Genomic DNA, 112,868 nt, shown 5'->3' with positions numbered 1-112,868 from the left:
CCCCAACAATTTTCCCGACCTGAACGCTGCCCTCGATGAAATCCGTCGAGTGCTGCGGCCGGGCGGCGCATTCTGCGCGACGATCATAAACAGCCAGGAGACAGCACGCTTCGCGCGCTATCTTTACTACTCGCCATATTATCTCGCGAAGCTTGCGCAGCGCATCGTGAAGGGGGCGTCGAGCTATCACCGCGTCTTGTTCTCTCGCGAAGAACTCGAGCGGCTGCTGCAGGGCCGCTTCAAGATGATAGAGATATCCGGAATGCGGCTCATTCCCGATTTCGTGCCGGAATTTCCGCTGAACATCTGGCCGCCCTTGTTTCCGGTCATGTCGGGCCTGATCGACGCTACGCAGAGCCTTGATCATTGGCTTGCAAAGCATCCGAAGTTCGGACGCCGCGCCCGTTTCCACCTTGTGATTGCACAGGCAGTGAAATGAAGCCGGGACGACAGCGCCCGAAATTCGTCGTGACCGTAGACGTCGAGGACTTCTTCGAGCCGCGGCCTCCGATCGACACCTATCGGGGCCGTAACGCCGGGCGCGATTACGCGACTCCGCGCATCATGGATATCCTCGAACGACACGGCGGCCGCGGCACCTTCTTTGTCGATGTCCAGAACCGCCGGACCGTCAGCGAGGAGCTCGTTGCCGGCGTGACGCGCGAGATCGCCGAGCGTGGCCATGAGGTTGGCCTGCACACCCATCCGGCCTTTCCGGAGGGAAAGCGTGGATACGGAATGGCGCAGACGATGAAGACGCTGTCGCTCGACGAGCAGCGCCGGTTCATCTCCGAAGGGGTGGCGCTGATTGAAGCCTGGACAGGCCGACCGCCTGTCAGCCATCGCGCCGGCGGCTACGGCGCCAACTACGATACGCTCGCTGCCCTGGAGCAAAATGGCATCGGGATCGATTCGAGTGTTTTTCGCGGCTATCCGCACTGCGAACTCGATCATCCCCCGCTCACCGCGAACGCCGTCGTTCGGCATGGCGATCTGCTCGAAGTTCCCGTGACCGTGACGCGCTGCGATCTTGCGCTTGGACCGGCCCGCCTGCTGTCGCTGACGAAGAAGCTCGATCCGGACTGGTGCAGTCCCGGCGAATTGCGCCGCCAGATCGAAGCCGTCTTGGTGTCCGGTCAGCAAATCATCGTGCTGTTCTTGCATTCCTATTCGTTGATAGATATCGAACGCGGGTTTCGGCCGGACGAACGCGCCTGCGCGGTTCTCGATGAATTGCTGGCCGACTGCGTCGGTCGCTTTGACGGAGAGATTACGACGCTGGAGCGTGCGGCTCGCGCCGTCGATCCAGTCTCCAGCGAGGAAGCGGTAGGCCAATCGCCACCGGTCGTTCGCTCCGATCTGCTGTTTCGCAATGTCGAGCTCACCGGTTGGCTGATGCGAAAAGTACGGCTGCGGCACTTGAAGATTCTGGTCGGGCAACGGTAGCGGCCTAGCCTGTTGCACATACGATAGAGTAAATGACTACAGCGCGCTTTTTTGTAGAAGGCCTCCACGCATGATGACCGGTCAAGGTCCGGCTTCGGATCAGGATCTGCTCGACCGTGTTCGCGCAGCGTCCGATGCTCTCGGCAACTGGCTCGAGCAAAACGACTATGCCGGCAACGATCCTTATCAGCTGGACAACATTATTTCCCAAGTTGGCGGCCGACCTATCATCGGGCCGCTCATGCATTTTGCCCGCCGAACGCTCAAGCCTTACCATGCGCTGATCCCGAAACGCCTGTTCCAGGCGGCCCCGGCCATTGTGATGCCACAAGCACTTGGAGATAGCCTCGCCGGTGAAGCTCGCCAACCTGACAGCAAGGTCTCGCGTCGCCGAGCGGCGAGGTTGCTGACGCTGCTGGAGGACACGCGTAGCCCGCTGGCTCGCAATGCAGCTTGGGGTTTGCCGTTCGACTGGGGAGGAACAGGGAAGCACCCGAAGCATTGGCCGACCACGATTACGTCCACCATCGTGTTGACCGGCCTCCTCGATGCCATCCATCTGCTCGACCGCGACCGCGACCGGGGGCTGGCGCTGCTCGAAATCCGGCATACGTTTCATCCTGGAAGAGGCTGGGATGATCGAGTTGCCCGAAGGCGCTTGTGTCTATTTTGGTCCGGGCGACACGCGTCTGATAATCAATGCCAGCGTTGCAGCCGCAGGTCTGCTGGTCCGAGCGGGAAGGGTGCTTGATCGCGACGAACTCGTCGTGCTTGCCGGGCAGGCGGCCTTGTTCGCCGTGCACCATCAAAATCCGGATGGATCCTGGTTCTATGCGCCGGCGTTCCGCGATCACCCCGTCGACACGATCATCGATAGCCGGCACACCGGCTACATCATCGAGGGGCTTATCGAAGTCAACGCGACAATGGGAGACCAGCGTATCGCGGACGCGATCGGCCGTGGTTGGGATTATATGCAGGCCCAATTGATCGACGACGACAAGCCGCGTTGGAGTCCCGAGCAGACCTGGCCAATCAATTCCCACGATGTCGCACAGAGCATCATGACCGCATTGGCCTACGGGGATAAAAGTCTGGCAAAGCGCCACATGGCTTTTGCCATGGATCGCTTTTATGCCGGTGAGGGCAAGTTCCGTTACAAGGCGTTCGAGAACGGCAACAACAACGACGCCATCTTCATTCGCTGGACGCAAGCACCGATGTACAAGGCGACCAGCAGATATCTGGCGAACTTTTCCGTCACGGAGCGTGGATGAAAATCCTCACCCGCCGCTCGCTGCGAGCCGGATTGCCACGCGGCTCCTCGCTCGCCGGGAACCTCTCTTGCGGCTCGAACTCAATTGAGAGGCACGGAGCCTGATGGGTCTGCTTACTCGCAAGCGGTTGCTTTGGGGCGCGGCCTTCATTGTGGGCGCTGCGGCGCTATTCTATTTGGTCGATCGCATCGATTGGCACACTCTTCGGTCGATCTCGATTCAGACGTTACTCGTACTCTGCCTTTCGTCGATCGTTATGATTGCGCTGCATGCGGCAGGCGCAGCGACGCTGTTGGCGGGAATGCGTCATCCAGCCAGCCTGATGGATGTCATGATGGCCATGCTGGCAGCGGGCACGGTCAGCCTGGCCGGCGATCCGAAGCTCGGCGTGCCGGCGCGCCTGGCGTTCTACAAGATGCTGGCGGATATCCCGGTGAGTGTCGGCGCGGCTCAAACGACGATCGAAAGCCTTCTTTGGCTGTTCTTGATGGGAGCGGTCCTGGTCATTCCGGGCGAATTGGCAGGTGATCGTGCACTGCCGCTTTCGCTCGCGGCCGCGGCATTGCTGATCGCCGGCCTCGCAGTCGTGGGACTTGGTCCGGCGGTGTTGGACAAGATGTGGGTACTCGGCCCGTTGTTTCGGGCCTCCGGGCCGATCCGTCGGTTCGTCTTCGATCTGCGAAACGCAATGTTCGGGATTAAGCCATTTGCGCTGGTTGTCGCGACGTTGTGGCTTGCGACAACCTATGTGGTCGACGTCGCCTCGATTTGGTATCTCGGCCGGGCCTTGGGTGCTGATCTTCCCCTTGTAGCCATCGGACACGCGATCGTCATTTCTTACTTGGCCGGCGCAGTTTCCCTGCTGCCGTTGGGACTGGGGGTGCGTGACGTCACGTTCGTGCTGCTGTTGCAGCAGGCCGGAGCTTCCGCGGAGACGGCTGCAGCGCTTGCTCTGATTCACCGCACCGTGCGCACGGTTCTTCCGCTGCTGATTGGTTTCGCCGTCTCCGGACTGATTGCAGCGCGTTCTCGGCCGTAAACGACGAAGGGACAATGGCTTGAGCACTCCGTTTCTGATCGGCCAGCTCGTTCTAGCTTCCGGCTTGGCGAGGTTTTTCTACGTCTTCGACAGCGTTCTCCTGATTCCTCCCTTTGGGCGTATCGCCTTCGGAGTGGCGACGACCAGCTTTGTCACAGCGTGTCTGCTGTTGCTGCTCACGCTTGTTGCACCTGGGCTGGCCCTTGGAGGGCACGCCAGCGCGCCATTCATCGTTGGATCGGCGTTGCTTGTAACGCCTTGGAAAGGACCGGCACCTCGCGGTCCCAGAACCACCGCGCCCTGCGCGATCCGGTCGTTCTGGCTTCGGTCGTGGCCGTACTGATGGTGGCCAGCATTATCGTGCCGCGGCTCTGGTTCGATGCCGGCCAGGTGACCGGCAATTCCGACGCAATGCAGTACCTTGCAGAAGCGCGGCAACTTCTTTCGCAACGCAGCTTCTTCGATGCCTCCGGGATCGGAGGCCTCTCGGACGGCACTCTGCGCGGCGATCCCCACGGCCTGCTCTGGCCTGCCTACAACGCGTCGGCCCTGCTTTGGTCCGGTCTCGGCGGGGCCGGATTGAGCGACGAAATGGTGCCGCGCGTCGCATTCCAGCTGACGATCATCACCTATGTTGCGGCGGGCATAGCTCTCGCGAGCGCTGCGCAGGTGCGTGGCCTGGCGATCCTTCTGCCGCTTCTGATTCTTGGCGGTCCCTCTCATCCACAGCGGATCAATCGACGGCAGCCGCGACGTATTCCGACTAACGGCGCTCTTGCTGCTTTGCACGTTTCTTGTGGCGCAGTGGCAAGGCGGTGCGCGTTACCCAAGCGTCGGAGCTGCGCTATTGGGCGTCGTGCTCGGCGGCTGGGCGATGCAGGGCCATGCACTTTCCATTGTCCTAGTGCCGCTGATCGTCGCGCCCTGGACGCTTCTGAGCGTTTCATTCGGGCAGTCCCCGATGCGCATTGTGCTGCTGACCGCCGCAGTGGCTGCAGGCTATTGCCTGGGCGGCTTTCACGTCGCAATGGCCTATTACAAGACCGGCTCCCTGACCGGCGACAACGTTGACGCAGCCCGGGTCGCCGCCGGTACGCTCTATGCGCACAGCATCGAAGCGCGAGATACGGCACGTATCGGCGAAGGCGCAGTCCTGTCTAGCCGGCTCCTCATCAGTTTTGCCCGGGACGGCGGATGGCCGAGCGCAGCGGCGCTTGTCGTCTTGTTCGCGACGATAGTCTGGTACGCCGTCCAGCGAGCTTTGGCCCGAGGTCGCTCTACACTCCAGACAATCGACTGGCGGATCGGAGCGATGTTTGGGGCATGGTTTCTCAGCCAGATGCTCCTGCTGTTGGGCGCCTTCGATGTCGGATACTACAATTTGTCGAGTTGGACAGTGTTGAATGCGCGCTACGCGATGCAGTTTTACATGTTCGCGGCTCTGTTCGTGGCTTGGGGAATAGCGGCTGCTCCGGTTGCGCTGACCGCCACATCAACGAGCGTCGAGCGCTACGAAACCTGGACCCGGGTTGCCTTGTCGTTGGCGATTCTCGGTGTGGCTGTTGCCACGACCTGCATTCTCGTCAAGCGATGGACGTACTATTCAACGAGCGGCTATCAACGGGTTGCCAAGCAGTTGAACGCTTTGACCGCGGGGCTGCCGCCAACGTGTCGGGTATTGGCCGAGGATACCGGCATCAATTTTCTCGCTCAACGGCAGGTTCTGCAACTCTACAGCAAATATATGCGCGACTTTCTCGTCGAGCGCGACAAGGAGAAGCTGCTGCATGAGCTCGACGAGCGCGATATCTGCGCAGTTGTTCTCTATGACGGGTTATATGTCGACATGGCCGGGCCTGCGGCGCCGCTTCTTGAAGCGCTGGCCTCGCCGAACTTCAAGATGTATGGCGTAGAGCCATGGCGCATCTACGTGCGGGCGGCGCCCTAACTGGCGACTTTGGCAACGCGAGCGATCGCGCGGCTGCAAGCTTGCCTTACCGGAGCGCCTGATGATCTTTGCGTGCTACGCGTACCGTGTGGTCTCCAACTTCGTGTTCCTGGGGTTGGTCTATTTCACGCTGAACCTTCTGGAGAAGTACGAGCAGCGCGCGACGGTCGCAATTCTGGTCCTGGTCTATGCGGCGATGCACGCCTTTTCCGCCCTGCGCTCGTTCTATTTCTTCCAGCGCATCGAGCGCCTGGAGGGCGAGACGCGACGGCTCGCCGCGGCGGCCGGCGAGGGGCCCAATGCTGTCGCCTCGCGCAGGCAGATCGTCGCCGATGTCACCGTGCTCAGGCATGCCGGCGAGATCAAATCCTATATCGATATCTTCTTCCTGGCGCTGGTGATCCTGCTCTGCGTCGCCAAGATCGTGGCCAGCTAGAGCGTTGGCCGATCTGACTGAATCGTTGGGGATTCACAAATCAGCGTTTTGGTGATTCAAGCTGGTCGCCGGAGCTGGAGGCCGGCGGGCATGGCGAAACCGCTGTCGATGGATCTTCGCGAACGTGTGCTTGCCTGTATTGAGAGTGGCATTTCAGGCCGGCAGGCTGCCGAGCGATTTGGCGTCAGCGCGGCAAGCGTAAGCCGCTGGCGAACGCGCGAGCGGGAGCAAGGCGATGCCCAGCCGAGGGCTCAGGGCGGCGACCGCAAGTCCCACCGGATTGATACTCATCAGGCGACGATCATGGCTCTGCTCGAGACGGCGCCGGATATCACTATCGAGGAATTGCGTGACGGCTTGAGCAAACAAGGCCTGTCCTTTGGCTATGGCACGATCCGCCGCTTCTTCGAGCGCCACAAGATCACGCGTAAAAAAAGACCGCCCATGCCTCAGAGCAGGATCGCCCGGACGTCTTGAAGCGACGCGAGGCCTGGCGCGAGAGCCAGGGCAAGCTCGACCGGGATCGGCTCGTCTTCATCGACGAGACCTGGGCGTCGACCAACATGGCGCGAACCCATGGCCGCTGCCAGCGCGGAGAACGTCTGCGGGCCAGCGTTCCTCACGGCCACTGGAAAACAACTACCTGCGTAGCCGCTCTAACCACACGCGGCATCATCGCGCCCTGGGTGCTCGATGGCCCCATCAACCGCAACGCCTTTGAGACCTATGTCGAAAAGGTGCTCATTCCTGAGCTGCCAGACCACGCCATCGTCATCATGGACAACCTCTCCAGCCACAAAGGGCCCCGCATACGTGAGATGATCGAGGCGGCCGGCGCTACGCTTCTCTATCTTCCGCCCTACAGTCCCGACCTCAATCCGATCGAGAATGCCTTCGCCAAGCTCAAAGCAAATCTGCGGAAGGCCGCCGAACGCACCGTCGGCGGCCTTTGGGATGCTGTCGGGCGCATCATCGACACCTACACGCCCACGGAATCCACAAACTACTTCATCGCCGCGGGCTACTTGCAACCTGATCGGCTAACGCTCTAGATCACGTCAATCAGGCACGCGCCTGCCGGCCGCCGCCTCGGCGCGCGGCGTACGCTTCTTCAGATTATTGGCGACGTGAACTGAAGCATTGTCCGCGGCCGGCGGTGCGACATGCAAGGGGCCGCCATGGGCTCTGCCGTGCGCCGCGGCAGGCACCTGATGCGCGGCCTGCTTCGGATGCCTGGCCTGGCGCGCGGAGAACGCCTGCGCGCGCGGTATGCCAACGCCAACTGTCGCGCGCTGCACGAGGCGGCGATTGGCCGTCGATCGGGCCGCGAGCAGGGTCAGGTCGAGCGCTTCGGGAACGCGGAACACGTCGGACGCCGGGACCGGCAAGGTCGGGACGGATGCGAACCGGGCAAGCTGGGGCTGCGGCCACAGCGTGCGGACGGGCATCGCGACCCAGGTGCGCTGTGCGTGGTCGAGGATATCGGCATCGCGCCAATCCATGTCGGCAAACACCGGGGCAGGCAGCGCCCGCGTCGCGGTGAACACGAAGTTTGGAATTTTGGGCCAGAGCGTGGTCGCCACCGTCTCGGTCGGTGGATGCAGGTACCATTGCTGCGGCTGGGTCGGCGTCGCCGGGCGATCGGGCGTTGCAGGCACGACATGAACGATCCGGTAGCCGCGCTCCTTCAGCGTGTTGAGGATGCGCGGCAGCGCCGCAACGGTGCGCGGCTGGATGTCGTGCAGCAGCAAGATGCCCTTGCGCTTGGCTTCGATCCGCTGGATCGCGAGGTCATAGACCCGCTGCGGCGAGATGTGGCGCCAGTCGTCCGCGGGGAAATCGGCGCTCCAGACCTGGATGCCCTGGGACGCCAGATAGGCCTCCGGGATCTCGGCGCGCATCAGGCCTGGAATCCGGAAGAACGGCGCGAGCTTGCTCTTGTCGCCATTGAGGGCGGCGAGCGTCGAGGCGATGCCGTCGTCGACCTCCTGCCGCACCTTCTCGAGCGGCATCTTGTTCATCGTCAGCGGATGGTTCTGGCTGTGCGTGCCGACGGTATGTCCGGCCGCGATCAGCTTGCGCACGCCCTCCGGATTGAACCGGGCCTGGGAGCCGATGGTGAAGAAGGTCGCCTTGACGCACTGGCTGGCGAGAATGGCCAGCACCTGGTTGCTGGATTTAGGTAGCGGCCCGTCGTCGAAGGTCAGTACCACTTCGTGATCGGCGAGCGGCAAGGTCTCCGGATACTGCATGGTGCCGATCCGGGGGTGCTCCTTGGGATCGACGACGAGGGTCCGCGAGGTGCCGAGTGCGTTGGGGTTAGGGCAGTCTGCGGCGAGGGCCGCGTACGGCGTCATCAAGCCGCAGCCCAGCAGCGCCGCGCGGACCACGGTCCGCGACCGCTTCCGGATCATCACCAGGACGTTTGCAATCATCGAATCTCGGCCGCATTCCAAACGCACTGACGAATCCTTAGGTGCGGCGCCATGAATGTCGCCTTAACGGTCTGTAATCCACCTAGCGTCCCGGGTTCAATGTGTCCGGTCGGACACGGTTTTCAGCGCCGCCGGGACGATGTGGACGACGTGGTATTTATGCTCCTGCAGGTACCTCAAGAAGGCGGGCAGCATCTCGGCTGTCCGCATTTGCGGGTCATGCAGCAGTATAATTCCCTTGCGGTGGCCTTCGAGCCGCCCGGTGAGCAGCTTGAGTTCCTCCTCGGGGGTCATCTTGTTCCAATCGCTGGCCCAGAAATCGGCTCCGAACACCGCGATACCGCGCTTTTCCAGATGGTCAAGCAGGGCGGGTGTCGATTCGAAATAGGGGAACCGGAAGAACGGCGTGCTCGGAATCGTGCTCTCGGTGCCGCGCAGGGCCTTCTGGACCGCTTCGATCCCCCGGTTGATGTTCGCCTCGGCCTGATCCAGCGGGAGTTTGTTGAGATGCGGATGGTCCCAGCTGTGATAGCCGATGGTGTGGCCGAGGCGCGCGACCTTGCGGACCATATCGGGGTGATCGGCCGCGTTGCGGCCGACCATGAAGAAGGTTGCCTGCACGCATTCGGCCGCCAGCGCCGTCAGCACCTTGTCGGTGACCCCCGGCGTCGGTCCGTCGTCGAAGGTCAGCACGACCTCGCCATCCCTGAGCGGCAGGGTCTGCGGAAAGCTCTTCAGCCCGACGCGCGGATAGGTCGCAGGGTCGACCTCGAGCACACGTGAGGTGCCGAGCGCGTCCTTGCGCTGGCATTCGGCGGCGTGCGCCGAGCCGCACAGTGCAACAGGCGCGAGCGCGACCAGCGCCGCGAAAGCCTTCCGGAGCGGTCGCGGTGCGCTCGACATCTTTCTCATTGCACTGGGCCCCACCGATTAGGTAATCCGTTCCGCACTCATCCAACCAGTTTTTCCCCTCCTGTCAAACCGGCGAAACACGGCATGGCCGAGAATTTCGACGTTGCCGAACCCGCCGAGGCCGATCCGCTGGCCCGGATGCCGATGCGGGACGAGGAGGGCGAGCTCCGCGGCGAATTCGTCGCGGCGATCACCCGGGCCATCCACGCCGCCGACCGGCCGCTGCTGTGCGAGGTGGTGGCGGAACTGCACGAGGCCGATCTCGGCGACCTGATCGCGGCGCTGGAGCCGGACGACCGCGTCACCCTGGTCGAGATCACCGGCACCGATTTCGACTTCTCGGCGCTCAACGAGGTCGACGAGACCGTCCGCGAGGAGATCCTCGAGGAACTCGAGCCGGAGACGGTTGCCGAGGGCGTCCGCGAGCTCGAATCCGACGATGCCGTCGAGCTCCTGGAGAGCCTCGACGAGGAGGACCAGGAAGAGATCCTGGAGAAGCTGCCGGAGGCCGAGCGCGAGGACATCGAGCGCAGCCTGCTGTACCCGCAGAATTCCGCCGGCCGGCGGATGCAGACCGAGTTCATCGCGGTGCCGCCGGATTGGAATGTCGGGCAGGCGATCGACTATATGCGCGACACGCCGGATCTGCCGGATCGCTTCTACGAAATATATGTGGTTGATGCCGACAAGCACCTGCTGGGCGCGGTGCCGCTCAACGTGCTGCTGCGCACGCGCCGCCCGGTTCCGATCAAGGACCTGATCGACGAGGACCGCCGCCGGGTCTCCGCGCTGGAGGACCAGGAAGAGGTCGCGCGGATGTTCGGCAAGTACAACCTGGTCGCAGCTCCCGTGGTCGACACCATCGACCGGCTGGTCGGCGTGATCACCATCGACGACGTCGTCGACGTGATCGAGGAGGAGGCAGACGAAGACTTGAAGGCGCTCGGCGGTGTCACCAGCGACGAAGAGCTGTCCGACACGGTGTGGACCATCGCCCGCGGTCGCTTCAACTGGCTCTTGGTCAATCTCGCCACCGCGTTCCTGGCCTCGTCGGTGCTCGGTCTGTTCGAGGGCCAGCTCGAGAAGATGGTGGCGCTTGCGGTGCTGGCGCCGATCGTGGCGAGCCAGGGCGGCAATGCCGCGACCCAGACCATGACGGTCGCGGTGCGCGCGCTCGCCACCCGTGAGCTCGGCCCGTACAACGCGATGCGGGTGGTGCTGCGCGAGACCATGGTCGGGCTCGTCAACGGCATCGCCTTTGCCGTCATCACCGGCGTCGCCGCGGTGGCCTGGTTCAAGATCCCCGGCCTCGGCATCGTGATCGGGCTTGCGATCATCTGCAACCTGGTCGCCGGCGCGCTCGGCGGCATCCTGATCCCGATGGTGCTGGAACGGGTGCGGGCTGACCCCGCGGTCGCCTCCGGCACCTTCGTCACCACCGTCACCGACGTGGTCGGCTTCTTCTCCTTCCTCGGCATCGCCACGCTGTGGTTCGGCCTCAAGTAACGCGCTCGCGGGCAGGGCGGCGCATGGTCCGGGCGCGAGCCGCGCCGGGCCGCTTATCGTTAATCCGAACTTAACGCGCTTCATCGATGATGCCGCTATCTCCAAGGGGCCATCACGGGGGCCATCATGCAGCGGTTGCGGCTCAAGGCGGACGGACGGATCGTCGAATTGCGCGACGGGCAGGAAATCCCGCTCGTGCCCGCACATCCCGACCAGGCGGCGATGCAGCCTGCGGCAGCGCAGCCGGCCGTACGCGATCTGCGCCGCCGGGCCCAGCTCACCCAGCTCGAATTCGCCGCCAAGCTCGGCGTGCCGGTGGAAACCATCCGCAACTGGGAGCAGGGCAAGCGCGCGCCGCGTGGACCCGCCCGCGCGCTGCTCGCCGTGATCGCCCATTCGCCGGAGACGGTGTTCGCCGCGCTGTCGAGCGAGCCGACGGCGGCTTGAGCTGAGACGGTGTGCTTGGGCTTCACTGCCACACGGTAAATCACTCTTGCGCGCCGCATCCCCGCTGTCGTTCCGGCGCAGGCCGGGACCCATACGCCGCGGCAGTCATTGTAGGCGGGACGCGTCGTTCCGGCATTGCATAACAATTTACATTTGTGGTTATGGGTCCCGGCCTGCGCCGGGACGACAGTGAGTGTGTGGCACCGTTTGTGAGTCATACGTCCGCATTCTCGCGACATGAATTGTCCGAGCTTTGCTCTTCGCTTCGCCGCTCTGGAAACAGAGGGCGCAGGGAAAGCCGGGTGCCGATCGCACCCATGGGTCCCGCGTAATAGAAAACGCGGGAGGTAGGACCACAGGTGTAACCGGAAACAACCCGGCTTTCCCTGCGCGATGGGTTACGGCTTATACGTGCTCTCCCCGGCGAGACTTGGCTTGCTTGTCACCGCCTTCACAACGCGCTTCGCGCAATGCGAAAAGACACCTGCCACTAGGGCGTCAGGACCACACGACTTCACCGTCCATCTCAGTCACGCGTCGTCGGTCGTGACCTCGGCGTCCACCGCATCTCACCACAACACTCCTGACGATGCGCAGCGCCCCTCGATCGGGTGAGACGGGTTATTCATACATTGAGTTGCCTTTCGGATAAAGCGAAATATTTTTGCTCCGAGGGCTTGACCCGTCGGGCAATTCAGTGATCGGCAATTTCCGGGCAGCAGGGCTGTTTGGCTCTCGGTGCGCAGCAGGACTGCTGTTCCTGGAGCCATCGGTCGCGCGGCTTGCAGCTCGACGGACGCGCCGAGAGATAGACGCGGATCGCCGCGTCGCCGGCATCCATGCGTTCGGCGCGATAGATCTGCATCGGCCGAACACCGTCGCTCACCTCGAACGTCAGCCGGGCTTGCGGGTCGAAGCCGACGGCCTCGTCGACCTTGCGGATGTTCGCAAGAAATTTTCCGGCCGGCATGTGACCGCGGTTGTCCTCCTCGATGTCCCAGAGCTGAATGAAGGTCTCGCTCCAGCTCTCCGGGTTCGCGCCGCAATCGAGCGCCCTGAACGAACCGGTCTTGACTTCGGTCACGTGGTAGCTGGGGCGGACGTCCCGGCCGTCGTAGCTGAAGATCAGCGGTTTCTCCTTGTGCGCCTCAAGGCCGGAAAGGAGGGCCGCGGATGACAGCTCTTCCACCGGAAGCAGGGCGCCGACGATCGAACGGGTATTGGCAAGCGTGTCCATGGCTGCTATCCTCATTTCAACGATTGTTGAATTGTAGGATTATCGAAAGATGGAGGAGCGTCAAGCCCGAACCGCCTTCGCCGCGTTGTCGCAGGAAACGCGGCTGCGGATCGTGCGGCTGCTGGTCCAGGCGGGTCTCGAGGGGATGGCCGCGGGGGCGATTGCGGAGGCGGTCGAGGTGTCGCCATCCAACGTGTCGTTCCATCTGAAGGACCTCGAGCACGCCGGCATGATCGTGCCGCGCCGCGAGGCGCGCTCGATCATCTACTCGGCGGATTTCACCGGTTTGCGTGACCTCATCGCCTTCCTGATGAAGGATTGCTGCGCGGGCCACCCGGAGATCTGCGCGCCGGCGCTCGCCGCCACCCAGTGCAAGCCTTCCACCAGCAAGAAGAAGGCGCGTGCGTGATGCGCGATTTCGATCTGCCACGGCGCCTTGTGGCGGAATGTCTCGGCACGTTGCTTCTGGTCGCGACCGTCGTCGGCTCCGGCATCATGGCAGAAACCCTGACCAAGGACGTGGCCCTGGCGCTGCTCGGCAATACGCTGCCGACCGGTGCCATCCTGGTGGTGCTGATCACGATCCTTGGACCGATATCCGGCGCGCATTTCAATCCGGCGGTGACGCTGGTGTTCACGCTCAAGGGCGAGCTCCGCCCGCCGCACGCCGCGCAGTACGTCGTGGCGCAGGTGCTCGGGGGAATCCTGGGTGCGATGGTCGCGCATGCCATGTTCGGCCTGCCGCTCCTGGAGTTCTCCGCCAAGGCGAGGACCGGGTTCCCGCAGTGGTTCGCGGAATTCGTTGCCGCGTTCGGACTGGTCGCAACAATCATCGGTGGCCTGCGGTTTCGCGAGGCCGCTATCCCATGGCTGGTCGGGCTCTACATCACGGCCGCCTACTGGTTCACCGCGTCCACGTCTTTCGCCAACCCGGCCGTTGCCATCGCGCGATCATTCACCGATACGTTTTCCGGTATCCGCGCGCAGGATCTGCCGGGATTCATCGTCGCCGAGATTCTGGGGGCGATGGTCGCGCTGGCGCTGATGACGTGGCTCCTGCGGCAGAGCGAAACGAAGATGGAAGCAATCCGATGACGATCACGATCTACCACAATCCCGATTGCGGGACGTCGCGCAACGCCCTGGCCATGATCCGCCAAAGCGGGGAGGAGCCGGAGATCGTCGAGTATCTCAAGACGCCACCCGCGCGCGACACGCTGATCGCGCTGATCAAGGCCATGGGCATGACGCCCCGCGCGCTGCTCCGCGAGAAAGGCACGCCTTATGCAGCGCTCGACCTTGCCAATCCGAAATGGGGCGACGACGAGTTGATCGATTTCATGATCGCGCATCCGATCCTGATCAATCGGCCGATCGTGGTCTCGCCGAACGGCGTGAAACTGTGCCGGCCGTCCGAGGTCGTGCTTGACCTTCTCGCCACGGACATTGGCCAGTTCGTCAAGGAAGACGGAGAAGTGGTTCCGTCCAGGACGCCGGGTGCGCGCGCCGGATGAGCCGCCGTGCAGACAACGTCCTGATTGTTGCGCTCGGGACCACGCAAACCCTTGCCTGGGCGTCGAGCTATTATCTGCCTGCCATCCTCGCGGACTCGATCGCGCGGGACCTCGGCATCTCGACGAACTGGCTGTTCGCCGCGTTCTCGATGGCGCTCGTGATCTCCGGGCTGCTCGGTCCGCGCGTCGGCCGCCAGATCGACCGGATGGGCGGACGCGAAGTGCTCTGCGCGTCCAACCTCATCCTGGCGTCCGGTCTGATCCTGCTCGGGCTGTCGCAGGGCGGCGTGCTGATGGCGGTGAGCTGGCTGTTGCTCGGCGTCGGCATGGGTCTTGGCCTGTATGATGCAGCCTTCGCGGCGCTCGGGCGCATTTACGGCAACGCCGCCCGTCGCTCCATCACCGGCATTACGCTGATCGCGGGCTTTGCCAGCACGATCGGCTGGCCGCTGAGTGCGTGGGGGCTGGCAACCATCGGCTGGCGCTGGACCTGTTTCGGCTGGGCTGCGGCGCACATCCTGATCTGCTTGCCGCTCAACGGCCTCCTGATCCCCAGGCTAAAGCGGGAGCATCGGATCGCGGCCGACACGCCGAAGCCGCACATTCCCATCGACCGCGCGATGGTGTTACTCGCCTTTGCCTTCGCCGCCGCCTGGAGCGTGACGTCGGCGATGGCGGTTCATCTGCCGCGAATTCTGGAGTCGCTCGGTGCGACGCAGGCGCAGGCGATCGCGGCGGGCGCACTGATCGGCCCGGCTCAGGTGGCGGCGCGCATTGTCGAAGCGAGCCTGCTGAAGCGCTTCCACCCGCTCTGGTCGGCGCGCCTGGCCTGCATCACACATCCCTTGGGCGCCTGCGTCATCGGCCTGTTCGGCGGTGGCTTCGCGGGGGTGTTCGCGCTGTTGCACGGTGCAGGGAATGGAATCCTGACGATCGCGCGCGGCACGCTGCCGCTGGCGATATTCGGTCCGAAGGATTACGGCTACCGCCTGGGACTGCTCGGCGCGCCGTCGCGACTGTCTCAAGCCCTCGCGCCCCTCATATTCGGATTCCTGATCTCGCCGCTCGGTGGCTACACGCTTGCGGTCACATCGGCTCTGAGCTTGGCCGCGCTTCTGGCACTGTGCGCACTCAAGGCCGGGCCGAAGACCCCCTCGCGCTAGCATCACGACCCTTCATCCGCCGGACCGTGTCGATGAACGCCTTGATGATCGGGGAATGGCCGCGTCCGCTGTGATGCGCGATGCTGTACTGGGTCTTGATGGTGCGGTCGCTGATCTCCAGCGCGCGCAGATTGGGATGCGGCACGAATTCGAAGTCGGCGACGACGCTGATGCCGAGGCCGCGCTCGACCGCCTTCCACACACCCTCGCGGCTCTCGATCTCGAACACCGGTTCGATCCTGATGCCCTCGGCCTGCATCGTCGCCTCGAACGCGCGCCGCGTGGTCGAGCCGCGCTCGCGCAGCACGATGGGCTGGTCGGCCAGCTCGCGCAGCCTGACCGACTTGCGCTTGAACCAGGGATGGTCGCGGTTGACGAACACGATCACGCGGTGCGTGCGGTAGGGGATCATGGTGACGCGCGGGTCCTCCGGCACCTCCGCCAGGATCGCGACGTCGGCCTCGAAGTCGACGATGTGGCGGAAGGTGCGTTCGGAATTGCCGAGCAGGGTCGAGATCTGCACCTCCGGATGATCGCGCTTGAACGCCGCGATGATCTCGGTGGCATGAAACGGCCCGACGGTCGCGACCCGCAGATGGCCCTTGGTCGCCTTGCCGTGCGCGGCCAGGAGGTCGTGAGCCTCGTCGCAGAACGTCATGATGCCGCGGGTGATCTCGAACAGCGCGGCGCCGGCTTCAGTGAGCTCCGTATGCCGCGGCTTCCGGATCAAAAGCTCGACGCCGTAGCTCTCCTCCAGTTCCTTGACCTGGATGGTCAGCGTCGGCTGCCCGACGTTGAGCACGCGCGAGGCCGCGGTGAAGCCGCCATGGGTGGCGACCGCGTGGAAGGCGCGAAGCTGGCTGAACACTATTGACATAATCAATAGAACGCATCCGCAGAATGAATTTGTCAATAGCAGCCGGAGCCGTACCTTCGCGCCAAACGGAGGACGCGCGGATGGACTGGACTTATTCCAACCCGGTGAGGATCGAATTCGGAGCCGACAGCTTCGAACAAGCTGCCGGGACTGATCGGCAAGCGCGCCTACGCGCTCGTGACCTATGGCGAGCCGGTCTTCGACGAGCTCGAGCGGCGGCTGCGCGCCGCGGCGGGACCGTCTGTCCTGACCATCCGCGACGTAGCGCCCAATCCGGACTACCGCCTGCTCACCGAACAGACCGCGCGCTTTGCCGGGCTCGCGAGGCAACCCGAGGTGATCGTCGCGCTCGGCGGCGGCTCGGTGATCGAACTCCGCCAAGGTGTTCGCGGCCGCCGGCGGCGACTTCGCGACCGTCAAAACCTATCTGGAGACGCAGCAGGGCGCCGAGCGCCTCGCGGCGATCCCGATCATCGCGGTGCCGACCACCGCGGGCACCGGCAGCGAGGTGACCTGCTGGGGCACGGTGTGGGACGAGGCCAACGGCAAGAAATACTCGCTGGCGCGTCCGTCGCTCTATCCGACCCATGCCGTGATCGATCCGCGCCTGATGCTCGGCAAGCCGCAGCTTCTGACCGTCAGCACCGGGCTCGACGCGCTGTCGCATGCGCTGGAGAGCATCTGGAACGTCAACAACAATCCGGTGTCGGCCAACCACGCGGTGGCCGCGGCACGCAGCATCCTCGAGGTGCTGCCGAAGCTCGCCAACGACCTCGGCAATCTCGAGCTGCGCAGCCGCATGGCGCAGGCGGCGCTGTTCGCGGGCCTGGCATTCTCCAACACCAAGACCGCGATCGCACATTCGCTGTCCTATCCGATTACGCTGCGGCACGGCGTCCAGCACGGCATCGCCTGCTCGTTCTCGCTGCCGATGGTGCTGCGCAGCGTCAAAGGGGCGGGCGGGCTCTGCGAGGACAGCTTGAGGCAGATCTTCGGCGCCGACCTGGCCCGCGCGGCCGACGATCTCGAGGACTTCATGGCGCGGCTCGGCATCTCCTGCAATCCGGCCGCCTACAGGATCGAGCGCGCCGAATGGCACGCGCTGATTGCGGACTCGCTGGAGGGCGAGCGCGGCCGCAACTTCTTAGGGTCGAAGGAACGGCTGATCGAGGCAGCGCAGACGCAGCGGATGCCGAGCGCGGCGAACGCGTGACGACGGCGCAGTGACGAGGAGAGGCATCATGCAAGACAATCGTAAAACCATCACCGTGAACGGGCGCGATTACGAGGCGCCGACGCGGCCAACCGTCGTGATTTGCCTCGACGGTTCGGAGCCCGGCTATATCGAGCGGGCGATCGAGGCCGGCGTCGCGCCGACCTTCGCGCGCTTCATGAAGGAGGGCGCGCACGTCCATGCCGCCAGCGTGATCCCGAGCTTCACCAATCCGAACAACCTCTCGATCATCACCGGACGTCCGCCCGCGGTGCACGGCATCGCCGGCAACTACTTCTACGACACGGCGAACAACGCCGAAGTCATGATGAACGATCCGAAGTTCCTGCGCGCACCGACCATCCTCGCCGGTGTCCACGACGCCGGCTACAAGGTTGCCGCCGTCACCGCCAAGGACAAGCTGCGCACCTTGCTTGCGTACGGTCTGGACTATTCCAGCGGCCGCGCCATCGCCTTCTCGTCCGAGAAGGCCGACCAGGCCACCAGGGCGGCGAACGGCATCGATGATGTGCTCGATTTCGTCGGCCTGCCGCTCCCCGAGGTCTACTCGGCCGATCTGTCGCGCTTCGTGTTCGCGGCCGGCGTCAAGCTGGTCGAGCGTTACCGTCCCGATCTGATGTACCTGTCGACCACCGACTACATCCAGCACAAGGTCGGGCTCGGCACCAAGATCGCCAACGACTTCTACGCGATGATCGACGGCTATCTTGCGAAGCTCGATGCGCTCGGCTGCAACATCGTGGCGACCGCCGACCACGGCATGAACGACAAGTTCCTGCCCGACGGCAAGCCCGACGTGATCTACCTCCAGGACGTCGTGGACGACTGGACCGGTACGGGCGCCGCACGCGTGATCCTGCCGATCACCGATCCCTATGTCGCCCATCACGGCTCGCTCGGCTCGTTCGCGACGATCTACACGCCGGAGGGCGCCAACGTCGAACACGCTGCTGTCGCGACTGCGTGCGATGGGAGGCATCGAGGTCGCGCTGACGCGCAACGAGGCCTGCGCCAGGTTCGAGCTGCCGCCGGACCGGATCGGCGACATCGTCGTGATCTCGACCAGGCACAAGGTGCTCGGCACCAGCGAGGCGCGTCACGATCTGTCGGGCCTGACCGAGCCGCTGCGCTCGCATGGCGGACTGACCGAGGAGCGGGTGCCGCTGATCGCCAACCGCAAGATCGCGCTGCCCGCCGGCCACGCCCTGCGCAACTTCGACGCCTTCGACGTCGCGCTCAACCGCATCCAGTGACGCATTCGGACCCCAAGGACAGTGCCATGAACATCCAGAGCCCGGCCGTTCGCCATGAGCAGATGCGCATCGCGGGCATCCTCGTCGACACCGACGAGCATGTCGAGGTTTTCAGTCCCTACACCAACAAGGTGGTGGGCACGGTGCCGGCGGCGCGGCCGGAGCATGTGCGCAGCGCCTTCGCCAAGGCGGCCGCGTTCAAGCCGAAGCTGACGCGCTACGAGCGCCAGCGCATCCTGCTGCGCACCGCCGAGATCCTGGCCGGGCGCAAGGAGGAATTCGCGCGGTTGATCACCGCCGAGTCCGGCCTGTGCTGGAAGGATTCGCTCTACGAGGCCGGGCGCGCCTATGACGTCTATTCGTTTGCCGGCCAGCTCGCGATCAAGGACGACGGCGAGACGTTCTCCTGCGACATCAGCCCGCAGGGCAAGGCGCGCAAGATCTTCACGACGCGCACCCCGCTGCTCGGCGCGATCTCGGCGATCACGCCGTTCGACCATCCGCTCAACATGGTGAGCCACAAGATCGCGCCGGCGATCGCGACCAACAACCGCGTGGTGCTGAAGCCGACCGAGCTGACGCCGCTGACCGCGCTCGCGCTCGCCGACGTGCTCTACGAAGCCGGGCTGCCGCCGGAAATGCTGTCGGTGGTGACCGGCAATCCGCATTCGATGGGCGATGCGATGATCACCGATCCGGACGCCGATCTCGTCACCTTTACCGGCTCGGTCAGGGTCGGCAAGCACATCGCCAATAAAGCGGGCTACAAGCGCCTGGTGCTCGAGCTCGGCGGCAACGATCCGCTGATCGTGATGGAGGACGCCGACCTCGACAAGGCGGCCGAGCTCGCGGTCACCGGCGCCACCAAGAATTCCGGCCAGCGCTGCACGGCCGTGAAGCGCATTCTCTGCGTCGAGGCGGTCGCCGACGATTTCGCCGCGCTGGTGCTGACGAAGGCACGCAAGCTGAAATGCGGCGACCCGATGGACCCGACGGTCGACGTCGGCACCGTGATCCATGAGGGCGCGGCGAAGGAATTCGAGCGCCGCGTCAATGCCGCCGTCGCCGACGGCGCCGAGCTGCTGCACGGCAACGCTCGTGACGGCGCGCTCTATCCGCCGACCGTGGTCGACCGGATTCCCTACACCAGCGAGCTGGTGATGCAGGAGACGTTCGGGCCTGTGATCCCGATCATCCGCGTGCCCAACGACATCGACAGCGTGATCCGGATCTCGAACGCGACCGCGTTCGGGCTGTCATCCGGCGTCTGCACCAACCGGCTCGACTACATCACGCGGTTCGTCAATGAGCTCGACGTCGGCACCGTCAACGTCTGGGAAGTGCCGGGCTACCGGATCGAGATGTCGCCGTTCGGCGGGATCAAGGATTCCGGCCTTGGCTACAAGGAAGGCGTGCAGGAGGCGATCAAGAGCTTCACCAACATCAAGACCTATTCGCTGCCCTGGCCGGTCTAGAGCAGCGCGTTCGACGAGGGCCGCACGCGGACAACAAGAACAACGCGGCGGCCGACTGCGATCAACCAAACAAAGGGGAGGCCTCAATGTCGATCACGTTCAGTCCGTCGGGCGTCGGCTCGGTCGGAGTCCAGAATCCGGAGCTTGCGACATCGTTCCGCCGCGCGCAGTGGCGGATGCTGTTCGCGGCGATGTTCTGCTATCTGTTCTTCTACACCGGGCGGCAAACCTTCGGCTTCGCCATTCCCGGCATCCAGGCCGAGTTCGGCGTCACCAAGGAGGCGCTGGGCTGGGCCAGCGCGGCGCTGCTCTGGTGTTACGCGGTCGGGCAGGCCATCAACGGCAATCTCGGCGACAAGTTCGGCGGCCGCCGCGTGATGAGCGCCGGCGCGATCCTCTCCTTCATCATGAATTGGGCCACCAGCCTGTCGACCGGGATCGTCAGCCTCACCGCGTTCTGGGGCATCAACGGCTATTTCCAGTCGATGGGCTGGGCGCCGGGCAGCCGGCTGCTGTCGAACTGGTGGGGCCGCCACGAGCGCGGCACGGTCTACGGGCTCTATACATTCGCGGCGGGGCTTGCCTCGGTGCTGTCGTTCGTCACCTCGCTCGTCGTGGTCGGCTACTTCCAGCTCGACTGGCGCTGGATCTTCCGCATCCCGGTCGTGCTGCTGCTGCTCGGCGGCATCGCGTTCTACCTGATCGCGCGCGAGAAGCCCGAGGACATGGGCTTTGCCTCGCCGCATGACGAGGCCGACGATGTCGCTGCAAGCGAAGCTGCGGTCAGCGCCGATGAGGGCTCGCTGGCGCGCTACAAGGCGGTGCTGTCGAACTGGCGCCTTTTGGTCGCCGGCGTCGCGATCGGCTTCCAGAACGCGGCGCGTTACGGCCTTTTGGTGTGGGTGCCCGTGCACTTCCTCGGCAGCAACTGGGCCAAGGCCGGCGCCGCCTCGGTGATCGATCCGCGCTGGATCAGCATCGCGCTGCCGGTCGGCATGGCGGTCGGCGCGTTCAGCAATGGCTGGGTCTCGGACAAGGTGTTCGGCTCGCGCCGCTACCTCGCCATCGTGCTCTACATGGCGCTCGCCGCGGTCACCTCGCTGTGCATGTACGCGATCCCGACCTCGGACGTCGTTCTCGGGATGACGGTGCTGTTCCTGTGCGGCTTCTTCACCTACGGTCCGCAATCCTCGTTCTGGGCGCTGTGCCCGGATCTGGTCGGCCACAAGCGGGCAGGGACCGCGACCGGGGTGATGAACTTCTTCGCCTATCTGTTCGCAGGTCTCGGCGAGCCGATGATCGGCCACTTCATGGACAAGCATAACCAGACGTCGCTGGTGTTCCTGGTGGTCGCTGTCTGCGCGACCTCCAGCGCGGTGGTGGCGGCCTTCATCCGTCGCTAGCTCACTCACTGCGTCCCGGGCAACGGCCCCGGGGCGCCGCTGTCCGTGCCCACGTAGATGGGGTAACGGGCCGGCCGCCCGCTCGCTACGGCGCAATTTGGAAGCGCGCTCGCGAGCGGCCTGTTGGTTGGAAGGCGGTCGTCCCTCAAGCTGATGGTGTCGAAACGGAGTCGGGCAAGCCCGCTCCAAGCATCATCGAGGGACGACCATGTACCACTATGCAGGAATTGATGTGTCTTTGGAATGCTCGAGCGTTTGCCTTGTCGATGGGACAGGCAAGATTTTGCGCGAGACGAAGGTCGCGAGCGAGCCGGAGGCGCTGATCGCCTGGTTCCGGTCGCTGGGTCTGGTACTGGAACGGATCGGGCTGGAGGCAGGCCCGCTGTCACAATGGCTTTACGCAGCGATCCGGGACGCAGGATTTGCGGTTGAGCTGCTGGAAACGCGGCACGTTCGCGAAGCCTTCAAGTCGATGCCGGTGAAGACGGACCGCAACGATGCCCGCCGGATCGCGCAGTTGATGCGGCTCGGCTGGTTCCGACCGGTGCACTGCAAGTCGGTCGCGGCGCAGGAGACCCGCGCCATCCTGACGGCGCGCAAGCTGCTGCAATCCAAGCTCCGCGACATTGAGAACAGCCTGCGCGGCGTGCTCCGCGGCTTTGGCCTGAAGGTCGGCACGACCACCGAGCGCAGCTTCGCCGAACGCATCCGCGAGCTCGTGACCGGCCATCCCGGACTGGAGTTGGTCGCGGCGGCGCTGCTCCAGGCCCATGCCGTGCTGCTGCGGGAGTTCAAGAGCCTGGACAAGCACACCCAGAAGCTCGCCAGGACGCATCCATCCGCCAAGCTCCTGATGACGACGCCGTCCGTTGGTCCGATCGTGGCGCTCACCTATGCCGCGGCGATCGACGACCCGCAGCGCTTCCGCTCCTCGAAGGCCACGGGAGCCCACTTTGGGCTCACTCCGAAGAAGTACCAATCCGGCGAGACCGATTACACCGGCCGCATCAGCAAGATCGGCGATGCGTCCGTGCGCGAGGCACTCTACCAGGCGGCTCACGTCATGCTGACCAAGCCGGTCAGAAATTGCTCGGCGCTGAAGAGCTGGGCGATGCGGATCGCCAGGCGCGCAGGCATGCGCAAGGCCAAGGTAGCGCTCGCGCGCAAACTCGCCGTGATCCTGCATCGCATGCTCGCCGACGCTCGACCGTTCAATCCGACGGTCAACGCCATGGCAAGCTAAGCAAGGAGTATCGATCGGTTCTGGGCGGGCCACGACACCAGGCTCTCCCCGAGCGAGGTCCCTAGCCGGGACGATGGATCCGGTCAGGCCGCCATCCGGGAAGTGGCTCACAACCACGCTTCCGTAGATTGGCCGGCCGGCTCCTCAAATGCACCCCATCAGGCGACGGCCACCGCGCCGATCCCGTACAGAAGCAAGTGCCCGGCGACTGGATCACGCAAAAAGGGATTGACTAACCAAGGCCCGTTACAGAAGCCCGGATGAGCGAAGCGATATCCGGGGCTGGTTTTGTCCCCGCATGTCGCTTCGCTCATGCGGGCTACGCTCGTTTTTGCAGTGAGCAGAGCACCGAGGCGGGCGATTGTTGCAGCGGCGACGCCGGGCCAATTCCCTGCAATCGCCTGCCTCGCGCGGCTGACCTGACGCCCAATTCCTGATCATCGGCTGCTCAATTGAAGCGCAAGATTGATAAAATATCGACTTATATCAACAAGATAAACTAAATTGTATGCAGAATACAAAATGTGCTTGTCCCGTTTGCCGCCTTGAAGCAGACTTCACGCAGGGCAGGAGAGGCCAGCGACCGTCAAGGACGAGGGGCGCGGCAGGGCAAAACAATCTGTCGGGAGGAGCAAGCAATGAGCGATCAGGTGTCCACCATCGCAATGGCAGATACGGCAAAGCCTTCAGGCGTGCGCTGGAAGATTTTCCTGCTGATGCTGTTCCTGATCTCGATCAACTATATCGATCGCGCCTCGCTCTCGGTCGCGATGCCGGTCATCGCCAAGGAGTTCGATATCGATCCGGCGATGCAGGGCCTGATCCTGAGCTCGTTCTTCTGGACCTATGCGCTGATGCAGGTGCCGGGCGGCATGCTCGCCGATCGCTTCAAGCCGCGTATCGTGATCGCGCTCGCGACGCTGTTCTGGGGCTTCTTCCAGGCGCTGGCGGCGCTGTCCACCAGCTGGATGCTGCTGCTGCTGACCCGGCTCGGGCTCGGCGCGTCGGAAGCGCCGATCTATCCGGCCGGCGGCAAGCTCAACGCGATCTGGATGACGCAGACCGAGCGCGGCCGCGGCGCCACCTTGCTGGACGGCGGCGCACCGCTTGGTGCGGCGCTCGGCTCGATCGTGATCGCCTGGTTGATGGCGGCGTTCAGCTCCTGGCGCGTCGCCTTCGTCATCGCCGGCGTCGGCACCATGCTGTGCGGGCTGTGGGCCTGGTACTACATCCGCAACGTGCCGCGCGAGCATCCGTCGGTCAATGAAGCCGAGGCGCGCTATATCGAGGAGGCGCACGCGATCGAGGATGCGGCGACGCCGCCGTCTTCGGGCGCAAGCTGGATGGCGTATTTCCGGTTTCGCTCGGTGTGGTGCATGTGCCTCGGCTGGATGTTCTTCAACACCACGTTCTACGGGCTGCTGACCTGGATGCCGACCTACCTGTTCAAGGTGCACGGCTTCGACATCAAGGCGCTGGGCGGCGCGTCCTTCATCATCTTCTTCGCAGGCTTCGTCGGCGAACTGGTCGGCGGCTGGATCGGCGATAACTGGCGGGAGCGGGGCGGGTCGCCCAACACCGTGTTCCGCACGCTGTTCGGCATCGCGGCGATCATGGCGACGGTCTCGATCTTCCTCGTCGCCTACGTCACCAACGCGGTTGCGGTCGTGGCGCTGCTGTCGACGACGCTGTTCTTCCTGCGCTGGTGCGGCATGTACTGGGCGATTCCGTCAGCGCTGGCGGGCCGCGGCAAGTCCGGCTTCCTTGGCGGCTGCATGAATCTCGGCGGCAACATCGCCGGCATCACGACGCCGCTGATCGTCGGCTTCATCGTGCAGGCCACCGGCTCCTACTTCCTGGCCCTGATGTATTTCGCCGCCGCGGGCATTGCACTGTTGATCTGCTCGACCCTGATCGATTACAGCCGCAAGCTCCCGGTCTAGAACGGATGCGGCCGAATCCGCCAAGGGTTCGGCCGCTTGATGAGGCTCACCAATGACACGTCCTATCCGGCTCGGCATGCTGACGCCGTCGTCGAATACCGCGCTCGAGCCGATCACCTGCGCGATGCTATCGGGGATCGACGACGTCTCGGCGCATTTCTCGCGCTTCAAGGTGACCGAGATCGCGCTGTCGGAGCAGGCGCTGCGCCAGTTCGACGCCAGTGAGATTCTTTGCGCGGCCGAGCTGCTCGCCCATGCGAAAGTCGACGTCATCGCCTGGAACGGCACCTCGGCGAGCTGGCTCGGTTTTGATCGTGACGAGAGCCTGTGCGAGCAGATCACGACGGCGACCGGGATCAAGGCCTGTACCACGGTGCTGGCCTATCGCGACCTGTTGCGGCGGATCGGCGCCAGCCGCATCGGGCTGGTGACGCCATATCGCAAGGATGTGCAGGAACGGATCATCGCCAACTGGAATTCGCAAGGGCTGCATTGTTTTGCCGAGCGGCATCTGTCGCTGCAGGACAATTTCTCCTTTGCCGAGGTCAGCGAGGCTGAGGTCGCAAAGCTGATCGAGGAGGTGGTGCGCGAGGGCTGCGATGCCGCCGTCGTGCTCTGTACCAACATGCGCGGCGCTGGCGCGGCCGAGCGGCTGGAGCGCGGATTTGGCGTCCCGGTGCTGGATTCGATTGCGGTGACACTGTGGGCATGCCTTGCCGCGGCCGGCTGCGATCCGTCGCGCGTGCAGGGCTGGGGCAGCCTGTTCTCGAACCCCGATCTGCGCGCGGCCGCCGCGATCCACGTGGGAGGGCGCGATCTCCAATCATGACAGTGAAGGCAAGCGGTGACTGAACCCAAGGCGACCAGACGTAACAAGGAACCCAAGCGCGCGATGACCGCGCTGCAACGGCGCCGTCTGCGCGTGCCGCGGGTTGGGCTGCACGAGCAGGCGGCGACGCGGCTGCGCACCATGATCGTGCGCGGCGAGCTGGCGCCGGGGCAATCGCTGGGGGAGGCGGACCTCTCCGACGCGCTCGGCGTCTCGCGCACGCCGCTGCGCGAGGCGCTGAAGCAATTGGCGAGCGAGGGCCTGGTCGAGCTGCGGCTCAACCACAGCGCCGTGGTGGCGCCGTTCCGCCGCGCCGAGCTCGCCGAACTGTTCGAGGCCGTCAGCGGCATCGAACGCTGCGCCGCCGAGCTCGCCGCGCTGCGCATGGAGCCGGACGACTTCGAACGGCTCGCGGCGCTGCAGGACAAGATCGAATGGCATCACGGCCGCGGCGAGCTGCGCGATTATTTTCAAGTTAATCAGCAGATCCATTCGGCGATCGTCGGCTTCGCCCGCAATGCCGTGTTGAAGGCGACGCACGAGGCGCTGCTGGCGCGGGCCGAGCGGGCGCGCTTCTTCGCGCTGTCGGTGCTCGGCCGCTGGGATGAATTGGTGCAAGAGCATCAGGAGATTTTGTCGGCGCTGAAGGCGCGTGATGCGGCCCGGGCTGGGCAGATACTGGCCCACCACGTGCGCCGCACCGGCGAGATCGTCGCCGAGACGCTGGATGCCAAGGCAATGAACGACAAGGCGGACGACGCCGCGGCACCGGAGGCACCGGCAAGGCCACGCGGCCGCAAGACGAGGGACGTTGCGCCATGAAGATCCTGCTGCTCAATCCCAACACGACGGCTGATGTGACGGATCTGCTCCATGCCGCCGGCAGCAAGGCGGCGTCGGCCGGCACCGAGCTCGTGCCGCTCACCGCCGCGCGCGGCGTGCCTTATATCGCCACCCGCGCCGAGGCCCAGATCGGTGGGGCGATCGCGCTGGAGATGCTGGCCGAAGCCGGCCCCGGCGTCGATGCCGCTGTCATCGCGGCGTTCGGCGATCCCGGCCTGTTCGGCGCGCGTGAGCTGTTCGCCTTCCCCGTCGTGGGATTGGCCGAAGCTGCGATGCTCACGGCCTGCATGCTCGGCCGCCGGTTTGGTATCGTCACCTTCGCCGGCGCGCTGGCGCCCTGGTACGAGGAATGCGTCGCCATGCACGGGCTGAGCTCGCGCTGCGCCGGCATTCGCACGCTTGACGGTCATTTCCAGTCGATCTCGGAGGTGCAGGCCGAGAAGGAGGAGCTGCTGGTCGCGCTCGCCAACCGTGCGGTCGATCAGGACAACGCCGACGTCGTCATTCTGTCGGGCGCACCGCTTGCCGGACTCGCGGCAAAAGTCCGCGACCGCATTCCGGTGCCGGTGGTCGATCCGGTCGCGGCGGCGGTGCGGCAGGCGGAGACGCTCGCCGTGCTCAAGCCGCGCAAGGCGGTGGCCGGCACCTTCCGCCGTCCCGATCCGAAGCCGACGCGCGGGCTGGCCGAGCCACTCGCCGCAATCATCGAACACCGCTCACCGAAGGAGGGAACAAACTGATGTCCTTCGACACCATTATCCGCGGCGGCACCGTGGTGACCGCGGCCGACACCTTCGCCTGCGACGTCGGTATCCGCGGCGGCAAGATCACGGCGCTCGGCCATGATCTCGGCGATGCAGCCACGATCATCGACGCCACCGACCGCCTGGTGCTGCCCGGCGGCATCGACAGCCATGTCCACTTCGCCCAGCCGTCCGGCGACCGCATCGTAATGGCCGACGGTTTTGCCAGCGGCACGCGATCGGCGGCCTTCGGCGGCAACACCACCGTGCTGCCGTTCTGTCTGCAGGAGAAGGGCCAGACCCTGCGCGAGGCGCTGAAGCATTACCATTCGCTGGCCGAAGGCGAGTGCCATGTCGACGTCGCCTTCCATCTCATCCTCACCGATCCGACCGAGCATGTGCTGGGCCAGGAGCTGCCGGCGCTGGTCGAGGACGGCTACACCTCGCTCAAGGTCTTCATGACCTATGAGGGCCTCGCGCTGTCGGATCGCGAGCTGCTCGAGACCATGTCGGTCGCGCGCGAGACCGGTGCCATGCTGATGGTGCATGCCGAGAATTTCGACGCCATCCGCTTCCTGACCGACCGGCTCGAACGGACCGGTAACACCGCGCCGCGCTTCCATGCGACGTCGCGGCCAATTCCGGTCGAGCGCGAGGCCACCCATCGCGCGATCTCGCTGTCCGAGCTCGTCGACGTGCCGATCATGATCGTGCATGTCTCGAACCGCGAGGCGATGGACGAAATCCGGCGCGCGCAGCAAAGGGGCTTGCGGGTCATGGGCGAGACCTGTCCGCAATACCTCATGCTGACCGAAAAGGATCTCGATCAGCTCAACATGGAAGGCGCAAAATACGTCTGCTCGCCCCCGCCGCGCGACGTCGCCAGCCAGCAGGCCTGCTGGGAAGGTCTGCAGCAGAAGGTGTTTTCGGTGTTCTCGTCGGACCATTGTCCGTTCCGTTACGACGACCCGCAGGGCAAGCTTGCGCCGAAGGGACGTACCAGCTTCCGCTGGGTGCCAAACGGAATCCCGGGCGTGGCGACGCGGCTGCCGATCCTGTTCTCCGAAGGCGTGGTGAAGGGGCGGATCGACCTCAACAGCTTCGTCGCCTTCAGCGCCACCAACCATGCCAAGATCTACGGCCTCTATCCGCGCAAGGGTACCATCGCGGTCGGCTCGGATGCTGACATCGCGCTGTGGGACCCGAAGCGCAAGGTGACGATCCGTCACGAGTTGATCCACGACGGCGCGGACTACACGCCCTATGAGGGGCTCGAGGTCACGGGCTGGCCGGTGCTGACCATGGTGCGCGGCAAGGTCGTCGTCGATAACGGTACGCTCATTGGCGGCAAGGACCACGGCACCTATCTGCCCCGCGCCAAGCCGCCGAAGGCCGCGACCATTCCGTAACGCGACCAAATCCGTAACAAGCAAAGAGAGAAGGCAGGAGATCAACATGCCCTATGCTGTGACAGACGACGGAATGCGGCTCTATTTCGAGGAGACCGGATCGGGGCATCCGGTGATCCTGGTTCACGAGTTCGCCGGCGACTTGCGCAGCTACGAGCCGCAGATGCGGCACTTCGGCAAGCGCTTCCGGACCATCGCCTACAATGCGCGCGGCTTTCCGCCGTCGGATGTGCCGGAGCAGGTCTCGTCCTATTCGCAGGCGCGCGCCGCCGACGATATCCTGGCGGTGCTCGATCATATCGGCGCGCCGAAGGCGCATATCGTCGGTCTGTCGATGGGCGGCTTTGCGACGCTGCATTTCGGATTACGTCACCCTGATCGGGCGCTGTCGCTATGCATCGGTGGCTGCGGCTACGGCGCCGAGCTCGATAAGCGCGAGACGTTTCGCGCCGAGGCCGACGTGATCGCGGGCATGATCCGCAAGGAGGGCATGCCGACCTTCGCCGAGCGCTACGCCTACGGGCCGACCCGCGTGCAGTACGAGAACAAGGACCCGCGCGGCCATGCCGAGTTCAAGGCCATGCTGGCCGAGCATTCGGCGGTGGGATCGGCCAACACCCAGCAGGGCGTACAGAAGGAGCGCCCTTCGCTCTACACGCTGGTCGACGAGATGAAGCGGATCAAGGTGCCGACGCTGATCATCACCGGCGACGAGGATTGGCCTTGCCTGCTGCCGGGCATCCTGATGAAGCAGAGCATCCCGTCGGCCGCGCTCGCGGTGATGCCGAACTGCGGCCACGCCATCAACATCGAGGAGCCCGACGAATACAACCGGATCGTCGGCGAATTCCTGGCGCAGGTCGAGAGCGGCCGCTGGCCGCAGCGCGATCCGCGCGCGGTCAGTGCTTCGATCACGGGAATTCAGTGCTTCGATCACGGGAATGAAGGGGTAGGCTTCACGCCGAGTTGAATCGCGGCCTTCACCCGCCACCAGACCAAGCATCCGCGCTTTTCGGGACACACCCCCGGAAAGCGCGGATTTTTTTCGGGCGTGAGCAAGCCGCGACAGCCGGCGGTGCACAACCTGTTCGCATGATTGCTGACTGCTGCAGTCATCTCCAACGCGATCCTTTCAATTCCAAGTCTCGTGACCGAAGCCGCGTCCACGGATAGCCGCTCGCGTGAGGAGTAACGTCTGCCATGCGCGCAAAGATTGGTCCCCCGATATCTGCAACCGATGCGGACATGAGCGCGCATCATCGTTCGTCGCATTCATTCGACCGACACAGCGCTGTCATCGGTGGTGGATAACTTGTCGCAGGTCGACGTCATAAATCCTTAAAAATAAAAAGGGGCACTACGGTGAAAGCCAAATTTCTTTCGACGGTCGGAGTTTGTCTGGTTGCTGCCGCTGCGGTGATGTGCAGCGCCGCCGCTCAGGACGACAACAAGGGCAATAGCGGCCACGATCATCATCCGCACGACATCCACACCCAAACGCCGATCAAGCATCTCGTCGTCATCTTCAACGAGAACCGCTCGTTCGATCACTACTTCGCAACCTACCCGGTTGCGACCAACCCGAGCGGCTCGATTCCGTTCACGGCGAAGCCGCATACGCCGAAGGTCAACAACCTCGCCAGCGCCAATCTGTTGACCAACAACCCGAACAACAACCCGGCCAACGGCACCGGCGCAACCAATCCGTTCCGCCTCGACCGCACCCAGGCCAACACCAAGTCGCAGAACCACGCCTACACGCCCGAGCAGCAGGCAGTCGACAACGGCAAGGAAGACCTGTTTCCGAAATTCACCGGTCGCGGCACCGCCGGCGGCGTCGGCGCGTTCGGCACCAACGGGCAGGTGATGGGCTATTTCGACGGCAACACCGTCACCGCGTTCTGGAATTATGCCCAGAACTTCGCGATGAGCGACAACAGCTGGACCGACACCTTTGGTCCGTCGACGCCCGGCGCGCTCGAGGTGATCTCCGGTCAGACCAACGGCGCGCAGAACATCGTCGGCTCGTCATCGTCGATCGCCGACGGCCAGGGCGGCCTGACGCTGATCGGTGATACCGACCCTGCCTACGATGCCTGCTCGAGCACGACCAGCCAGGTCCTGATGACCAGCAAGAACATCGGCGACCTGCTCAATGCCGAGCAGATTAGCTGGGGCAGCTTCATGGGCGGCTTCGACCTGACGCTCAAGAACAGCAACGGCACCACCAACTGCGGCCGCAGCACGTTCTCGAGCAACGTCAACGGCACCGTCGTGGACTACATCCCGCACCACGCCTGGTTCCAGTACTACAAGTCGACCGCGAACCCGACCCATGCGCGGCCGAGCTCGGTGAATGCGGTCGGACACTCCTATATGCCCGGCAGCAAGACGCTCGATCCGGCCAATCATGCCTACGATCTCGAGGACTTCTATGCTTCGGTGAAGGCCGGCAACTTCCCGGCCGTCTCCTACATCAAGATGCCGGCCTATCAGGACGGTCATCCTGGCAACTCCGATCCGCTCGATGAGCAGGCCGGCAATGTCGAGCTGATCAACTTCCTGCAGAAGCAGAAGGAGTGGGGCGAGACCGCCGTCATCGTCACCTATGACGACTCCGACGGCTGGTACGACCACCAGTACCTTGCACCGATCAGCGCCTCGTATGATCCCACCGCCGACCAGGTCAACGGTCCCGGCCAGTGCGGTCGCGGTATCGGCAGGCAGACGCCGCCGAACGGCCTCAACGGCCAGCCGGTAAACGGCCGCTGCGGTCCCGGTACGCGTGTCCCGTTCCTGGTGATCTCGCCCTTCGCCAAGCGGAATTACGTCAGCCACACCCGCATCTCGCAGGCCTCCGTCGTTCGCTTCATCGAGGACAACTGGCTGCACGGCCAGCGTCTCGGCGGCGGCTCGTTCGACGACAACGTCGAATCGATCGCCGACATGTTCGACTTCGAGCGCGGCCACGGCCAGGACCACGAGTACCGGCAGGACACGCTGTTTCTCGATCCGACCGCCGGCACCGTCATCGTCAGCGCGCCGGACGATCACCATCACCACTAACGCCCTTCGGTTCTGATCCAATCAGAACCGAAGCTCTGCCCTGACGCGTTCTGCTCGCGCGAACTGGTCTCCAGTTCGCGCGAAAACGCTTAACGACACTGGATCTGATATGAATGGCCGCACCTTGTGGCTTCTCGGCGCCGGCCTGCTGTGCATGGCCGGCGCCGTTGCGGCCGTCGAGACGCAGGGACTTCCGGGGACCAATCCGAACCCGGTGCAGCTCAGGCGTCCGCCTGTTGCTCCGCTGTCCGCCATGGCGCAGCTCGGCCAGAAGATTTTTTTCGACGCGTCGCTGTCCTCGTCGGGCGCATTGTCATGCGCGTCCTGTCACAGTCCGGACCACGCCTATGGGCCACCCAATGATGGGCCGGTGATGCTCGGCGGGCCCGCGCAATCCCGGCAAGGGACACGCGCCGTGCCGGGCCTGACCTATCTCGAGCGGCAGCCGAATTTCAGCATCGGGCCGGAAAAGGACGAAGACGACAATGTCGTCGACTTCGCGCAACTGGCCGCGCTCGGCCAGCAGGCTCCGCGCGCCAAGAAGGTCGCGACCGGCACTGCCGCCTCGGCGGTCTACATCGTGCCGCAGGGCGGACTGTTCTGGGACGGCCGCGCCGATACGCTGCAGGACCAGGCGATATTCCCGCTGCTCGATCCCAACGAGATGGACGGCGGCAGCATCGAAATCGTGGCGCAGAAGCTGCGCCAGGCGAGCTACGCGCCGCGCTTCGCCGAGCTGTTCGGCGCCGGTGTCTTCGACAGTACGCGGCTGCTGGTCGCGGAGGCGATGTTTGCCGTCGCGCGCTATCAGGTGGAGGAGCCGAGCTTCCATCCCTACACCGAGCAAGTTCGACTACTGGCTGGAGGGCAAGGCGCGATTGAACGAGAGCGAGCTGCGCGGCCTGCAATTGTTCAACGATCCGGACAAGGCCAATTGCGGCGGCTGCCATACGTCGCAGCCCACCCGGGACGGTCTGCCGCCGCTGTTCACCGATCACCAATATGAGGCGCTCGGCGCCCCGCGCAACGCCGCGCTAGCCGGCAACCGCGATCCCGATCATTTCGATCTCGGGGTCTGCGGTCCGTACCGCACCGACATTGCCGAGCAGACGCAATATTGCGGGATGTTTCTGACGCCGACCTTGCGCAACGCGGCAACGCGTCGCGTGTTCTTCCACAACGGCGTCTTCACGAGCCTCGAGCAGGTGCTCGACTTCTATAACTTCCGCGATGCCAATCCGGAGAAGGTCTTTCCGCGCGGCGCCGACGGCACGGTGCGCAAGTACGATGACCTGCCGGAAAAATATCACGGCAATGTCGACGTCAGCGATCCGCCGTTCGAGCGCCATCTCGGCGACACGCCCGCGATGACGGCGCAGGACGAGGCCGACATTATCGCCTTCCTGAAGACGCTAACCGACGGCTACCAGCCGGAGCGGTGAGACGTCGCGACGTTCCATCGCGGAACCGAACCGCGAGTTGGCAGGGCTTCGTCATGCGCGCATAATGGGCGCATGAATGTCGAAGGCAACGGCGCCAGAATCCCGGCAATCGGGCTCGGCACATGGGAGCTGCGCGGGCGGACCTGCGCGCGCATCGTCGAGCAGGCGTTGCGGCTCGGCTATCGCCACATCGACACCGCCCAGATCTATGACAATGAGCGCGAAGTCGGCGAGGGGCTGCGTGCCTCCGGCATCAAGCGCGACGACGTGTTCGTCACCACCAAGGTCTGGACCACGCATTTCATGGCCAAGGATCTCGAGCGGTCGGCGAAGGAGAGCCTGGCGCGGCTGCGCCTGACCGAGGTCGATCTGTTGCTGCTGCACTGGCCCAATGCGCAGGTGCCGCTTGCCGAGACGCTCGGCGCGCTGGCGCGGGTCAGGCAGGCGGGCCTGGCGCGGCATATCGGCGTCTCCAACTTCAACGTGGCGCTGATCGAGGAGGCGGTGGCGGCATGTCCCGAGCCGCTCGCCTGCGACCAGATCGAGTACCATCCTTACCTCGACCAGGCCGACGTGATCGAGGCCTGTCGACGCCACGGCATGGCGTTCGTTGCCTACAGCCCGATCGCGAAGGGACGGGTCAAGGGCGACCGCGCGCTGGCGCGGATCGGCGACCGCTATCGCAAGACCGCTGCCCAGGTCTGCCTGCGCTGGCTGGTGCAGCAGAATATCTCCGCGATCCCGCGCACCTCAAAGCTCGAACGCCTTCAGGAAAACATCGACATCTTCGATTTCGAGCTGTCGGTTGACGACATGCGCGAGATCTCGGCGATCGGGAGCGCGGACGCGCGGTGACGGGCCCCGCGACGCATGGGGTCTTCGCCTGAGTATCAAGTCTCGGAAAGCATCAAGTCTTGGAAAAATGGCTGGGTCCTGATCCGGATCATGCTAATGCCCCGCTGGCCGATTGCAGCTTTGGACCGAATGGGGATTGAGGCAGGGCGGGTTCCGGCCGGTATTGTAGCCCGGCGGGGAGAGACGTCACTGATGTGATCGAGTGGGATGAAGTTTCGGCCAAACGCGGATCTGATGGCGTCGGTGTTCGTGCACCTGATGCTGCTCGCGCTGATTTTCCTCTATTCGGAGGTCCATCAATTCGATCCCGTCGCCGCTGACACGGTGCCGGTCGAGATCGTGACGCCGCCAGGAGGTCGCCAAGTCCGAGGTCGAGACCAAGCCCGAACCGGCACCGAGCCCGTCGCCAACGCCCGAGTTGCAGCTGCCGTCGTTCGACAAGCCGGTCAATTCAGCCAAGCCCGAACCATCGGCGCAGGCGCCCGCGCCGCAGAAGCAGGCCGCGCCGCAGCCGCCGCAGAAGCAGGCGACGCCGCAGCCGCCCAAGCCCAACCCAACTCCGCAACAAGCCGCGGCCGCGCAGCCAGCGCCTCAGCCGCCACCGATGCCCCAGCCAGCGGCGCAGCAACAGGCGGCAGCGTCGCCGCCTGCCTATGCGCGGCCCGAGCCTGATCTTTCGGTCAAATACAACGTCATGCTCGGCCTGCCGCCCGATATCTCCGTGAAGCCGCCAGCCAGCGCGCCGTCCGGCCCCGGACCCGGCAAGGACAATTTCGACGCAGCCGCCACCGAGCAGGCGGACGTCGGCTCAAGCGTGGTCGCCGAATTCCGCCGTCATCTGAAGACCTGCCTGAAACTTCCGCCGACGCTGAGCACGGGCGACGACGTGAAGATCAAGCTCAGGGTGTTCATGAAGCCTGACGGCAAGCTCGCCGCGTCACCCTTGCTGATCGAAGCCACCGCCTCGGAGAAGGGGCCGCTGTTGCTGAAGAGCGCGACCGATGCGCTGCAGGCCTGCCAACCCTATGCGATGCTGCCGCGGGATCGCTACGGCGAATGGAAGGTGCTCGACCTCGATTTCAGCCCGCGCGATTTCGCGTCGTAGACCAGGACGAGCGGCGCACTCGGCCTCGCCCCGCGTGCGGGGAGAGGCCGGATTGCATCGCCAGATGCAATCCGGGTGAGGGGGAGTCTCCGCGAACGCGTCTCTCTCCGTCGATGCGGAAACAGCCCCTCACCCCAACCCTCTCCCCGTAAGAACGGGGAGAGGGAGCGCAGCACGGCCTCGACTGTCGCGTCAGCTTCCCATCGCCTGCCAGGCATTCGAGGCGAACTGCCGGCGCCAGATCACGATCACGACCGCGGCTGTCGTGACGAACAGCACCCAGGGGCTGACGAACCAGCCGAGATAGCCGAGGGCGAAGAAAAACGCGCGCTGGCCGCGGTTGAAGTGCCGGCCCGCCGTCTCGAACAGCCGCGTGGTGCGGATCACATGGGCCTCCGCCTCCGGCGTATCGCGCTGGTCGGCCGACGGCATCGCGCCGAACAGGATCGCCACATAGTTGAACAGTCGATAGGCCCAGGCGAATTTGAAGAAGGTGTAGATGAAGATCAGGATCAGCCCGATGCACTTGACCTCCCACAAAGCGGGCGAGGGCGTGAGGTTGACCGGCAGCGCGCCGAGCACGGCGAGCGCGTCATTGGTGGCACGCAGGAGCGCCAGCCCGCCGCCGATCGCGATCAGGCTGGTGGAGGCAAAGAACGCGGTGCCGTTCTGCAAGCTGGCCATGATCTGCATGTCGACCATCCGTGCGTCGCGGTTGAGCAGATTGCGCACCCATATCTCGCGATAGACGTGCATCCGCGCCGACAGGCTGTCGCGCCCATACGCGGTGTGCTCCAGCGTGATGGCATAGACCAGCCATTCCAGCGCAAAGAAGCCGACGGCCAGGATGTCGGTCCAATAGCCAGTCATGTTGCCTTCCTTCGTGAGCGCGCGGCTGACTGTCCGGGCCGGCCGCATCCGCGTCATGTACAGGTTGAACGCGTGCAATGCACTATGGCAGACTACCGTGGCAACAGGATTCCCGGACATGCTCAAGCTCGTCATCGGCAACAAGAACTATTCGTCATGGTCGATGCGGCCCTGGCTGGCGTTGCGCGCCAACAGCATCCCGTTCGAAGAGGTCTTCATTCCGCTCTACACGGACCAGGCCGACAAGGACCGCATCCTCTCTGTCAGCAAGGCCGGCAAGGTGCCGACGCTGATCGATGGCGACGTCACGGTGTGGGATTCGCTGGCGATCATCGAATATCTCGCCGAGAGATTTCCCGAGGCGAAGCTCTGGCCTGCGGATCGTGCCGCGCGCGCGCATGCCCGCGCGATCTCGGCGGAGATGCATTCCGGCTTCATGCCGCTGCGCAACGAATGCGGCATGAACCTGCACCGGCCGATCCGCGCCCTCGCGCTGTCGGATGATGCGCGCGCCAACGTGGCGCGGATCCAGGAGATCTGGGCCGAGTGCCATGCGCGCTACGGCAAGCAGGGTCCGTTCCTGTTCGGCGCATTCTCCGCCGCCGATGCGATGTACGCGCCCGTGGTGCATCGCTTCCGCACCTACGCGATCCCGGTGAAGGCCGAGGCGCAGCACTATGTCGATGCCATGATGCAGCTTCCGGCATTCCAGGAATGGACCCGCGACGGCGTTGCCGAGACGCTGCGGATCGCCCGATTCGAGGATGTCTGACGGTTGCTGCGCTTCCGAATTGTGACAGCGGTCGCAAAGATCGCGGCTTGACGCCGCGGGGCCGAAGGCGTCGAATCCGGGAAGGCTGGTTTTGCAAGTCGTGAAAGGACTTAGACCATGGGCATTCTCAATTCCCTGGAGAATTCGCCGGAGCTGAAAGGCATGCTTGGCCAGCTTGGCGCGGCGGTGATCCCCGTCGTGCTCGGCGAGGTCCTGGGCAATGGCGGGCAGGGCGGCTTGTCCGCGATCGTCGCCAAGCTCGAGCAGGCCGGGCTTGGCGAGCAGGTCAGATCCTGGATCGGTACCGGTCAGAACCTGCCGATCACAGCTGAGCAGCTCCAGCAGGTGCTCGGCAGCGACACGGTCAAGCAGCTCGCCGCCAGGTTCAACATTCCGGTGGACCAGCTGTCCAAGGTGCTCGCCCAGCAACTTCCGGCTGCGGTCGACGGCGCGAGCCCGGGCGGCAAGCTGCCGCAGACCGCTTGAGCCGGTGGAATCAGGGTTCCAACCGGGCTCGGCGGGCAATTTCCGGCTGGCACGCAAATTGCTGCCTATCGCCCTGAAAAACCTGCAAAATCGCACCTTCGCTATGCCCCAATCTTGCTGGATTTGGGGAGGTGCGATGTGCTAGCTTGCCGCAGGGTTCTCAAAATGCCGGCCTGAGCTATCGGGACTGTCAGCTCAGCCAGCAATCTCTAAGAAAATGGAGAGGGCGTTGAAGCATAAGTACTCGATTGGCGAGACCGTCTATTTCACGGCCAGCAACGTGGCGCGCCCCGCCGCGAGCGGCACCTATCAAGTGATCCGTCTGCTGCCGACCGACGGTGACGATTGCCAATATCGCATCAAGAGCTCGACCGAAGCTTTCGAACGGGTGGCCAAGGAAAGTCAGCTCGCGCTGTCCTGAAGGAGTTGTGCGCAAGCCGGCGGCTGGAGCGGGTTCCGCGCCGCCGCCGTCAAAAGGCCCTGTTCGCAGACCCATTGTGCTGAAGGTTGGACGTCGGGGTGGCGGCGTTCGCCGTCGCCGATTGTGCTTACGCTGCGTTGAGGGACATCGCGCATGAACTGGGCTTCCTCGCTGGATCAGATCTGGCGCTCACCGACCTTCCCGATGTGGCTGACGCTGGCCGCCGCGGGGTTCTTTGGGATCGTCGTTCTGGTCACGCTGCTGCGCGCGGAAAAATCCGTCGCCAACGGCGCACTGACCGTGATCACGCTGCTGTCGATCGCGGTTGCGGTCGCCGCGACGATCCGTGGCTTCGGCCCGGGCGGGCAGGCGGTGCCGGCCGAGACACGGACGGCGCAACTGGCCAGCCAGACGGTGCCGGCGCTGGCCTGCGTCGACGACCTCGCCGGAGACGCCGTTCTCAACGCCTGCGAGAAGGTGCTGTTCGGTTCATCGGATACGGCCGCGGCGGCGGTGAGCTACGCGGCGGCGCAGGTCTCGCGCCTGACTGCGCTGGGCGACCTCGCGACCGCCGAGCGCAATTCGACCACCGAGTTGCAGGCGCTGCGCCGCGCCATCGAGCATGACCGCTACGGCCTGGTCGCCTATGCGCTGATGGCGCGCGACCACTGCACGCCGACCGCGTGCCCCGCGTTCCGCTCGCTCGGCGACAACCATCAGATCATCGCCAACATGAACGAGCGGACCTACGAGAACCTGATCACGCGCTACGCAGGGTCGTGGAACGCGCCGGCCGGCGCCCAGGGCGTCGGCTGCCTCCGGCCTGGTCGCGGCTCTGCCGCAGTCGTTGCCCACCGGCAAGCCGACCAATGCGGAGTTTCCGAGTTCGGCGAACACGCCGCCGGTCAGCATCATGACGCCCGAGCCGGCAAAGCCGGCCGCCGCCGCACCAGCGCCGGCCGCGCGCGCCGCCGCGCCGCCCGCCGCAGCCCCGAAGCGTCCGCCGGCGGCGAAGCGCCCGGTCCAGATCGCGCCGGCCCCGGCCGCGCCGGCGTCGCCTCCTGCCGCCGCCAGCGCACCGGCGGCTGCGAACGAGCAATGAGCGTGATGACAGCGGCTTGAGCCGCCGTCGTTGCGCTGTTCCGGCTTCGTTTGGCTCGAAAAGCGCTCTAGTCCCGATATCCACCGCCGCGGAGAGCGCTCCCTTTCAAAGCGCGCGCCGGCCGCTACATCCGGCGCATGCCGCTTCATCTCATCAAGCTCGCCGTCGGTTGCAACTCCGTCAAGGAACTCAAGGGCTGGGTTGCCGAACGGATGGCGACCGCGAAGAAAAAGGGCCTGCCGCTCCGTCACGTCCACATCACGCGGATGACGCCGAAGCGCGAGGAGGAGATCCTTGCCGGCGGCTCGCTCTATTGGGTGATCCGCGGCGAGATCGCCGCGCGCGAGAAGATCATCGCCATCGAGCCGTTCCGCGACAAGGACGGCATCGGACGCTGCCGGCTGGTGATGCAGCCCAGGGTGATCGCGGTCTCGCCGCGGCCGATGCGGCCGTTCCAGGGCTGGCGCTACCTGACCGCAAACTCCGCGCCGGCCGATCTCACCAAGTCGAGCGCCGCCAGCGTGGCATCGATGCCCGAGCCGATGCGCCGCGAGTTGCGCGACCTCGGCTTGCTGTAAGCAATCGGGTTGCTCTGAGCAATCGAACGGCAGTGATCCGGGATCACTGGGTCACGAGATGCAGCCGAGCCCATTCTGAGGCCGGGACCTCGACATAACGGCCACCCGCCCTGTCGGCGGTGACGTCGAACAGTTCATGGCCGATCCCCATCTCGCTGAGATATCTCCGGAACTGATCGGTGAAGATTGTGGTAAGGCTTTCGCGGTGCTCGGCAGAGACGTTGGGTGCGAGCCGGTCGTAGATCTGCATCCTTGCGGTCAGGATGACGCGGTTGCCGGGCGGCAGGCTACGATGCACGCCGCCCGCAAGCATCAATACACATGCAAGCTCGCAGGGCACACCGGAGAGTTTTTCCTTCGCATCCAGCGGGCCGCCGCGCCGCTTCAGTGCAAAGCATTCCTCCTCGGGTTTTCCGTTGCACGCCTCGACCTCGGTTGCCGCCACCGCCGCATCGATGCCGCGACCGCGCAGGATGCGACCGAGGCTGGCAGCGACGGTGAGGTCGGAGCCTGGTTTGACATTGATCACCACCGGCAGCTTGCGTCCGTTCTGCCGGTCGAGGATTGCCAGCAGGCGCTTGTAGGTGTCCCATTGCACCGCGCCTTCAGCCGCGATCCAGTCCGAGCAGCCGGGGCCGCAGGCATCAGGCGCACCATGCGCGACATAGAAGATCATGGCGCCGGGCGCCGAATTGACGCCGCCGACCGGCGGCCGGGTCTGTGCCTGCGCCCCAGCCGCGGCCAGCAGCGCGATGCCAAGAACAATGCCTTGCCTGAAGTAATGGTTCATTCCGATCGCCCTTGAAAGGCGCGATCATCCATGCGTCGCGAGCGTGGCGCAAGCACCCGGCCGCACAGATGAGGCCGAGCCCTCATTACAGGCTCGCATCCTCTCTGCGCATGAACCGTTTCACACTTTTTCCGGTCCGGTCTCAGACCGCGATATTGTCGATCAGGCGCGTGCTGCCGAGCTTTGCCGCCACCAGCATCCGCATCGGGCCGTCCTTCAGCGAGCCGATCGGCGCCAGGGAGGCGGCGTGGCGCACTTCGAGATAATCGAGCACGAAGCCGGCCCTGGTAATCGCCGCGGCGCCGTCAGCCATTGCGGTCGCGGTATCCTCGCCGGCGCGCAGGCGGCCGGCCGTTTGCTTCATCACCCGATGAAGCTCGGGGGCGGCGTGCCGTTCCTCCGGCGAGAGGTAGACGTTGCGTGACGACATCGCGAGACCGTCGCGCTCGCGCACCGTTTTGGACCCGATCACCTTGACCCCGAGGTCGAGGTCCGCGGCCATCTGGGTGACGACCCGGAGCTGCTGAAAGTCCTTCTCGCCAAAGATCGCGACGTCGGGCCGGACCTGGGTGAACAGCTTGCCGACCACGGTGGCGACGCCGCCGAAGAAATGCGGCCGGAAGCGATCCTCGAGCCCGGCGGTGGCCGGCCCCTCCGGCACGATCCTGGTGGCGAAGCCGTCCGGGTACATCGCCTTCACCTCGGGATGCCAGATCAGGTCGACGCCCTCGGCGGCGAGCTTGGCGACGTCGGCTTTCCAGGTGCGCGGATAGGAGCCGAAATCTTCGGTCGGCGCGAACTGGGTCGGGTTGACGAAGATCGAGACGACGACCCGCTTGGCGCGGCGCTTGGCGAGCCGCACCACGACACATGGCCGTCATGGAGCGCTCCCATGGTTGGGACCAGCGCGACGGTTGCCTTCTTGGCGCGCAGCGTGTCGACGGCGCGACGAAGGGCGGGGACGGTACGGACGACGGTGGGATTTCTCGGCATCTGGTCTCGGCTCGTGGGCAATCCGGGTGGGAACGAATCTGGGCGGGACGGGTTGGCGTTCGGCAGGTCACGCAGCTTACCAAGTCCGAACCACGATCGGCAAACCGGCCGATAAGCCTTACACGATCTCGAACGTGCGCGGATCAAAGCCGCCGATCGACGCAGCAGTCTTGCTTGATCAATTCATCAGCACGGCCGCAATCGATTTCCTGTCGCAGCGATGCATTTCACTTGACCGCGGCGGCGCTCGCTTTGAAGATCATTGCGGGGATTTGAATCATGTTGGTGCAGGCTCGTCAGGGTCGATCCGGCTCCGCACATGTCATCGTGCTGGGCAACGAGAAGGGTGGATCGGGAAAGTCGACCACCGCCCTGCATATCGCCGTCGCGCTGCTGAAGGCCGGGCAACGCGTCGCCAGCATCGATCTCGACTGCCGCCAGCAGAGCTTCACCCGCTACATCAGCAATCGCCAGGCCTGGGCGCGACGCACCGGGCTCGACCTCGAGCTCCCGGCACACCACTGCATCAAGTACGGCGAGACGATGCAGATCGAGGAGAACGAGAACGCGGAATTCCAGCAGTCCATGGCCGCTGTGAGCGCGGTGGAACGCGCCTGTGATTTCATCGTCATCGATACCCCGGGCGCGGACAGCTACCTGATGCGGCTCGCGCATTCGATGGCCGACACTTTGGTAACCCCGATCAACGACAGCTTCCTCGATTTCGACGTGCTCGGCACCGTCGATCCCGCGACTTACGCGGTGACCGGCGAGAGCCATTATGCGGAGATGGTGCGCGACACCAGACGCAAGCGCCGCCAGCTCGATGGCGCCTCGACCGACTGGATCGTGGTGCGCAACCGGCTGTCGATGCTCGGCTCGCGCAACAAGCAGCTGGTGGCCGACGGCTTGAAACAGCTGTCGCTGCGGCTCGGGTTCCGTGCGGTCGACGGCTTTGCCGAGCGGGTGGTCTATCGCGAATTCTTCCCGCGCGGGCTGACGGCGCTCGACGACATCGACGAGGCGACGCTCGGCACCCGCCCGAGCCTCGGTCACGTCACCGCCCGCGAGGAGGTGATGAGCCTGCTGCGCCAGCTCAAGCTGCCGCTCGACGAGCGCGGCCGCCGCAGGGCCGCCAACCGGTCCGAATGGTTCAGCCAGGTCGACAAGCCGCTGGAAGTCGACGACATCATCGGCAGCTAGACCGCCGGGCACTCCTTCTGGCAGGTTCCAGGGCGTCGGGCGTCCAGGAAGTGACTATCGTCACTTCCTGGCCCGTCCAGAAGCACGGTAGTCTTGCGGGGTTTTCGGCCACTCCGTCGCCAATATGCCGGAACAAAGCTGGCCAGATCCGGTTTTCCCAAGCCAGCCGCGTTTCCGCTCCCCGTCGGTTGGTCTTGAGGTATTATCGTGCCGCAGAGCCATGGCGCCAGAAGCGAATGCACAAAGGTTGTGTGCACCGCACAATGAACGTGCTGCGAAGTCCCAACTTTTAGACTTCCTGTCACAGCGCTGTGACATATATTCTCAAAAGGAGGCCGAAAAGTCTCCGGCCAAGAATAGCCCTGAAAAGGCGGGCACCTCGAGGACGTCATGAAGCGTGGAATTCTCGTTCTGCTTTCTCTCTCCGTGGTGATCACGGCGGCCTATTTCACCGCGAGCAAGTGGGCGATCCGTCACGAAACTCTCATGTTCAAGGACCCGACGCGCGATGAGCGGCCGGTCGCGGTCGACGTTGCCGTGCGCTTCGACAAGGAGATGCAGGCCGACGCTGGCATGATCACGCTGCCGGTTGCGATCCTCAATCATGGCAATACCGTCAAATTCACCGAATATTCCTTCCTCGCGAACGTGTTCGCGGCGCGCGGCTATCTGACCATCAGCATTCAGAACGACCTGCCGTCGGACGGACCGATGGTGACCAAGGTCGGTGAGCTCTATGTCGGCCGCCTGCCGCAGTACCAGCGCGGCATCACCAACATCAAGTTCGCGATCGAGGAGATGAAGAAGCGCCAGCCGAACGCGGACTACAGCAAGCTGACGATGGTCGGCCATTCCAATGGCGGCGATATCGCGATGTATTTCGCCAAGCAATATCCGGACGAGATCAAGAAGGTGGTGACGCTGGACAATCTGCGCGTGCCGTTCATGACCGACGGCAAGTTCAAGATCCTGTCGTTCCGTTCGCATAACTCGCAGTTCAAGCCGGATCCGGGCGTCGTTCCCGATGCCGACGAATGCGAGAAGGCCGGCATCACCGTGGTGAACACCAACTTCCAGCACAACGACATGCGTGACACCGGGCCCGAGAAGGCCAAGGACTCGATCCAGGCCATGCTCGATAAATTCCTCGCCGATACCGACAGCGCTGTCGCGCCGGTCGACACCAGGAATGCGCCGCCGAAGATTCTGGAGCCCGGTCCCGTCTCGCTCTACGTGCCGGTCGAGAAGCCTCCTCAGACCTTGACCGATAAGCTCAGGAAGTCGCTCTCGCTGACCAAGACCGAGACGAAGAAGGATCCGTCGGTCACGAATTGACCGGGCGACCCGCGGTCCAGGCTGACCTCTCACGTTGACCAATCCACTGCCGCGGCCCACATAGTGTTTGCTGCACGAGGCAAGCGCTGATGGCCGGCAAGACGATCAAACCGACATCCGGAAGCGATGTACGCCCGGCCCATGCGCCTGGCGTGCCGGCATCCAGCGCGAACGACATCGCGGCATTCGTCGCCAAGGCGCGGGCGATGTCGCCGCATCGCGCCGGCGCCCACGGCAGGCTGGTGTTCGCGCTCGACGCCACGATGAGCCGGCAGCCGACATGGGACATGGCGTGCACGCTGCAGGCGGACATGTTCCGCGAGGCCGGCGCGCTCGGCAGTCTCGATATCCGCCTCGTCTATTATCGCGGCTTCAATGAATGCCGTGCGTCGGGCTGGATCTCCGACAGCGCGCAGCTCGCGCGGCTGATGAGCAAGATCGATTGCCAGGGCGGCAACACCCAGATCGGCAAGGTGCTGTCCGAGACGCGTCGCGAAGCGGTCGAGGCAGGGGTGCGCGCCTTGGTGTTCGTCGGCGACGCGATGGAGGAGAGCGCCGACGATCTCTGCGCCAAAGCCGGTGAGCTCGGCCTGCTCAAGGTGCCGGTCTTCATGTTCCAGGAGGGCAGGGATGCGACCGCCGAGCAAACGTTTCGCGAGATCGCGCGACTGACCGGCGGCGCCTGGTGCAGGTTCGATCCCGGCGCGGCCGCCCAGCTCCGCGAATTGCTGCGTGCCGCCGCAGCCTATGCCGCCGGCGGCCGCGAGGCGCTGCTGCAACTGGCGAAGACGACGAGCGGCGCGGCGAAGCTGATCGGCCAGATGAAATAGCGCCGCGTCGCGTCAGGCTCCGCCTGATGCCGGTGAGACGAAGCTTCGCATGCTTTTTGCCGCCGGGCCGCCTATATTCCCGACATGCCAACGCTGATCGCCGGCGTCATCGCCGTTGTCGTCCTTTATTCCGCGCTGCAGATGTTCCGTGCGGCCAATCCCGCCGTGCTTGCGCGCGCGATCAAGATCGGCGGCGGGGTGCTCGCGCTGGCGGTCGCGGCCTTTACCGGCGTGCGGGGCGAACTGGCGGTGGCAATTCCGCTCGGCATTTTCGGCGCCGGACTGCTCGGCTGGTCGCCGTTCGGAAGCACCGGATTTCCCAATCTCGGCGGTATGTTCGGCGGTTCGCGCAGCCAGGGACAAAGCTCGCGGGTGCGCTCGCAATATCTCGATATGACCCTCGATCACGGCAGCGGCGTGCTCAGGGGCCAGATCGTGGCCGGACCGCAGGCCGGCCGCATGCTCGATGAGTTCGACCTGTCGCAGCTATTGGCGATGGTCCCGAGCTTCGACGCCGAGAGCGTCGCGCTACTTGAAAGCTATCTGGACCGCCGCTTTCCCGCCTGGCGTCAGGACGCACAGGGCGACCGGGCACGGGGGCAGGGCCGTGCGGCGTCGGGCGGCAAAATGACGAACGAGGAGGCCTATCAGATCCTTGGCCTGCAGCCGGGAGCGTCGCGCGACGACATCAGCCGGGCTCACCGAACCCTGATGAAGAAACTCCATCCCGACCAGGGGGGCTCGACGTACCTCGCGGCCCGTGTGAACGAGGCCAAGGACACTCTGCTTCGCACGCATCTCTAACTCCGGCTACGCTACCAACGCCACAGCCGAGAGCTGCCTTCCGTTTCTGATTGATGCCCCGTCTGGCCCGCCGCTGTCCGGCGTGGCCGATCGCTCTTTCGGGAAAACTTAACCGTAAAAGCTTGACGAGAAGTTTCATGGTTGCGCCGCGCTCTGACAGCCGGCCGTTTTCGCGGCGGCAAAAACAAAACGGCCGGCGCTTGCGGTGCCGGCCGTTCGAAATCAGCAGATGATGACGATCAGTTGCGAACGGTGATGCAGGAGATCTCGGCGCGCTTCAGCGTCTTGCAAGCCGCCTCGGCCTGATCGCGCTCGAGGCCGGCAAAGCGGGCGCGATAGAGCTTGCGATTATCCTTGGCGACCACCTCGGTGAACGGATCCGCCTTGCTGAGCAGGCCGCGGGCCGAGCTGCGCGCCAGGTCGATGCGCTTGTTGGCCTCGCCCTCGGACTCCAGCGCGCCAACCTGGATGATCCAGCCGGTATGCGCGGCGCTCGGCTTTGCTGAGCTGGTCGGCGGCGCGGCCTGCACGCTGCGGGTTGCGGGTTCGATCGACGCCACGGCCTGCGGCGCCGGGGTAGCGGGCGCATGCACGGCCGAGGCCGGCAACACGCCGAGGATGCCGTTGCCGGTGCCGAAATTGGCCGGCTGCGGCGGCATTTCCGGCCTCGAGGTCTCGGCGGCCCGCGCCATCATCGCATTGGAGGTCTCGGGGACTTCGCCGCGCGAGGGGATCGTGTTGGTGATCGGAGGCGCGGACTGCGCCGGGCCAGCCGCGGCGAGCTTGATCTGGCCGGCCTTGACCTGCACCGTCTTCACCTTGACCGGCTTCATCGGTTCAGCCGAGCCGGGGATCGCGGCGATCGGCTGGGTCTGGATCACGCCTGAGGTCAGCGGCGCCGGCTCGGGCTTGGCCTGCGGCTCCGGCTTGGCCGGGAGCGGCGGCAGCGCAGCGGCGGCCGCTGCCATCAGCGAGGGCTTGCTGGCCGGGCGCGGCGCCTGGATCGCGGCAGCTGCAGCGGCGGGCTCCGATGCCGCGACGGGCGAGGTGTCCGGCGCGCGCGCATTATCCGCGTCGGCGACCTCGACATTGGCGTCGGCCGGATTGCGTTCGGTGATCGCGGCGGCAGTGCGGGTGGTCGCGGCCTTACCGACGTTCTCGGCGAGCAGGTTGCGCATGATGGCGTCACGCGAGCCGCCGCTGCGGCCGCCAAGCACCACGCCGACCAGGAAGCGATTGCCGCGGCGCATCGAGGTCACGAGGTTGAAGCCGGACGCGCGGGTGTAGCCGGTCTTGATACCGTCGACGCCCTCGACGTTGCCGAGCAGATGGTTGTGGTTGCGGATCGATTGGCCGCGGAAGTTAAACACCGAGGTCGAGAAGTAGCGGTAATAGCGCGGGAAGCGGTCCTGGATCGCGCGGCCGAGGGTCGATTGATCGCGCGCCGTCGTCACCTGCTCATCGTTGGGCAGGCCGGAGGCGTTGCGATAGACGGTCCGGCTCATGCCGAGCGCACGGGCCTTGCGGGTCATCATCCGGGCGAAATCGTCTTCGCTGCCGCCGATCGCCTCGGCGATCACGACCGCGGCGTCATTGGCCGAGCGGGTGACCAAGCCCTTGATGGCGTCTTCGACCTTGATGGTCGAGCCGGGCCGCAGGCCGAGCTTGGTCGGGTCCTGTTCGGAGGCGTGCTCGGACACCGGCATTTCGGTATCGAGCTTCATCTTTCCGGAATCGAGGCGCTCGAACAGCAGATAGAGCGTCATGATCTTGGTCAGCGAGGCGGGGTGGCGCAGGCCGTCGGGACTGGTGGCGGTCAGCACCGAACCGGTGTTGCCGTCGACGATGATCGACGCGAATTGCGGGCTGTAGCTCTCGCGCGCTTCCTGGCTGTGGTGGTGACGGGCGTAGTGGCGCCGGTGACGGCGCGCCTCGGCGCTATCACTCGTGATCAGGATCGCCGTCGTGACGGTAACGAGCCCAAGAACGCCAACTCGCAGCGCCCGCGAGGAGGCCAAGGTTGTTCGAAGCATCTCTTCCCGTCCCAATTTCTATCTAGATCACTGGCTCGTGAGGCGAAATTGTGCCCAGCGGCCATCGATCCTTGCCTGCGCAACAAACCACTTCGGCAGAACCATCGGCCGAGGTGGCGGCTCAGGTCGCTCTTCTAGCTAAGGTGTTGTTCACAAACAGCTTTCTGGGCTGTCTGTCGGAAGGCGAACAAAGTCCGGGAATCAGGTTAGGCGGACCGAGTTTCCAAAAGATTAAGCAACCGTTGCGTAGTCCCCGGGGTTCGTCGCGAATGCCGGAGATTCGGGGTTCTGTGATTGTGCGATGCACAATATTCATTAACTCTATTGTGCGATGCGATATGGCTATCGGCGTCAGGGGCGCGGAACTCCCGGCAATGGGAATTTGCGCCTTCAAGTCTGGGAAAAGGAATTCCATCCATGGTCAAGATCGAAGACATTCAGAACTACGGCAAAGAGCATTTCGAGTCGGTCACCGCGTCGGCGAACAACCTGCAGAGCGGCGTTCAGGCCATCGCCACCGCCTATGGCGACTACGCCAAGAAGTCCTTCGAGGACACCAAGTCGTTCGTCGAGAAGCTGTCGGGCGTGAAGTCGCTGGACAAGGCGCTCGAGGCGCAGACCGAGTACCTGCGCTCGTCCTACGAGACCTTCGTCGCGGAATCGCAGAAGATCGCCGGGCTGTACAGCGACTGCGCCAAGCAGACCTTCAAGCCCTATGAGGGGCTGGTCTCCAAGTTCGCGCCCGCCGCTCAGTAAGCGCAGCGGACCAAGACAAGCGAAAAGCCCGGCCGTTTGGCCGGGCTTTTTGTTGTGCCTCAAGCGGGCGACTATTTGGCCAGCCGCAGCTTGCTGAGGGCCGTTCCGATCGTGTTGAACGTCGTCAGGATCTGGGTCGAGCTGGTGAGCATGAAGAATTTGTCGGGCGTGCTGGCGCAGTTCTTCAGGACGGTCGAGGTCGGATCGGCGGGCGAGCTCGTGTTCACCTGGATCGTGTAGATCGTGTACAGCGGCGCTCCGTTGGAATCCTTCGCGTTCTGCAGGTTTTGACACATCAATGCCTGCCTTGCGTCGATCGGATTGCCTGAGGCCTGCGAGCTGCCGTCGCCGTAGTCGGGCCAGCGGTCCTCGGTATTCAGACCGTCGGACAAGAGGATGATGACCCGGTTGTAGGTCGTGTTGGTGTCCTCCGACGGCGCGTTCAGCGGACCGCCCACCAGCAGGGACTGCCACGCCCACGCCAAGCCGACTGCCTGGTTGGTACCGCCGGTCGGCTGCATCGCGTTGACCGCCGTCTTGAGCGCGCTCCAGTTGTAGCTCAGCGGAATGATGGGCTCGAGCGGCGTCGAGGCGCTGCTGCTGCAATAGAATGTGCTGTTCTCATAGTACTCGTTGGCCGGGAACAGCGTGGTGACGTCGGACGACGCCGGCAGCACGCCGGTCGCATCGTTCGGCTGGGTGCGGTCCGTGATGCAGCCCGTCCAGTTGCCGATCGGATTGGTGGAGGCCTGCCGCCAGTCGTTCTTCACCGTCGGGGTCTGACTGGTCGAGGTCCACTGATTGTTGGTCCACCCGACAACGGCGCTGACCCGGGGCTGGCTCGTATTGTCCACCGTGTCGTTGGGGCCCGGCTGCGTCCAGTCGTGGGTATACAGCTTGCCGGTGCACTGATAGACGCCGCCGGTCGTCTTGCAACTGCAGCCGGACACCGCGTTGCCCGTGGAGTCCGTCGGACATGCACAGGAGTTCGAGCCGCTGCAGAACACCCCGGTGCCGGCCGAGGTGCTCACCCAGCAGCCATTGTAGCGCGTATGCGAGTTCGCATCGACGCTGGGGCAAATGTAGCCGGAATAAGTCCCGCTCGAGGGGATGTAGTTCGCGTTGGACGTGCTGGTCGGGTTCTTCGTGCAGGTGAAGCCGCCATTGTTGTTGGTCCAGGGGCATCGCGCACCAGGTCCGACCGCGTGCCAGTTCATCGGCAGGCTTGCTTGCATGGTGCCGTTGGCGGGCTGCGTGGTCGGCGGGTTGAGCCAGTCGGTCCAGTCGATCCAGCTCTGGCCGACATTGCTGGTGCCGACATTGACGACCTTGGCGAACGGAATGACGGAGATGTAGACGTCACCATTGTTCTTGCTCAGCGCGCTGAGCTGGTCGATCAGTCCGCCGGTTCCGGCCACGGCGTTGCGCAGCGCGGTGATCTTGCCGTCCTGCGCCATCGATCCCGTGTTGTCGAGGGCGAGGGCGACGCGCATCTTGACGTTGCCCCAAGTGGTGGTCGTCGAACTCTTGAAGCCCAGCGTCGGAAAACCGGCCAGCTGCATGAAATCGGATTTGATGTGGCCGGATCCGCCCAGCAGGATGGTGGCCGCCGCGCTCGAGGTCGGGGTGGTATAGTTGGCCGTGACGGAAATGCCCTGGCCGTCCTTGTTGGTGTAAAGCGCGGTGAAATAGGTCTGCGCCTTGCTCGGGATCTCCGCAGCCGTGATGTTGCCCATGGTCAGATCCTTGGACAGCATCAGCGCGGTCGAATCGAGCGCCGCCTGCATCGCGGAGCGGGCGTTGTTGGCGCGGGTATAGTCGATCGCGGCTCCCACGAAAGCGAGGAGCGGCAGCATTGCGAAGGTGAAGATCACCGCGACATTGCCGTTATTTGCCCTGGAAAACCGGCGAGCTACCGCGCAGACGCGATCGGAAATGGCTGAACCAAGCATGGCACTCTCGTCGAAATGAATTGCGGTGGCATCTCGACCGGCGCCGCTAAACAGATGGTGAATCGGGCGCCGGAAACCCGGCAGGGCGGCGCGGGGGAGGCTCAAAAGCCGGGCAAAAGCGCTCGCTATCCTCAATGACGTCTAAATTGGCCGCCCAACTCCTTTGTCAAATCGGGCAGAAATGATTAACCTTCCGAGGGTTGCCGCGCCGGGAATCGGACCGGTGGGCCGCGCCGGGTCTGCGCTTGCGGCAGGGCCTCGCGAGGCCCATATTCGGGAAGTCGATCCGGCCGCCGGATCGGACCGGGAGCGGCAATCTGGAAAGCATTGCTGGGGGTTCCGCGATCAGTCTTGCGGCAATCGCGACCACCATCCAATTGCCATCCGGCTTCCCGCCATCCGGCTTCCCTTGGGGAATTCGAACGCCTGAGCCATGTTGCGATCCACGTTGACAGTCCCGATTTCCGAGCCGGTTTCGTCGATGCCGGCGGTGGCCGCCGCGCCGGCGCCGAAAATGAACAATGATGACAACCGCAATGGGACGGGCAACGGCCCGTCGACCTCGGTCATCACCAAGGTCAAGCCGAAGACCAAGCGGCCGAACCTGTACCGCGTCCTGATCCTGAACGACGACTACACGCCGATGGAGTTCGTCGTTCACGTGCTGGAACAATTCTTCAACAAGGACGCCGAGGCGGCGACCAAGATCATGCTGCACGTTCATCACCACGGGATCGGCGAGTGCGGCGTTTTTACCTACGAGATCGCCGAGACCAAGGTGACGCAAGTCATGGACTTCGCGCGCAAGCACCAGCATCCACTGCAGTGCGTGATGGAAAAGGAATAGGTCGCTGGAACGACTGACCCGCCGCGAGGCGCGGAACGGGTCTTGCATCGCGGTTTTTGATGGTGGTGAACGGCGTTCCCGTATGATCACGGGCGTCGCCGCGTGACGCCCCGATGCCCCGAATTTAGAAGAAAACCATCATCGCGGGACCGGTCTTTCGCCACGATCCGTCGTAACTATATCAAAGGCGATCACGAAGGTTGTTATTGCCTGACCCGGTAATGGCGATCATGATGGCAGGGGGCCATAGAGGACGCGAATGCCAACTTTTTCCCAAAGCCTTGAACAGTCGCTGCACCGTGCATTGGCGATCGCAAACGAGCGTCACCATCAATACGCGACGCTCGAACATCTGCTGCTGTCGCTGATCGATGACTCGGATGCGGCGGCTGTGATGCGGGCCTGCAGCGTCGATCTCGACAAGCTCAGGACCAGCCTCGTTAATTATCTCGAGACCGAATTCGAAAACCTGGTGACTGACGGCGCCGATGACGCGAAGCCGACCGCCGGGTTCCAGCGCGTGATCCAGCGCGCAGTGATTCACGTCCAGTCGTCCGGTCGCGAGGAAGTGACCGGCGCCAACGTCCTGATCGCGATCTTCGCCGAGCGCGAGAGCCATGCCGCGTACTTCCTGCAGGAGCAGGACATGACGCGCTACGACGCCGTCAACTACATCAGCCACGGCATCGCCAAGCGGCCCGGCGTGTCCGAGGCGCGGCCGGTGCGCGGCGTCGACGAGGAAACCGAGACCAAGGGCAACGAGGACGCCAAGAAGAAGGGCGAAGCGCTCGAGACCTACTGCGTCAACCTCAACAAGAAGGCGCGCGACGGCAAGATCGATCCGGTGATCGGCCGCAATGCCGAGATCAACCGTGCGATCCAGGTGCTGTGCCGCCGCCAGAAGAACAATCCGCTATTCGTCGGCGAAGCCGGCGTCGGCAAGACCGCGATTGCCGAAGGCCTCGCCAAGCGCATCGTCGACAGCGATGTGCCGGAAGTGCTGGCGGCCGCGACCGTGTTCTCGCTCGACATGGGCACGCTGCTTGCGGGCACCCGCTACCGTGGCGATTTCGAGGAGCGGCTCAAGCAGGTTCTGAAGGAGTTGGAGGCGCATCCTAACGCCATCCTGTTCATCGACGAGATCCACACCGTGATCGGCGCCGGCGCCACCTCCGGCGGCGCGATGGATGCGTCCAATCTGCTGAAGCCCGCGCTGGCTTCGGGCACGATCCGCTGCATGGGCTCGACCACCTACAAGGAATACCGTCAGCACTTCGAGAAGGACCGCGCGCTGGTGCGGCGCTTCCAGAAGATCGACGTCAACGAGCCGACGGTGGAAGACGCAATCGCGATCCTCAAGGGCCTGAAGCCCTATTTCGAGGATTACCATCGGCTGAAATACACCAATGAGGCGATCGAGGCGGCGGTGCAGCTGTCGTCGCGCTACATCCACGACCGCAAGCTGCCCGACAAGGCGATCGACGTGATCGACGAGTCCGGCGCGGCGCAGATGCTGGTCGCCGAGAGCAAGCGCAAGAAGACGATCGGCATCAAGGAGATCGAGACCACGATCGCGACCATGGCGCGGATCCCGCCGAAGAGCGTGTCGAAGGACGATGCCGAGGTGCTGAAGCATCTCGAGCAGACCCTGAAGCGCACGGTGTTCGGCCAAGACAAGGCGATCGAGTTCGCTGGCGGCGTCGATCAAGCTGGCGCGAGCCGGCCTGCGCGAGCCGGAGAAGCCGATCGGCAGCTATTTGTTCTCGGGTCCGACCGGCGTCGGCAAGACCGAGGTGGCCAAGCAACTCGCGGCGTCGCTTGGTGTCGAGCTGCTGCGCTTCGACATGTCCGAATACATGGAGCGGCACACCGTGTCGCGCCTGATCGGCGCGCCTCCCGGCTATGTCGGTTTCGACCAGGGCGGCCTGCTCACCGATGGCGTGGACCAGCATCCGCATTGCGTCGTGCTGCTCGACGAAATCGAGAAGGCGCACCCGGATCTCTACAACGTGCTGCTGCAGATCATGGATCATGGCCGGCTCACCGACCACAACGGCAAGCAGGTCAACTTCCGCAACGTGATCCTGATCATGACCACGAATGCCGGCGCGGCCGATCTTGCGCGGCAGGCCTTCGGCTTCACCCGCTCGAAGCGGGAAGGCGACGATCACGAAGCGATCAATCGCCAGTTCGCGCCGGAGTTCCGCAACCGGCTGGATGCGATCGTCTCCTTCGCGCACCTCAATGCCGAGGTGATCGGCATGGTGGTCGAGAAGTTCGTGCTGCAACTCGAGGCGCAACTCGCCGACCGCGACGTCACGATCGAGCTGTCCGAGCCTGCAAAGGCCTGGCTGATCGAGCACGGCTATGACGAGCAGATGGGCGCACGTCCGATGGCGCGCATCATCCAGGAACACATCAAGAAGCCGCTCGCGGATGAGGTGCTGTTCGGTCAGCTCAAGGGCGGCGGACACGTCCGCGTCATCCTGGTCAAGGACGAGGCGACCGCCAAGGACAAGATCGGCTTCGAATATGTCGAGGGCCCGGTCACGCCGAAGCCCGAGAACCTGCCGCCGCGCAAGCGCAAGCCGCCGAAGGGTGGTCCCAACGGTGGCGGAGGCGGCACCAAGGGGCCGGCCTCAAAGGGGCCTATGGTCAAGGTCTGAGGCGCGAGCGAACAACCAAACGAAAAGGCCGGCTGAACAGCCGGCCTTTTGTTTCTGGCGCTGGGCGGCGCGTCTCCGCGCCGTCACTCGCCCTTCAGCCGCTGGCCCTCCTGGACCCGCACCCGGTCGGCGCCGCGGCTGCCGGCCGAAGACAGCCGGAGCGTGCTGAGCACCAGCTCCCCCACGGCAAAGCCGACGCCGACCATCAGCGAGATCCGGGTGCCGTCAGCCGGATAGCGCGCCAGCAGCAGCGCCACCAGAGCGGCGCCGATGGTCTGTCCGAGCAGGCGCGCGGTCCCTAACATGCCGCTGGCGCCGCCCGAGCGCTCGCGCGGGGCGGCGGCGATCATGGTGCGGTTGTTAGGGGTCTGGAACAGGCCGAAGCCGGCGCCGGCGAGCGCCATGCGCCAGATCACGTCGATCGGCGTCGGGTTGGCCGGCATCAAGGCCAGCGTGCCCAATCCCGTCGCGAACAGCAGCAGGCCGATGCCGCCGAGCAGGCCGGCCGGATAGCGTTCCACCAGCCAGCCCGCGAGCGGGGCGGCGAACGCGACCGCGATCGGCCACGGCGTGATCAGCAGGCCGATCTGAACCGCCGAATATCCGAAATGGTTTTCCAGATAGAACGGCATCGCGACAAAGGCCAGCATCTGGCCGCAGAACGAGGCGATCGAGGTGCCGATCGAGAGCGCGAAGATCGGAATCCGCAGCAGGTCGACGGGCAGCAGCGGCGAGGGCAGATGCTGCTGCCGCCGGTACAGCAAATGCGAGGCGACCGCGGCGACCGCGAACTCCAATGCGCAGAGATACAGCGACCCGCCATGGCCGGCGCTATCGATCGCGCTGATACCGAACCCGAACGCGATGGCGCTCATCGCGGCGCTCTGCCAGTCGAAGGCGTGAACCGCGGGCTTGGTGTGCGGCAGGAAGCGCCAACCCAGCGCCAGCGTGACAATGCCGAGCGGGACATTGATGGCGAACAGATACGGCCAGGTCCCGACCGCCAGGATGAACGAGGCGATGGTCGGACCGACCGCGGCCGAGATCGCGACCACCAGCGCGTTGACGCCGATGCCGCGGCCGAGCAGCGAATGCGGATAGATGAAGCGGACCAGCGCGGTGTTGACGCTGAGGATTCCGGCAGCGCCAAACCCCTGCAGGATGCGGGCGACCGTCAGCAGCGGCAGCGTATGCGACAGCGCGCAGAACAGCGAGGCCAGCGTGAACAGCAACAGCCCCGCCAGATAGACGCGGCGATAGCCGATGATTTCGCCGAGCGAGGCCAGCGGCAGCAGCGAGATCGTGATCGCCAATTGATAGCCGTTGACGATCCAGATCGAAAACGCCGGGCTGGCGTTCAGATCCCGGGCAATGGTCGGCAGCGCAACATTGGCGATCGAGCCGTCGACGACGGCCATCACGAGGCCGAGCGCGATCGTGAGAATGGCCCAATTGCGCTGCGGCTGCGGCAGCCCGTCGGGATGCTCTGTCATCGCGGACGACATGTCGTGGAGGGGCTCTCGGTTCCGGCGTTGCGGGGATTACCGCATGCTGGATTAGCCCGGCCTTTGCAACCCCGAATGCCGGATGCCGGCCGCGACGGAAACGAAGGCTCCGAGCCGAGGCGGCTCAGCCCTGGCCGAGCAATTCGTTGATGCGCCGCTGCAGCTGCCGCTTCTTGATCTCGCTGCGGCGGACCCGCTCGTCGAGATCGCTGACCGGCGTGTCGGAGGTCATGATCCGGAAGGCGAGGCCGACCTTGTTGGCCTGGCGCCAGATCAGGCGGGCCAGGAACGAGCGGCCCTTGCGTGCGACGCTGAGATTCATCTCTTCGGGCAAGTGCGCGGCATCGCTAAATTCAACGCAGGCACCGCCTTCGCTGATGTTGCGGACGACGCAATCCATCGTCGAGCCGCGTTCATTGATCTCCGCAACCGCACCATAGAACACCTTCTCGCGTACGTTCTGGCGCCGGTCCTGCATGGGAAATCCTCCAAATGAACGGCACGAATGTACCGGTCCGCCGCAGCGAAAAGAAGTGCGCCGGGGAACCCGTTGCAGTTAGTGTAAATATTTGCATTCGTGAGGGCGTGGATTCCCGGCTATTTTGCGCCGCAAGAGACCTATGGCTTCCCTCGAAAAGCTTTAGTTCGGCAGCCGGCTTTGCCGCCAGTCGCGCGGCGACAGGCCGTAGTGGTCGCGGAACACGCGGCCGAAATGCGAGAGATCGTTAAAGCCCCAGGCGAATGCAATCTCGCCGATGTGGCGATGCGCGTGCGCCGGTGAGGCGAGGTCGCGCTTGCAGCGCTCCAGCCGCTGCGCCAGCACGAAACGCTGGAACGAGGTGTCCTCGTCGGCCAAAAGGCTGTTGACGTAGCGCGGCGAGATGCCGAGCGCGGCGGCGGTCTCGGTGAGGTTGAGCTCGGGGTTCGGCAGATGCGCGAACACGTGCGCCTTCAGCCGATAGAGCAGCGCCGAGCGGTGGGTCGAGGCGGGCAGCGCGGCGCCGCCGAGCCGCTCGCTCATCGCCATCGCCAGCAGGTCGGCGGCCTGGTCGGCGAGGCGGATCGCGTTGTCAGGATCGAGCTTGTCGGCGATCTCGGAGAGCCCCGCGATGAACTGCCAGGCGAGCCGCTGCACGGGACGATCCGATGTGAACGTGGTCGCAGTTAAGCCCTGGGTGCCGGCAAAGCGCCGGTGCAGCATGGCGCGCGGCACCTGGAAGATGGTCTGCGTGAAGTCGGCGTTGAAGCGGAGCTCATAAGGCCGGGTGGTGTCGTAGAATGCGAACTCGCCGGGTTGGATCACGGTCTCGCGGCCGTCCTGCAGCACGCTGCCAGTGCCGCTCCGGCCGAGCGCGAACAGAACAAAATCCTCGCTGGCGCGTGCGATCCGCGACGGCGTACGCAGCACCCGTTGCTGGCTCGACGAGACGACGGAGCATTTCACCGCGCCCAGCTGCGCGCTGGTGATGGCGCCGTGGAAGGCGGTGCCGAGATCGGACTTGCAGTCGAGCTGCACGAACACGTCGCAGACGATGTCCTGCCAGAGCGCAAGGCGCCGATGGGTGGGCGCGTCTTCCGTGGTGAACAGGGCCGGCATGATTTCCTCCCTTCACGAGTGCAAACGCTGGCCACGAAAACAAAGCAAGCTTCATACCGGGGACGGCTGGGAGATCTCCTCCGCAGTCGAATTTTCCTTCCGTCCTGGTCGAACGGCGTGCCCGGTCCCGGGGCAGCATGATGTCAGAGGCCGCCATGGCCGATCAAGCACGAACCGGCCGGAAGCGTCGGCCGCGAGGAGGACATCATGGGCATCGAACATCCGAAATACCGCGTTGCGGTGGTGCAGGCGGCACCTGCCTGGCTCGACCTCGACGCCTCCATCGCCAAGTCCATCGCGCTGATCGAGGAGGCCGCCGCCAAAGGGGCGAAGCTGATCGCATTCCCCGAGGCGTTCATCCCCGGCTATCCCTGGTACATCTGGCTGGACTCGCCGGCTTGGGCGATCGGGCGCGGCTTCGTGCAGCGCTATTTCGACAACTCGCTGAGCTACGACAGCCCGCAGGCCGAGAAGCTGCGGCTCGCGGTGAAGAAGGCCGGCATGACCGCGGTGCTCGGCCTGTCCGAGCGCGACGGCGGCAGCCTCTATCTCGCGCAATGGTTGATCGGGCCCGACGGCGAGACCGTCGCGAAGCGGCGTAAGCTGCGGCCGACCCATGCCGAGCGCACCGTCTATGGCGAAGGCGACGGCAGCGACCTTGCGGTGCATGACCGTCCCGGCATCGGCCGGCTCGGCGCGCTGTGCTGCTGGGAGCATCTGCAGCCGCTGTCGAAATATGCGATGTACGCCCAGAACGAGCAGGTCCATGTCGCGGCCTGGCCGAGCTTCTCGCTGTACGATCCGTTCGCGCCGGCGCTCGGCTGGGAGGTCAACAACGCGGCCTCGCGGGTCTATGCGGTCGAAGGCTCGTGCTTCGTGCTGGCGCCCTGCGCCACGGTCTCGCAGGCGATGGTCGACGAGATGTGCGACCGCGACGACAAGCACGCGCTGCTGCATGTCGGCGGCGGACATGCCGCGATCTACGGGCCGGACGGCAGCTCGATCGCCGAGAAGCTGCCGCCCGAGCAGGAGGGCCTGCTGCTCGCCGATATCGATCTCGGCGCGATCGGGATCGCCAAGAATGCCGCCGATCCGGCCGGACACTATTCGCGCCCCGATGTCACGCGTCTGCTGTTGAACAAGAAGCCCTCGAAGCGCGTCGAGCATTTCGCGCTGCCGCTCGACAGCCTTGAGGAGATCGACGCGGCCGCGAGCTGAACAGACTACGGGCATGATCTTTCGGAAAACCGCTTCGCACTTTTCCGGATCATGCCTTGGGCAACATCCAACCGGAGGCGACTGCCATGGAATCCGCCATTCCTTCTCATCTGCAGACAGCCCGGTCGCGTCATCGGCGTGTGCCCGACGATTACGCGCCGCCTTATCCGTCCTTCGTTGCGCGCCACAAGCCCGCGATCACGCGCGTGATCATGGCCTATTTCGGCGTGCAATATCGCGGTGAGCGGAGCGCGGCGGCGAACGAGGCGCTGGCATCGATCGCAAAACGCTTTGCCGGCGAGAACGGCCCGACGCATTGGGACCGCGCACAATATGTCGACCAGGCCGGCTTCACCAACGTCGTCTCGGTCGCCTATTGGGACGATGCCGGGCGTTTCGACGCCTGGTTCGACGGCGCGCGCGAGGCCTGGACCGGCAGCGGCGCCAGCGACGGCGTCGGCCGCTTCATCGAGGTGCTGCGGCCGCATGTTGCGCGCTACGAGACGCTGTTCTCGTCGCTGGGCCGTCCGGAGGGTGTCGCGGTGCTCGCCGACGGCATGAGCGGAGAGGTGCAGGAGCATGCCTATTGGGGCGGCATGCGCGACCGTATCCCGCTGTCGCAGACCGACGCGATGACGCCGGGCGGCGAGCCGCGCGTGATCCGCGACGGCGCACGCATCCGTGTGGTCGCGCATGACAATCTCTGCCTGATCCGTTCCGGACAGGATTGGAGCGATACCGAGGCAGCGGAACGCAAGATGTATCTCGACGATGTCGAGCCGGTGCTGCGCGAGGGCATGGATTTCCTGCGCGACGACGGTGTGCCGATCGGCTGCTATGCCAACCGCTATATGCGCGTTGTCGATGCGGAGGGCAGGCCGACCGAAAAGTCTTACGGCCAGAGCTGGTGGAAGAGCCTTGCGGCACTCGAGCGCTGGGCGGAATCGCACCCGACCCATGTCAGGATTTTTGGCGCGGCGATGAAGTATCTCTCGACCTTGGGGCCGAACGCCAAGCTCAGGCTGTATCACGAGGTCACGGTGGCAGGCGCCGACGAGCAGTTCTTCGAATATCTCGGCTGCCATGAACGGACCGGCATGCTCACCGCCGTACAGGTCGCGGCGGCGCCATCCGCCTGAGAGCTCGCCTCAACATTGCTCCGTCATGGCCGGGCTTGTCCGCGCCATGCCAGCACGCTGCGGCTTCTCCGTGACTGACTGGTGTCTCTGGAATACCGGATCGCCTGGTCGAGCCGAGCGACGACACCTTGAGTTGGCAAAGTGCTCGTATCTAGCGCCGAGCCTTACGCAACGCGCTCGCGCAGGCCCTTGGCGACTTCCTTCTGCGCGTCGAACTCGCGGCGCAGGCGGGCCAGCTCCTCGGCGCTGAGCGCATCGGCGTTGCTGTAGTCGCGCTTCCAGGAAGCATCCTCGCTCCAGCGCAGCGGTGACTGCACGGTGGTCTGCGGACCGGGCGCCTGCTCAAGCACGCGCAGCGCCAGCTCCAGCGTGAACGCCTGCGAGGCGACGTCCTGCGGCTTGCCTGCGGAATTGCCGAGCGGGAAATCGGAGAACAGGAAACGCGGCACCGCGGCATGCTCGACGATATCCTTGGCGCAGCCCATCACGACCGTGGAAATCCCGTTGGCCTCGAGATGCCGCGCCACCAGGCTGACGGTCTGGTGGCAGACCGGGCAGTTCGGCACCAGCACCGCGGCGTCGACCTTGTCGTCACGGCAACGCTTGAGGATGTCGGGCGCGTCGGTCTCGATGGTGACGCGGTGGCTGCGGTTGGTCGGGGCGCCGAAGAAGCGCGGCGCGACGTCGCCGATCGTGCCGGCCGCGGCGAGGCGCTTCAGCTGTGCCAGCGGGAACCAGGTGCCGTTGTCGGTCGCCGTGGTGTGGGTGCGGTCATAGGCGATGTGCGAAATCCGCAGATCGTGCTGCTTTGACGTGTCGCCGTCATAGACCGCATAGAACTTGGCCCCGCCGTTGTATTTCGCGCCGGGACCCTGGTCGCCCCGTGCCGGATCGAACGGCGCCGCGGTCGTGATGATGGCGACCCGGGACTGGTTCAGCGACCTCTTCAAGGGCTGGAACGGGGTGGAGGTGTAATGCGCCCACCGGTAGGGGGTGGTGTAGCCTATCGCCGCGTAATAATCGCAGAGTCCGCTTCATATAGCCGATCGGGGCGTCGTCGTCGGGGGCAAAGCCGAGTTGATCGTCGGATGCTGCGGCCATTTTGCGCTCCCTTTTGCGCGCCATCATTTCAGTCCATAGCTAGACCACGAGCTTGCGGTGTCAAGCCGCGCCCGCACGGGAACAGAATTGCCATGCGAACCGGTCGTTGCGCCGCATTGGTCATGCTTGTGCTGCTGGTGCCGCCGGCCCGGGTCGGCGCGGAGGACGCTCCGGCCGCGGCCCCGGCGCCGCCGCCAGGCGCCGAGCAGCCGGCAGCGCCGCCCCCGGACAAGCCCGCTGAGCAGCCCGCGGCCGCGCCGGCGGAGCCGCCTGCGCCACCGCTGGGAGAGCAGGCCGCACCATCGGCCGAGAAACCTGCCGCGCCCCCGGCGGATACGCCCGCGGCGGCGACCGACAAACCCGCGGACGATGCGCGCGAGAGCGACACCCGCGAGGCGATGTGCCTGATGATCGAGTCGGCGGCGCGGGCCAACGATCTGCCGCTCGAATTCTTCGCACGCGTGATCTGGCAGGAGAGCCGCTTCCAGGCCGATGCGGTTGGTCCGATGACCCGCAACGGCCAGCGCGCGCAGGGCATCGCGCAATTCATGCCGGGCACCGCGAACGAGCGCGGGCTGCTCGATCCATTCAATCCGGTGCAGGCGCTGCCGAAGTCGGCCGAATTCCTCAGTGAGCTGCGCAACCAGTTCGGCAATCTCGGCCTCGCGGCGGCGGCCTACAATGCCGGCCCGCGCCGGATCCAGGACTGGCTCGCCGGCTCCGGATACGTGCCGCAGGAGACGCGCAATTACGTCTCCGCGATCACCGGCTCCAGCGTCGATGACTGGGCCGCCGCCGGGCGCAACGGCAAGATGCCACAGCGCGCGCCGACCAAGAGCTGCCGCGAGCTGATGGCGTTGCTCAAGCGCGCGCCCAACCCGTTCGTCGCAGGGCTCGAGCAGCACGTCACGCTGTCGGCCGCCAAGGTGTGGGGGGTCCAGCTCGCCGCCGGCTTCAGCCGTGACAAGGCGCTGGCGATGTATGCCCGCGCCATCAAGCGCCTCGCCAACGTGATCGGCGACCAGGATCCGAGCCTGTTCGAGCTCGCGGCTGCGCACCCGCGGCAGCGCGACCTTCTACCAGGTGCGCATCGGCGCCGACACGCGCCCCGAAGCCGACGGCCTGTGCAACCGCATTCGCAAGGCGGGCGGGGCGTGTTTCGTGCTGAAGAACAGGGCGTGATTGCTTTGATCCCGTAGCCTGGATGAAGCGAAGCGCAATCCGGGACAGCTCTCGCCGGTTGCAAAAGCGGCCCGGATTTCGCTGGCGCTTCATCCGGGCTACCGAGGCGCATACCGGACCTGTGCCGTCTCTTGCTTGACCCTGCGTTGTCAGCGCCCTAAGCCTCCGCGATTGCAAAACCATCCGGTTCCCCGTGGCGCTTCCCCCGCTCGATTTTCCGCAATGGCACACCTCGTTCCACGCCTTCCTATGGGGCGCGCGGTCGATCGGTGCGACCGTGCTGACCCTGGTGCTGTTTGCGACCTATCTCGGCATCGGCGCGCTGGCGCATGATTCCGGCTTCTCGCTGGGCTGGACGCTGGCGAGCACGGCGTTCGTCTGGGCTGGCCCTGCGCAGATCATCGTGATCACGACACTCGGCTCCGGCGCCACCGTGCTGCAATCGGCGATCGCGGTCACGGTCAGCGCGATCCGCCTGTTTCCGATGGTGGTGTCGGTGTTGCCGATGATGCGGACCGAACAGACCAAGCGCCGGCATCTGATCCTGGTGGCGCATCTGACCGCCGTGACGCTGTGGGTCGAATGCTTCCGCTTCCTGCCGCAGGTGCCGCGCAACCGGCGGATCGCCTTCATCCACGGGCTCGGCTGCGGGCTGGTCACCGTCTGCCTGATCGCCAACACGATCGGCTACATGCTCGCGGCCAATCTCACGCCGCTGTTCGCCGCCGGCATGCTGATGCTGACGCCGCTCGCCTTCCTGTTCTCCACGGCGCGCAACTGCCGCGAGCTCGCCGATGTCATCGCGCTGGTGCTTGGCCTATTGCTGTTCCCGCTGGCGGCGATGCTGAACAGCGGCGCCGACATCCTGGTCAGCGGGGTCGTCGCGGGCACCATTGCCTATGCCGTGCACCGGGCGAGGGCGGGCATCGTCGGGGCGCGCGCATGAGTACCTTCATCGGCGACTGGCACGCGCTCGCGATCCTGTTCGTCGCGGGCGTCATCCCCAACCAGATCTGGCGCATGCTCGGCCTGTGGTTCGGCGGCGGCATCGACGAGAACTCCGAGCTCTTGGTCTGGGTGAGGGCGGTCGCCACCGCGATCCTCGCCGGTATCATCGCGCAGATCGTGGTGCAGCCGCCGGGCGCGCTCGCCAGCGTGCCGGACTGGCTGCGCTACGGCGCCGTCGCCGCCGGCTTTGTCGTGTTCATGCTGGCGAGGAAATCGATCTTCGCCGGCGTGATCGCAGGCGAAGTCGTCATGATCGCTGGCAAATACTGGCTCGGCTGATTGCGGCGTCCGCATTATCCGCTACTCTCGCTCCCAAGAACAAGACAACGGGGAAACGGCATGCAGCGGCGCGCATCATCGCTAATCATTGTTGCTCTGACGGCGTTGCTGGCGGCGACGCTGCCGGCGCGTGCCGCGGATTATCCAACGCGGCCGATCAAGCTCGTGGTGCCGTATGCCGCGGGCGGGCCGACCGACGTGCTCGGCCGCATCGTCGGCGAATATCTCGGGCGCGATCTCAAGCAGGTGGTCGTGGTCGAGAACAAGGCCGGTGCGCAGGGCGCGATCGGCGCCGAGGCCGTGGCGCGCTCCGATCCCGACGGCTACACGCTGTTCGTGACGGCCGCCTCGATCTTCGTGCTCAATCCGATGCTCTACAAGAAGCTGCCCTACGATCCGGCCAGGGATTTTCACCTGCTGTCCGTCATCACGGACGCGCCGATGATCATGGAGGTGCACCCGTCGGTGCCGGCGAGGACGATCGCGGAGTTCGTCGCTTACGCGAAGAAGAATCCCGGAAAACTCAATTTCGGATCGGCGGGCACCGGCGGCACGGTTCATCTCGCCGGCGAGATGTTCAAGCAGATGGCCGGCGTCGAGATGACCCACGTGCCGTACAAGGGCGCAGGACCCGCGCTGACCGATCTGCTGTCCGGCAACATCCAGCTGATGTTCGACACGCTCGGCACCGCGCTGCCGCCGGTCAAATCGGGCATGCTGCGGCCGCTCGGCGTCAGCTCGACGGAGCGCATCCCCGATTTGCCCGATCTGCCGACGATCGCCGAGAGCGGCTATCCCGATTATGCGGTCAGCGTCTGGTATGGTATCGCAGCGCCGTCGAGGGTGCCTGACGACATCGCCGACAAGATCAAGGCGAGCCTCGACCGGGCCTTGAACGACGAAGCGTTCCGCGCTTCGCTGCTCAAGATCGGTTTCCCGCCGCTGCGCGCGAAGAGCCAGGCCGAGATCGACGAGTTCGTGAATACCGATCGCGCGCGATGGGCGGGCGTGGTCAAGGCGCTGAACATATCGCTGGATTGAGACATGGTACGTGAAATGGAACTGCGCCAGGGCGAGGTGGCCGTCGACATGCCGACGGCGCGCGATGCCGGGCTGGTCTTCATCGGCCGCATCCGCACGCCCTGGACCTCGCGGCTGGCGACGCCCCGGCAGGGGCGCCATGACGGCCCGGTGTGCCGGCTCGAGATTTTCGAGCCCTGGGTCGCCGCGATCAAGGGCGTCGATTTCTATTCAAATCTCGAGGTGCTGTACTGGCTGCACCAGTCGCGCCGCGACATCGTGCTGCAAAGCCCGAAGAACAACGGCAACACCCGCGGCACCTTCTCGCTGCGCTCGCCGGTGCGCCCCAATCCGATCGGCACCGCGATCGTCAAGCTGGTCGGCGTCGAGCGCAACGTCATTTTGGTGCGCGGCCTCGACTGCCTCGACGAAACGCCGCTGATCGACGTCAAGCCCGACCGTTGCGAGTTCACCCCGCTCGCCCCGCCGCAGGCCGGGGACTTCGAGACGGAGTAGAATCTCAACCGTCTCCGGGGCGATGCGAAGCATCGAACCCGGAATCTCGAGATTCCGGGTTCGCGCTCCGCACGCCCCGGAATGACAGCGGTGGGATTACTTCAACGCTGCGCTCAGCTTTGCCGCGCTCGCCTCCAGCACCTTGCCATCTTCCTTGTGGCTCGCAGGCGGCAGCAGTGCGACGCCGTCCTTGCGTGGCATGACGTGCATGTGCAGATGGAATACGACCTGGCCACCGGCGGGCTCGTTGAATTGCTGCACCGTGATGCCGTCGGCTTCGAACGCCTTCATCGCGGCGGCGGCGATCTTGTGCGAGGCGCGCGCGACATGGGCGTAGTCGTCGGGCTTGATGTCGAGGATGTTACGGGCAGGGGCCTTCGGAATGACGAGCGTATGCCCCGGCGAGCGCGGCATGATGTCGAGGAAGGCGAACACGTGCTCGTCTTCATAGACCTTGTAGCAGGGCAGCTCGCCGCGCAGGATCTGTGCGAAGATGTTGTTGCTGTCGTAGGCGGCGGGCATGGTGGCGGCTCCTCGATGATGCTGCTTTTATTGCCTAGGTGGCGGCGGAGACGTCAAGCGTCGTCGTCGACCGTCTTGCGGAACGGGCCGGCCTCGGCGAGCTCACGGCCGACCTCGGCGACATAGTCGCGCTCGCGCTTGAGGTAATCGGCGATCGCCCGGCGCAGTCCGGGGTCGGCGATGAAATGCGCCGAATAGGTGGTCTGCGGCAGGTAGCCGCGCGCCAGCTTGTGCTCGCCCTGCGCGCCGGCCTCGACCACCTTGAGGCCGCGCTGAACCGCGAAATCGATCGCCTGGTAGTAGCAGACCTCGAAATGCAGGAACGGGTGGTGCTCGATCGCGCCCCAGTTGCGGCCGAACAGCGTGTCGGAGCCGATGAAGTTGATCGCACCGGCGATCCAGCGGCCGTTGCGCTTGGCCATCACCAGCAGCACGTCCCGGCTCATCGTCTCGCCGATCAGCGAGAAGAATTCTCGGGTCAGATACGGCCGGCCCCATTTGCGCGAGCCGGTCTCCATGTAGAACTCGAAGAACGCATCCCAGGCGTCCTCGGTGATGTCCGAGCCGGTCAGCCAGTGGATGGTGATCCCGGCGGCGACCGCCTCGCGGCGCTCGCGCTTGATGCCCTTGCGATGGCGGGAGTTCAGCGAACCGAGAAAGTCGTCGAAGGTCTTGTAGCCCTGATTGTGCCAGTGGAACTGCTGGTCGGTCCGCTGCAGGAAACCGTGGGCGCCGAGGAACCTGGCCTCGTCCTCGCGGGCGAACGTCACATGCACGGAGGACGCCTCGGTGGCGTTGCAGAGCGCCCGCAGGCCCCGCGCCAGCGCCGAGCCGATCACCTCGCGGTCGACGCCGTCGCGGATCAACAGCCGCGGCCCGGTCGCGGGCGTGAAGGGGACCGACACCTGAAGCTTCGGGTAATAGCTGCCGCCGGCGCGGTGGTAGGCCTCGGCCCAGCCGCGATCGAACACGTATTCGCCCTGCGAGTGCGATTTCAGATAGCAGGGCACGACGCCGACGATCCGGCCATCGAGCTTCGCGATCAGATGCCGCGGGCCCCAGCCGGTCCGCGGGCAGGCCGACTTGGAGGCTTCGGCGGCGGCAAAAAAGGCGTGGGAAACGAATGGGTTATAGCTCGAACTTGCGGTGGTCTGGCAATCCTTTGCGGAACCGGGCGAGGCCAGCGTGTCGAGGTGATGGATGCTGTCCGCATCCGCCTTGGGATTGGCGCAGGCGTCCCATTCGGCGGCCGGAATGCCGCCGATGTCGGCTACAGCCTCTAGGGTGATTTCAGAAGACGCCATCGAGAATGAAGACCGGTGCCTCGTTTGAGCGTGATCTTTCCGGAACAGCTGGCTCCACTTCCGGATCATGCCCCGCATTGCGCCATCGCCGATGACGACCAACCCTCGCCAACATCGTGCGTCGCAGCGACGAGTTCAAGACTGCAAGGGCATGTCTCGGACATGTCAGGTTCCCGGCACAAACCCCTCGAAAATCATCTGGTCGGCGTAGCGCGCCGCGCGCTCGCGCTGTTCCACCGTCCGCACGGTCCAGGCCAGCAGCGGACAGCCGAACACGTTGCGGGCGATCCACGGCTCCGGCGCCGGCAGCTGGTTGACCCAATAGGCGACGAAATGCGGCTCGGTCGTAAAGCCGTGCCGCAGGTACAGCATGCTGTCGCGTTGCGCCGGCGTCAGCTTGTCCCAATGGCCGTCGTCATAGGTGCGCTGGGCGGTGATGCCGCGCGGCAGGTTCGGCATGATCTCGCGCAGCGCCAGCACCTGGTCGGGATCGAAGGACATGCCGACCACCGGGCCGGAATACGACGCCAGCACCTCGGCCATCCGCCGCACCAGCTTGCGGTCGCCGTCGAAATGGCTCTTCACCTCGACCACCAGCGGCACGCGGCCGGCGACCAGCGCGCAGAGATCGCCGAGCGTCATCATCTGCTCGGCGGTGTCCTTGAACTTGACGGCCTTCAGCTCGGCCGCGGTCCTGGTTGCCAGCAGGCCCGCCTCCTCGGTGAGGCGGCCGAGCGCATCGTCGTGGTGCACCATGGCCTCGCCGTCGGCGGTGAGCTGGATATCGCACTCGATGGCGAAGTTGCCGGCGACCGCGGCGGTGGCCGCGGCCGGCATGTTCTCGATGATACCGCGCGCGGCATCATGCAGGCCGCGATGGGCGACCGGCCGTTTCGTCAGCCAATCAGGAGCGCGCATCGATCAGGCGACTTCGAACACGCCTTCGACTTCGACCGCGGCGTCCGCGGGCAGCGAGGCGACGCCGACGGTGGTGCGGGCATGGCGGCCCTTGTCGCCGAATGCTTCGACCATCAGGTCGGAAGCGCCGTTCAGTACCTTCGGCCCGTCGAAGAAGTCGGGCGCCGAATTGATGAAGCCGCCGAGCCGCACCACGCGCACGACCTTATCGAGGTCGCCGAGCGCGGCCTTGATCTGGGCCAGCAGGTTGATTGCGCAGCCGCGCGCGGCAGCGGCGCCCTGTTCGAGCGTGACGCCGGCGCCGAGCTTGCCCTTGGCGATCAGCTTGCCCTCGGCGTTGAAGCAGACCTGGCCCGACACGAACAGCAGGTTTCCGCTGCGGACGAAGGGGACATAGTTTGCGACCGGGGAGGTCGGCTCCGGAAGTGTGATGCCCTGTGACGCCAGTTTTTGTTCGACGGTACCCGCCATCTTTTGGTCCCCCAATTGGATTGCACGAAGCCTGAAACGCGGTCAGGGCCAAGTTTGTTTCGATTGTTTCGCGCATCGTGCCGCCGGTTGCAAGCGACGGTAAGGTGAGGACAACGCGGCCATGAGGTGCCGAATCGCACGGAAAGCTGCTGAAAATGACGGCATTTTCGCTGCGTACATTGCCATTTTGTCAGACTTGCCCCAGTTGCGGCGCAATACCACCGTCACTATTGTGGCGAATCCCTGCCTCCTTGAGGAAACCATATGACCCTGCCGTTCCGGACTCCGTCGCGTGCCCTGGTGTTTGCGATCGCCGTTGCCGCAGGATCCGGCCTGGTTCAGGGGCCCGCGGTCGCTGCGGCAAGCGGGCCGTTTCTCGCGCATCAGGCGCTCTATGACCTCAGCCTGGTGAAATCGCGCGGCTCCAACTCGGTCAGCGATGCGCGCGGGCGCATCCTCTACAATTTCTCCGGCAACTCCTGCGAAGGCTATACCTCCGAATTCCGCCAGGTGTCCGAGCTCGACAGCGGCGAGGGCAAGGTGACGCTGTCCGATCTTCGCTCCACGTCCTGGGAGGACGCGTCGGGCAAAAGCTACCGCTTCAAGATCGACACGCGGATGAACGACAGCGAATCGTCGCCGGTCGACGGCATCGCCGAGCGGGTCGGCGATCATATCACCGTGAAGCTGACCCAGCCGGTCAAGAAGACGTTCAATATCGACGGCAAGATCGTGTTCCCGACCGAGCAAATCCAGCACATCATCGCTGCCGCCCGCGACGGCAAGTCGGTGCTCGAGCAGACCGTCTATGACGGCTCCGACAACGGCGAGAAGATCTACAACACGCTGACCGTGATCGGCCGGCCGATCACAGGCGACCGCGCGCCGTCATCGCCCGATCCGTCGACGGCGAGCAATGCGATGAAGGCCATGACGCGCTGGCCGGTGACGGTGAGCTATTACGACAGCGACGCGCGCGCGAAGGACGGCGAGCAGACGCCGGTCTACGCGATGTCGTTCGAGCTGTACGAGAACGGCGTCTCCCGTGCGCTGGTGCTGGACTACAACGATTTCGTGATCTCGGGCGCGCTGGACAAGTTCGACGTCAGGGATTCCAAGCCCTGCAAGTGAGGGCTGGCTATTGCCACCCACTCAGCCTCGTCCCGGGCAAGCGAAGCGCGACCCGGGACCCATAACCACAGGGTTGAGTTGTTGAAGGGGGCTGTGGCCCCAACGTCGTGCAACAATCACCTTCGGTGGTTATGGGTCCCGGCTTTCGCCGGGACGACAGCGGAGCAAGCGCCCCCCCAACGACACCGCACTGGCCGTAGCCGTCCGACACGAGTACGCTTCCCAAAACGCACGTGTCAGGGAGGCACCTCATGAGCGAGCTCAACCACCTTCGCCCCAGCGGCCTGCATCACAATCCGGCTTACTCCCACGTCGTCGTCGCCTCCGGCGCGCGCACGATCTACATTTCGGGACAGGTCTCCGTCGACGAGGAGGGCCGCGTGGTCGGCGCCGGCGATCTCGCCGCGCAGACGACGCAGGTGATGCAGAACCTCGGCATGGCGCTGAAGGCCGCCGGAGCCAGCTATTCCAATATCGTGAAGATCACGACCTTCGTCGTCGGCTACAAGCCGGAACTCCGTCCCATCATCGGTAAGGCACGCTCGGCGTTCTTCGAGGGCATGGAGCCGCCGGCCTCTACGCTGGTCGGTGTCACCGCGCTCGCGGCGCCGGAATGGCTGATTGAGATCGAGGCGGTTGCGGTCGCGGATTGAGAAGGGCATCGTGACGCTGAGTACCGTCACCCTGAGGAGCGCGCATCGCGCGCGTCTCGAAGGGCGACGGCCCGAGTCTTTCCGGTCATCCTTCAAGGCTCGCTCCGCTCGCGCCTCCAGCGACAAAGGCGAGGCCTTTGCGCGGGGATGACGTCAACGATGAATTACTCCTCCGCGCTCTTCTGCGGCCCCTCATAGGCAATGCCCCTGATCACGGCGGCATTGCCGAACTTCTTGCGCAGATTGTCCATCGCGCGTTCAGCGTGCGCCGAGCGGCGGTCGAGTATGTCGGAGTCGTTGGCCTGCGCGCCCGGGCGCAGCGCGCTGACGCCGGTGCCCATCAGGCGGAAGGCGGTGCCGTCGATTTCCTTCGCGAGCATCTCGCGCGAGACCGCAAAGATCTTGGCGGCAAGCTGGGTCGGGGTCTGGATCGATTGCGAACGGGTGCGCTGGCGGAAGTCCGCGGTCTTCAGCTTCAGCGTGATGGTGCAGCCTGAGAGTTCGCTGGTCTTCAACCGCGCCGAGACCTTCTCGGACAGTTTCCAGAGCAGTTTCTCCAGCGTTGCGAAGTCGCGGATGTCGGTCTCGAAGGTGGTCTCGCTCGAGATCGTCTTGGCGCCGCGATCGACCACCACGCTGCGGTCGTCGATGCCGCGCGCCAGCCGCCACAGCCGGCGGCCTTCGCTCGCGAACTGCTTCATCAATTCATTCTCGTCGGCGCGCTGCAGGTCGGCGATGACGCGGAAACCGCGCTGCACCAGCTTCTCCTGGGTCGCAGGGCCAACGCCGTAGATGAACCCGACCGGCTTGCTCGCCAGCATCTCGCGCGCCTCGTCCTGGTCGAGCGCGGCAAAGCCCCTCGGCTTGTCGAGGTCGGAAGCGATCTTGGCGAGGAACTTGTTGCAGGACAGCCCGACCGACACCGTGATGCCGATGTCGCGCTCGACATCGCGGGCGAATTTGGCGAGCACCTTGGCCGGGATCATGCCGTGGACGCGCTGCGTGCCGGCGAGATCGAGGAAGGCTTCGTCGATCGACAGCGGCTCGACCAGCGGCGTCAGCGCCTGCATCGCCTGCCGCACCTCGCGCCCGACCCGGACATACTTCGCCATGTCCGGCGGAATCACGGTCGCATCCGGGCAGAGTTCCAGCGCCTTGAACATCGGCATCGCCGAGCGGACGCCATAGGTGCGGGCGATGTAACAGGCGGCCGACACGACGCCGCGCTTGCCGCCGCCGATGATGACCGGGCGGTCGGCGATCTCGGGATTGTCGCGCTTCTCGACGGTGGCATAGAACGCGTCGCAGTCGATGTGCGCCAGCGCCAGCGCGGGCAGGGCGCGATGACGCACCAGCCGCGGCGAGCCGCAATGGCTGCATCGCTTCACCTTGATATCGAGGTCGCCGAGGCAGTCTCGGCAGAAACTGAGGGGGCCGTCGGAAGCTGCCGCTGCCGTCGTCACGGCACGTCGCGCTCCCATTTCGGGTCGCCCAGCGCCTGATGGGCGGCGGCGATATTGGTCGGGTGCAGTTCCGAGGCCCTGGCAAACGCCTTCACGGTGGCGTCGTCGCGCATCACGAAATCGAGCACGCTCGCAAGAAATTGAGGGTTGGACGCGGCGTTCCGCAGCGTCTCTGGACCGATTCCGGTTTCAGCCAGGAACAGGCCCAGCCGCTCGGGATCGCCGGCAATGAAGCCGAGCGCCTGAATCGCAACGATTTCAGCAACTTCCCGGGGGTTGTGAACAGGCTTTTTCAACGCGCCGGTTTGCCTTTCCGTTAACTTATGGTCTCTATTGAGAGGCCCATCATGCCCGAGTCTTCCTCATGTGTTCAAGCAACGGAAACCACGCTGCGGAAGTTGGACTTCGGGTTAACGGGTTAGAGCGATTCTGGCGCTAGTTTGAATTCACATTTTCGACGCGCCCCGAGCGCGGTGCGTGAGGTACCGCAGCCGGGCCCGTCTCCTGGGTTTGGGAGGGACGGGATGGCCAAAACCGTCCTGATCGTGGAGGACAACGAGCTCAACATGAAGCTCTTTCGCGATCTGTTGGAAGCGCACGGCTATCAGACTTCGGGCACCAGCAATGGCTTCGAAGCGCTCGACCTTGTCCGCAAGCTGCGCCCCGACCTGATCCTGATGGATATCCAGCTACCCCAGGTTTCCGGTCTCGAGGTCACGCGCTGGATCAAGGACGATCCCGATCTGCGCGCGATTCCGGTGGTCGCGGTCACCGCCTTCGCCATGAAGGGTGACGAAGAACGCATCCGCGAGGGCGGGTGCGAAGCCTATTGTCCAAGCCGATCTCGGTCGGCAAATTTATTGAGACTGTCCGACGCTTTATCGGATAGGGGAGTTGTGGTGCAATGTCCGCGCGTATCCTCGTGGTCGATGACGTTCCGGCGAACGTCAAGTTGTTGGAAGCCCGTCTGTCAGCCGAATATTTCGATGTGCTGACTGCCTCCAACGGGACCGAGGCACTGGAAATTTGCGCACGCGCCGAATGCGACATCATCCTGCTCGACGTCATGATGCCCGACATGGACGGCTTCGAGGTCTGCCGCCGGCTGAAGTCGAATCCGGCGACCCATTTCATTCCGGTCGTGATCGTCACCGCGCTCGACAGCCCGGCCGATCGCGTGCGCGGCCTTGAAGCCGGCGCCGACGACTTCCTGACCAAGCCGGTGTCCGACGTCGTGCTGATCGCGCGCGTGCGCTCGCTGACGCGGCTGAAGATGATGACCGACGAGTTGCGCATGCGCGCCATCACCTCGCTCGAGATCGGCATGCAGGCGCCCGAGCGCAGCGCGATCGCCGACAAGGGCACTGGCGGCCGCATCCTGCTGGTCGACGACCGGCCGTCGTCCTACGAGAAGCTGGCGCCGATCCTCTCCGCCGAACACACCGTCGACGTCGAGATCAATCCGTCGGAAGCCTTGTTCCACGCTGCCGAGGGCAATTACGACTTGCTGATCGTGTCGCTCAGCCTCGACAATTACGACGGCCTGCGGCTGTGCAGCCAGGCCCGCTCGCTGGAGCGCACGCGCCAGGTCCCGATCCTCGCCATCTCGGATGCCGACAACAACACGCGGCTCATGCGCGGGCTCGAGATCGGCGTCAACGACTACCTGCTGCGTCCGGTCGACAAGAACGAGCTGTTGGCGCGTGCGCGCACGCAGATCCGCCGCCGCCGCTACACCGATCATCTGCGCGACAATGTGCAGAACTCGATCGAGATGGCGATCACGGATGCGCTGACCGGTCTCAATAACCGACGCTACATGGAAAGCCATCTCGCGACGCTGGCGGAGCAGGCCTCGATCCGCGGCAAGCCGCTGGCGCTGATGATCCTCGACATCGACTACTTCAAGGCGATCAACGACACCTACGGCCACGATGCCGGCGACGACGTGCTGCGCGAATTCGCCGTCCGTATCCGCAAGTCGATCCGCGGCATCGATCTGGCTTGCCGCTATGGCGGCGAGGAGTTCGTCATCGTGATGCCCGAGACCGACCTGCATGTCGCCGGCATGGTCGCCGAGCGGCTGCGCCGCTCGATCGCGGGCGAGCCCTTCACCGTCGACAAGGGCGGCAAGCGGATCACCGTCACGATCTCGATCGGTCTCACCACGCTGGAGCGCAAGGGCGAGCAGGTCGCCGATGTGCTCAAGCGCGCCGACACCGCGCTCTATCGCGCCAAGCACGACGGCCGCAACCGCGTGGTGTCGGCCGCGGCCTAACGCCCGCGCTTCACCGCGTCATAGGCCATCCGCTTGAACTCGAACGAGAACGGATGGACGAACGCCATCTGGCGCTGCGCCATCATCACGCCGGCGATGCCCGTTTTGGGCGAGATCCACCACTGCGTGCCTGCGACGCCGCCCCAATAGAGCTCGCCGGCGGCGTCGGGATGATCGATCGGGGAGGGGTTGAGGATCAATCCGCCGGCGAGGCCGTAGGTCTTGCCGGGCTGTTCGCCCATCATCGCAAAGCGGATCCATTGGCCCGGCGTGAGCTGGTTGGTCATCGCCTCGGCGATCGTCTCCGGCTTCAGCAGTGTCGGACCGCCGGGCAGCAGGCTGCGGATCAGTGCGACCATGTCATGCATCGTCGAGACGAGGCCGCCGCCGCCATTGAAGCGCGGCACCGGCCGCAAATAAGCGCCCGGATAGGGCGCGTTGTCGGTGCGTGTCAGGCCCGGCTTCATCGGATCCATCAGATCGGCGCCGGCGTAATAGGCGACGAGCCGGTTGTGGTCCTTCTCCGGAACATGGAAGCCGGTGTCGACCATGCCGAGCGGATCGAGGATGCGCGCCTTGACGAACTTGTCGAACGGCTGGCCGCTCACCACCTCGACCAGTCGTGCGACCACGTCGATGGCAACGGAATATTCCCACGATGAGCCGGGCTGGAACACCAGCGGCAAATCGGACAGACCGTCGACCATGTCGGCGAGCGTCGTCATCGGATTGAGGATCTTGCGCTCGTTGTAGGCCTTGAAGATCGGTGTGCTCGGATCGAACAGGCCGTAGCTGAGGCCGGCCGAGTGACTCAGCAGATGGCGAATGGTGATCGACTGCTGCGCCGGCTCAGTGTCGTCGATCGACGTCGCGCCCGACCGCAGCACCTTCCGGTTTCTGAGTTGCGGGATGAAGGTCTCGATCGGATCGTCGAGCCGGAAGCGGCCTTCCTCGACCAGCAGCAGCGCCGCGCAGGAGGTGATCAGCTTGGTGTTGGAGAAGACGCGGAAGATGTGATCGGTGCGCAACGGAATCTGCGCTTCCTTGTCGGCCCATCCGACGCAGCCCGTGTCAGCGATGTCGCGCCCGACCAGAACCGTCCAGGAGATGCCGGACAGGAGATCGTTGTCGATGTAGCGCTGCATGGCCGCGCGCGCCGGCGCGAAATCATAGCCGGTGGCCGTCACCTTCAGATCTTCCATGGTCGTTTCCCTGTTGTGCCGCAAGTCTTCTAAGTAGCAGGTCTTCGCGCGGTCGCTGCCAATCTCGCCGGACGGAATATCCAGCCGGGAATGCCGTGGCCTGCGGTCGGTGTTAACAACCAAACCTGACTTCCGCACGCAACCGGATTTATCCGGCGCGTTTCTTGCCGCCGGGCGGGGCTGCCGACCTTGACGCCTGCATTTGCCAGCAACACGCGCGCGGCTTCCTTGGCCGCGCGCGCCATCGCCGGATCGTCGCGCACCAGATCCTGCGCGATCGAGCCATCGACCAGCAGCGTGAGCTGGGTCGCAAGTCCCTCGGCATCGGCGACGCCGAGCCGCCGCAGCAGATCGCGAAACCAGAGCCGGCGGCTTTCCTTGAAGGCGATTGCGATGTTCCTGAAGGTGCGATCCTCGTCCTCCGGCCCGAGCTCGGCCACCGCGTTCACGAACGGGCAGCCGCGAAAGTCCTTCGCCGAGAAGCGCCGCTCCAGCGAATCGAAGGTTGCGAGAATCTGCTCGGCCGGCGGCTTGTCGGAGGGACGCGGCTGCACGAAGCGGCGTTGCAGATAGGCTTCTATCAGCGCGTCCTTCGACGGGAAGTGGTTGTAGAGCGTGCGCTTGCTGATGCCGATCTCGGCCGCGATGGTGTCGACGCCGATGGCGCGAATGCCCTGCAGGTAGAAGAGCTTGTCGGCGGTCTCGAGGATCCGCTCCTTCATGGTCTGTTTGGGAGGCGGGGAAGCCATGCGCCAGCCGTGATCCTCTTCGCTTGACAGTCAGCCCCCTGTATAGCCTAACTACACAGGTCTGTGTAACCAAAACATGCATGAATCGCAGGCCATGGCACGCGTGCCGTGCCGTTATGGGAGAATAAGAACAATGCCCCTGTTGCAGGTCCTGCGTCCCACCCTTCCCATCCTGATCGGCGCCTCCATCATGCTCACGCTGAGCATGGGGCTGCGGCAGAGCCTCGGCATCTTCATGCAGCCGCTGACGCACGACATCGGCATCTCGATATCCCACTTCACGCTGGCGCTCGCGGTGCAGAACCTCGCCTGGGGTTTTCTGCAGCCGGTCGCCGGCGCGATGACGGTGCGTTACGGCTTTCGCCCGATCATGGTGGTCGGCGCGCTGGCCTACATCGCGGGCCTCGTGCTGATGACGACGGCGCATGGGCTCGTTGCCATCATGATCGGCGCCGGTGTCCTGATCGGCCTTTCGCTCGCCTGCACCGCGAATGCGATCGCAATGTCGGTCTCGGCGCGCGCGGTGCCGGAGACGGTACGCTCGACAGTGCTCGGCATGGTCTCCGCCGCGGGCTCGCTCGGCGCGCTGCTGTCGGCGCCGATCGGCCAGATGCTCAATGAGGGTTTCGGTTGGCGCGTCGGACTTGCCGGCTTTGTCATTCTCTCGATCTTCATGATCCCGGCGGCGTTGTACGCCGGGCGCGTCGACAAGATTCCGCTGCCGAAGCCCGCTGGCGACGACATCGGCAACGCCACCGCGGCGACGGCGGCGAAGACCGCGTTCGGCAACGCAGCCTTCGTGGTGATGACCTGCGCCTACATGGTCTGCGGCATGCAGCTCGTCTTCCTCACCACGCATCTGCCGTCGTATCTCGCGATCTGCGGGCTCGATCCGATGCTGAGCGCGCAGACGCTCGGCATGATCGGCGGCTTCAATGTGCTGGGCTCGCTGTTCTTCGGCTGGGCCGGCCAGCGCTGGAACAAGCTGGCGCTGCTCGGCGCGATCTACATCCTGCGCTCGCTGGCGCTCGCCTGGTACTTCATGCTGCCGGCAACGCCCGGCTCGACGCTGCTGTTCGGCGCGATCATGGGCTTCCTCTGGATGGGTGTCGGTCCGCTGGTCGCGGGCGCGGTGGCCGAGATGTTCGGCTTGCGCTGGCAGGCGATGATCCAGGGCCTCGCCTTCATGAGCCACCAGGTCGGCAGCTTCCTCGGCGCTTACGGAGGAGGGCTGATCTACGACTTCGCTCGGCTCCTACACCATGGCCTGGCGCATCGGCGTCGCGCTGGGCCTTGCCGGCGGCATCATCCAGCTCGCCTTCGCGCTGATCCGGCCGGCGCAGCCGCCGCTGCTCAAGGCCGCTTAGAGCGTTGGCCGATCTGACTGAATCGTTGGGGATTCACAAATCAGCGTTTTGGTGATTCAAGCTGGTCGCCGGAGCTGGAGGCCGGCGGGCATGGCGAAACCGCTGTCGATGGATCTTCGCGAACGTGTGCTTGCCTGTATTGAGAGTGGCATTTCAGGCCGGCAGGCTGCCGAGCGATTTGGCGTCAGCGCGGCAAGCGTAAGCCGCTGGCGAACGCGCGAGCGGGAGCAAGGCGATGCCCAGCCGAGGGCTCAGGGCGGCGACCGCAAGTCCCACCGGATTGATACTCATCAGGCGACGATCATGGCTCTGCTCGAGACGGCGCCGGATATCACTATCGAGGAATTGCGTGACGGCTTGAGCAAACAAGGCCTGTCCTTTGGCTATGGCACGATCCGCCGCTTCTTCGAGCGCCACAAGATCACGCGTAAAAAAAGACCGCCCATGCCTCAGAGCAGGATCGCCCGGACGTCTTGAAGCGACGCGAGGCCTGGCGCGAGAGCCAGGGCAAGCTCGACCGGGATCGGCTCGTCTTCATCGACGAGACCTGGGCGTCGACCAACATGGCGCGAACCCATGGCCGCTGCCAGCGCGGAGAACGTCTGCGGGCCAGCGTTCCTCACGGCCACTGGAAAACAACTACCTGCGTAGCCGCTCTAACCACACGCGGCATCATCGCGCCCTGGGTGCTCGATGGCCCCATCAACCGCAACGCCTTTGAGACCTATGTCGAAAAGGTGCTCATTCCTGAGCTGCCAGACCACGCCATCGTCATCATGGACAACCTCTCCAGCCACAAAGGGCCCCGCATACGTGAGATGATCGAGGCGGCCGGCGCTACGCTTCTCTATCTTCCGCCCTACAGTCCCGACCTCAATCCGATCGAGAATGCCTTCGCCAAGCTCAAAGCAAATCTGCGGAAGGCCGCCGAACGCACCGTCGGCGGCCTTTGGGATGCTGTCGGGCGCATCATCGACACCTACACGCCCACGGAATCCACAAACTACTTCATCGCCGCGGGCTACTTGCAACCTGATCGGCTAACGCTCTAGCTTTCAGAATTCCTGCGAAGCTGGCGGCTGCTCCTTGCGAGGGCAGTCGCCAGATGCTGCCTAGTTTTTGACCGGCCACTTGCCGCAAGAGCGTGCAATGGAGCGCGATGCTGTTCCGGCCGCGGATCGAAGCGATAGCGTTTTCAAAGTGTTACGCGGCGCGCAGTGGTGGCACGAATCTTGTTTCAATTTGGCTAGAAATCGTGCCGGAAACCCTCACTGAGGGTTCCGGCCTGGGGACTTTGGGAAGGGCTGGCCGCGATGGGGCTAGTCGCCGTCATTCTCCAGCCATCCGCGCACCACGGCCTTTGCCGCGCCGCCGAGCAGGAGGCCCTTGTGCCCTGCGTCGGGCCCGATGCCGCTGCGACTTCGCTGCATCCCGCCACCCGCACTGCGGCACTTCGAGACATCCCGATAGCCGGACGCGCGCTGTCCTTCGGCGCTCACGCTGCGAACGCGCCGCGCCCATTCCGAACGCCAGCATTTCTCTTGTGATGGGAGGTCGATGATGGAGTTTGCGACACACACGCGCCAGAAGCTCGTGAGAATCGTGGTTGCCTTGTTGGGCGTGGCGTTCCTTTGCCTGCTGTTCAACGATCTCGCGCTGGCCGAGGATGCGGCGGCGCCGCCTGCCTGTGGCGGCAAGATTCTCGAGAAGTGCACGCCGAATTCCGGCGACACCGCCTGGATGCTCACGTCAGTCGCGCTCGTCCTGATGATGACGATCCCGGGGCTCGGCCTGTTCTATGGCGGCATGGTGCGCAAGAAGAATGTCGGCGATACCGTGATGACCAGCTTCGCGGTCACCTGCCTAGTCACGATCCTGTTTGCCGTCCTTACCTACAGTCTGGCGTTTCGTGCCGGCACGCCGTTCATCGGCGGCCTCGATCGCCTGTTCCTCAAGGACATCCTGAGCGACATCGGCAAGGGAGGCATCGGCAATCCCAATCCGCTCGCTGCGACGATCCCCGAGTCCGTTTACATCTGCTTCCAGATGACGTTCGCCATCATCACGCCGGCGCTGATTGCCGGCGCGTTTGCCGAGCGGATGAAGTTCTCCGCGATGCTCTGGTTCATCGGGCTGTGGGCGATCTTCGTCTATGCGCCGATCGCGCACTGGGTCTGGGGCCCTGACGGCATATTCTCGGCCGGCAACGACGCTGCGTATGTCAAGGTTCTCGATTTCGCCGGCGGCACCGTTGTGCACATCAACGCCGGCGTCGCGGGCCTGATGTGCGCCATCATGCTCGGCAAGCGCGTCGAGACGGGGCCGGCGCACAATATGGTGCTGACCTTCATTGGCGCCTCGCTGTTGTGGGTCGGCTGGTTCGGGTTCAACGCCGGCTCCGCTGTCACGGCCGGAATGCAGGCGGGCATGGCCATGCTGGTGACTCAGATCGCCACGGCGGTGGCGGGCTTCACCTGGATGCTGGTGGAATGGGCGTTGAAGGGCAAGCCGACCGTCGTCGGAATCTGCTCGGGTGCCGTGGCGGGCCTCGTCGCGATCACGCCGGCCTCCGGTTTCGTCGGGCCGGTCGGCGCTTTCGCGATCGGCATCGCCGCCGGCGTCTGCTGCTACTGGGGATGCACCGGCTTGAAGCGCATGTTCAGCTACGATGATGCGCTGGACTGCTTCGGTGTCCATGCCCTTGGCGGCATCGTCGGGGCGCTGCTGACCGGGGTGTTCGCGGTCGAGCAGTATGGCGGAACGGCAGGTGTTCTGGAAGGAAATCCCGGGCAGTTCCTCAATCAATGCATCGGCGTTGCGACGGTTTTCGTGTATGATGCCGTGGTGAGCCTGATCATCCTGTTCGTGATCAATCTCTTCGTCGGGCTTCGCGTGACGCGGGACATCGAGCGCGAAGGGTTGGATTTGGCACTGCACGGCGAGGTCGTGCAGTAGACTTTGGCGGCATTCCGCGCAGCTGGCGATCTTCGCCCGCTGGCGCGGATTTAAGCTGTTCGAGGTGATCCGATGAACTGGTTCTATTGGAACACAGCGTGGTCGCTGTTCTTCAGCCTCATTTGGTTCATGACGATCACACACAATCCGGATGCAGAGATCGCAGACGCGCATCTGCGTGACGAGGCGTTCAAGGGTTAGCTCCGGTAGTAACGCCACATCCTGAGGAACGTCCGGTGGATCTCGTCGGGGGTCCGGTCGAATGGCTCCAGATTGACGCGGACTACGCCACGATGGTCCATGCGCCACGGCAGGCGCATCAACAGCCGGTAGGCCGGCCGCTTGCGCCAATCGGCCACCAGCGCGCTGCCGAGCGGTCCGTTAAGCGCGATCTGCAACTCGTGAACCGTCATCGCGCGCTCAGCGATCTCGACGAGGTCGATGCGCGTGATGGCGCGCCAGCGGATCAGCCCGAAGGCCTGGATGAAGATGCCGTACTGGTTGGCCCCGATCGTCGGACGACCAGCCTCCAGCAGGGGGATGTTGTAATAGGTGAAGCCGCCCGCTGCCGCTGCCGGCGCCAGCCAATAGATCGCGCCCGTGATCCAGGTCGCGGTCAGGAAGATCGCGGCGAGGGCTGCCGTGACATAGACCGGAAAGTAGATGTCCTCGCGGCCGTAAGCGACCGAGTAGCCGCCGACGTTTCCCTCGTCCAAGGTTGCGATCATCTGAGCCCTGCGCCCGGGACTGCTCCGGGAATCATGAGGGATGACGCAAGCCTAGAAAGCAAAAACGGGGCCGCGAGGGCCCCGTTTGAAACGTCGGAAGCTGCAGATCTTACTTGATCTTGGCTTCCTTGAACTCGACGTGCTTGCGCGCGACCGGATCGTACTTCTTCTTGACCAGCTTGTCCGTCATGGTGCGCGAATTCTTCTTGGCAACGTAATAGAAGCCGGTGTCGGCCGTCGACACGAGCTTGACCTTGATGGTGACCGCCTTGGCCATGTGCAAAACCTCGAAAATCGGGGGAATTCGGGAGCCGGCCAAATCGGCCCGCGTTTGGCCGGGAAACTAGCCAGAAACAGCCCAAAGTCAAGGATTTCTGAGCCAAGATCACCCCGATTCCGGGCCTAATTACCCCTCGAAGAACTGATTTTTCGGCCGCGGCAGGCCCAAATTCTCGCGCAAGGTCCGCCCCTCATACTCTGTGCGGAAAATCCCGCGCTTTTGCAGTTCCGGCACCACCTTATCGACGAACTCGAACAGGCCCTGCGGCAGATAGGGGAACATGATGTTGAAGCCGTCGCTGCCCCGGCCGGTCAGCCATTCCTCCATCTGGTCGGCGATGGTCTGCGGCGTGCCGACGAAGGCGAGCCCGCCATAGCCGCCGACGCGCTGCGCGAGCTGGCGCACGGTGAGCTTGTCGCGCGCCGCGACATCGACGAGGCGCTGCCGGCCGCTTTTGCTTGCATTGGTTTCGGGGATCGGCGGCAACTGTCCGTCGGGATCGAAGCCGGACGCATCGGTGCCGAGGATCACCGACAGCGAGGCGATCGCGCTGTCGTAATGCACGCGGCTGTCGAGCAGCGCGCGCTTCTCTTTTGCTTCTTCGACGCTGTCACCGACCACGACGAAGGCGCCGGGCAGGATCTTCAGATGCTCGGGATCGCGGCCGATCTTCTCCATGCGGCCCTTGATGTCGGCATAGAGCTTCTGTCCGTCGGCCAGGCTGCCGCCGCCGGTGAACACGGCTTCCGCGGTCTCGGCCGCAAGCTGCCTGCCGTCATCGGAAGCGCCGGCCTGCACGATGACAGGCCAGCCCTGCACGGGGCGGGCGATGTTCAGCGGACCGCGGACCGAGAGATATTTGCCCTTATGATTGAGCACATGCATCTTGTCGGGATCGACGAACAGTCCGGACTCGACGTCGCGCACGAACGCGTCATCGGCGAAGGAATCCCACAGGCCGGTGACGACATCGTAGAACTCGCGGGCGCGCTTGTAGCGCTCGGCGTGCTCCATATGGTCGTCGAGCCCGAAATTCAGCGCCGCGTCCGGATTGGACGTGGTGACGATATTCCAGCCGGCGCGGCCGCCGGAGATGTGGTCGAGCGAGGCGAAGCGCCGCGCGACGTGATAGGGCTCGTCGAAGGTGGTCGAACCGGTCGCGATCAGGCCGATATTCTCCGTCACGGCGGCGAGCGCCGATAGCAGCGTGAACGGCTCGAACGAGGTCACGGTGTGGCTGCGCTTCAGCGCGTTGATCGGCATGTTCAGCACGGCAAGATGGTCGGCCATGAAGAAGGCGTCGAATTTGCCGGCCTCGAGCTTGCGGATCAGCGTCTTGATGTGGTCGAAGTTGAAATTGGCGTCGGGCCAGGCCCCGGGATAGCGCCAGGCACCGGTGTGAATGCTGATCGGCCGCATGAACGCGCCGAGCTTGAGTTGACGCTTCGCCATTGCCCCGTTCCGTTCTTGATGTCGTTAGCGGAACAGATAGGGAGGCGTTTCGCGGTGCGCCATCCTGACGGCGCCAGAAGATTTTTGCAATTTGAGGGGCGGTCAGAGGATAAGTCCGCGCTCGCCTTGCGGTCATCATTGCGAGCGGAGCGAAGCAATCCATCTCACCGCTTCTTGGACCATGGATTGCTTCGTCGCTTCAGCGCAAAATTGCTTTGTAACTTTGTCGCGAGCTCCTCGCAATGACGGGGCGCTACTACGCCCCCAGCACGTCCTTCTGCATCTTGCCGCCGTAGAAATGGAAGAACGGCACCGGCGCGTCGTGGCGGAGCGGGCCGGTGGCGAGACGGCGGTCGAGCTCGGCGAGCACGTTCTTGGTCATAGCATGCGCGTCGGCGAGCGGCTCGGAGCCGATCTCGACCCAGACCAGCTCGACCAGCTCGGCATCGGCATGCACCACGCCCTCGACACGATGCGCGATGGTCGACGCGTCGGCAGTGAAGAAGCGCGTGTCGAAGCGGCGGACGCGGCCGGGCGGCGTGATCGCGCGCGCGATCAGGAACAGGCCGGACGGATCGGGCAAGAGACCAGCGTCGGCGAACGGTGCCCAGGGCCCGTCGAGCTTGTGCGGCTTCTCGACCTTGCGGCCGAGGCAGAGCCCGGTCTCTTCGCACGCCTCGCGGATCGCGGCGTTGGCAAGCGCACGCGCGCGGCCGGGCGTGATCTTCGGGCTGCCCTTCAACAGATTGGCTTCGAGCTCCGGCGTGATCGGCGCTGCGACCGGCACGCGGTTGTCGGCCTTGTCGACGCGGCCGCCGGGGAAAACGAATTTGCCGGGCATGAACACGACCTTGTCGTGACGCTTGCCGACCAGCACCTTCGGCTTGGCGCCGGAGCGATCGATCAGGATCAGCGTCGCCGCATCCTTCGGCCGGAAATACGCATGATGGTCGGCTTCTTTTTCGCCCTGGTGGACGACAGCGGCGGGCGCGGCAGCTTCAGTCATTTCATCCCTTTCATTTCTTCTTGCGGCCCGGTTTAGCTAGACCGGCGGGATGTCGCTAGGGGGATTCTCGTCAAAGCCATGCATGCGCAGGGCCCATTGCAAGCCGATCACGGCTCCCTTCACCGGCTGCAACAGCGCCAGCGATGCGAACAGCGTGAACGGCAGATAGATCGCAAGTTGCAGCCACACCGGCGGCGAATAATTGGTCTCGATCCACAGCGCCATCGGTACCACGATATGGCCGACGATAACGATGACGAGATAGGCAGGCAGATCGTCCGCGCGATGCGGCGTGAAGTCGAGGTCGCAGACCGGGCAATGGCCGTCGCATTTGAGAAACTTGCGGAACAGTCTGCCTTTTCCGCAGCGCGGACAGCGGCAGCGGAACCCGCGCTTCATCGCGCTCCACACGTCGCGCTTCTCGGGCTCGGCCGCCTCGCGAGTCCAGACCACTGTCGGTGGTGTCACTTCCATGACTTGCCTCGCTTCGATTTGCCGGACTTCTGCTGCGCCGGCTTGCGATCCTTCTTGCGCGATTTCCGCTCCTTGTGCGCCTTCTTGCCTGATCCTTTCGGTCCATTGCCAAATCCGGCGGCACGGCGCTCGGCCCTTACGCTGTCGCGTTTTCTGCCGCGCGGAATTGCCTGACCATCGGATAATAACTCAAACCGCAGCGCGCCCGCTATCGGCGCGGCCTCCACCAGACGCACATCGACGACGTCGCCGAGCCGATACATGGTGTTGCTGCGCGTGCCGATCAGCGCGTGGCGGGTTTCGTCGTAGTTGAAATATTCGCTGCCGATGGTGCGGATCGGGATCAGGCCGTCGGCGCCGGTGTCGTCGAGCTTCACGAACAGGCCGGATCGCGTCACGCCGGAAATGCGGCCCTGGAACGAGGCGCCGACCTTATCGGCAAGGAAATGTGCGATCAGGCGGTCGGTGGTCTCGCGCTCCGCCTTCATCGCGCGGCGCTCGGTGACGGAAATCTGCGCGGCGATCTCGGCGAGCGTCTCCACGGTCTCATCGGTCGGCAAGGCGCCTTCGCCAAGCCCGAGCGCGCGGATCAGCGCGCGATGCACGATCAGATCGGCATAGCGGCGGATCGGCGAGGTGAAGTGCGCGTAGCGGCGCAGGTTCAAGCCGAAATGGCCGTAATTCTCGGCGGAGTATTCGGCCTGCGCCTGCGAACGCAGCACCACCTCGTTGACCAGCGGCTCGTAGTCCTCGCCGGCAACCTGCGCCAGCACGCGGTTGAATTGCGTGGGACGCAGCGCGCCCTGCTTGGTGAAGGGCAGGTCGAGCGTCTTCAGGAATTCCTGCAGGTTGTGCACCTTCTCCTGGCTCGGCTCGTCGTGCACGCGGTAGATCAGCGGCAGCGCCTTCTTCTCCAGCATCTCGGCCGCGGCGACGTTGGCGAGGATCATGAACTCCTCGATCAGCCGGTGCGCGTCGAGCCGCTGCGGCACGATCACGCGATCGACGGTGCCGTCGGCTTTCAGCAGGATCTTGCGCTCGGGCAGATCGAGATCGAGCGGGTCGCGCTCGTTGCGTGCAAGCTTGACCAGCTCGTAGGCCGACCACAGCGGCTTCAGGATCGGATCGAGGATAGGGCCCGTCGTGTCATCGGGCCTGCCGTCGATCGCGGCCTGCGCCTGCGCATAATGTAGCTTCGCAGCCGAGCGCATCAGCACGCGGTGGAAGGTATGCGAGCGCTTGCGGCCGTCGGCGCCGATCACCATGCGCACCGCGAGCGCGCCGCGCGGCTCGCCCGGCACCAGCGAGCAGAGATCGTTGGAGATCCGCTCGGGCAGCATCGGCACGACGCGATCAGGGAAATACACCGAGTTGCCGCGCTGCAGCGCGTCGCGGTCGAGCGCCGAGCCGGGCCGCACATAGAAGGCGACGTCGGCGATCGCGACATGGACGATGAAGCCGCCCTTGTTGTTCGGATCGGGATCGACTTCCGCATGCACCGCGTCGTCGTGATCCTTGGCATCCGGCGGATCGATAGTGACGAGCGGCACGTCACGCCAGTCCTCTCGGCCCTGCAAGGTTGCGGGCTTGGCGTCTTCAGCTTCGCGCAGCGCAGAAGTGGAGAACACCTGCGGGATATCGTGGGTGTTGATCGCGATCAGGCTGATCGCCTTCTCACTGGCGATCGAACCGAGCCGCTCCTTGACGCGGGCGGAGGCGAGGCCGTAGCCGCGGGTGCGGATCAGGTCGACGCTGATGAGATCGCCGTCTTCGGCGCCGCCGCTGTCGGCCTTGGCGATGTTGAGCTCGCGGCCGGCCTGCTTCTTGTCGACCGGGATCAGGCGCCCGCCGCCATCGGGATTGCGACGGAAGATGCCGAGGATCCGGGTGCGCCCGTGATCGATCACCTTGATGACGCGGCCGCGATAGGGTGTGCCGTCTTGCTCGTCCGTGACTTCGACGCGCAGCAGCGCGCGGTCGCCGACGCCGGCGGTGGTGCCGGGCTTCGGCCGCCGCGGCGTCTCGATACGGATTTTCGGGGCGGTGCCGTTCTCGTCCGAGTCCCACTCGGCGGGCGTGGCGATCAGCTCGCCGTCGCTGTCGCGGCCGGTGATGTCGGCGAGCAGGGTCGGTGGCAGCGCCGCCGGCTCGTGGATCTTGCGGCCGCGCTTGGCAATCGTGCCGTCGTCGGCGAGCTCACGGAGGATCCGCTTCAGCTCGACGCGGTCGGCGTTCTTCAGGCCGAACTCGCGCGCGATCTCGCGGGTGCCGACCTTGCCTGGATTGGCGCGGATGAAGGCGACGATGGCGTCCCGGCCCGGAAAGCCATGGTCGGGTTTTCGTTTCACTTATCCTCGTGCCTTGCCGGCGCTTTTCTTCGCGGGCGCTTTCGCTGGTGCCGATGATTTTGCAGGCGACGTCTTGGCACCGGAGGCGACCGGCGCGCGCGCCTTGCTGGTCGCATCCGTTTTCGGCTTCGCCGCGGCTTTCTTCGACGCAGCCTTCTTGGCGGGCTTGGCCTCGCCGTCGCCGTCAGTCTCGGTCGCCTCGGACTTGGCTTTCTTCGCCTTGGCGGGCTTTTCCGCCTTGGCCTTCTTGGCCTTTTTGCCGCCGCCCTTGGCCGCGCGCTCGTCGATCAGCGCGATCGCTTCGGCGAGCGTGATCTGGTCGGGGGTGCGGTCGCTCGGGATCGTCGCGTTGACGCCGCCCGCCGCGACATAGGCGCCGTAGCGGCCGTTCTTCAGCGCGACCGCGCCGAGCGTCGGATGATCGCCGAGCGGCTTGCCGGGATCGGCACCGAAGCGGCGGCCGCTCGGGCCCTTCGCGATCTTCTCCGCGATCAGCGTGACGGCGCGGTTCAACCCGATATCAAAGACCTCGTCGCCGGCCTCGAGGCTGGCATAGGTCTTCTCGTGCTTGACGAACGGCCCGAACCGGCCGAGGCCGGCGGTGATCGGCTGCCCGGTTTCCGGATGCTTGCCGATCTCGCGCGGCAGCGACAGCAGTTTCAGTGCCAGTTCGAGATCGACATCGGTCGGTGAGGTGCCCTTTGGAATGCCCGCGCGCTTCGGCTTCTCGCCTTCGGCGTAATCCTTCTGCTCGCCGAGCTGGATGTAGGGGCCGAAGCGGCCGGCCTTCACCGTGACATCGAAGCCGGTGTCGGGATCGGTGCCGAGCACGCGGTCGGCGCTCTCGGCGCTGTCGGCCGCGAGCGGACGGGTGTAGCGGCATTCTGGATAATTCGAGCAGCCGACGAAGGCGCCGAACTTGCCGGCCTTGAGGTTGAGCCGGCCGGTGCCGCAGGTCGGGCATTGCCTGACGTCGCCGCCATCCGCGCGCGGCGGATAGATATGCGGGCCGAGCATCTCGTCGAGCGCGTCGAGCACCTCGGCGACGCGCAGGTCCTTGATGTCGTTGACCGCGCCGATGAAGCCGCGCCAGAAATCCTGCAGCACCTGCTGCCAGGCGATCTCGTTGTTGGAGATGCGGTCGAGCTGCTCCTCGAGATCGGCGGTGAAGTCGTATTCGACGTAGCGCGAGAAGAAGTTCTCCAGGAACGCGACCACGACGCGGCCCTTGTCCTCGCCGTGCAGCCGCTTCTTCTCGAGCTTGACATAGCCGCGGTCCTTCAGGACCTGCAGGATCGAGGCGTAGGTCGAGGGGCGGCCGATGCCGAGCTCTTCCATCCGCTTCACCAGCGAGGCTTCCGAAAAGCGCGGCGGCGGCTCGGTGAAATGCTGGGTGACGGCGAGGCTCTGGCGCTTCACGGCCTCGCCCTCGCTCATCGCGGGCAGGCGGCGCGAATCCTCGTCCTCCTCGTCGTCGCGGCTTTCCTGATAGAGCGCGAGGAAACCATCGAACTTGATGACCTGGCCGGAGGCGCGCAATTCCAGCACGCGGGAGCCGGCCTTGGCCTCGATGTCGACGGTGGTGCGCTCGAGCTCGGCCGACTCCATCTGGCTCGCAATGGTGCGCTTCCAGATCAATTCATAAAGCCGCGCCTGATCGGCATCGAGCCGTCGGCCGATGGTCGCCGGGCGACGCGACAGATCGGTCGGGCGGATCGCTTCGTGCGCTTCCTGCGCGTTCTTGGCCTTGGCCTGGTACTGGCGCGGGGCGTCCGGCACGTAGGCGTTGCCATAGTCCTCGCCGATGACCTTGCGCGCCTGCGTGATCGCTTCGGGTGCGATCTGCACGCCGTCGGTTCGCATATAGGTGATGAGGCCGGTGGTCTCGCCGCCGATGTCAATGCCCTCATAGAGCCGCTGCGCGATGCGCATGGTGTGCGCCGGCGCGAAGCCGAGCTTGCGGCTCGCTTCCTGCTGCAGGGTCGAGGTGGTGAAGGGTGCCTGCGGATTGCGCCGCGCCGGCTTGGCCTCGACGGTCGCGACCTTGAACAGCGCGGCCTCGATCGCCTTCTTGAAATCCTCGGCTTCCGCGCCGGAGCCGATGTCGAGCCGTGCGATCTTCTTGCCGTCGGCGCCGACCAGCCGCGCCTCGAAAGCGTCGCCGCGCGGCGTCAGCAGCGTCGCGACCAGCGACCAGTACTCCTTAGGCACGAACTTCTCGATCTCGAGCTCGCGGTCGCAGACCAGCCGCAGCGCGACCGATTGTACGCGGCCGGCGGAGCGGGCGCCGGGCAGCTTGCGCCACAGCACGGGGGAGAGGGTGAAGCCGACCAGATAGTCCAGCGCACGGCGCGCCATATAGGCGTCGACCAGCGCGCCATCGATCTGGCGCGGCGCCTTCATCGCCTCGGAGACGGCCTGCTTGGTGATGGCGTTGAACACCACGCGCTCGACCTTCTGGTCCTTCAGCGCGCGCTTCTCCTTCATCACCTCCAGCACGTGCCAGGAGATCGCCTCGCCCTCGCGATCGGGGTCGGTTGCGAGGATCAGACGGTCGGCACCTTTGAGCGCCTTGGCGATGTCGTTGAGCCGGCTCGCGGCCTTGGCATCGACCTCCCAGATCATCTGGAAATTGGCGTCGGGATCGACGGAACCATTCTTGGCCGGGAGGTCGCGAACATGGCCGAACGACGCCAGGACCTCGTAGGAGGACCCCAGATACTCGTCGATCGTCTTGGCCTTGGCCGGCGACTCCACAATGACGATATTCATGTCATTCCAATAGCTTACGGGAAAACTTGAAGGTGGGTTCCGCTAGACTTGCGGCCCGCCGTGTCGGGGCGAACATGGGTGCTGGGGCGGTCCCTGTCAAATCGCCAGATATTGAAGGGAGGCGCCAAGCTGTGGAGTTTCTATCCCAAGGGTTGCAAAATGCGTCCTAGAGTTGCGGCCGGAAAGGGCTTATCTCTTTATATATAGCGTGGGAATTGGATTAGGCCTTTTGAGCAGCGCAGGGGGCGGCCGGAAGCGCAAGGCGTCCGGCGGGCGGCGACCGGCGGGCGACGAGACGGCTGGGGAAGGCGGCCCCGACGACGCCCTGGTCCTGATCGCAGGCGCCGCGACCTAACTCGCCAAACTCGCCCGGCGCCACAAACTCGAAGTCCTCGACCGCCTGTTCGCGATGGCCCGCCTGGAGGCCGACGAGCAGCTGCGCTCGCGCAACCGGAGGAAGCTGTCGTGAGGGGCGTTACGGGAAGCAGGGTCGGCCGTCGTCCTGGCGAAAGCCAGGACCCATAACCACCGCATTTGATCATGAACGGGATCGCGGCCCCAGCGTCGCGCAACAACTCTCATTTTGGGTAATGGGTCCTGGCTTTCGCCAGGACGACGGTGGGGATGGACCGCAATTCAAGATGTCAAACAGCGCGGTGCGGCGAAACAGAAGTCGTGATTTGCGACCCTTCCTGGAGAAAGGAAGAACGCTAGCTCGCGCCACATCCACCGCCGTCGTCCCGGCGAAGGCCGGGACCCATACGCCGCGGCGGGTGTTGAGAACGGGACTCGTCGTCCCAGCATCGTTCAACAATCCGCATTTGTGGTTATGGTCCCTGCTTTCGCAGGGACGACACCCAATATGGGTCGTCGTATGTGAAGTCATACATCCGCATCCTCGCGACGCGAGACGCATTCGGATAAAGCGAAATATTTTCGCGGGCGAGGATTGACAAGTTTTTGGTGAGTTGCCCGTCGTGTCGTACCAGCAACACCCGTCCTACGCACTCACGAGGCGCCGCGCGCGCTTCGCTGCAGGCCGCGGCTTCAGCGTCGTATCCGCGGCACCCAGCACGCGTCCATCCTGCGAATAGAGCGCGAGCTTCTTCACCGGCTTGCCCTTGTCGCGGTCGACCAGGATGGTCGCGATCTCGTCCGGATGCTCGTCGAATTCCTCGGTCCATTGCCGCAGCGCGACCAGGATCGGAAAGATGCCGTGGCCCTTCGGCGTCAGGACATATTCCTGATAGGCGCTGCCGTCGGAGGCGGGGACCGTCTTCAGGATGCCGCGTTCGACCAGCGTGCGCAGCCGTGTGGCAAGGATGTTCTTGGCAAGCCCGAGGCTCGCCTGGAATTCGCCGAAGCGGCGCCGGCCGAGGCTGGCGTCGCGGATGATCAGGAGCGACCACCAGTCGCCGAATACGTCGAGTGCGCGCGCCACCGGACAGCTGTCGCCTGCAAGGCTGGTTCGTTTCACCACGCGTCTCCGGGAATTGGCTCATCACGGTCTTGCGCGGGTTGCATATTAAACCTGATGCCGTACGTAAGCAATCAGGTTTAATAATGCAACCAACTGAGGCGGACATGAGACTGGCGAACAAGACGGCGTTGATCACCGGCGGCAACAGCGGCATCGGGCTCGCGACAGCGAAGCTGTTCGTGGCGGAGGGCGCCAAGGTCGTCATCACAGGGCGCAACAAGGAGACGCTTGCGGCGGCATCCAGGGAACTCGGGCCGAGCGCGCTCGCGGTGGCGGCTGATGCCACCGACGTCGCGGCGCTGGAAGCCGCGGTGAAGCAGGGCGCCGAGAAGTTCGGCAAGTATGACGTGCTGTTCGCCAATGCCGGCATTCCCGGCCAGACGCCGGTGGGCGGCACCACGCTGGCCGCATTCGAGAATGTGATCCGGACCAATCTCACCGGCGTGTTCTTCACGGTGCAGGCGGTCGCGCCGTACCTCAACGACGGCGCATCGATCATTCTCAACGGCTCGGTGATCTCCGTGCTCGGCAATCCCGGCTACTCGGCCTATGCCGCGAGCAAGGCCGGCGTGCGCGCGATGGCGCGGGTGATGGCGTCAGAATTCTCGCCGCGCAACATCCGCGTCAACGTGGTGGCGCCGGGCGCGGTGCGCACGCCGATCTGGGGCGCGGCGATCGCGACGCCCGAGGCCGAGAAGATCTTCGAGCAGCGGATCGGCAAGACCACGCCGCTCGGGCGGATCGGCGAGCCCGATCACATTTCAAAGACCGTGCTGTTCCTGGCGTCCGACGACGCCGCGCATGTGCAAGGGCAGGAGCTGTTCATCGATGGCGGTGCAACGGCATCACCGGCGGGCGCGCCGATCTATCGCGGATAGAGCCTTTCCGTTCCGATCGAATTGGAACGCGGCTCTGGTTTTATTTTGACGCGTTTTCTTCACGCGAACCGGTATCCACTTCGCTCGAAAACGCTCTGGTTTATTTCTCATTGTATCGAACGGCCGGTGTGAAGCGTTTCATACCGGCCGGTTTCGCTTGCGACTATCATCGCGCGCATTGAACCTTTGGCGTACTGCCCGGACTCCTGATTGGGCGGGGAATTTTTCACCACGGAATCATTTGGAGTGCCGCCATGCCGAAAGCAGCCCGCATTTCGACGTCGATCCCGGTTTCGCCCGCATCCGAAAGTTCAGATACGACGCAGTTCGTGACGGTCGCGCTGTTCTCCGGCATCGGCTTGTTGATTTCGCTGGTCGCCGTCATCCTCGGCATACAGGGCGTCTGGTTCTGAGTTCCTCCACCTGAACGGCCTGCCGCCGCCAAGCGACGGCAGGCGCTTTGAATCACATCAGGCTGCGTTCAGGCTACCGGCGGCCTGCAGCGCGCCCGCAACCGCCTTTTCGCGATGCTCGGGGCCGATCCTGGATGCCGTCGGCGGGGATGAACTCAACATTCCTGACGCCGATGAAGCCGAACACACCGCGCAGGTAGGTCTCGAGGTGCTCGAGCGCGGCCATCGGCGTGTCGGCGCCGTAATAGCCGCCGCGCGAGATCGCGATGATGACGCGCTTGTTGCCGGCCAGTCCCTCGACGCCGCCGGCGCCATACTTGAAGGTCTTGCCGCAACGCAGGATGCGGTCGATCCAGGCCTTGAGCTGGCTCGGAATCGTGAAATTGTACATGGGCGCGCCGATCACGACGATGTCGGCGGCGAGGAACTCGTCCAGCACCGCCTGGCCGGTCGCGATGTCGTCGCGTACCGACGGGTCCGGCGCCGCGCCTTGGCTGGCGGCGAGATGCAGGCCGGAGAGGTGGGCGAGCGGGGTCTGGCTGAGGTCGCGGTAGCTGACGACGAGGCCGGGATTGGCCTGGCGCAGTCGCTCGACGGCGGCGGCGGAGACCTGGCGGCTGACGGAGTGGGGGCCGAGGACCGAGGAATTGATGTGCAGAAGTTTCATGGCAGGGGTCACCTTTGGTATAGGTTTGTAACTGGCGCTATATGAGTGACCGTCCTAAATCTCCGCAAGAACGCACATTTTTGAAACCCGAGCACAGATATGAGACCCGAGAACATCGATGTGACTGCTCCGCCGCCGCGGCCCAGCCCCGACCACAGCGATTGCCGCGCGGTCGCCTCCGTGCTGGCGCGGGTCGGCGACAAATGGAGCGTGTTCGTGATCATGATGCTGATCGACGGCCGAAGCGCTTCAACGAGTTGAAGCGCATGATCAATGGCATCTCGCAGCGGATGTTGACGCTCACGCTGCGCGGGCTGGAGCGCGACGGCCTGGTGACGCGTACGGTGTTTCCGACCATCCCGCCGCGGGTCGACTATGAGCTGACGGATCTCGGCCGCGGACTGGCGGCACCCGTGAAGGCGCTCGGCCAGTGGGCGTTCGCGCATCTGCCGGAGATCGAAGGCGCACGAAACGACTTCGATGCGCGCAACAGCGATGGTTAAGCAGCCAGTTCCATCCGCGTCATTGCGAGCGAAGCGAAGCAATCCATCGCGCCGCGAGCGGGGAGATGGATCGCTTCGTCGCTGTCGCTCCTCGCAATGACGGGGAGGCCGGCGCAAGCCCGTGCTAGATCCTCGACACCAGCCCGCCGCCGTGGCGTTCGAGCCTGCCGGCGAGCTCGAGCTCGAGCAGCACGGCGCGGACAACGGCCGGCGACACGTCGGCCATCCGGATCAGATCGTCGAGGCTGATCGGGCTCGGCCCGAGCAGATCGATGATGCGGGCGCGATCGCCGCTATCAGTGGCAAAGTCCAGCGGCTCGTCGTCCTCGCGCGCGCCAAGCATCACCGGCCGCTCCATGATCGGCGTCACCGCGCTGATGACGTCGGCGGCTTCGGTGACCAAGGTGGCGCCTTGCTTGATCAGGTCGTTGGCGCCGGCGGCGCGCGGATCGATCGGCGAACCCGGCACTGCGAACACCTCGCGGCCCTGTTCGGCCGCCATCCGCGCCGTGATCAGCGAGCCCGAGCGATGCGCGGCCTCGACGATCACGACGCCGAGCGAGGCGCCCGAGATCAAACGGTTGCGACGGGAAAGTCGCGCGCCCGCGGCACATGGCCGAGCGGCATCTCCGAGATCGCCGCGCCGCGCTCGAGCAGGGCGGCCAGCAGATCCTCGTGCTCCGGCGGATAGATCCTGTCGTGGCCGCCGGCGAGCACGGCGACCGTGCCGCTGGCAACGGTGGCGCGGTGCGCTGCCTGATCGATGCCGCGGGCGAGGCCCGAGATCACGACAAAGCCGGCATCGCCAAGATCGCGCGCCAGGGTGCCTGCAAATTTCAACCCGGCGCCGGAGGCATTGCGGGAGCCGACGATCGCGATCATCGGCCGCGTCAGGGTATCGCGCGCGCCGCGCACGGCAAGCAGCGGCGGCGCGTCGTCGATGGTGGCAAGCCGCGCCGGATAGTGCGCTTCCTCCGGCGCGACGAGATCGATGCCGAATTTGCGGCAGGCCGCGAGCTCGGCGGCGGCGTCGGCCTCGCTGCAGATCCGCCCGGGGCCGGAGGCGCCGCCGCGGCGCGCGAGGTCAGGTAGGCGCTCCAGCGCGTGCGCCGCATCGCCAAAATGGCGGAGCAGCGATGCAAAGGTGCGCGGGCCGACATTGTCGGAGCGGATCAGCCGCAGGCGGTTGAGCCGTTCGGTGTCGGTGAGTTTTGGAGGGCTGGGCGAGCGGTCATGCATACGGGGCCCAGCTTCGCCCAACCTGAGATTGTGATCAACTGCGACATTGGCGCAGCCGCGCGCGACGCGCTAAAAGCGCTTGGCAAGAAGCCGCCAAAAACCGTCAAGAAACAGGAAGTCCGCCGATGATTTCGCTTGCCGATCTCCAACGCCGCATCGCCTCCGGCGAATTGTCCACCGATGCCGCCATCAAGCAGACGCGGGACGCCATCGCGGCGCAGGACAAAACCATCGGCGCCTTCGTCCGCCTCGACGAGAAGGCGCGTGCGCAACAGGCCGGGCCGCTGCGCGGGACTGCGGTCGGCATCAAGGACATCATCGATACCGCTGAACTCCCGACCGAGATGGGCGCCGCAATCTATCGCGGGCATCAGCCGCGCGCCGACGCTCCGGTCGTGATGGCGCTGAAGCAGGCCGGCGCCACGATCATCGGCAAGACCAGGACGACGGCATTCGCGGCGAACGATCCGACCGCAACGCTCAATCCGCACAATCACGCGCACACGCCGGGCGGCTCGTCGTCGGGCTCGGCCGCCGCGGTCGCCGCCGGGATGATCCCGCTGGCGCTCGGCACGCAGACCGGCGGCTCGGTGATCCGGCCGGCCTCGTTCTGCGGCGTCGCCGCGATCAAGCCGAGCTACCGGCTGCTGCCGACCGTCGGCGTGAAATGCTTCTCCTGGACGCTCGACACGGTGGGGCTGTTCGGCGCCGGCGTGCGCGATGTCGCGCTGGGGCTCGCTGCGATGACCAGGCGACCTGAGCTGGTGGTGCCGTCGAAGGTTTCCGCGCCGCGCATCGGCGTCGTGACGCAGGCCTTCGCCGGTTCGCCTGAACCTTCCGGCGCGCAGGCGTTGCAGAAGGCCGCGCGTGCGGCGGAGCAGGCCGGTGCAACCGTGCACGATCTCGCTGTGCCCGAGGTCGTCGCGGAGGCGTGGCGGATCCATCCAGTGGTGCAGGAGTTCGAGGCGCATCAGTCGTTCGCCTGGGAATACGGCCAGAACTACGATGCGATGCCGCCGCTGCTGCGCGGCCGGCTCGACGAGAGCAAGGGCGGCACGCCGGCGGAGTACGACGCTGCAATGGACGTCACGCTGCGCGCACGGCTGGCGCTGGCCACGATCCTCACCGAGGTCGACGTGCTGCTGACGCTGTCGGCACCGGGCGCGGCACCCGAGGGTTTGGCGTCGACCGGCGATCCCCGTTACAACCGGCTCTGGACCTTGATGGGCGTGCCCTGCGTCAACGTGCCGACACTGACCGCCGAGGGCGGATTGCCGGTCGGCGTCACCGTGATCGCGGGGTTTGGCGACGACGCGAAGGCGCTGGCGGCCGCGAGCTTTGTCGAGGACGCGCTGAAGCGGTAGGCCTAGTCATTCCGGGGCGATGCGCCGCATCGAACCCGGAATCTCGCGCCACAACCTCTGGATTCCCCGGTGCGCAATTGCGCACCTGAGGTTCATCGCTGCGCGATGCCCCGGAATGACATACGTCACTTCCTCTCGCCGATCTTGCCTTCGGTACCGGCCTGCAGGCGCTGGATGTTCTCGCGGTGCATGTAGAACAGCAGCAGCGTCAGCACGGCGAACAGCGAGGCGAGCGCGTTATGGCCGAACCACCACAGGAACAGCGGCGTCACGAACGCGGCGATCAGCGCCGACAGCGACGAGTAGCGCGTGGTGTAGGCGGTGCCGAGCCAGATCACGGCGAAGATCAGCGCCGCCGGCCAGAACAGGCCGAGCAGCACGCCGAGATAGGTCGCGACACCCTTGCCGCCGCGAAACTTGAGCCAGACCGGGAAGAGGTGGCCGAGGAAAGCCCCCAGCGCCGCCAGCATCGCCGCGTTCGGGCCGTCGATGGTGCCGGCGATGATGACGGCGACGGTGCCCTTCAACATGTCGCCGAGCAGCGTCGCCGCGGCGAGGCCCTTGCGGCCGGTGCGCAGCACATTGGTGGCGCCGATATTGCCCGAGCCGACCGTGCGCAGATCCTGCGTGCCGGCCATCCTCGTCAGCACCATGCCGAACGGGATCGAGCCCAGCAGGTAGCCGATCAGGAAGGCGAGCGGCAGCAGCCCATCAGCAGACATCGCAGTGGTTCCCTGGAGCGGTCCGGCCCGAACGGGGCAGTGCCGTCAATGAAATATTAACCATAAATCCGCACCATGGCCTTGGTAATGAGGGAGCTTATCATGGCTTCTGTTCGCAGGCGGCTGGAGCAGTTTTTCTTTGTCGTTTACGTCGCGGCCATCGTCGTTGGCACAACGATGGAAGCGATGTCGCAACTCGCGTCGCGCTAAGTTCCACCCCAGTTTCAGACGTGCTCGTAAACGGTCCGTCCGCCGACGATCGTCCGCGTCACGCGGCCCGAGAAGCGGGCGTCGTCGAACGGCGTGTTCTTGCACAGTGATTTGAGATCGTCGCGGTCGAGGACCCAGGGCGTGTCGGCGTCGATCACGATGACGTCGGCCGGCGCGCCCGCGCGCAGCGTGCCGCCGGGCAGGCCGAGCAGCTCCGCCGGCCGTGTCGACATCGCCCGGATCAGCGTCTTGAAGTCCATCTCGCCATTGTGGATCAGCCGCAGCGCCGCCGGCAGCATGGTCTGCAGGCCGACTGCGCCGCTCGCCGCTTCCGCGAACGGCAGCCGCTTGACCTCGACGTCCTGCGGATTGTGGTCGCTCATCACGACGTCGATCAGCCCGGAGGCCAGCGCTGCGACCAGCGCCTTGCGGTCCTCCTCGGTGCGCAGCGGCGGCGCCAGCTTGAGGAAGGTGCGGTAGGGGCCGATGTCGTTCTCGTTCAGCGTCACGTGGTTGATCGAGACCGAGGCCGAGACATTGTGGCCGGCGTCGCGCGCGCGCTTGAGGATCTCCAGCGACTCGATCGAGGTCAGCGAGGCTGCGTGATAGCGCCCGCCGGTCAAGCCTGCGAGCCGCATGTCGCGTTCGAGCATGATCGACTTGGCCGCGGTGGGAATGCCGGCGAGGCCGAGCCTTGTGGCGAATTCGCCCTCGTTCATCACGCCTTCGCCCACCAGATGCGGGTCCTCGGTGTGATGCACGATCAGCGCGTCGAAATCGCGGGCATAGGTCAGCGCACGCCGCATCACCTGGGCGTTGGTGACGCTGCGGTCGCCGTCGGTGAAGGCGACGGCGCCGGCGGCCTTGAGCAGGCCGATCTCGGTCATCTCCTGGCCCTGCATGCCCTTGGTCAGCGCCGCCATCGGATGGATGTTGACGATCGCGGTGTCGCGGGCCCGGCGCAGCACGAAGTCGACCGTCGCCGAATTGTCGATCACCGGCGAGGTGTCGGGCTGGCAGATGATGGTGGTGATGCCGCCGGCCGCGGCGGCCTGGCTGGCGGAGGCGAAAGTCTCGCGGTGGCTGGCGCCGGGCTCGCCGACAAAGGCGCGCATGTCGATCAGGCCGGGGGCCACGATCTTGCCGGCGCAATTGACGACGTCGGTGCCTTCGGGGACGCCGGCGGCGCCGATGCCGCGCTTGGCGTCACGAATCACGCCGTCGGCGATCAGGACATCGCCCGGACCGTCGAAATCGCGCGACGGATCGATGACGCGGGCGTTGGCGAGCAGGATGGGGCGGCGGTCGGTCAGCATCGGTCTCACGCGTTTGGCAGGTTGCGGGCGAGCGCTTCCAGCACCGCCATGCGCACTGCCACACCCATTTCAACTTGTTCACGGATCAGCGACTGCGCGCCGTCGGCGACGAAGGTGTCGATCTCGACACCGCGGTTCATCGGGCCCGGATGCATCACCAGCGCATCCGGCTTGGCATAGCCGAGCTTCTTCTGGTCGAGGCCGAAATAGTGGAAATACTCGCCCGACGACGGCACGAAGGAGCCGTTCATGCGCTCGCGCTGCAGCCGCAGCATCATCACGATGTCCGCGCCGTTCAGCCCCTCGCGCATGTCGCGCGCGACCTCGACGCCCATCCGCTCGATGCCGGGCGGCAGCAGGGTGGAGGGGGCCACCACGCGGACGCGTGCGCCCATCGTGTTGAGCAGGAAGATGTTGGAGCGCGCCACCCGCGAATGCAGCACGTCGCCGCAGATCGCGATCGTCAGCCCCTCGAGCCGGCCCTTGTTGCGGCGGATCGTCAGCGCGTCGAGCAGCGCCTGGGTCGGGTGCTCGTGGCTGCCGTCGCCGGCATTGATCACGGAACCGTCAACCTTGCGCGCCAGCAGTTCGACCGCGCCGGAGGCGTGGTGGCGTACCACCAGGATGTCCGGGTGCATCGCGTTCAGCGTCACCGCGGTGTCCATCAGGGTCTCGCCCTTGCGGGTCGACATCGACGACACCGACATGTTCATGACGTCGGCGCCCAGGCGTTTTCCGGCGATCTCGAACGAGGACTGGGTCCGGGTCGAGGCCTCGAAGAACAGATTGACCTGGGTACGGCCGCGCAGGCTGGCGCGCTTCTTGTCGACCTGGCGGTTGAGCTCGACATACTCCTCGGAGAGGTCGAGCAGGCCCGTGATGTCGTCAGCGGAAAGGCCCTCGATGCCCAGCAGATGCCGGTGACCGAGGACAAAAGTCGATTTCAATGATGGGGTCATTAAAGCGAGAGCTATAGGCGCGGATGGCCGGTGGGGCAAGCGCGAAGAGGGCTCGCGGGAGTTTCCCCGAGTAAGATGTCGCCGCCTTCTCGGCGGTCCTGCCGGGGCTCGCCGCGGGACATCCGCGCCTTGCTTTTGCGGGGGTTTCCGGAACAAGACGTGGATGGCCGGGCATAGGCGGAGCGGCCGCGACGCCGTCCTCCTGACGGGCTATACCCGGCCGCGACGCCGGAGCGAGACCTCGTGAAAATTGTCGTGATCGCATGGATGACCATCGCGTTGATCCCGGGGGCGATCTCGCCTGCCTTCGCTCAGAACTTGCCCGGCGACTTCGCGTTCCTCCGCGACATCGACCCGACCATCATCCAGGACATCCGCTACGCCGGCGCGAACAATTTCATGGGCCGGCCGCTCGCGGGCTATGGCGCGGCGGAATGCGTGGTGAAGCGGGAGGTCGGGCTTCGGCTCAAGGCCGTGCAGCAAGAACTGGCCCGGCAAAGACTGTCGCTGAAGATGTTCGATTGCTACCGGCCGGCCCGCGCTGTCGCCGACATGGTGGCATGGTCGAAGAACGGCGCCGAGACCGTCGCCGAGCGGCGCTACAACCCGGCCTTTTCGAAGGCGGACCTGTTCCGCCTCGGCTACATCGCCACCCATTCGGGCCATTCGACAGGGGCCGCGGTCGATCTCACGCTGGTCGATCTTGGCGCCGACAATTCGCGCAAGTTCGATCCGGCCAGGGACTATGCCGACTGCACCGCGCCAGCCGCCACGCGCGCTCCGGAGGGCAGCGTCGACATGGGCACCGGTTACGATTGTTCCGACCTGAAGGCCCACACCGCGACGGGCTCGATCACGCCTGCGCAGAGGCGCTGGCGCGCCATGCTGGTCGCGGCGATGGCCCGGCAAGGGTTCGCGAACTATGCCAAGGAATGGTGGCACTTTTCGCTGCCGCGGGCAGGCCGGCCGGCTTACGACTTCCCGATCGTCCGGGCGCGGTAGCGCGTTTTCGAGCGAAATGGACGCCGGTTCGCGTGAAGAAAGCGCGTCAGAACAAGAGACTGGAGCTTCGATTCTGATTCAATCAGAACCGAAGCTCTAGTGCAGGATTTTCCTCAAATCCGAAACATTTTCGCAAGACGACGCTTGCCATCGCAAAAGTAGCCGAGCGCACTTTCAACACTCCTTAATTGTGGCCGTATGAAGTGCGGGCAACACGGGAGCATGCAGCATGCGTTTCGCAGCCATTGCAATTGTTGTCGTCGGCGTCGCCGGAGTCTTGATCTACGATCGACACGACAAGAGCGCGAATTATCAGCGCGTCGATGCCCACATCAGCGGCGTCAGCGAGCAATGCTATCTGGAAAAGGTCGAGCGCGGGGTCATCACCAAGACGACGTCGACCTCCGATCTGACTCGCTGCGAGATTGCCGAGCTGCTGCGCAGGGAGCATCCCAAGTGGCAGGGCTATGACGTGAAGCACAAGATCGAGGTGAAGGTCGTCTATGTCTCGCCGGTCGACGGGGCCACCCACCAGTCGAGCCTGCAGATGTCCTACTTCCCCAACGGCAAGCCGCTGCGCGCCGGGGACGTGTTTCCCGTCCTTGCCTCCAAGACCAAGGCGGACAAGACGCGTTCGATCTGACCGCCGCGGTTCGACAGGACGGAAGCACAACCATGCGCCTTGGCCTCTACGCTATGATCGCTGTCGCCGTCGCGAGCTTCTATGTCTATAGCGAGCTCGACAAGCGGTTGAACTTCCGGCCGATCGATGCGCGCGTCAGCAGCGTCAAGGAACAATGCTACATGGAGAAGACCGAGGGGTCGCGAAGCTCGACCTCCGATCTGTTGCCGTGCGAGCTTACCGAGCTGCTGGCACGCCATCATCCGAAGTGGCACGGCGCCGACATCAAGCACAAGATCGAGATCCGGTTTGCCTACATCTCGCCGGTGGACGGCGCCGCGCATGAGTCCAACCTGCAGTTGGCGGCCTATCCCGATAACCGGCAATTGAGCAGCGGCGACATTTTTCCTGTCCAGGCTTCCAGGAAGGAGGCGAACCGGACCCGCGTCAATGACTGGGTCGACCGCTGGCTCGGCCGCCATGCGCCCAAGCGCGCAAGCATCTAAAGCATGGAAGCATCCAGCGGACGTGTACTTTTCGCTGCCCCGCGTCGGCTCGCAGGCTTATGATCCTCCGATTCCATTGCGCCGCGGCTGGCCCGTGATCCCGGCCGGAAGAGGCCGGTTGTCCAGGCCGCATGCGTGCAGACCAGTTGCCGAGGAGACCATGACGCAGGCTCCGTTTGCCACCCACGACGTCTTCAACCAATCGCCGCCGTTCGAAAATGTCGACCTGTTCACGGTGGATGCGCCGCTCGCCGCGGCGGTCGCTGCCAATGGCGGGGCGGGGGCAACGGCTGAGCTGTCCGATTTCGGCAAGCATTGGGGATCCGCTGCCATGGCGGAGCGCGGCCGCATCGCCAACGAGAACACGCCGAAGCTGCGGCTGTTCGATGCCAGGGGCAATCGCCGCGACGAGGTCGAGTTTCACCCGGCCTATCACGAGCTGATGGCGCACTCCGCGCATGCCGGCGTGCACAACTCGACCTGGAGCGCCGACGGCAAGCCGGCCGGCGGAGCGGCCGAGGTGGTGCGTGCGGCAAAGTTCTACATCGCTTCCCAGGTCGAGACCGGCCATCTCTGCCCGATCACGATGACGCGCGCCTCGGTCGCGGCGCTGGCCTCGCAGCCGGACATTCTGGCGAAGACGATGCCGGTGATCGGAACGCGCGCCTACGATCCCACCTTTGCGCCGTGGTGGACCAAGCGCGGCATGACCCTCGGCATGGGCATGACGGAAAAGCAGGGCGGCACGGATGTGCGCGCCAACATGACGCGCGCCGAGCGCGACGGCGGGGCCTGGCGCATCACCGGGCACAAATGGTTCATGTCGGCGCCGATGTGCGACGCCTTCCTGGTGCTGGCGCAGACCATGAATGGGCTGAGCTGCTTCTTCATGCCGCGCTTTGCGTCCGACGGCACGGTCAACGCGATCCACTTCCAGCGCCTGAAGGACAAGCTCGGCAACCGCTCCAATGCCTCGTCGGAGGTCGAATTCCACGGCGCTTATGCCGAGCTGATCGGCGAGGAGGGCAAGGGCATCCGCACCATCATCCAGATGGTGCAGCTGACGCGGCAGGATTGCGCGATCGCATCCGCCGGCCTGATGCGCTCGGGGCTGGCGCATGCGCTCCATCACGCGCGGCACCGCAGCGTGTTCCAGAAACACCTCGCCGACCAGCCGCTGATGCAGGCGGTGCTGTCGGACATGGCGCTGCATGTCGAGGCGTCCATCGCGCTGGTGATGCGGCTCTGCCGTGCCTTCGATCGCGCGCCGGCCGATGCGGGCGAGGCCGCCTATATGCGGCTGCTGACGCCGGCGATCAAATACTGGACCTGCAAGAGCGCGCCCGGCTTCCTCTATGAGGCGATGGAGTGCCTCGGCGGCAATGGCTATGTCGAGGAAGGCATTTTGGCGCGCCATTACCGGGAGTCGCCAGTCAACGCGATCTGGGAGGGGTCCGGCAACGTGATGTGCCTCGACGTGCTGCGCGCGCTCGGCCGCGAGGGTGACGCCGCACTCGCGGTGCTGCGCGCGCTCGCCGAGGAGACCAAGGGCCTGCCGGGCGCCGCCGAGGCCGTTGCCTCGATCGGGCAGTCGTTCCGGCGGCCGGACAGCGAGGGCGTCGCGCGGCTTGCGGTCGAGCAGCTGGCGCTCCTGGCGGCAACCGCGGCGCTCAACCAGGTCTCGCCGAAAAACGCCGAACTGTTCGCGGTGACACGGCTTGCCGAACGCCACGCCGGCATGTACGGCGCGGTGGACTTATCCGATGCCGATCAGCGCGCGCTGCTTGCGCGGGCGCTGCCATGACCACATTGACCACCGTCATGCCCGGCCTTGTGCCGGGCATCCACGTCTTTGCTTCGACAGGGCAAGGAAAGACGTGGATGGCCGGGACAAGCCCGGCCATGACGAATTGATAGAGCCGAGGTTCGCTGATGGATTCTCTCACGCCGCAAGACGCGACTGCCGCGATCGAACCGCCGCCGCTCCCCCCGCGGGTCTGGAAATTCTGGGGCACCGCGCTGTGGGGCCTGTTGATCTTCGCCGCGATGTTCGTCGGCCAGGTCACGGTCATCGTCTGGCGCATCGTCGCGCAGGGCGGGGAGGTGTCGACGGCCGGCATCACCCATGTGGTCGCCGACGGCCTGACGATCTCGCTCTCGGTCCTCGCCGGCCTGCCGATGGTGTTGCTGGTGCTGTGGTTCGCGATCCGCCGGACCCGGATCCCGTTCGCCGATTACCTCGGGCTGCGCGGGACGTCGTGGAAGAACGTGATCATCGGCGTCGTCGCGCTCGTCGTGCTGGTCGGAGCCTGGGACATGGTGTCCCGCGCCGCCGGCCGCGAGGTGTCGCCGGGCTTCATGGGCGACGTGCTGAAATCGGCGCAGGAGCACAGCGCGCTGTGGCTCCTGGTGATCGCCTTCGCCGTGGCCGCGCCGCTCTGGGAGGAACTGTTCGCGCGCGGCTGGCTCTACCGCGGCTGGTCGGAATCCGCGCTCGGACCCTATGGCGCGATCCTGCTGTCGTCGATCGTCTGGACGGTGATGCACCTGCAGTACGACTGGTTCTTCCTCTGCCAGGTGCTGACGATCGGCCTCCTGTTCGGCTATTTGCGCTTCCGCACCGGATCGACCTGGCTGACCATCCTGCTGCACGGGCTGAACAATTTCGCGGCGACGATCCAGACCTGGTGGCTGGCGGGCTGAGAGTTCTCTATGCTAGGTTGAAGCTAGGCCCACCTTCGCTGCAACGTTGTTGCAGAAGAATCCCATATGTCGAACTTCGAGAATGCCAACGCGCCGGTCCCGGCTTCGGCGAAATCGCCGCGGGTATGGGATTTCCTGGAGACGACGCTTGTTGGCCTTCTCGCCTACGGCGCGTTTCTTCTGACGGGAGGGCTTGGTGTTCTTGTCCTTATGCACGCGCAGTATGGGACAATCCCGATTGCTCAGGCCGGGCTCGAGGGACGCTGGCAGGGTGCAGGTCTGGTGCTCGGAAGTCCAGCCGCTGTTGCGGTGCTTTGGGCCGCCGTCCGTAAGCTCGATCGGGACTTTTCTGAGTACCTTGCGCTCAATTGGCCCAGTTCAAGAGAGCTTTTTCTCGCATTCGCCATCGCGGCAGTTCTGCTGATTGTGGAGAGCTGTTTTCTAGCTTTCGTAGGAGCAGACACGAGTTGGGCCGCTCCCAATCTGAACGTGCAGGGGCGGGTTGGCTTGCTCACCTTCCTGATCGGCTGCTGCTTGGCCGCGCCGATCATGGAGGAGTTTGTTTTCCGCGGCTTTTTGTTTCGAGGATGGTCGCAGTCCTTCGTCGGACCAGTCGGTGCCATCGTCTTGACATCACTGGTTTGGGCTCTCAACCACACGCAGTACGATTGGTCCTATCGTTTTTGTCTATTCGTTTTCGGCCTCGCTCTGGGCTACTTTCGTTGGCGCAGTAATTCGACCTGGCTGACTGTGATCGTTCACTCGGCCTTGAACATAGTCAGCTGCTTCACGATAGGCCCTTACGCTTAACGCCCCATCGCCGCGATCACGATCGGCAACGTGATGGCCGCCGGAGCCGTCTGCAGCGCGATGATCCGGAACAAGCAGTGGCGCATCGCCGCCCGTCGGACGGTTGACGAAGGGGATGCCAGCATCCCGTCCGAGTGCTATGATCTGGATCGATGAATGAGCGCGGGCCGGACTGAAACCAGGCAGCGGCGGCTGCCGTCGTGCGAGCTCTTCTCATGGCTATCTTGATCCGAGCAATCCTGGCCAGCGTCGTCGCGCTGGCGTCTCTCGGCGCCATCACGCAGCAGGTGCGCGACCAGGGCGTTACCGACACCGAAATCCGGATCGGCAATGTCATGCCGTATAGCGGCGCGCTGGAGATTTTCGGCCAGATCGGCAAGGCGGAAGCCGCCTATTTCGAGATGATCAACGAACGCGGCGGCATCAATGGCCGCAAGATCCGCTTCATGTCCTATGACGATCTGTCGGATCCCTCCAACGCCATGGATCTCACGCGAATTCTGGTCGAGACCGACAATGTGCTCTTGATGTTCGGTTCGTTCGGCACGCCGGGGAATCTCGCGGTGCGGAAGTATCTCAACGAACGCAAGATCCCCCAGCTTTTCGTTGCTTCCGGCGATCACGAGCTCAGTGAGCCGGCCTCCTATCCGTGGACCATGGGCTGGCAGCCTTCGTATCGCGAGGAGGGACGCATCTACGCGAACTACATCCAGGCTTTCTATCCCGGCAAGAAAATCGTGGCGCTTTGGGAGAATGACCAGTTCGGGCGCGAATTGTTCAAGGGACTGGTGCAAGGGCTGGGCGACGTCGCCCACAACATCAGGGTCGACATCGCCTATGATGTCGACGATCAGCACCTGGACGGCCACGTCTCGATCCTGAAGCAATCTGGCGCCGAGGTCTTCGTGTTTGCCGGAGTACCGGAAAATGCCGCCAAGGTGATCCGCGCGGCGGCCGACCACGGCTGGCGGCCGGTGTTCGTCGTGAACCAGATGGCGTCATCGATCGAGACGGTGCTCAAGCGGGCCGGCACGGAGAATGCGACCGGCGTCATCACCGCCGCGTTCCTGAAGGATGCGAGCGATCCGGCCTGGAGAGCGGAGCAGGGTGCCTGGTACAGCTTCCTAGACAAGTACACCAAAGCCGGCGGCAAGGATGACGCGGCCGCAGTCTACGGCTATGCCGCCGCCGAAACGATGGTCGAGGTGCTCAGGCAATGCGGCAACGACCTGTCGCGCGAGAATGTCATGAAGCAGGCCGCGGCGCTCAGGGATTATCAGGCGTCCGCCTTGCTCCCCGGCATCAAGATCAACACCGCTCAGTTCCGACCGGTCGAGCAATTGCGGTTGCTTCAGTTCGATGGCCGTAGCTGGCAGCCGATCGGGGATGTGCTCGATACGGCGTTCGCCGGTTCGGCCGGGAAATAGCGGCGATCAGGAGAAGGCACACAAGCCGCGCCCAATCGTTGCAGGCCTTCGCTCTTGCTGAAGCGCAAGGGCCAGTTGTGGTGCTACGTCGCTTGGACCGGCGGGCCGGTCTATTGCGGGAGGGCGCGCGCCGCTCGGCGCCGACGGGGCTTCGAAAGAGACGCGACTTCGAAAGTAATGACTTGTTGCGCGGATGGCACAGGAGGCCGCGGCTAAATCAGGTACATTGATACTGTATTGAAAGACTTTTCATCACCCGGAGCATTGCGTTGGCGTCAGACGCAGTCAGTCTGGCTGATACAACAAGCGCAGCGGACGTGGCGGCTACTACAGCGCCGTTTCGCGTAAAGATCGTGACGCGCGACGAAATCGCCGGTTGTCCCGCTTGGGAGGCCAGTTTCGCCGACCTGCGCAAGGATCACCGCTACTACGAAATCCTGGAGGATACGCTCCGCGAGCGTGTCGAGTACCGCTACTTCGCGATCATCGACGAGGCAAGCTGCCTCCATGCCGTCCAGCCGTTTTTCTTCTCGACCAGGACGTTCTCGAAGGACTTGGAGCGCAATGGCAGCCGCTGCTGGCGCGCATTCGAGGCTTCGTTCCCGGGTTTCTCAAAATGCGAACCCTGATGGTCGGATGCTTCGCCGGGGAAGGGCATCTTGCCGGATCAAGCACGGTGCCGTCCGGCAAGATCGCCGAATTCTTTGTGGGGAAATCGTCACTCTCGCACGATCGTGCGGGGCGCAGCTCATCGTCCTGAAGGAATTCCCAGCGCGCTATCGGCCGGTGCTGGATTGCTTCGTCCGGCGCGGCTTCGCCCGCGCGCCGAGCATGCCGATGACGGCGCTCAATATCGAGCACGACGACTTCGATGCCTACATGCAAAATGCGCTGCCGCGGTCGGCACGCTGGCAGCTCCGCAAGAAATTCAAGGCAACCGACCGTGAAACCATCGCTCTTACCGTCACCGACGACGCAAGGGATGCCGTCGACGAGATCTATCCGCTCTACCTGCAGGTCTTCGACCGTTCGAAATTCCGTTTCGAGAAACTGACAGCCGACTATCTCCGCCGGCTCGGCAGCGACATGAAGGACAAGGTCCGCTTCTTCATCTGGCGCCGTGGCGGGAAGGTGATCGCCTTCAGCCTTTGCATGGTGGAAGGCGACAGTCTGTTCTGGGAGTATGTCGGCCTCGACTATGCTGTCGCACTCGACCTCCATCTTTATTACTACACCATTCGGGACATGATGAATTGGGCGATCGCCAACGGTTACAGGTGGCTTCGAAGCACGGGTCTCAGCTACGAACCGAAATTCCGGATGCGGCATGACCTCGATCCGCTCGACCTCTATGTGCGGCTTCGCTCTCCGCTTCCGAACGCGATCTTCAGGCTCCTGTTGCCCTGGATCGTACCGGCTCGCTATGACAAGACCCTGCGCAAGTTCGCGAACTATCGCGAAGTCTGGTAGCGACCGATTGCGCGGCGACCTTCAAGGCCGATCGGGTACGCCTTCTAAAGCCCCACCGCGGCGATCACGATCGGCATCGTGATCGCGGCCAGAATCGTCTGCAGCGTGATGATCTGGGCGAGCAGCGGCGCGTCGCCGCCCATCTGGCGCGCCAGCACATAGGCTGACGGCGAGGTCGGCACCGCGGCGCAGGCCGCGACGATGGCGAGGTTGGACCCGGTGACGCCGAACCACACCGCGAGCGCGACGGTCAGCACCGGCATCAGCACGAGTTTCAGCACCAATGCCGCGCTGGCGGCGAGGCTGGGCCGGAAGATGCCTTCCAGATGCAGCCCGGCCCCGGTGACGAGCAGGCCGATCGCCAGCGACGAGCCGCCGAGCGCGTCGGCGACGTCATACCAGATCTGTGGCAGCGGGATGTGCGCGACATTGATGACGAGCCCGATGACGCAGGCCCAGATCAGCGGGTTCTGCACGACAGTCATCACGATGGCGCCGGTCGAACGCTTCTCGGACGAGGCATATTTCGCCAGCACGGCGACGCTGAACACATTGACCAGCGGGATGATCGCGACCATCGCGACCGAAGCCAGGGCAAGGCCTGTGCTGCCATAGAGATTGCGCGACACCGACAGCGCGACATAGGTCTGCCAGCGGGTCGCGCCCTGGAAGATCGAGGTGAACGCGGGGCCGTCGACGCCGGCGCGCGCCAGCGGGCCGCGCAGCGCGAGGCAGAACAGCGACATCACCAGCGCCGCGAGCAGCAGTGCGCCGCCGACGCCCGCGACCGGCACCGTGGTCAGGTCGGCCTTCACCAGGGTCTGCACCAGAAGCACCGGGAACAGCACGTAATAGGTCAGCCGCTCCAGCCCGTGCCATTGCGTATCGAGCGGCATCAGCGTGCGCTTGAGGACGAAGCCGAGCACGATCAAGAGGAACACCGGCAGCAGCGCCGCGATCACCACGGCCATGGTCAGCGCTCCCCGCGCAGCTTCGCGAGCCGGTCCAGCGCACCCTGCAGGATGAAGATCGCGGCGTGCTCGTCGATCACCTCGGCGCGGCGGGCGCGGCTGACGTCCATCCCGATCAGCTCGCGCTCGACCGCCGCGGTCGAGAGCCGCTCGTCCCACAGCCCGATCGCAAGCGCGGTGAGGCCGGCGAGGTTGCGGGCAAACGCCCGGGTCGATTGGGCGCGCGGGCCTTCGCTGCCGTCCATGTTGATCGGCAGGCCGAGCACGAAACCGACGGCGTTGCGTTCGGCGGCGATCGCGAGCAGCCGCGCCGCGTCGACCTTGAACTGCTTGCGCTGGATGGTCTCGACGCCGGTCGCCAGCCGCCGGTCCGGATCGGAGGCGGCAACCCCGATGGTCTTGGTGCCGAGGTCGAGGCCGACAAGCGCGCCGCGCTCGGGCCAGTGCGGCGCGGCTTCGATCAGGGGAAGGATGGGGGCGGGCATGGCGCTAGCGCTTAGCACGCGCCCGCGCGCCGAGGCAAAGCCCGGCACTGCCGTGGCGTCCATGCGAAAAAGCCGGTCAGGCGGCGATCACCCGCTCGTCGCCACCGAGGCACGCGGCCAACCCCTGCAACGCGCTGTACTGATGCGCGGTGCGGCGCTGGATGAACAGCGTCTCGACATGCGCATGCTGCGGACTGAGCTTGTGGATGTTGATGTCGCGCTGGACATGGTCGCGCTCGACGACGGCGCGCGGCAGCAGGGTGACGCCCATGTCGGCGGCGACGCAGCCGACCATGCCGTCGAGCGTGCCGAACTCGAAGCGGACCGCCGACGGCCAGCCGAACTCGGTGAACACCTGTTCGAGACGCTGCCGGTAGGTACAGCCGGTGCGGAACACCAGCGCGGTCGGGCCCGACTCCGGCGTGCCGGCGCGCAATGCGGCCAGCGATTTCCAGCGCTGCGCGGTGACCAACACCAGTTCCTCGGTGAAGGCGGATGTCGCCGACAGTTCCGCATGCTCGATCGGGCCGGCGACGAAGGCGCCATCGAGCGAGCCGTCGAGCACGGCGGCAACGAGGTCGGCGGTCGGCGCGGTGCGCAAGGTCAGGCGCACCGCCGGATAGCGGCGATGAAACTCGGCGAGCAGCGTCGGCAGCCGCACCGCGGCGGTGGTTTCCATCGAGCCGATCGACAGCGGACCCTTCGGCTCGCCATCGTCGCGCGCGGCGAGCACGGCTTCGCGCGACAGCGCCGCCATGCGCTGCGCATAGGGCAACAGGCGGCGGCCGGCGCCGGTCAGCGACATGCCGCGGCTGTGGCGCTCGAACAGCGCCGTGCCGATCTCGGCCTCCAGCGCCTTGATGCGCTGGGTGACGTTCGACTGCACGGTGTTCAGCTCGTCGGCGGCCCGGGTGATGCCGCCGAGCCGCGCGACCGTGGAAAAGGTGAGCAGGTCGGTCAATTCCATCTGGGATCACCGTTCTGATTTAGAGATGGTAGCGTTCTCTAGTATTCATTATCCGAGAATGTTAGGCCCGCTTAGGCTGCAAGTCCAGAACAGCAAGTCCAGAATAGGGAGCAAGCGCATGCCGATCAGCACCGAATTGACGGCACGTCTGGGCATCGAGCATCCGATCCTGCTCGCGCCGATGGACACGATCGCCGGCAGCGGGCTGGTCAAGGCGGTCAGCGCCGCCGGCGGTTTCGGCATTCTGGGCGGCGGCTACGGCGACAAGACGCGGCTGCAGACCGAGACCGCGAAGCTGAAGGGCTTTGCAAAGCCGTTCGGCATCGGCTTCATCACCTGGAGCCTCGCCAGGCAGTCCGAGCTGATCGACATCGCGCTGGATGCGCGGCCGCGCGCGGTGATGCTGTCATTCGGCGATCCCGCGCCGTTCGCGCCGAAGATCAAGGCCGCAGGCGCGCTGCTGATATGCCAGGTGCAGAGCGAGGAGATGGCGCGGCAAGCGCTCGACTGCGGCGCCGACATCCTGATCGCGCAGGGCACGGAGGCGGGCGGTCACGGCGCATCGCGCACCACGCTCGACATCGTGCCGGCGATCATCGATTTCGCGGCGGGGCGCGTGCCTGTGGTCGCGGCCGGCGGCATCGCGGACGGGCGTGGCCTCGCGGCGATGATGATGCTCGGCGCGTCCGGCGTGCTGATGGGAACGCGCTTCTACGCCAGCGTGGAGGCCGACGCGGCCGAGCAGGCCAAGCAGTTGATCTGCGCGGCAAGGAGCGGCGAGACGGTGCGCGGCGTGGTGTTCGACTGGTCGCGCAAGCTGATGTGGCCGGCGCCGTTCACCGCGCGTTCGCTCGCCAACGATCATCTGCGGCGCTGGAGCGGGCGCGAGATCGAGCTGATGCAGCGCGCCGACGAGGTCGCGGTGGAGTATGCCGCCGCCAAGGCCGCCGCCAATTTCGATGTCGCCGCGGTGTTTGCCGGCGAGTCCGTCGGCCTGATCCATGATATCGTTCCGGCGGCCGAGATCGTCGGCCGCATCGTCGCCGAGGCCGAGCAGTCGCTGCAGGGCCGGCGCAACTTTTTTCCTTCTCCCCTTGTGGGAGAAGGTGGCGCGGACGCAGTCCGCGACGGATGAGGGGTCTGTCCCCGCGGAGAGAAACCCCTCACCCGCGCTCGCTTTGCGAGCGCACCCTCTCCCACAAGGGGAGAGGGTAATTCCGAGCAAGCCAGGAAAGAGACACACCATGTGGCCGGACCGTCGATTGATCGATCGTTTCAAGACCGAATTCCCGATCGTTCTGGCGCCGATGGCCGGCGTGATGGATGCGGAGCTGGTGATTGCGGTGGCGCAGGGGGGCGGGCTCGGCTCGCTGCCATGTGCGATGCTGTCGGCCGAGAAGGCGCGCGAGCAGGTCAACATCATCCGCCAGCGCGTCTCTGCGCCGGTCAACCTCAACTTCTTCTGCCACAAGGCGGTCGACGCCGATCCGGAGCGCGAGGCGAACTGGCGGCAACGGCTGGCGCCTTACTATCGCGAGCATGGTCTCGATCCGAATGCGCCGATCAATGCAGCGAACCGCGCGCCGTTCGACGCGGCGTTCTGCGCCGTGGTCGAGGAGCTGAAGCCGGAGGTCGTCAGCTTCCATTTCGGCCTGCCGGAGCCAAATCTGTTGCAGCGGGTGAAAGCCACCGGCGCCACAGTGATGTCGTCGGCGACGACGGTAAAGGAAGCGATCTGGCTCGAGGAGAACGGCGCCGACGTCATCATCGCGCAAGGCGCCGACGCCGGCGGCCATCGCGCCATGTTTCTGACCGACAACATCGCCGAGCAGCCCGGGACGTTCTCGCTGCTGCCGCAGGTGGTCGATGCGGTGAAGGTGCCGGTCGTCGCGGCCGGCGGCATCGCCGACGGGCGCGGGATCGCCGCGGCATTCGCGCTCGGCGCCTCCGGTGTGCAGGTCGGCTCGGCCTATCTGCGCTGCCCGGAGTCCAAGGTGACGGCGCAGGCCCGCGTCGCGCTGGCGCAGGCGAGCGGACGAATCCACCGTCATCACCAATGTGATGACCGGCCGCCCGGCGCGCGGCGTCGCCAACCGTGTGATGCGCGAGGTCGGGCCGATCTCGCCGGACGCGCCGGCGTTCCCGCACGCAGCAACCGCCCTCGGACCGCTGAAGGCGGCTGCCGAAAAACAGGGCAAGGTCGATTTCACCAATCTGTGGGCCGGGCAGGCGGTGCGGATGGGCAAGGAAATTCCGGCGGCCGAATTGACCCGCGCGCTCGCCGGCGCCGCGCTGGCGCGGATGGCGGCTCTGTCTCAGACCTGACGCGCGGCCTCGTTCAGACCAGGCAGGCCACGTAGAGGATCGCGACCCCCAGCGCCGTGCCGATCGACCAGAGGGCCGGGTCCCAGCCCTCCGGGCGGGGGCTGCCGTTGAGCATTGACATGACGCGCTCCGAACTTTTCTGTTTGGGTGGAGTAGGCGCTGTGAATGTTTCGGGACGACTTCGCGGTGGCCGCGAACTGGTTTCGTCGTGCGTTTCGCAGCCGGAATCCGTGGCAGGGTGTCTTGCCCGGTCGCCGGATGGGCGCAAAGCCCCGTTGGGCGGGCAAATTCGCGCGGTTGCGGCGCAAAACCGGCGTCTGCTATACGGCAGGCTGATCTTTCAGCCCCGAGGCCCTATGATACGTCCGTAGACGCCACGACCGTCCGCCGCATCGCGCATCTGGCGCGGATCGCGGTCAGCGACGCCGAAGTTCCCCATCTCCAGGGCGAGCTGAACGCGATGCTGGCCTTTGTGGAGCAGCTGTCGGAAGTGAATGTCGACGGCGTCGAGCCGATGACCTCGGTGACGCCGATGGAGATGAAGAAGCGCGCCGACGTGGTCAATGACGGCGATATCGCCGACGTCATCGTCCGCAACGCGCCCGACACCGTGAACGACTTCTTCCTGGTGCCGAAGGTGGTCGAGTAACGCAAGCATCGCGTTTTCGAGCGAAGTGGATACCGGTTCGCGTGAAGAAAACGCGTCAAACAAAAGCGACAAAGTCCAATGTGTCTGCTGTGCGACGATGAGAAGGCCTACAAGGCCTATATGGACTTCCTCGATGCCATGGAGCGCAAGGGGAAGGTCGCCGATCCCAACGCGGCGATGGACGCCGTGCTTGACCATCTTGAGGCGCTTGACGCCGCCCGCGCCAAGGAAAATGCCAAGGCAAATAACCTGGCGCGCCAAGACGACCCCGCCAACGACAAGACCCTGTCTCCGTTCTTCTGCAGCCCGATCAATAAATGACTGATTTGACATCGCTGACGATCGCCGAGGCCCGCGAGGGCTTGGCGAGCAAGTCTTTCACCGCCCGCGAACTGACCGATGCGCATCTCGCCGCCATCGAAGCCGCGCGTGTGCTCAATGCCTATGTGCTCGAAACGCCCGATCGCGCCCGCGAGATGGCCAAGGCCGCCGACGCGAAAATTGCAAAAGGCGAGGGCGGACCGCTCGCCGGCATCCCGCTCGGCATCAAGGACCTGTTCGCGACCCGCGACATCAGGACCACGGCGTGCTCGAACATCCTCGGCAATTTCATTCCGCCCTACAAGTCGACGGTGACCTCGCAGCTGTGGCGCGACGGCGCGGTGCTGCTCGGCAAACTCAACAATGACGAATTCGCGATGGGCTCGTCGAACGAGACCTCGTGCTTCGGCCCGGTCACCAACCCGTGGCGGCGCGAGGGCTCCAATACCACGCTGGTGCCGGGCGGCTCGTCCGGCGGCTCGGCTTCGGCGGTGGCGGCTGCTCTCTGCATGGGCGCGACCGCGACCGACACCGGCGGCTCGATCCGCCAGCCCGCCGCGTTCACGGCAACCGTCGGCATCAAGCCGACCTATGGCCGCTGCTCGCGCTGGGGCATCGTGGCGTTTGCATCCTCGCTCGACCAGGCCGGCCCGATCGCGCGCTCGACGCGCGATGCCGCGATCCTGATGCGCTCGATGGCGGG

At 64.9% G+C, this 112,868-nt stretch carries 101 protein-coding genes and 12 pseudogenes (2 of these 113 only partly in view); 74 read left to right on the top strand and 39 right to left on the bottom strand.

What is annotated here, in order from left to right; genetic code table 11:
* The 5 genes from ACSKB9_RS06290 to ACSKB9_RS06270 all read left to right on the top strand — a co-directional run.
* Positions 1–439, top strand: the 3' portion of a protein-coding gene (locus tag ACSKB9_RS06290) for a class I SAM-dependent methyltransferase (RefSeq protein ID WP_438072046.1). 359 nt of this gene lie to the left of the window's left edge; only the last 439 of its 798 coding nucleotides appear in the window; its start codon lies off the left edge, out of view; its stop codon occupies positions 437–439.
* Positions 436–1,446: a polysaccharide deacetylase family protein gene (locus ACSKB9_RS06285; RefSeq protein WP_438072044.1), complete on the top strand. Its 1,011-nt coding sequence runs from the start codon at positions 436–438 to the stop codon at positions 1,444–1,446. The genes ACSKB9_RS06290 and ACSKB9_RS06285 overlap by 4 nt, the downstream gene beginning before the upstream one ends.
* A 70-nt stretch (positions 1,447–1,516) precedes the next feature.
* Positions 1,517–2,197, top strand: a complete 681-nt coding sequence (locus ACSKB9_RS06280; RefSeq protein WP_438072043.1) for a hypothetical protein — start codon at positions 1,517–1,519, stop codon at positions 2,195–2,197.
* Positions 2,190–2,723: a hypothetical protein gene (locus ACSKB9_RS06275; protein ID WP_438072041.1), complete on the top strand. Its 534-nt coding sequence runs from the start codon at positions 2,190–2,192 to the stop codon at positions 2,721–2,723. The genes ACSKB9_RS06280 and ACSKB9_RS06275 overlap by 8 nt, the downstream gene beginning before the upstream one ends.
* A gap of 103 nt (positions 2,724–2,826) precedes the next feature.
* Complete coding sequence (locus ACSKB9_RS06270) at positions 2,827–3,762, top strand: lysylphosphatidylglycerol synthase domain-containing protein (RefSeq protein ID WP_438072039.1); 936 nt, start codon at positions 2,827–2,829, stop codon at positions 3,760–3,762.
* A 78-nt stretch (positions 3,763–3,840) separates the two neighbouring features.
* On the opposite strand, the gene ACSKB9_RS06265 is transcribed toward ACSKB9_RS06270, so the two are convergent.
* A complete protein-coding gene (locus tag ACSKB9_RS06265; RefSeq protein WP_438072037.1) occupies positions 3,841–4,551 on the bottom strand; it encodes a hypothetical protein in 711 nt (236 codons plus the stop codon).
* Between the two features lie 58 nt (positions 4,552–4,609).
* Between ACSKB9_RS06265 and ACSKB9_RS06260 the strand changes: the two genes are divergently transcribed.
* The 3 genes from ACSKB9_RS06260 to ACSKB9_RS06250 all read left to right on the top strand — a co-directional run bounded on the left by ACSKB9_RS06260 (position 4,610) and on the right by ACSKB9_RS06250 (position 7,198).
* Positions 4,610–5,710 (top strand): hypothetical protein, encoded by a 1,101-nt coding sequence (locus ACSKB9_RS06260; RefSeq protein ID WP_438072035.1) that lies wholly within the window; start codon positions 4,610–4,612, stop codon positions 5,708–5,710.
* Positions 5,711–5,771: 61 nt separating this feature from the next.
* Positions 5,772–6,146 (top strand): hypothetical protein, encoded by a 375-nt coding sequence (locus ACSKB9_RS06255; RefSeq protein ID WP_438072034.1) that lies wholly within the window; start codon positions 5,772–5,774, stop codon positions 6,144–6,146.
* Between the two features lie 90 nt (positions 6,147–6,236).
* A protein-coding gene (locus ACSKB9_RS06250) for an IS630 family transposase (RefSeq protein WP_438071698.1) occupies positions 6,237–7,198 on the top strand; the annotation gives its coding sequence in 2 pieces (ribosomal slippage) (positions 6,237–6,576 and positions 6,576–7,198; 963 coding nt in all).
* Between the two features lie 6 nt (positions 7,199–7,204).
* Here the strand turns inward: ACSKB9_RS06250 and ACSKB9_RS06245 are convergent.
* The gene (locus tag ACSKB9_RS06245) at positions 7,205–8,581 is read right to left on the bottom strand and encodes a polysaccharide deacetylase family protein (RefSeq protein ID WP_438072032.1); all 1,377 of its coding nucleotides are present in this window, start codon (positions 8,579–8,581) and stop codon (positions 7,205–7,207) included.
* A 96-nt stretch (positions 8,582–8,677) separates the two neighbouring features.
* Positions 8,678–9,493, bottom strand: coding sequence for a polysaccharide deacetylase family protein (locus ACSKB9_RS06240; RefSeq protein ID WP_438080085.1), 816 nt, complete (start codon positions 9,491–9,493; stop codon positions 8,678–8,680).
* Between the two features lie 84 nt (positions 9,494–9,577).
* Here ACSKB9_RS06240 and mgtE point away from each other — a divergent pair, with 84 nt between their 5' ends.
* Complete coding sequence (gene mgtE, locus ACSKB9_RS06235) at positions 9,578–10,999, top strand: magnesium transporter (RefSeq protein ID WP_438072030.1); 1,422 nt, start codon at positions 9,578–9,580, stop codon at positions 10,997–10,999.
* 126 nt (positions 11,000–11,125) lie between these two features.
* Positions 11,126–11,446, top strand: a complete 321-nt coding sequence (locus ACSKB9_RS06230; protein WP_028343385.1) for a helix-turn-helix domain-containing protein — start codon at positions 11,126–11,128, stop codon at positions 11,444–11,446.
* 694 nt (positions 11,447–12,140) lie between these two features.
* Here the strand turns inward: ACSKB9_RS06230 and ACSKB9_RS06225 are convergent.
* On the bottom strand, positions 12,141–12,683 hold the full coding sequence (locus tag ACSKB9_RS06225) for a DUF6428 family protein (protein WP_438072028.1): 543 nt from the start codon (positions 12,681–12,683) through the stop codon (positions 12,141–12,143).
* A 49-nt stretch (positions 12,684–12,732) separates the two neighbouring features.
* Between ACSKB9_RS06225 and ACSKB9_RS06220 the strand changes: the two genes are divergently transcribed.
* From ACSKB9_RS06220 to ACSKB9_RS06205, 4 genes are read left to right on the top strand one after another with little or no spacing between them, the layout of a single operon-like run.
* Complete coding sequence (locus tag ACSKB9_RS06220; protein WP_438072026.1) at positions 12,733–13,092, top strand: ArsR/SmtB family transcription factor; 360 nt, start codon at positions 12,733–12,735, stop codon at positions 13,090–13,092.
* Positions 13,092–13,778, top strand: coding sequence for an aquaporin (locus ACSKB9_RS06215; RefSeq protein WP_438080084.1), 687 nt, complete (start codon positions 13,092–13,094; stop codon positions 13,776–13,778). Before ACSKB9_RS06220 ends, ACSKB9_RS06215 begins: the two co-directional genes overlap by 1 nt.
* Complete coding sequence (arsC, locus tag ACSKB9_RS06210) at positions 13,775–14,197, top strand: arsenate reductase (glutaredoxin) (RefSeq protein ID WP_438072024.1); 423 nt, start codon at positions 13,775–13,777, stop codon at positions 14,195–14,197. The genes ACSKB9_RS06215 and arsC overlap by 4 nt, the downstream gene beginning before the upstream one ends.
* Positions 14,194–15,360 (top strand): MFS transporter, encoded by a 1,167-nt coding sequence (locus ACSKB9_RS06205; RefSeq protein WP_438072022.1) that lies wholly within the window; start codon positions 14,194–14,196, stop codon positions 15,358–15,360. The genes arsC and ACSKB9_RS06205 overlap by 4 nt, the downstream gene beginning before the upstream one ends.
* Here the strand turns inward: ACSKB9_RS06205 and ACSKB9_RS06200 are convergent.
* A complete protein-coding gene (locus ACSKB9_RS06200) occupies positions 15,329–16,237 on the bottom strand; it encodes a LysR substrate-binding domain-containing protein (protein WP_225646971.1) in 909 nt (302 codons plus the stop codon). The genes ACSKB9_RS06205 and ACSKB9_RS06200 overlap by 32 nt on opposite strands.
* A gap of 382 nt (positions 16,238–16,619) precedes the next feature.
* Between ACSKB9_RS06200 and ACSKB9_RS06195 the strand changes: the two genes are divergently transcribed.
* The 15 genes and pseudogenes from ACSKB9_RS06195 to ACSKB9_RS06125 all read left to right on the top strand — a co-directional run bounded on the left by ACSKB9_RS06195 (position 16,620) and on the right by ACSKB9_RS06125 (position 35,080).
* Positions 16,620–17,450: a phosphonoacetaldehyde reductase gene (locus ACSKB9_RS06195; protein WP_438072021.1), complete on the top strand. Its 831-nt coding sequence runs from the start codon at positions 16,620–16,622 to the stop codon at positions 17,448–17,450.
* 25 nt (positions 17,451–17,475) lie between these two features.
* Positions 17,476–18,724 (top strand): annotated as a pseudogene (gene phnA / locus ACSKB9_RS06190) (phosphonoacetate hydrolase).
* 26 nt (positions 18,725–18,750) lie between these two features.
* On the top strand, positions 18,751–20,199 hold the full coding sequence (gene phnY, locus ACSKB9_RS06185) for a phosphonoacetaldehyde dehydrogenase (RefSeq protein ID WP_438072020.1): 1,449 nt from the start codon (positions 18,751–18,753) through the stop codon (positions 20,197–20,199).
* A gap of 86 nt (positions 20,200–20,285) precedes the next feature.
* A complete protein-coding gene (locus ACSKB9_RS06180) occupies positions 20,286–21,602 on the top strand; it encodes an MFS transporter (protein WP_438072018.1) in 1,317 nt (438 codons plus the stop codon).
* 208 nt (positions 21,603–21,810) lie between these two features.
* A complete protein-coding gene (locus ACSKB9_RS06175) occupies positions 21,811–22,845 on the top strand; it encodes an IS110 family transposase (protein WP_438072016.1) in 1,035 nt (344 codons plus the stop codon).
* Positions 22,846–23,483: 638 nt separating this feature from the next.
* Positions 23,484–24,788 carry an MFS transporter gene (locus ACSKB9_RS06170; protein WP_438072014.1) on the top strand — a complete coding sequence of 435 codons (1,305 nt, stop codon included), beginning with the start codon at positions 23,484–23,486 and terminating at the stop codon, positions 24,786–24,788.
* 52 nt (positions 24,789–24,840) lie between these two features.
* Entirely contained in the window at positions 24,841–25,617 is a 777-nt protein-coding gene (locus ACSKB9_RS06165; RefSeq protein ID WP_438072012.1) for a maleate cis-trans isomerase family protein, read from the top strand.
* Positions 25,618–25,632: 15 nt separating this feature from the next.
* Positions 25,633–26,439: a GntR family transcriptional regulator gene (locus ACSKB9_RS06160; protein WP_438072011.1), complete on the top strand. Its 807-nt coding sequence runs from the start codon at positions 25,633–25,635 to the stop codon at positions 26,437–26,439.
* Positions 26,436–27,200 carry an aspartate/glutamate racemase family protein gene (locus ACSKB9_RS06155; RefSeq protein WP_057020829.1) on the top strand — a complete coding sequence of 255 codons (765 nt, stop codon included), beginning with the start codon at positions 26,436–26,438 and terminating at the stop codon, positions 27,198–27,200. Before ACSKB9_RS06160 ends, ACSKB9_RS06155 begins: the two co-directional genes overlap by 4 nt.
* The gene (gene hydA, locus ACSKB9_RS06150; RefSeq protein ID WP_438072009.1) at positions 27,200–28,612 is read left to right on the top strand and encodes a dihydropyrimidinase; all 1,413 of its coding nucleotides are present in this window, start codon (positions 27,200–27,202) and stop codon (positions 28,610–28,612) included. The genes ACSKB9_RS06155 and hydA overlap by 1 nt, the downstream gene beginning before the upstream one ends.
* A gap of 46 nt (positions 28,613–28,658) precedes the next feature.
* Positions 28,659–29,582, top strand: a complete 924-nt coding sequence (locus ACSKB9_RS06145) for an alpha/beta fold hydrolase (protein WP_438072007.1) — start codon at positions 28,659–28,661, stop codon at positions 29,580–29,582.
* A 449-nt stretch (positions 29,583–30,031) separates the two neighbouring features.
* The gene (locus ACSKB9_RS06140; protein WP_438080082.1) at positions 30,032–31,678 is read left to right on the top strand and encodes a phospholipase C; all 1,647 of its coding nucleotides are present in this window, start codon (positions 30,032–30,034) and stop codon (positions 31,676–31,678) included.
* 109 nt (positions 31,679–31,787) lie between these two features.
* Positions 31,788–32,684, top strand: coding sequence for a cytochrome c peroxidase (locus ACSKB9_RS06135; RefSeq protein ID WP_438072006.1), 897 nt, complete (start codon positions 31,788–31,790; stop codon positions 32,682–32,684).
* Between the two features lie 508 nt (positions 32,685–33,192).
* Positions 33,193–33,975 (top strand): aldo/keto reductase, encoded by a 783-nt coding sequence (locus ACSKB9_RS06130; protein WP_438072004.1) that lies wholly within the window; start codon positions 33,193–33,195, stop codon positions 33,973–33,975.
* A gap of 418 nt (positions 33,976–34,393) precedes the next feature.
* Positions 34,394–35,080 (top strand): hypothetical protein, encoded by a 687-nt coding sequence (locus tag ACSKB9_RS06125; protein ID WP_438072002.1) that lies wholly within the window; start codon positions 34,394–34,396, stop codon positions 35,078–35,080.
* 192 nt (positions 35,081–35,272) lie between these two features.
* Here the strand turns inward: ACSKB9_RS06125 and ACSKB9_RS06120 are convergent, their stop codons facing one another.
* Positions 35,273–35,950 (bottom strand): DUF599 domain-containing protein, encoded by a 678-nt coding sequence (locus tag ACSKB9_RS06120; RefSeq protein WP_438072000.1) that lies wholly within the window; start codon positions 35,948–35,950, stop codon positions 35,273–35,275.
* 118 nt (positions 35,951–36,068) lie between these two features.
* On the opposite strand from ACSKB9_RS06120, the gene ACSKB9_RS06115 reads away from it, so the two are divergent.
* From ACSKB9_RS06115 to ACSKB9_RS06095, 5 genes and pseudogenes are all read left to right on the top strand, one after another.
* The gene (locus ACSKB9_RS06115) at positions 36,069–36,722 is read left to right on the top strand and encodes a glutathione S-transferase N-terminal domain-containing protein (RefSeq protein WP_438071998.1); all 654 of its coding nucleotides are present in this window, start codon (positions 36,069–36,071) and stop codon (positions 36,720–36,722) included.
* A 117-nt stretch (positions 36,723–36,839) separates the two neighbouring features.
* A complete protein-coding gene (locus ACSKB9_RS06110) occupies positions 36,840–37,208 on the top strand; it encodes a YidB family protein (RefSeq protein WP_438071997.1) in 369 nt (122 codons plus the stop codon).
* 217 nt (positions 37,209–37,425) lie between these two features.
* On the top strand, positions 37,426–37,629 hold the full coding sequence (locus tag ACSKB9_RS06105) for a hypothetical protein (RefSeq protein WP_018272021.1): 204 nt from the start codon (positions 37,426–37,428) through the stop codon (positions 37,627–37,629).
* 153 nt (positions 37,630–37,782) lie between these two features.
* Positions 37,783–38,731: pseudogene (locus ACSKB9_RS06100) on the top strand (hypothetical protein).
* A 137-nt stretch (positions 38,732–38,868) separates the two neighbouring features.
* A complete protein-coding gene (locus ACSKB9_RS06095; protein WP_438071995.1) occupies positions 38,869–39,309 on the top strand; it encodes a DUF1489 family protein in 441 nt (146 codons plus the stop codon).
* 43 nt (positions 39,310–39,352) lie between these two features.
* Here ACSKB9_RS06095 and ACSKB9_RS06090 read toward each other — a convergent pair whose 3' ends face one another.
* Entirely contained in the window at positions 39,353–40,099 is a 747-nt protein-coding gene (locus tag ACSKB9_RS06090; RefSeq protein WP_438071994.1) for a hypothetical protein, read from the bottom strand.
* Positions 40,100–40,241: 142 nt separating this feature from the next.
* Positions 40,242–41,092 (bottom strand): annotated as a pseudogene (gene panC, locus ACSKB9_RS06085) (pantoate--beta-alanine ligase).
* Positions 41,093–41,371: 279 nt separating this feature from the next.
* Here panC and ACSKB9_RS06080 point away from each other — a divergent pair.
* From ACSKB9_RS06080 to ACSKB9_RS06065, 4 genes are all read left to right on the top strand, one after another.
* A complete protein-coding gene (locus ACSKB9_RS06080) occupies positions 41,372–42,295 on the top strand; it encodes a division plane positioning ATPase MipZ (protein ID WP_438071992.1) in 924 nt (307 codons plus the stop codon).
* 390 nt (positions 42,296–42,685) lie between these two features.
* Positions 42,686–43,630 carry an alpha/beta hydrolase gene (locus ACSKB9_RS06075; protein ID WP_438071991.1) on the top strand — a complete coding sequence of 315 codons (945 nt, stop codon included), beginning with the start codon at positions 42,686–42,688 and terminating at the stop codon, positions 43,628–43,630.
* Between the two features lie 89 nt (positions 43,631–43,719).
* Positions 43,720–44,460, top strand: a complete 741-nt coding sequence (locus ACSKB9_RS06070; RefSeq protein ID WP_168857453.1) for a VWA domain-containing protein — start codon at positions 43,720–43,722, stop codon at positions 44,458–44,460.
* A gap of 84 nt (positions 44,461–44,544) precedes the next feature.
* Complete coding sequence (locus ACSKB9_RS06065; RefSeq protein ID WP_168857452.1) at positions 44,545–45,264, top strand: DnaJ domain-containing protein; 720 nt, start codon at positions 44,545–44,547, stop codon at positions 45,262–45,264.
* A gap of 239 nt (positions 45,265–45,503) precedes the next feature.
* On the opposite strand, the gene ACSKB9_RS06060 is transcribed toward ACSKB9_RS06065, so the two are convergent.
* The gene (locus tag ACSKB9_RS06060) at positions 45,504–47,297 is read right to left on the bottom strand and encodes a serine hydrolase (RefSeq protein WP_253590025.1); all 1,794 of its coding nucleotides are present in this window, start codon (positions 47,295–47,297) and stop codon (positions 45,504–45,506) included.
* Positions 47,298–47,714: 417 nt separating this feature from the next.
* On the opposite strand from ACSKB9_RS06060, the gene ACSKB9_RS06055 reads away from it, so the two are divergent.
* The gene (locus ACSKB9_RS06055; RefSeq protein WP_016844841.1) at positions 47,715–48,053 is read left to right on the top strand and encodes a phasin family protein; all 339 of its coding nucleotides are present in this window, start codon (positions 47,715–47,717) and stop codon (positions 48,051–48,053) included.
* A gap of 71 nt (positions 48,054–48,124) precedes the next feature.
* Here the strand turns inward: ACSKB9_RS06055 and ACSKB9_RS06050 are convergent, their stop codons facing one another.
* Both ACSKB9_RS06050 and ACSKB9_RS06045 read right to left on the bottom strand, forming a co-directional pair.
* Positions 48,125–50,005: a pilus assembly protein TadG-related protein gene (locus tag ACSKB9_RS06050; protein WP_438071990.1), complete on the bottom strand. Its 1,881-nt coding sequence runs from the start codon at positions 50,003–50,005 to the stop codon at positions 48,125–48,127.
* Positions 50,006–50,350: 345 nt separating this feature from the next.
* Positions 50,351–50,527: a hypothetical protein gene (locus ACSKB9_RS06045; RefSeq protein WP_438071989.1), complete on the bottom strand. Its 177-nt coding sequence runs from the start codon at positions 50,525–50,527 to the stop codon at positions 50,351–50,353.
* On the opposite strand from ACSKB9_RS06045, the gene clpS reads away from it, so the two are divergent.
* Positions 50,520–50,852: an ATP-dependent Clp protease adapter ClpS gene (clpS, locus tag ACSKB9_RS06040; protein WP_438071988.1), complete on the top strand. Its 333-nt coding sequence runs from the start codon at positions 50,520–50,522 to the stop codon at positions 50,850–50,852. The two genes, ACSKB9_RS06045 and clpS, sit on opposite strands and share 8 nt — an antisense overlap.
* A 259-nt stretch (positions 50,853–51,111) precedes the next feature.
* Positions 51,112–53,518: pseudogene (clpA, locus tag ACSKB9_RS06035) on the top strand (ATP-dependent Clp protease ATP-binding subunit ClpA).
* Between the two features lie 83 nt (positions 53,519–53,601).
* On the opposite strand, the gene ACSKB9_RS06030 reads toward clpA, so the two are convergent.
* The 3 genes from ACSKB9_RS06030 to ACSKB9_RS06020 all read right to left on the bottom strand — a co-directional run bounded on the left by ACSKB9_RS06030 (position 53,602) and on the right by ACSKB9_RS06020 (position 56,620).
* Positions 53,602–55,023, bottom strand: a complete 1,422-nt coding sequence (locus ACSKB9_RS06030) for an MFS transporter (RefSeq protein WP_438071987.1) — start codon at positions 55,021–55,023, stop codon at positions 53,602–53,604.
* A gap of 124 nt (positions 55,024–55,147) precedes the next feature.
* Entirely contained in the window at positions 55,148–55,501 is a 354-nt protein-coding gene (locus tag ACSKB9_RS06025; protein WP_076834516.1) for a PilZ domain-containing protein, read from the bottom strand.
* A 162-nt stretch (positions 55,502–55,663) separates the two neighbouring features.
* Positions 55,664–56,620, bottom strand: a complete 957-nt coding sequence (locus tag ACSKB9_RS06020; protein ID WP_438071986.1) for a helix-turn-helix domain-containing protein — start codon at positions 56,618–56,620, stop codon at positions 55,664–55,666.
* Between the two features lie 207 nt (positions 56,621–56,827).
* Here ACSKB9_RS06020 and ACSKB9_RS06015 point away from each other — a divergent pair, with 207 nt between their 5' ends.
* Together ACSKB9_RS06015 and ACSKB9_RS06010 are read left to right on the top strand one after the other, a co-directional pair.
* Positions 56,828–57,838: a carbon-nitrogen hydrolase family protein gene (locus ACSKB9_RS06015; RefSeq protein ID WP_438071985.1), complete on the top strand. Its 1,011-nt coding sequence runs from the start codon at positions 56,828–56,830 to the stop codon at positions 57,836–57,838.
* Positions 57,839–57,924: 86 nt separating this feature from the next.
* Positions 57,925–58,977, top strand: coding sequence for a phenylacetaldoxime dehydratase family protein (locus ACSKB9_RS06010; RefSeq protein ID WP_438071984.1), 1,053 nt, complete (start codon positions 57,925–57,927; stop codon positions 58,975–58,977).
* Positions 58,978–59,141: 164 nt separating this feature from the next.
* Here the strand turns inward: ACSKB9_RS06010 and ACSKB9_RS06005 are convergent.
* Positions 59,142–60,078: pseudogene (locus tag ACSKB9_RS06005) on the bottom strand (glycine/sarcosine/betaine reductase selenoprotein B family protein).
* 92 nt (positions 60,079–60,170) lie between these two features.
* On the opposite strand from ACSKB9_RS06005, the pseudogene ACSKB9_RS06000 reads away from it, so the two are divergent.
* The 5 genes and pseudogenes from ACSKB9_RS06000 to tsaA all read left to right on the top strand — a co-directional run bounded on the left by ACSKB9_RS06000 (position 60,171) and on the right by tsaA (position 64,083).
* Positions 60,171–61,260, top strand: a pseudogene (locus ACSKB9_RS06000) (transglycosylase SLT domain-containing protein).
* 193 nt (positions 61,261–61,453) lie between these two features.
* The gene (locus tag ACSKB9_RS05995; RefSeq protein ID WP_438071983.1) at positions 61,454–62,206 is read left to right on the top strand and encodes an AzlC family ABC transporter permease; all 753 of its coding nucleotides are present in this window, start codon (positions 61,454–61,456) and stop codon (positions 62,204–62,206) included.
* Positions 62,203–62,547 (top strand): AzlD domain-containing protein, encoded by a 345-nt coding sequence (locus ACSKB9_RS05990; protein ID WP_092078229.1) that lies wholly within the window; start codon positions 62,203–62,205, stop codon positions 62,545–62,547. The genes ACSKB9_RS05995 and ACSKB9_RS05990 overlap by 4 nt, the downstream gene beginning before the upstream one ends.
* A 60-nt stretch (positions 62,548–62,607) precedes the next feature.
* Positions 62,608–63,588 (top strand): Bug family tripartite tricarboxylate transporter substrate binding protein, encoded by a 981-nt coding sequence (locus tag ACSKB9_RS05985; protein ID WP_438071982.1) that lies wholly within the window; start codon positions 62,608–62,610, stop codon positions 63,586–63,588.
* Between the two features lie 3 nt (positions 63,589–63,591).
* Positions 63,592–64,083 carry a tRNA (N6-threonylcarbamoyladenosine(37)-N6)-methyltransferase TrmO gene (tsaA, locus tag ACSKB9_RS05980; protein ID WP_076834498.1) on the top strand — a complete coding sequence of 164 codons (492 nt, stop codon included), beginning with the start codon at positions 63,592–63,594 and terminating at the stop codon, positions 64,081–64,083.
* Between the two features lie 96 nt (positions 64,084–64,179).
* Here tsaA and ACSKB9_RS05975 read toward each other — a convergent pair whose 3' ends face one another.
* The 4 genes from ACSKB9_RS05975 to ACSKB9_RS05960 form a co-directional block, all read right to left on the bottom strand.
* On the bottom strand, positions 64,180–64,605 hold the full coding sequence (locus tag ACSKB9_RS05975; RefSeq protein ID WP_438071981.1) for an HIT family protein: 426 nt from the start codon (positions 64,603–64,605) through the stop codon (positions 64,180–64,182).
* A 53-nt stretch (positions 64,606–64,658) separates the two neighbouring features.
* Positions 64,659–65,909, bottom strand: coding sequence for a GNAT family N-acetyltransferase (locus tag ACSKB9_RS05970; protein WP_141342746.1), 1,251 nt, complete (start codon positions 65,907–65,909; stop codon positions 64,659–64,661).
* 165 nt (positions 65,910–66,074) lie between these two features.
* On the bottom strand, positions 66,075–66,827 hold the full coding sequence (locus ACSKB9_RS05965; protein ID WP_438071980.1) for a glycerophosphodiester phosphodiesterase: 753 nt from the start codon (positions 66,825–66,827) through the stop codon (positions 66,075–66,077).
* A gap of 3 nt (positions 66,828–66,830) precedes the next feature.
* Complete coding sequence (locus ACSKB9_RS05960) at positions 66,831–67,298, bottom strand: RidA family protein (RefSeq protein ID WP_016845428.1); 468 nt, start codon at positions 67,296–67,298, stop codon at positions 66,831–66,833.
* Between the two features lie 264 nt (positions 67,299–67,562).
* On the opposite strand from ACSKB9_RS05960, the gene ACSKB9_RS05955 reads away from it, so the two are divergent.
* Both ACSKB9_RS05955 and ACSKB9_RS05950 read left to right on the top strand, forming a co-directional pair.
* Positions 67,563–68,429 (top strand): cell envelope integrity EipB family protein, encoded by an 867-nt coding sequence (locus tag ACSKB9_RS05955; RefSeq protein ID WP_057020803.1) that lies wholly within the window; start codon positions 67,563–67,565, stop codon positions 68,427–68,429.
* Positions 68,430–68,680: 251 nt separating this feature from the next.
* On the top strand, positions 68,681–69,082 hold the full coding sequence (locus ACSKB9_RS05950) for a RidA family protein (RefSeq protein WP_038388572.1): 402 nt from the start codon (positions 68,681–68,683) through the stop codon (positions 69,080–69,082).
* Positions 69,083–69,246: 164 nt separating this feature from the next.
* Here ACSKB9_RS05950 and ACSKB9_RS05945 read toward each other — a convergent pair whose 3' ends face one another.
* Together ACSKB9_RS05945 and ACSKB9_RS05940 are read right to left on the bottom strand one after the other, a co-directional pair.
* Entirely contained in the window at positions 69,247–70,563 is a 1,317-nt protein-coding gene (locus ACSKB9_RS05945; protein ID WP_438071979.1) for a DNA polymerase IV, read from the bottom strand.
* Entirely contained in the window at positions 70,542–70,841 is a 300-nt protein-coding gene (locus ACSKB9_RS05940; RefSeq protein WP_076834488.1) for a DUF3572 domain-containing protein, read from the bottom strand. Before ACSKB9_RS05940 ends, ACSKB9_RS05945 begins: the two co-directional genes overlap by 22 nt.
* Before the next feature lie 228 nt (positions 70,842–71,069).
* Between ACSKB9_RS05940 and ACSKB9_RS05935 the strand changes: the two are divergent.
* Positions 71,070–71,434 (top strand): annotated as a pseudogene (locus ACSKB9_RS05935) (response regulator).
* 15 nt (positions 71,435–71,449) lie between these two features.
* Positions 71,450–72,823, top strand: a complete 1,374-nt coding sequence (locus ACSKB9_RS05930) for a PleD family two-component system response regulator (protein ID WP_283071193.1) — start codon at positions 71,450–71,452, stop codon at positions 72,821–72,823.
* On the opposite strand, the gene ACSKB9_RS05925 is transcribed toward ACSKB9_RS05930, so the two are convergent.
* Positions 72,820–74,025 (bottom strand): serine hydrolase domain-containing protein, encoded by a 1,206-nt coding sequence (locus ACSKB9_RS05925; protein WP_438071978.1) that lies wholly within the window; start codon positions 74,023–74,025, stop codon positions 72,820–72,822. The genes ACSKB9_RS05930 and ACSKB9_RS05925 overlap by 4 nt on opposite strands.
* 29 nt (positions 74,026–74,054) lie before the next feature.
* Positions 74,055–74,774, bottom strand: a complete 720-nt coding sequence (locus tag ACSKB9_RS05920; RefSeq protein WP_438071977.1) for a TetR/AcrR family transcriptional regulator — start codon at positions 74,772–74,774, stop codon at positions 74,055–74,057.
* A 133-nt stretch (positions 74,775–74,907) separates the two neighbouring features.
* On the opposite strand from ACSKB9_RS05920, the pseudogene ACSKB9_RS05915 reads away from it, so the two are divergent.
* The 4 genes and pseudogenes from ACSKB9_RS05915 (at position 74,908) to ACSKB9_RS05900 (ending at position 79,297) form a co-directional block, all read left to right on the top strand.
* A pseudogene (locus ACSKB9_RS05915) lies at positions 74,908–76,141 on the top strand (MFS transporter).
* Positions 76,142–76,231: 90 nt separating this feature from the next.
* Positions 76,232–77,193, top strand: a protein-coding gene (locus ACSKB9_RS05910) for an IS630 family transposase (RefSeq protein WP_438071698.1) whose coding sequence is annotated in 2 segments (ribosomal slippage) — positions 76,232–76,571 and positions 76,571–77,193 — 963 coding nt in all. Because the reading frame shifts where the segments join, the coding sequence is not laid out codon by codon here.
* Between the two features lie 505 nt (positions 77,194–77,698).
* On the top strand, positions 77,699–79,096 hold the full coding sequence (locus ACSKB9_RS05905) for an ammonium transporter (protein ID WP_438071976.1): 1,398 nt from the start codon (positions 77,699–77,701) through the stop codon (positions 79,094–79,096).
* 72 nt (positions 79,097–79,168) lie between these two features.
* Entirely contained in the window at positions 79,169–79,297 is a 129-nt protein-coding gene (locus ACSKB9_RS05900) for a hypothetical protein (protein WP_256527872.1), read from the top strand.
* On the opposite strand, the gene ACSKB9_RS05895 is transcribed toward ACSKB9_RS05900, so the two are convergent.
* From ACSKB9_RS05895 to ACSKB9_RS05860, 8 genes are all read right to left on the bottom strand, one after another.
* Positions 79,294–79,824 carry a hypothetical protein gene (locus tag ACSKB9_RS05895; RefSeq protein WP_076834482.1) on the bottom strand — a complete coding sequence of 177 codons (531 nt, stop codon included), beginning with the start codon at positions 79,822–79,824 and terminating at the stop codon, positions 79,294–79,296. The two genes, ACSKB9_RS05900 and ACSKB9_RS05895, sit on opposite strands and share 4 nt — an antisense overlap.
* Positions 79,825–79,933: 109 nt before the next feature.
* Complete coding sequence (rpmG, locus tag ACSKB9_RS05890; RefSeq protein ID WP_018271988.1) at positions 79,934–80,101, bottom strand: 50S ribosomal protein L33; 168 nt, start codon at positions 80,099–80,101, stop codon at positions 79,934–79,936.
* A 129-nt stretch (positions 80,102–80,230) separates the two neighbouring features.
* A complete protein-coding gene (locus tag ACSKB9_RS05885; RefSeq protein ID WP_057020797.1) occupies positions 80,231–81,556 on the bottom strand; it encodes an LLM class flavin-dependent oxidoreductase in 1,326 nt (441 codons plus the stop codon).
* A 256-nt stretch (positions 81,557–81,812) separates the two neighbouring features.
* Positions 81,813–82,562 (bottom strand): NUDIX hydrolase, encoded by a 750-nt coding sequence (locus ACSKB9_RS05880; protein ID WP_141342741.1) that lies wholly within the window; start codon positions 82,560–82,562, stop codon positions 81,813–81,815.
* Between the two features lie 36 nt (positions 82,563–82,598).
* Positions 82,599–83,036: a DUF983 domain-containing protein gene (locus tag ACSKB9_RS05875; RefSeq protein WP_018271985.1), complete on the bottom strand. Its 438-nt coding sequence runs from the start codon at positions 83,034–83,036 to the stop codon at positions 82,599–82,601.
* Complete coding sequence (gene rnr / locus ACSKB9_RS05870; protein ID WP_438071975.1) at positions 83,027–85,384, bottom strand: ribonuclease R; 2,358 nt, start codon at positions 85,382–85,384, stop codon at positions 83,027–83,029. Before rnr ends, ACSKB9_RS05875 begins: the two co-directional genes overlap by 10 nt.
* Positions 85,385–88,156, bottom strand: coding sequence for a type I DNA topoisomerase (gene topA / locus ACSKB9_RS05865; protein WP_438071974.1), 2,772 nt, complete (start codon positions 88,154–88,156; stop codon positions 85,385–85,387).
* A gap of 1,000 nt (positions 88,157–89,156) precedes the next feature.
* Positions 89,157–89,636: a winged helix-turn-helix transcriptional regulator gene (locus tag ACSKB9_RS05860; RefSeq protein WP_438071973.1), complete on the bottom strand. Its 480-nt coding sequence runs from the start codon at positions 89,634–89,636 to the stop codon at positions 89,157–89,159.
* Between the two features lie 104 nt (positions 89,637–89,740).
* Between ACSKB9_RS05860 and ACSKB9_RS05855 the strand changes: the two genes are divergently transcribed.
* Both ACSKB9_RS05855 and ACSKB9_RS05850 read left to right on the top strand, forming a co-directional pair.
* Positions 89,741–90,514 carry an SDR family NAD(P)-dependent oxidoreductase gene (locus ACSKB9_RS05855; protein ID WP_438071972.1) on the top strand — a complete coding sequence of 258 codons (774 nt, stop codon included), beginning with the start codon at positions 89,741–89,743 and terminating at the stop codon, positions 90,512–90,514.
* A 254-nt stretch (positions 90,515–90,768) separates the two neighbouring features.
* Positions 90,769–90,927: a hypothetical protein gene (locus tag ACSKB9_RS05850; RefSeq protein ID WP_092078167.1), complete on the top strand. Its 159-nt coding sequence runs from the start codon at positions 90,769–90,771 to the stop codon at positions 90,925–90,927.
* A gap of 57 nt (positions 90,928–90,984) precedes the next feature.
* Here the strand turns inward: ACSKB9_RS05850 and ACSKB9_RS05845 are convergent.
* Positions 90,985–91,594: pseudogene (locus tag ACSKB9_RS05845) on the bottom strand (FMN-dependent NADH-azoreductase).
* 99 nt (positions 91,595–91,693) lie between these two features.
* Here ACSKB9_RS05845 and ACSKB9_RS05840 point away from each other — a divergent pair.
* A pseudogene (locus ACSKB9_RS05840) lies at positions 91,694–92,097 on the top strand (winged helix-turn-helix transcriptional regulator).
* Positions 92,098–92,221: 124 nt separating this feature from the next.
* Here the strand turns inward: ACSKB9_RS05840 and dprA are convergent.
* A pseudogene (dprA, locus tag ACSKB9_RS05835) lies at positions 92,222–93,336 on the bottom strand (DNA-processing protein DprA).
* A 125-nt stretch (positions 93,337–93,461) separates the two neighbouring features.
* Between dprA and ACSKB9_RS05830 the strand changes: the two are divergent.
* Positions 93,462–94,700, top strand: a complete 1,239-nt coding sequence (locus ACSKB9_RS05830) for an amidase (RefSeq protein WP_438071971.1) — start codon at positions 93,462–93,464, stop codon at positions 94,698–94,700.
* Between the two features lie 125 nt (positions 94,701–94,825).
* Here the strand turns inward: ACSKB9_RS05830 and plsY are convergent, their stop codons facing one another.
* From plsY to ACSKB9_RS05815, 3 genes are all read right to left on the bottom strand, one after another.
* Complete coding sequence (gene plsY / locus ACSKB9_RS05825) at positions 94,826–95,422, bottom strand: glycerol-3-phosphate 1-O-acyltransferase PlsY (RefSeq protein ID WP_076834465.1); 597 nt, start codon at positions 95,420–95,422, stop codon at positions 94,826–94,828.
* A 224-nt stretch (positions 95,423–95,646) separates the two neighbouring features.
* The gene (locus ACSKB9_RS05820) at positions 95,647–96,948 is read right to left on the bottom strand and encodes a dihydroorotase (RefSeq protein ID WP_438071970.1); all 1,302 of its coding nucleotides are present in this window, start codon (positions 96,946–96,948) and stop codon (positions 95,647–95,649) included.
* 5 nt (positions 96,949–96,953) lie between these two features.
* Positions 96,954–97,907: an aspartate carbamoyltransferase catalytic subunit gene (locus ACSKB9_RS05815; RefSeq protein WP_026192854.1), complete on the bottom strand. Its 954-nt coding sequence runs from the start codon at positions 97,905–97,907 to the stop codon at positions 96,954–96,956.
* A gap of 267 nt (positions 97,908–98,174) precedes the next feature.
* On the opposite strand from ACSKB9_RS05815, the gene ACSKB9_RS05810 reads away from it, so the two are divergent.
* From ACSKB9_RS05810 to ACSKB9_RS05770, 9 genes are all read left to right on the top strand, one after another.
* Positions 98,175–98,909, top strand: a complete 735-nt coding sequence (locus tag ACSKB9_RS05810) for a M15 family metallopeptidase (RefSeq protein ID WP_438080080.1) — start codon at positions 98,175–98,177, stop codon at positions 98,907–98,909.
* Positions 98,910–99,138: 229 nt separating this feature from the next.
* Positions 99,139–99,552, top strand: coding sequence for a hypothetical protein (locus ACSKB9_RS05805; RefSeq protein WP_438071969.1), 414 nt, complete (start codon positions 99,139–99,141; stop codon positions 99,550–99,552).
* 32 nt (positions 99,553–99,584) lie between these two features.
* A complete protein-coding gene (locus ACSKB9_RS05800) occupies positions 99,585–100,037 on the top strand; it encodes a hypothetical protein (RefSeq protein ID WP_438071968.1) in 453 nt (150 codons plus the stop codon).
* 160 nt (positions 100,038–100,197) lie between these two features.
* Entirely contained in the window at positions 100,198–101,841 is a 1,644-nt protein-coding gene (locus ACSKB9_RS05795; protein ID WP_438071967.1) for an acyl-CoA dehydrogenase family protein, read from the top strand.
* Positions 101,842–101,969: 128 nt separating this feature from the next.
* Positions 101,970–102,740: a CPBP family intramembrane glutamic endopeptidase gene (locus ACSKB9_RS05790; protein WP_076834453.1), complete on the top strand. Its 771-nt coding sequence runs from the start codon at positions 101,970–101,972 to the stop codon at positions 102,738–102,740.
* A gap of 66 nt (positions 102,741–102,806) precedes the next feature.
* On the top strand, positions 102,807–103,550 hold the full coding sequence (locus ACSKB9_RS05785) for a CPBP family intramembrane glutamic endopeptidase (RefSeq protein WP_438071966.1): 744 nt from the start codon (positions 102,807–102,809) through the stop codon (positions 103,548–103,550).
* Between the two features lie 215 nt (positions 103,551–103,765).
* Complete coding sequence (locus ACSKB9_RS05780) at positions 103,766–104,977, top strand: ABC transporter substrate-binding protein (protein WP_283071228.1); 1,212 nt, start codon at positions 103,766–103,768, stop codon at positions 104,975–104,977.
* A 269-nt stretch (positions 104,978–105,246) separates the two neighbouring features.
* Positions 105,247–105,606, top strand: a complete 360-nt coding sequence (locus ACSKB9_RS05775; protein ID WP_438071965.1) for a hypothetical protein — start codon at positions 105,247–105,249, stop codon at positions 105,604–105,606.
* A gap of 208 nt (positions 105,607–105,814) precedes the next feature.
* Positions 105,815–106,447, top strand: coding sequence for a GNAT family N-acetyltransferase (locus tag ACSKB9_RS05770; RefSeq protein WP_438071964.1), 633 nt, complete (start codon positions 105,815–105,817; stop codon positions 106,445–106,447).
* Positions 106,448–106,491: 44 nt separating this feature from the next.
* On the opposite strand, the gene ACSKB9_RS05765 is transcribed toward ACSKB9_RS05770, so the two are convergent.
* From ACSKB9_RS05765 to ACSKB9_RS05755, 3 genes are all read right to left on the bottom strand, one after another.
* The gene (locus tag ACSKB9_RS05765; RefSeq protein ID WP_438071963.1) at positions 106,492–107,418 is read right to left on the bottom strand and encodes an AEC family transporter; all 927 of its coding nucleotides are present in this window, start codon (positions 107,416–107,418) and stop codon (positions 106,492–106,494) included.
* 2 nt (positions 107,419–107,420) lie between these two features.
* Complete coding sequence (ruvX, locus tag ACSKB9_RS05760) at positions 107,421–107,903, bottom strand: Holliday junction resolvase RuvX (protein WP_028341005.1); 483 nt, start codon at positions 107,901–107,903, stop codon at positions 107,421–107,423.
* A 76-nt stretch (positions 107,904–107,979) separates the two neighbouring features.
* Positions 107,980–108,870, bottom strand: a complete 891-nt coding sequence (locus ACSKB9_RS05755) for a LysR family transcriptional regulator (protein ID WP_310881982.1) — start codon at positions 108,868–108,870, stop codon at positions 107,980–107,982.
* A gap of 118 nt (positions 108,871–108,988) precedes the next feature.
* Between ACSKB9_RS05755 and ACSKB9_RS05750 the strand changes: the two genes are divergently transcribed.
* From ACSKB9_RS05750 to gatA, 5 genes and pseudogenes are all read left to right on the top strand, one after another.
* A complete protein-coding gene (locus ACSKB9_RS05750; protein WP_438071962.1) occupies positions 108,989–110,005 on the top strand; it encodes an NAD(P)H-dependent flavin oxidoreductase in 1,017 nt (338 codons plus the stop codon).
* A 109-nt stretch (positions 110,006–110,114) separates the two neighbouring features.
* Positions 110,115–111,195: pseudogene (locus ACSKB9_RS05745) on the top strand (NAD(P)H-dependent flavin oxidoreductase).
* Between the two features lie 322 nt (positions 111,196–111,517).
* Positions 111,518–111,844: an Asp-tRNA(Asn)/Glu-tRNA(Gln) amidotransferase subunit GatC gene (gene gatC / locus ACSKB9_RS05740; RefSeq protein WP_438080078.1), complete on the top strand. Its 327-nt coding sequence runs from the start codon at positions 111,518–111,520 to the stop codon at positions 111,842–111,844.
* Between the two features lie 78 nt (positions 111,845–111,922).
* Positions 111,923–112,165 (top strand): hypothetical protein, encoded by a 243-nt coding sequence (locus ACSKB9_RS05735; protein ID WP_028333819.1) that lies wholly within the window; start codon positions 111,923–111,925, stop codon positions 112,163–112,165.
* Positions 112,162–112,868 carry the 5' portion of an Asp-tRNA(Asn)/Glu-tRNA(Gln) amidotransferase subunit GatA gene (gatA, locus tag ACSKB9_RS05730; RefSeq protein WP_438071961.1) on the top strand. 769 nt of this gene lie beyond the right edge of the window, so only the first 707 of its 1,476 coding nucleotides appear in the window; it begins with the start codon at positions 112,162–112,164; its stop codon lies off the right edge, out of view. Before ACSKB9_RS05735 ends, gatA begins: the two co-directional genes overlap by 4 nt.

This window comes from Bradyrhizobium sp. BR 1433 (genome assembly GCF_051547665.1).
Classification (GTDB): Bacteria; Pseudomonadota; Alphaproteobacteria; order Rhizobiales; family Xanthobacteraceae; genus Bradyrhizobium; species Bradyrhizobium australafricanum.
The sequence above is the reverse complement of the archived record's forward strand: the minus strand, read 5'-3'. Positions and strand labels throughout refer to the sequence as shown.

Excerpts from the sequence above, each read along its gene's own strand:
- ACSKB9_RS06090 (WP_438071994.1), bottom strand. The coding sequence starts at position 40,099 with ATGAACCATTACTTCAGGCAAGGCATTGTTCTTGGCATCGCGCTGCTG.
- topA (WP_438071974.1), bottom strand. The coding sequence starts at position 88,156 with ATGAATATCGTCATTGTGGAGTCGCCGGCCAAGGCCAAGACGATCGAC.
- ACSKB9_RS06285 (WP_438072044.1), top strand. The coding sequence starts at position 436 with ATGAAGCCGGGACGACAGCGCCCGAAATTCGTCGTGACCGTAGACGTC.
- ACSKB9_RS06225 (WP_438072028.1), bottom strand. The coding sequence starts at position 12,683 with ATGGACACGCTTGCCAATACCCGTTCGATCGTCGGCGCCCTGCTTCCG.
- ACSKB9_RS05925 (WP_438071978.1), bottom strand. The coding sequence starts at position 74,025 with ATGGAAGATCTGAAGGTGACGGCCACCGGCTATGATTTCGCGCCGGCG.
- tsaA (WP_076834498.1), top strand. The coding sequence starts at position 63,592 with ATGGTACGTGAAATGGAACTGCGCCAGGGCGAGGTGGCCGTCGACATG.
- ACSKB9_RS06105 (WP_018272021.1), top strand. The coding sequence starts at position 37,426 with ATGGAGAGGGCGTTGAAGCATAAGTACTCGATTGGCGAGACCGTCTAT.
- ACSKB9_RS06115 (WP_438071998.1), top strand. The coding sequence starts at position 36,069 with ATGCTCAAGCTCGTCATCGGCAACAAGAACTATTCGTCATGGTCGATG.
- plsY (WP_076834465.1), bottom strand. The coding sequence starts at position 95,422 with ATGTCTGCTGATGGGCTGCTGCCGCTCGCCTTCCTGATCGGCTACCTG.
- clpS (WP_438071988.1), top strand. The coding sequence starts at position 50,520 with ATGAACAATGATGACAACCGCAATGGGACGGGCAACGGCCCGTCGACC.
- ACSKB9_RS05985 (WP_438071982.1), top strand. The coding sequence starts at position 62,608 with ATGCAGCGGCGCGCATCATCGCTAATCATTGTTGCTCTGACGGCGTTG.
- ACSKB9_RS06095 (WP_438071995.1), top strand. The coding sequence starts at position 38,869 with ATGCCGCTTCATCTCATCAAGCTCGCCGTCGGTTGCAACTCCGTCAAG.
- ACSKB9_RS06140 (WP_438080082.1), top strand. The coding sequence starts at position 30,032 with ATGTGCAGCGCCGCCGCTCAGGACGACAACAAGGGCAATAGCGGCCAC.
- ACSKB9_RS06205 (WP_438072022.1), top strand. The coding sequence starts at position 14,194 with ATGAGCCGCCGTGCAGACAACGTCCTGATTGTTGCGCTCGGGACCACG.
- ACSKB9_RS06020 (WP_438071986.1), bottom strand. The coding sequence starts at position 56,620 with ATGCCGGCCCTGTTCACCACGGAAGACGCGCCCACCCATCGGCGCCTT.
- ACSKB9_RS06055 (WP_016844841.1), top strand. The coding sequence starts at position 47,715 with ATGGTCAAGATCGAAGACATTCAGAACTACGGCAAAGAGCATTTCGAG.
- ACSKB9_RS06170 (WP_438072014.1), top strand. The coding sequence starts at position 23,484 with ATGAGCGATCAGGTGTCCACCATCGCAATGGCAGATACGGCAAAGCCT.
- mgtE (WP_438072030.1), top strand. The coding sequence starts at position 9,578 with ATGGCCGAGAATTTCGACGTTGCCGAACCCGCCGAGGCCGATCCGCTG.
- ACSKB9_RS05905 (WP_438071976.1), top strand. The coding sequence starts at position 77,699 with ATGATGGAGTTTGCGACACACACGCGCCAGAAGCTCGTGAGAATCGTG.
- ACSKB9_RS05930 (WP_283071193.1), top strand. The coding sequence starts at position 71,450 with ATGTCCGCGCGTATCCTCGTGGTCGATGACGTTCCGGCGAACGTCAAG.
- ACSKB9_RS05880 (WP_141342741.1), bottom strand. The coding sequence starts at position 82,562 with ATGACTGAAGCTGCCGCGCCCGCCGCTGTCGTCCACCAGGGCGAAAAA.
- ACSKB9_RS05810 (WP_438080080.1), top strand. The coding sequence starts at position 98,175 with ATGACCATCGCGTTGATCCCGGGGGCGATCTCGCCTGCCTTCGCTCAG.
- phnY (WP_438072020.1), top strand. The coding sequence starts at position 18,751 with ATGAACATCCAGAGCCCGGCCGTTCGCCATGAGCAGATGCGCATCGCG.
- ACSKB9_RS05960 (WP_016845428.1), bottom strand. The coding sequence starts at position 67,298 with ATGGCGGGTACCGTCGAACAAAAACTGGCGTCACAGGGCATCACACTT.
- ACSKB9_RS05895 (WP_076834482.1), bottom strand. The coding sequence starts at position 79,824 with ATGATCGCAACCTTGGACGAGGGAAACGTCGGCGGCTACTCGGTCGCT.
- ACSKB9_RS05900 (WP_256527872.1), top strand. The coding sequence starts at position 79,169 with ATGAACTGGTTCTATTGGAACACAGCGTGGTCGCTGTTCTTCAGCCTC.
- ACSKB9_RS06155 (WP_057020829.1), top strand. The coding sequence starts at position 26,436 with ATGAAGATCCTGCTGCTCAATCCCAACACGACGGCTGATGTGACGGAT.
- ACSKB9_RS06120 (WP_438072000.1), bottom strand. The coding sequence starts at position 35,950 with ATGACTGGCTATTGGACCGACATCCTGGCCGTCGGCTTCTTTGCGCTG.
- ACSKB9_RS05920 (WP_438071977.1), bottom strand. The coding sequence starts at position 74,774 with ATGGCTTCCCCGCCTCCCAAACAGACCATGAAGGAGCGGATCCTCGAG.
- ACSKB9_RS06255 (WP_438072034.1), top strand. The coding sequence starts at position 5,772 with ATGATCTTTGCGTGCTACGCGTACCGTGTGGTCTCCAACTTCGTGTTC.
- ACSKB9_RS06200 (WP_225646971.1), bottom strand. The coding sequence starts at position 16,237 with ATGTCAATAGTGTTCAGCCAGCTTCGCGCCTTCCACGCGGTCGCCACC.
- ACSKB9_RS06165 (WP_438072012.1), top strand. The coding sequence starts at position 24,841 with ATGACACGTCCTATCCGGCTCGGCATGCTGACGCCGTCGTCGAATACC.
- ACSKB9_RS06075 (WP_438071991.1), top strand. The coding sequence starts at position 42,686 with ATGAAGCGTGGAATTCTCGTTCTGCTTTCTCTCTCCGTGGTGATCACG.
- hydA (WP_438072009.1), top strand. The coding sequence starts at position 27,200 with ATGTCCTTCGACACCATTATCCGCGGCGGCACCGTGGTGACCGCGGCC.
- ACSKB9_RS05875 (WP_018271985.1), bottom strand. The coding sequence starts at position 83,036 with ATGGAAGTGACACCACCGACAGTGGTCTGGACTCGCGAGGCGGCCGAG.
- rpmG (WP_018271988.1), bottom strand. The coding sequence starts at position 80,101 with ATGGCCAAGGCGGTCACCATCAAGGTCAAGCTCGTGTCGACGGCCGAC.
- ruvX (WP_028341005.1), bottom strand. The coding sequence starts at position 107,903 with ATGCCCGCCCCCATCCTTCCCCTGATCGAAGCCGCGCCGCACTGGCCC.
- ACSKB9_RS06060 (WP_253590025.1), bottom strand. The coding sequence starts at position 47,297 with ATGCTTCGAACAACCTTGGCCTCCTCGCGGGCGCTGCGAGTTGGCGTT.
- ACSKB9_RS06175 (WP_438072016.1), top strand. The coding sequence starts at position 21,811 with ATGTACCACTATGCAGGAATTGATGTGTCTTTGGAATGCTCGAGCGTT.
- ACSKB9_RS06180 (WP_438072018.1), top strand. The coding sequence starts at position 20,286 with ATGTCGATCACGTTCAGTCCGTCGGGCGTCGGCTCGGTCGGAGTCCAG.
- ACSKB9_RS05945 (WP_438071979.1), bottom strand. The coding sequence starts at position 70,563 with ATGGGAGCGCGACGTGCCGTGACGACGGCAGCGGCAGCTTCCGACGGC.
- ACSKB9_RS05955 (WP_057020803.1), top strand. The coding sequence starts at position 67,563 with ATGACCCTGCCGTTCCGGACTCCGTCGCGTGCCCTGGTGTTTGCGATC.
- ACSKB9_RS05770 (WP_438071964.1), top strand. The coding sequence starts at position 105,815 with ATGACGGCGCTCAATATCGAGCACGACGACTTCGATGCCTACATGCAA.
- ACSKB9_RS05755 (WP_310881982.1), bottom strand. The coding sequence starts at position 108,870 with ATGGAATTGACCGACCTGCTCACCTTTTCCACGGTCGCGCGGCTCGGC.
- ACSKB9_RS06025 (WP_076834516.1), bottom strand. The coding sequence starts at position 55,501 with ATGCAGGACCGGCGCCAGAACGTACGCGAGAAGGTGTTCTATGGTGCG.
- ACSKB9_RS05815 (WP_026192854.1), bottom strand. The coding sequence starts at position 97,907 with ATGACCCCATCATTGAAATCGACTTTTGTCCTCGGTCACCGGCATCTG.
- ACSKB9_RS06145 (WP_438072007.1), top strand. The coding sequence starts at position 28,659 with ATGCCCTATGCTGTGACAGACGACGGAATGCGGCTCTATTTCGAGGAG.
- ACSKB9_RS06240 (WP_438080085.1), bottom strand. The coding sequence starts at position 9,493 with ATGAGAAAGATGTCGAGCGCACCGCGACCGCTCCGGAAGGCTTTCGCG.
- ACSKB9_RS05970 (WP_141342746.1), bottom strand. The coding sequence starts at position 65,909 with ATGGCGTCTTCTGAAATCACCCTAGAGGCTGTAGCCGACATCGGCGGC.
- ACSKB9_RS06080 (WP_438071992.1), top strand. The coding sequence starts at position 41,372 with ATGTTGGTGCAGGCTCGTCAGGGTCGATCCGGCTCCGCACATGTCATC.
- ACSKB9_RS06220 (WP_438072026.1), top strand. The coding sequence starts at position 12,733 with ATGGAGGAGCGTCAAGCCCGAACCGCCTTCGCCGCGTTGTCGCAGGAA.
- ACSKB9_RS06230 (WP_028343385.1), top strand. The coding sequence starts at position 11,126 with ATGCAGCGGTTGCGGCTCAAGGCGGACGGACGGATCGTCGAATTGCGC.
- ACSKB9_RS05780 (WP_283071228.1), top strand. The coding sequence starts at position 103,766 with ATGGCTATCTTGATCCGAGCAATCCTGGCCAGCGTCGTCGCGCTGGCG.
- ACSKB9_RS05975 (WP_438071981.1), bottom strand. The coding sequence starts at position 64,605 with ATGCCCGCCGCCTACGACAGCAACAACATCTTCGCACAGATCCTGCGC.
- ACSKB9_RS06270 (WP_438072039.1), top strand. The coding sequence starts at position 2,827 with ATGGGTCTGCTTACTCGCAAGCGGTTGCTTTGGGGCGCGGCCTTCATT.
- ACSKB9_RS06050 (WP_438071990.1), bottom strand. The coding sequence starts at position 50,005 with ATGCTTGGTTCAGCCATTTCCGATCGCGTCTGCGCGGTAGCTCGCCGG.
- ACSKB9_RS06110 (WP_438071997.1), top strand. The coding sequence starts at position 36,840 with ATGGGCATTCTCAATTCCCTGGAGAATTCGCCGGAGCTGAAAGGCATG.
- ACSKB9_RS06130 (WP_438072004.1), top strand. The coding sequence starts at position 33,193 with ATGAATGTCGAAGGCAACGGCGCCAGAATCCCGGCAATCGGGCTCGGC.
- ACSKB9_RS05795 (WP_438071967.1), top strand. The coding sequence starts at position 100,198 with ATGACGCAGGCTCCGTTTGCCACCCACGACGTCTTCAACCAATCGCCG.
- ACSKB9_RS06065 (WP_168857452.1), top strand. The coding sequence starts at position 44,545 with ATGCCAACGCTGATCGCCGGCGTCATCGCCGTTGTCGTCCTTTATTCC.
- ACSKB9_RS05855 (WP_438071972.1), top strand. The coding sequence starts at position 89,741 with ATGAGACTGGCGAACAAGACGGCGTTGATCACCGGCGGCAACAGCGGC.
- ACSKB9_RS06280 (WP_438072043.1), top strand. The coding sequence starts at position 1,517 with ATGATGACCGGTCAAGGTCCGGCTTCGGATCAGGATCTGCTCGACCGT.
- ACSKB9_RS06010 (WP_438071984.1), top strand. The coding sequence starts at position 57,925 with ATGGAATCCGCCATTCCTTCTCATCTGCAGACAGCCCGGTCGCGTCAT.
- ACSKB9_RS05830 (WP_438071971.1), top strand. The coding sequence starts at position 93,462 with ATGATTTCGCTTGCCGATCTCCAACGCCGCATCGCCTCCGGCGAATTG.
- ACSKB9_RS05805 (WP_438071969.1), top strand. The coding sequence starts at position 99,139 with ATGCGTTTCGCAGCCATTGCAATTGTTGTCGTCGGCGTCGCCGGAGTC.
- ACSKB9_RS05885 (WP_057020797.1), bottom strand. The coding sequence starts at position 81,556 with ATGGCGAAGCGTCAACTCAAGCTCGGCGCGTTCATGCGGCCGATCAGC.
- ACSKB9_RS06015 (WP_438071985.1), top strand. The coding sequence starts at position 56,828 with ATGGGCATCGAACATCCGAAATACCGCGTTGCGGTGGTGCAGGCGGCA.
- ACSKB9_RS05820 (WP_438071970.1), bottom strand. The coding sequence starts at position 96,948 with ATGCTGACCGACCGCCGCCCCATCCTGCTCGCCAACGCCCGCGTCATC.
- ACSKB9_RS06070 (WP_168857453.1), top strand. The coding sequence starts at position 43,720 with ATGGCCGGCAAGACGATCAAACCGACATCCGGAAGCGATGTACGCCCG.
- ACSKB9_RS05735 (WP_028333819.1), top strand. The coding sequence starts at position 111,923 with ATGTGTCTGCTGTGCGACGATGAGAAGGCCTACAAGGCCTATATGGAC.
- ACSKB9_RS06030 (WP_438071987.1), bottom strand. The coding sequence starts at position 55,023 with ATGTCGTCCGCGATGACAGAGCATCCCGACGGGCTGCCGCAGCCGCAG.
- ACSKB9_RS05950 (WP_038388572.1), top strand. The coding sequence starts at position 68,681 with ATGAGCGAGCTCAACCACCTTCGCCCCAGCGGCCTGCATCACAATCCG.
- ACSKB9_RS05750 (WP_438071962.1), top strand. The coding sequence starts at position 108,989 with ATGCCGATCAGCACCGAATTGACGGCACGTCTGGGCATCGAGCATCCG.
- arsC (WP_438072024.1), top strand. The coding sequence starts at position 13,775 with ATGACGATCACGATCTACCACAATCCCGATTGCGGGACGTCGCGCAAC.
- ACSKB9_RS05850 (WP_092078167.1), top strand. The coding sequence starts at position 90,769 with ATGCCGAAAGCAGCCCGCATTTCGACGTCGATCCCGGTTTCGCCCGCA.
- ACSKB9_RS06135 (WP_438072006.1), top strand. The coding sequence starts at position 31,788 with ATGAATGGCCGCACCTTGTGGCTTCTCGGCGCCGGCCTGCTGTGCATG.
- ACSKB9_RS05765 (WP_438071963.1), bottom strand. The coding sequence starts at position 107,418 with ATGGCCGTGGTGATCGCGGCGCTGCTGCCGGTGTTCCTCTTGATCGTG.
- ACSKB9_RS06215 (WP_438080084.1), top strand. The coding sequence starts at position 13,092 with ATGCGCGATTTCGATCTGCCACGGCGCCTTGTGGCGGAATGTCTCGGC.
- ACSKB9_RS05800 (WP_438071968.1), top strand. The coding sequence starts at position 99,585 with ATGCGCCTTGGCCTCTACGCTATGATCGCTGTCGCCGTCGCGAGCTTC.
- ACSKB9_RS06245 (WP_438072032.1), bottom strand. The coding sequence starts at position 8,581 with ATGATTGCAAACGTCCTGGTGATGATCCGGAAGCGGTCGCGGACCGTG.
- ACSKB9_RS05785 (WP_438071966.1), top strand. The coding sequence starts at position 102,807 with ATGTCGAACTTCGAGAATGCCAACGCGCCGGTCCCGGCTTCGGCGAAA.
- ACSKB9_RS05990 (WP_092078229.1), top strand. The coding sequence starts at position 62,203 with ATGAGTACCTTCATCGGCGACTGGCACGCGCTCGCGATCCTGTTCGTC.
- ACSKB9_RS05790 (WP_076834453.1), top strand. The coding sequence starts at position 101,970 with ATGGATTCTCTCACGCCGCAAGACGCGACTGCCGCGATCGAACCGCCG.
- ACSKB9_RS05965 (WP_438071980.1), bottom strand. The coding sequence starts at position 66,827 with ATGCGCGCTCCTGATTGGCTGACGAAACGGCCGGTCGCCCATCGCGGC.